Source organism: Ruegeria sp. EL01 (genome assembly GCF_900313035.1).
GTDB lineage: Bacteria > Pseudomonadota > Alphaproteobacteria > Rhodobacterales > Rhodobacteraceae > Ruegeria.
Genome location: NZ_OMPS01000046.1, coordinates 55791 through 170107 on the forward strand (window position 1 = coordinate 55791; position 114317 = coordinate 170107).

The window sequence follows — 114317 nt, forward strand, 5'->3', positions numbered from 1 at the left end:
GACGCCATCTCTGGCGCTGATATCTGAATTTTCACTGGGCGCGTTTCTCGCAATGTCCCTTATGAGCCTGCAACTTTGGACCATTGCTGAACTTGGGCTGGCAATCGTTGTCATTATGGCTGCCCAGACATTGTTTGCCGTGGGTTTTGTGATCTGGATGTTGTTCCCGGTCATGGGCGGCAACTACCGTGCAGCCGTTTTGTCCGCCGGTTTCGGGGGCTTTGCACTTGGTGCGACGCCAACAGCAATCGCCAATATGACGGCTGTCACCAAACGATATGGGCCGTCACCTATTGCCTTTATTGTGCTCCCCCTTGTATCCGCCTTCTTTGTGGACATCGCCAATGCCATCGTCATCCAGACGATCGTCAACTTCTAAGGACCGAAAATGCCCGACCTGCTGATCGAACTGTTTTCCGAGGAAATCCCCGCGCGCATGCAGACCCGCGCAGGTGAAGACCTGAAAAAGCGGATCACCGATGGTCTGGTCGAGGCGGGTTTGACCTATGCCGGGGCAGCCGCCCTGACCACACCGCGCCGTTTGACATTGGCAGTTGAAGGTCTGTTGGCGGAAAGCCCGACCATCCGGGAAGAACGCAAAGGGCCAAAGGTTGGTGCGCCGGACAAAGCCATCGAAGGGTTCCTGCGCGGGGCAGGCCTAACCCGTGATCAGTTGGAAGAACGCGAAACCCCTAAGGGTGCTGTGTATTTCGCCACCATCGAGAAACCTGGTCGCCCAGCGGTCGAGATCGTGTCCGAGGTGCTAGAGGCGACGATCCGCAACTTCCCATGGCCGAAATCCATGCGCTGGGGCAGCGGTGCGATGCGCTGGGTACGCCCATTGCATTCGATCCTATGCATCCTGACGGATGAGGCCGGCGCACAGATCGTGCCGCTTGAGGTTGAAGGGATCAATTCGGGCGACACGACCGAAGGCCACCGTTTCATGGCACCGCACCAGTTCGCTGTTTCCTCGTTCGAGGATTACGCGACTAAGCTAAAGCGCGCTTTTGTGGTTTTGTCACCGGGTGAACGCGCTGAACATATCTGGAACGACGCTACGAACATGGCTTTCGCTGCCGGACTGGAAGTGGTCGAGGACAAGGGCCTGCTGGGCGAAGTTGCAGGGTTGGTCGAATGGCCGGTTGTGCTGATGGGTCAGATCGACGATGAATTCCTCGATCTGCCGCCCGAGGTGCTGCAGACCTCGATGAAGGAACATCAGAAGTTTTTCTCGGTTCGCAATCCCAAAACAGGCCGGATTGAACGGTTCATCACTGTGGCCAACCGCGAGGCTGCGGACAACGGCGCGACCATTTTGGCGGGGAACCAAAAAGTGCTGTCGGCGCGTCTGGCAGATGCCAAATTCTTCTGGGAAAACGATCTACGCGTTGCCAAATCGGACATCGCCCAATGGACCCGCGCATTGGAGAATGTGACCTTTCACAACAAGCTGGGCACGCAGGCTGAGCGAATTGACCGCATCGCCGCACTGGCCCGCGAATTGGCTTCGGTGACCGGAGCAGATGCCGATCAGGCCGAGAAATCCGCGCGTCTGGCCAAAGCCGATTTAAGCTCCGAGATGGTCTATGAATTCCCGGAACTTCAGGGGCTTATGGGGCGCTACTATATCGAGGCCGCCGGTGAAGACGCTGCTGTGGCCGCAGTGGCGGAGGACCACTACTCGCCGCTTGGGCCGTCGGATGATGTGCCCACCGCGCCTTTGTCAGTGACCGTGGCGCTGGCCGACAAGCTGGACACGTTGACCGGGTTCTGGGCGATTGATGAGAAACCGACCGGGTCGAAAGACCCGTTTGCCCTGCGTCGGGCTGCGTTGGGCGTTATTCGGTTGGTGCTGGAGAATGGGGTACGAGTTGCGCTGAAAGAGCAACTTAGCTTTGCCTACTACTCTGTAGTTGAAGCGCTTGCTTACGCCGGAAAACTAGCTCACGTAGGTGGCGATAGTATTCACCCTTTCGGTCATCCATCAAGCAGAAACGACGCTGACCATCCACATCTGTATCTGTTCTACGCAGATGATGTTAGGACATCTTTCAATGGAGATACGGAGTTTGTATTGCTCTCAGAAGCTGGCGAGGATATTCTGGAGATCGCTTCGCTAGACAAGCTTGTTCCCGACTTGCTCTCCTTCTTCCATGACCGCCTCAAAACCTTCCTCCGCGACGAGGGCATCCGCCACGACATCATCGACGCCTGTATCGCGATGGAGGGCAATGACGACCTCAACCTGCTCGTCAAACGTGCGCGCGCTCTGAACGCTGTGATGACCACCGAAGATGGCAAAAACCTCGTGCAGGGTTTCAAACGCGCCAACAATATCCTGTCTCAGGCTGAGGAAAAGGATGGGGTCGAATACTCCTACGGTGCGGATGCGAAATTCGCCGAAACAGACAGCGAAAAAGCGCTGTTCGCGGCGTTGGAGCAGGCGCAGGCACAGATCGATCCGGCGCTGAAGGCCGAGGACTTCCCGGCAGCCATGTCTGCCATGGCCGCGCTGCGCGGACCGGTTGATGCGTTTTTTGAGGATGTTCAGGTTAATACCGACAATGACATTCTGCGTCGTAACCGATTGAACTTGCTCAGCCAGATCCGGCAGATTTGCTCCAGTGTCGCGGATCTGACGAAAATCGAAGGATAAAGCCAAGGGCGCGCATCACAGTGCGCCCAGAACGCCCTTGCGTGAAGGGCGCAGGCGCTTATGCTGCAGGCAAACCAAAAGGTGCCGCAGTGCAGAATAATCCGCATACCACGCTTATCACATCCAAAGCGCCTGTCGCCGCAAATACGCATGGTGGCCGGGCCAAGTGTCTGCAACGCCTCGTTCGGTTAGAGCTGCCGGTGCCGCGCACGGTCGCATTGTCCTTTGATGCTGTGCACCGCATTGCCGAGGGGCGTGTTCCCGATCTAGCCGCAATCCTGGAAGAATTTGACCCGACAGCCTTGCTGTGTGTTCGGCCCAGTTCTGAAGACCCTGATTGGGGTGGTCCTGGTGCGGTGTTGAACATCGGTATGAATGATGCGCGCTATGTCGATCTTTCGGACAAAATGGGGGTCGAAGCGGCGGCGGCACTGTATCTGCGGTTCGTGCAAAGCTATGCGATTCATGTGGCGCGGCTGGATGCCGATGTGTTCGACGATATTGACGCGGATGGTCGCGAAGGTCTGCGCCAGTCGTTGCGTGCTTATGAAGACGAAACTGATGAAGCCTTTCCGCAGGACCGGGGCGAACAGTTGGCCGCCGTTCTGCGATCCATGGCGCGTGCCTGGGATGGCACATCCGCAAGACTGTTGCGGCAGGCAAAAGGGGCCCCTGCGGATGCCGGGTTGGGGCTGGTCATTCAAGAGATGATCCCGGGCGTCGGGCAGGGTGAATGCGGATCCGGCGTTTTGCAACTTGTTGATTCCACGACCGGAATGCCGCAAATCACCGGTAGATATCTCAGTCAGAGCCAGGGCCGGGATGCGTTGGGAGAAGGTGTTTCTGCCTTGTTTTTGGAGAAGGACTCGCGGGGTCCGTCGCTGGAAGAGGCTGCGCCCAAAGCCTTTGCGGACCTGAAGGCTCAGGCGGCATTGATGCGCGAGAAGCTGCGCGAAGAAATGCAGGTCGAATTTGTCATCGAAAACGGCCATGTGCACATTCTTGATGGCGTGCGAGTGCAGCGCAGTGCCCGTGCCGCTATGCGCATTGCTGTGCGGCTTGCAGAAGATGGAATCCTGCCGCAGCAAGAAGCAGTGATGCGCATTGATCCTCATGCGTTGAACGAACTTTTGCACCGGCAGGTGCATCCCGAAGCGCAGCGCGACGTCCTCACAACAGGAATTGCAGCAAGCCCGGGCGCATCTACCGGAAAGATCGTTTTCACAGCGGCCGAAGCACAAGCCAGTGCCGCGCGGGGCGAGGCGTGCATTCTGGTCCGGCGCGAAACCTCACCCGAAGATGTGCGTGGGATGCATGCCGCAGTCGCCGTTTTGACCGAAAAAGGCGGTATGACCAGCCACGCCGCCGTAATTGGTCGGGGCTTGGGGCTGCCGTGCATTGTTGGTGCATCGGATATGCGGTTTCAGACCAAGAAGAAATTGCTGACGGCCCCGGATGGTCGGGTTTTCAAAACTGGTGATGTTCTGACGATTGACGGCACTTCGGGTCAAGTGCTGGCAGGACAACCTGCCATGCTCGAGGCGGTCTTTGATGACTGTTTCCAGACGCTGATGGCCTGGGCCGACGCCGAGCGCGACATCGAAATCCGTGCCAACGCCGACACGCCTGCGGACGCGCAGACAGCCCGTAACTTCCAGGCCCAGGGTATCGGTTTGTGCCGGACCGAGCATATGTTCTTTGATCCTGGCCGCCTGATCGTGATGCGTGAGATGATCTTTGCCCAAACCTCTTCTGGTCGTGCCGCGGTACTGGAACGCCTGCTGCCCATGCAGCGCGAAGACTTCATGCAACTCTTCCGGATCATGGAAGGTCAACCCGTATGCATCCGGTTGTTCGATCCGCCGCTCCACGAATTCCTGCCAACCACCCGCAGCGGACAGCGCGAGCTGGCCGAAGCGCTGGATCTACCGATTTCGGACGTTGAACGCCGGGTCGATTCAATGACTGAATACAATCCGATGTTGGGGCTGCGCGGCGTCCGGCTGGGTGTTACCGTGCCTGAGATCTATGATATGCAGGCGCGTGCGATTTTTGAGGCCACTTTAGAGGCCAGCAGGAACGGTGCGCCGGTGGTGCCCGAAGTCATGATCCCGCTGGTCTCGGCCAAGCGCGAGGTTGAGTTGGTCAAATCCCGTATCGATTCTGTGGCAGCTGCGGTTGCTGCTGAGTTCGGGCAGGAGTTCGAATATCGTCTCGGCGTGATGGTGGAAACACCACGGGCGTGTTTGCGTGCTGAAGAGATCGCACCCAACACCTCTTTCTTGAGCTTTGGTACAAATGACCTGACCCAGATGACCTATGGTCTCTCGCGCGACGATGCCGGGCGGTTTATGTCGGCATATGTGCGGCAAGGGGTGTTTACGGAAGATCCGTTTCATGTGCTTGATCCCGATGGCGTCGGCGAGTTGTTGAAACTTGGGGCCGAGCGCGGGCGTGCGGCAAAGCCGGATGTAACCCTTTCAGTATGCGGCGAACACGGTGGCAACCCCGAATCAATTGCCATTTGCAGGGACCTTGGCTTTGACTACGTGTCGTGCTCACCGTTCCGGGTGCCGGTCGCTCGGCTGGCTGCCGCTCAACTGGCGATTTCGTCCAGACTTGGGGGTTGACACAACCTCAAAGCCCTAAGATTAGTGGATTCAGGATGAACCTGGGGTCATTTTTTTTGACCTAGCGGGCGGTTTTCCACTTGCTTTTTCTTCTGATCTGGACGTTTGCCCAAGACTGGGTTAAATGCCTCGTCGCGCCCGCCGGGGGAGGGTTTGGCGCGTATAGTGCCTGTGCGAGGTTATCTGATGCTACGTTACATAATGGCTGTTGCCGCAATGGCAGCAACCATGCTGCCAAGTGTGTCCTTCGCTGAGAGGGAAGCCAATAATTCTGCTGATCAAGAGCTTGTCGCCCGCAATGAATTGCCGGCGCAAAGCTTTCGCGACTATCTGAAATTGTTCAAGCCCCGCAAGGCCGTTGAACCGATCACCGTATCCTATTCCAAAGATTGGTTGGATCAACAGCCCAACGCGGCCGGTGACGAGAACTGGAAGTGCCTGTCCGAGGCACTGTACTTTGAAGCGCGTGGTGAAAGCGTGCGCGGTCAGTTCGCTGTGGCTGAGGTCATTTTGAACCGGGTCAAAAGCAGTCGTTTCCCGAATTCGCTTTGCGGTGTGATCCGTCAGGGCACTGGCAAGAAATATCAGTGCCAGTTCACCTACACCTGTGATGGCCACAAAGAAGTGATCCACGAAAAGAAAGCTTATGAGCGCGTTTCCAAAGTGGCTCGGGCAGCTATTGATGGGATTGCTAAGGAGTTGACCGAAGGGGCAACGCATTATCACACCACCGCAGTGCGTCCATCCTGGGCGAAAGTGTACAAGCAAACCGCACGGATCGGTGTTCATCTTTTCTATCGCCACAACTATCGCACCGCGAGCAACTGATTGACGCACCCGCGCTGGAACCTTGATGGCGAGTTCAGTGTTGCGTTCTATATTGCGGGCCGGGAGGCCCGCAATGACTGTTAATCGCCGACAATTCCTGCAAACCGCAGCTGCGACCACGCTGCTGCCCCACATGGCGCGCGCAGATATTCCGTTGCTTGAGGCCCGGGTGACAGATCAACTGATCGCCCCGAGCGGATATCCTGAGACCAAACTTTGGAGTTTCGGAGGACGAGTTCCCGGAGTTCCGCTGCGCCTGAAACAGGGCGACAGTGTTCAGCGCAGGCTTGTTAACAGTCTGCCGCAGCCAACATCCGTGCATTGGCATGGAATACGTATCGAAAACGCAATGGATGGTGTGTCTGGGTTGACGCAAAACCCTGTAGCGACAGGCGATACCTTCGACTACGATTTCAACGTCCCGGATGCCGGAACCTATTGGTATCACGCACATAACAGGTCCATGGAGCAGGTCGCGCGGGGTCTTTACGGGTCTCTGATCGTTGAAGAAGCGACACCGCCGGACGTCGATCAGGATCTGATCCTGATGCTGGATGACTGGAGGCTTGATCCTGAAACCGCGCAAATCACGGATGACTTCGACAATGGTCGAGATCTCAGCCATGCGGGGCGTCTCGGCAATCTTGTGACAGTCAATGGTTCCTTTGATCCGGCATTCTCTGTCAAACGCAACGAACGCCTCAGGCTGCGTCTAATCAATGCGTCCAACGCGCGGATCTTTGATGTCGGGCTTGACGGTTTGTCTGGGTGGATCGTTGCGTTGGATGGCATGCCGCTGGAAACACCTCTGGCGATTCCGCAGTCGTTCCCACTTGCTCCTGCGCAACGCGCGGATCTTGTCGTGGATGTCAGTACAGATGGGGACGCGACAAACCTTCTGAGTGTTGAACCGGACGGGGCCTATGGTCTGGTTCAGTTCAACGTAACCGGCGAGTCCGCAAAAACACGTCGAGGCGCTGTGGTCGCTTTACCGCCCAATCCATTGCCCGTTCTGCAAGGTATTGAGACGGCGCCGCTGCATCGGATGGTTTTGCAGGGCGGGGCAATGCGGTGGCTTGAAAACGCGCGGATCGGAGATACAGAGTTATCCGGGCGCGAATTGGCGCAACTCGGACGGTTTTGGGCTTTGAACGGCCATGCCGAACGCCCGACCGATCCCTTTCTGGACACCGGTCTGGGCAGCTTGCACAGGATCGAGTTTGTCAATGAAACCGCTTTCCCTCACGCGATGCACCTGCATGGCCATCACTTTCGGTTGATCCTTGAAGATGGCTCATTTGGGCCCTGGCGGGACACGGTGCTTGTCGACCGAGGGCAGACTCGTCAGATCGCACTGGCGGCTGACAATCCAGGGGACTGGCTGTTGCATTGCCACATGCTCGGCCATGCCGCTTCGGGTATGATGAGTTGGATTCGCGTGACCTGACGCCGCATTCGGCGGTTGGAATGGCGCTTGTTTGAATGTTATAGCCCCTCGCAAAGCCTAATATAGGCAAACTTTCCAATGAGCCCGAGAAGGCCTGACCCATGAGTTCTGAAATCCGCCTGGCATTTGCACACCCATCTGAGCGGTCCGAGGCGACCTCGTCAAACGGGCCGCTGGATCGTATTTCGCTGCGTGATCATATTGTCGAAGTTGAAATTGGCGCGTTTCAGGCCGAGCGCGGGACGACGCAGCGTGTCTGCTTCAACATCGTTGTGGAAGTACGCCCGCTGACCGACCCGATCGATGACGATGTGGATCGTATCTTGTCCTATGATCGCGTGACCGAAGCGATTGCGTATGAGCTATCGGCTGAGCGTTTGAACCTGTTGGAGACTTTGGCTGAACGTGTAGCCGAACGGATTTTACTTGAACCTCAGGCTGTAAGAGCTTTTGTTCGAATTGAAAAGCTGGATCGAGGACCCGGTGCCCTTGGTGTTGAAATCGTGCGCGGCAGAGACACGCATCACCACGACATCGTCGAGGAAGAGCGCCCGCATCCACGTCTCGTTTTCCTGTCGAACGAAGCGATTGCCTCGGATAACCTGACCGGGTGGATTGATCAGCTTGAAAACCGCCAACGCCCATTGATCCTGTGTGTTGGTGCTTCGGATCTGGCCGCATCACAAACCGGACATGCGATGACACAACGCCGGATCGACCTTCTGGCCATTGAGCAAAACGCATGGGTACTGGCAGCACGTGATTTTCGCTGCGTCGTCGTTTCAACCCGGACCGAGCTGGATTGGGCCATGAAAAACGGACAAATCTGCGTTTGGGCACCCTCTAAGATCGTTTTGGATGCTGTTGATGGACCTTCTGCGGCCCCGTCAGATGCGGTGGCTTTGGCTGCCTGGTTCGCAGCGACTTTTGAAGCCAGCGAGATGCTGGTGATCGGCGGAGAGCTGCCGGAAACACCCAAAACGCCGTTGCGCGCGGTCAATGTGGATCAGGCGCAGTTGTGAAAACCTATTTCCGACCATTGGTCCAGCACGGTCCAGCACGTCCGAAAGATGCCGTAGCGCTTGCTGGTCAGTCGCTTTGGTTCACCCATGCTGAGGTTTTGACGCGAGAAAACCCACCGCAGGTTGTGCAGGTTGCTGAAATCCCATCCGATGTGTTGGGCGTGTTGACCAGTCCACGTGCGGCGCTATCCAATTTGGATATGCAGCGTCCGCACATTATGGGCATCCTTAACGCAACGCCGGACAGCTTTTCGGATGGTGGCCTGCACAACTCGGTCGAACGCGCGCGCAGTGCGGCCGTCGATATGGTCGCGCATGGCGCCACCATTCTGGATATCGGCGGCGAGTCGACCCGGCCCGGTGCAGATTTTGTTCCCGAAGATGAAGAAATAGCCCGGACCCGCCCTCTGATCGAGGCGATCCGGGCAGAAACAGATGTTCTGATATCGATCGATACGCGAAAAACCAGCGTGGCCAAGGCGGCGAGTGCGGCAGGGGCCGGGCTGATCAATGACGTCTCTGGATTTACCTTTGACCCGGGTCTGGCGCCATTTTGCGCGCAGCTGGGCGCACCGGTCTGTGTCATGCATATGAACGGCGATCCGGACACGATGCAGGATGATCCGCAATATGATGATGTTTTGTTGGACGTTTATGACTTTCTCGAGGGCCAGGTCACCTATCTGGAGCGACTGGGTTTGCGCCGTGATCAGATAGTGGTCGACCCGGGTATCGGGTTTGGGAAATCTCAGGATCACAATCTGGCTTTGTTACGCAGTCTAAGCCTGTTCCACGGGCTTGGGTGTCCGATCCTGTTGGGCGTGTCCCGAAAGGGTTTCATCGGATCCATCGGGCAAGAGCCGCGCAAGGACTCACGCGCACCGGGATCAATTGCCTTGGCTTTGGCGGGATTGTCCCAAGGCGTGCAGATCATTCGGGTACATGATGTGGCCGAAACCGCTCAGGCCTTGCGTCTATGGGCTGCCGTCCGGTAATCCGGTCGCAGGTTAGTTTTACGGAGTGACAGGTATGCGCAAGCTGTTCGGAACCGACGGAGTGCGGGGCACCGCCAACACGCACCCGATGACGGCAGAAATGGCCTTGCGCATAGGTGCAGCGGTCGGCCGCTATTTTCGCCGTGATGCGACGGGCGTGCATCGCGTGGTTATCGGTAAAGACACACGCTTGTCGGGCTACATGCTGGAAAGCGCATTGACGGCTGGTCTGACCTCGACCGGTATGAACGTGCTGCTGCTGGGTCCGGTGCCCACGCCAGCGGTTGGTCTGATGACCCAGTCGATGCGGGCGGATCTTGGGGTGATGATTTCGGCCAGCCATAACCCAGCGGAAGATAATGGGATCAAGTTCTTTGGCCCTGATGGGTTCAAACTGTCCGATCAGGCCGAGATCGAGATCGAGAATCTGATCGAAGAAGGGGTCAAACCCGCTCAGGCCCAAAATATCGGACGGGCACGACGTGTCGATGACGCGCGGTTTCGTTATGGAGAACGCGTCAAGTCGTCTCTGCCGCGCAACGTGCAACTGGACGGTTTGAAGGTTGTGATCGATTGCGCCAATGGCGCAGCACACCGTACCGCGCCGGAGGTTTTGTGGGAGCTGGGCGCTGATGTTATCCCAGTTGGCATTGCCCCCAATGGTAAGAACATCAATCTCAATTGTGGTTCGACCAAGCCGCAACTGGCCGCGGAAACCGTGGTGGCCCATGGCGCGCATGTGGGCATTTGCCTTGACGGCGACGCGGACCGGGTTGTCGTGATTGATGAGACCGGGCAGGTGGCAGACGGCGATCAACTGATGGCGTTGCTGGCCACGGCTTGGAAAAAATCCGAACAATTGAAGGGCGACGCCTTGGTGGCGACCGTCATGTCGAACCTTGGTCTGGAACGACATCTTTCAGCTCAAGGTCTGCGGCTTGAACGGACGGCCGTGGGCGACCGCTATGTGGTTGAACGGATGCGCGAAGGCGGTTTTAACCTGGGTGGGGAACAGTCCGGGCATATCGTTATGAGCGACTATGCCACCACCGGCGACGGCCTCATGGCCGGGTTACACTTCCTGGCCGAGATGGTTCTGTCCGGTCGCAAGGCGTCGGATCTATCCAAACAATTCGAGACGGTGCCGCAGCTTCTGAAGAATGTACGATACCAATCGGGGCAGGTTCCGCTGGACGCTCAGAACGTTCAGGCGGCAATCGCAGATGCCGAGGCGCGTCTGAACGGGCAAGGCCGTTTGCTGATACGCAAATCGGGCACAGAGCCCTTGATCCGCGTTATGGCTGAATGTGAAGACGATGTCTTGCTGACGCAGGTTGTCGATACCATCGTGGCCGAAGTCGAAGCCGTCGCAGGCTAACGCCCGATTAACAGCTTTCTGAGGCTGAACCATTGGCTGATGGCCAGCCCGGTCAGGATCATCAACAAGGCAACGTAGAACCGCAAGGGCAGGGCTTCGGACAGTATCCATGCGCCAAAGATCATCGACCAGATCGGCACCTGATAGTTGACCAGTGTCAGAAAAACTGATCCGGCGCTGCGGATAATCGACACACGCAGTAGCGTGGCAAAGGCTGTCGGAACAAGGCCCAAACCGACGATGGCAAGGCCGGGCCGGGTGCCTTCCCAGCGCGGCACACCTTCGGATATGAACATGATCGGCAGCAGTATTAACGCTCCGACCACCAGTGTCAGTGCCGCCAATGTGACCGGATCAATTGATGGGCAGCGGCGCGTAAAGATAGACGCCACCGAATAGCAGAGCGCTGCGCCGATACATGCCAGTTGTGCCAAAGGCTCGGCTCCCTGACCAATCTGTGCCAACCCCGGCCCAATCAGGACCAGTGCCCCGGAAAACCCCAATGTGACGCCAAATAACCGGCGTGTGTTCATGGGTTCATCCGAGAAGAAATGTGCCAACGGCAAGACCATCAACGGGATGGCCGCCATGGATAGGCCAGCAAAGGCCGAAGGCACATATTGCTGCCCCCAGCTTAGCAATAGGAACGGCAAGGCGGTCGAGAGTACACCAATGACAATTATCGACCCCCAAAGCGCACGGCTCGGACCGGGAAATCGGCGCCCGGTGGCTGCCATCAGGACCAGCAATGTAACGGCACCCAAAGTAGTACGCGCTGTTGCAACGGTCACCGGTCCATACCCTTCCAGCGCCATGGCAACAACCATGAACGTTCCGCCCCAAATCAGGCCAAGGGATATGACGCCGCTCCAGTCGCGGTAATCGGGTTGTTGAACCATTCCATCCCCTTATCCTGCGATTCACCCAGTGTCACGAGGGCGTTCTTGATTTTCCGTAAGTTCTCACTTACGGTAAGTAATGACTTACGATGATGCTTTTTCAGCGTTAGGCGATCCAACACGGCGACAGGTGTTTGAAGCGGTGGCCAAGCGGCCACGCGCGGTGGGGGCTTTGGCTGCGGAACTGCCTGTCAGCCGTCCGGCAGTATCGCAGCATTTAAGGGTGCTTTCGGATGCGGGGCTTGTCATGTGCCGTGCTGAGGGGACTCGTCGGATATATGCAGCACGGCCCGAGGGGCTTGCCGAAATGCGCGCCTGGTTAGAGCGGTATTGGTCTGACGTTCTCGAAAGTTTTGCAGCGGAAGTAAACGAAGGGGGCAGGGCTAGTGACGGATCCTATTGTTAAGAGAGTGACTGTGAATGCAACACCGGAACAGGCGTTTGATGTTTTCGTCAACCGGATCGCAAAATGGTGGCCGTTGGACGGTCATGCCGTGTCAGCTTCAAAAGGACAACCGGCGCTTGCTGTCACGATTGAACCGTATGTGGGCGGCGCAGTCTATGAAACGATGTTCGATGGAACGCGGGCCGATTGGGGCCGGGTTCTTATCTTTGAAGCCGGACGTCGACTTGCGCTCAGTTGGCACCCCGGCACGAATAAAGATCGCCCGACACGGGTAGAGGTTACCTTTGAAATCCATGGCTCAGCGCAGAGCAAGGTAACCCTGACGCATTCCGGTTGGGAGGTTTGGGCTGATGAGGCATCCGACAAGCGCGGGGGTTACGACACGGGATGGGATCACGTGTTTGGCCAATGCTTTGTAAACACCGTCGGAGAATGAAAAAGGGCGGCCACTTGGGGCCGCCCTTTCGCTGACATAGGTCAGGCTTAGTTCTTTTCTTTGTCGACCATTTTGCCCGCCGAGATCCAGGGCATCATGGCGCGCAGTTTCGCACCAGTCTCCTCGATCATGTGCTCGTCATTGGCGCGGCGCGACGCTTTGATCGTCGGCTGACCAACGGCGTTTTCCAGCATGAAGTCACGCACGAACTTACCCTGTTGGATGTCGTTAAGAACCGCTTTCATACGCGCTTTGGTCTCGTCGTATTGCAGGATGCGCGGACCGGTGACGTACTGGCCATACTCAGCAGTGTTCGAGATCGAGTAATCCATGTTGGCGATGCCGCCCTCATAGATCAAGTCAACGATCAGCTTCACTTCGTGCAGGCATTCGAAATAGGCCATCTCGGGCGCGTAACCCGCTTCGACCAGTGTTTCAAAGCCGCAGCGGATCAGCTCGACCAGGCCGCCACACAGGACTGCCTGCTCACCGAACAAGTCGGTTTCGCATTCTTCGCGGAAGTTGGTTTCGATGACGCCGGAACGACCGCCACCGATGGCCGAGCAATAGGACAGGCCGATTTCCAACGCTTTGCCGGTTGCGTCGTTATCAACGGCAACTAGGCAAGGAACACCGCCGCCTTTGACATATTCGCCGCGCACAGTGTGGCCAGGGCCTTTAGGGGCCATCATGATGACGTCGACGCCTTCTTTCGGCTCGATCAGGCCGAAATGCACATTCAGGCCGTGGGCGAACGCGATTGCCGCACCCGGTTTGATGTTGTCGTGGACGTATTTCTTGTAGGTTTCAGCCTGCAATTCGTCGGGCATGGTGAACATGATGACGTCGCACCAGGCCGCCGCTTCGGCGATACCCATAACCTGCAGACCTTCGGCGTCGGCTTTCTTGGCCGAGGCAGAGCCTTCGCGCAGAGCGACGACGAGGTTCTTTGCACCCGAGTCACGCAGGTTCAGCGCGTGGGCATGACCCTGTGAGCCATAGCCCAGGATAGCCACTTTTTTGTCTTTGATCAGGTTGATGTCGCAATCGCGATCGTAATAGACGCGCATTTCGCCGGTCCTTTCAGTTTCGATTGCCATGCTTTTACGTGTGATTTTCGGGGATGGCGATGGCATCTCGGTTGAAATTTCAGCGAAAGTAAGGATATTTATTCTCCAAACGTGCTAAATGTGAGAGTTTCATGCTTGACGATATCGATCGCCGCATTCTGCGTCACATGCAAGCGGATCCCAGCCTGACCTCAGCTGAGCTGTCCGAGCGGTGCAGGGTCAGTCAAGGCGTCTGCTGGCGACGGATCGAAAAGATGCAAGCCGCCGGTATCATATTGGGGCAGGAGGCCGTGATTGACTGGGCCGTGCTGGGATATACCGTCGAAGTGTCGTTGCGGGTGACGCTGGACAAAACGCAAGCGCGCGCCTTTGACGAGTTTTCCGAGGCAGCCCGAGACGTGCCCGAGGTGATCGAAATCCAGACTTTTCTGGGGCGGGTCGATGTACGCCTGTCGGTGCTGGCCCGGGATATGTCCCACTATCAACAGGTCTATCGCGACCGGATTCTGACGCTACCGCACATCGCGGACATCGAAGCGCTGATGCACATCGCGCGGGTGAAACGCGACGAGGTGCTGCCGATATGATTGACCTGGACGAGATCGACCGGAAGATCTTGCGCGCATTGGCACAGGACGCGACCCAAAGTGCTGGTGCGTTGGGTCGCAAGTTCGGGCTGTCGCAACCCGCAACCTGGCGCCGCATCCGACGGTTGGAAGAGACGGGTGTGATCAAAGGACAGCGTTTACGGCTGAATGCCGAGGCGCTTGGGTTTGGTGTAACTGTCTTTCTGGGCGTCAAGCTTGCCCGCAAGGGGCAGGTCAGTCTGGAAGATTTTGAGCGCGCCGTGAGCGCCATCCCTGAGGTGCAGACGGTTGAGCATGTGCTGGGGCTGTATGACTACCGCTTGCGGGTCGTCGCCCGGGATATTTCTGATTTTGAGCGGGTTTTGCGGCGCCGGATTATGACGCTGCCCGGTGCTGGCGACGTCGAGGCAAACGTCCTTCTCAGCGAAGAGCGGCTGCCAGGGCCAATAGGTTGATTGTGGTCAGTATTTGGTGCGGATGTAGTAGCCCGGATGGTGGGTCACGCGGGCAAACGTAATCGGATTGTCGTCCTTACGTATGGTCCGTTCCATCTGGATCATCGATGTTCCAGCGGTGGTTCCCATGAATTCCGCCAGCCTGCTGTCCGCAGACACCGCGCAAAAGGCTATTTCGGCATCTGTAAAGGGTGCAGCATTTAGCAGCCATTCATGTGGTCCGTGTTCGCTCAGGTCGGCGTGTTCCACCTCGGGGATTGCATTGATGTTGATCCAACGCTCCTCAAGCTGAAAGGGACGATTGTTTGCGTAATGCATGCAAATGACATGCAGGACCGGGGCGTCTGGGGAAACGCTAAGTTGTGACGACAACCAGCCGGGGCTGGACATCACGTTCCGTTCGACCAGAGCATAGCGATAGGTGGCGTTCTGGTTCTCAATCACTTGCCGCGCCAATGACAATTCCAGTTTGGCATGCTTGCTGGGTTCTTTTTTAACACGGGTCCCGCTTTTGCGCTTGCGTTCGACAAAGCCTTGATCGGCCAGTTCCCGCATGGCGCGATTTACGGTGGCACAAGCGCAGTTAAACTCTTCTGCCAGCTGCGTCTCGGTCGGCAAAAGCGCACCTTGCGGCCAGATTCGGCTTTCGATCCGGCGCTTTACTTCATCACGAACGACCTGGAAACTGATGCGCTTTTGTTCAGCCACGGGCAAAAATATCCCTTCAAGTATAAAGTGTATGCATCTGGTCAGAAGCAAGTAAAAGTGTAAAGGGGAAGGTGACACTATTTGGCGTCATTTTACGTAATATCAGGCCTGTATAAGGCGCGCTTACCACGTTCGACCAGATGACCTTGGGTCACCTTTCTGTCGCGTTTGGGCTTTACCATCATGATCAAAGACGCCAAAACTTCTGTAACCCTGAAGAAAGGACGTTTCATGCCCGCCTTGCTGAACACTGTTGATCCCGATGGTCTCGAGGAGTTTTCTGTCGTTTTCACCGATCGCTCGCTGAATCATATGTCTGCCAAGTTTCAGACCGTCATGCGGGATGTCTCGGAGTTGTTGAAACAGGTCTACAATGCGGATGGGGTTGCGGTAATTCCCGGTGGCGGAACCTATGGGATGGAGGCGGTGGCCCGCCAGTTCGCCCGCGACGCGAATGTATTGGTGGTTCGCAACGGTTGGTTTTCCTACCGCTGGAGCCAGATCATCGAAAGCGGTGAGTTGACCGCATCCGCCACGGTCCTGAAAGCGCGTGAGACGGGCAATGCCAGCCCGTCGCCCTTTGCACCTGCACCCATCGACGAGGTTGTGGCAACGATCCGTGACCAACGACCAGATGTCGTGTTTGCACCCCATGTCGAAACATCGGCCGGCGTGATCCTGCCTGACGACTACGTCACTGACATGGCCGCAGCTGCGCATGAGGTTGGGGCGCTGATGGTTCTGGATTGCATCGCATCAGGATGTGCTTGGGTCGACATGAAGGCGACTGGTGTGGACGTTTTGATCTCAGCACCGCAAAAGGGGTGGAGCGCATCGCCCTGTGCCGGTCTGGTTATGTTGTCAGAGCGTGCCGAAGCGCGGCTGGAACAAACCAGTTCCGACAGTTTTGCCATCGACCTGAAGAAATGGCGCCAGATCATGCAAACCTATGAGAATGGCGGACATGCTTATCATGCCACGATGCCGACCGACGCGTTGACAGAGTTTCGGGACACCATGATCGAAACACGTGACTATGGGTTCGAAAAGCTGCGTGAAGCTCAATGGGCCTTAGGCAATGGTGTAAGAAGTATGTTGGACGACAAAGGCATCATGTCCGTAGCTGCCGACGGGTTTGGTGCCCCTGGCGTGGTTGTCAGCTATACATCAGACGCCGAAGTGCAAAACGGTAAGAAATTTGCTGCGTTGGGCATGCAGATTGCCGCCGGTGTGCCCCTGCAATGTGACGAACCCGAAGGCTTCAGCACCTTCCGCTTGGGCCTGTTCGGATTGGACAAGCTTTATGATGTGGAGGGCACCATTACTCGCTTGAAGCGGGTGCTGGATCAGGTGCTTTGAAACCGATCGGGGCTTAGCGGACGCCGAGCCCCATCTGCATCAGCGTCTTGCGTACCGGCGGCAGTGAATAAAGCGCATTCAACCCCATGGCGCGCGCATCGCGCAGCGGACGCGTTTCGATCATCGAGGCGCGGTTCAGCAAGTCGATACCTTTGACGCGCAGCTCGATCTCGGCGTGACGGGCTTTGTGATATGCCTCAAGCATATCCGAATCCCCAAGCCCATCGGGGCGGGCCTGCGCCAATTCCAATAAGCAGCGCAGGTCGCCCAGTGACATGTTCAAACCCTGCGCGCCGATGGGCGGCACGACATGGGCAGCCTCGGCCATCAGCGCAATGCGCTCGCCGGACAGACGTTCTGCGGACTGGCTGATGATCGGCCAGATGGTGCGACGCGAGGCCAGCTTCAACGGCCCGAACAACCCGCAGGAGCGTTCGGTCATTGCAGTCTCGAAACTTTCAGCATCCAAGTTCAGCAGCTTGATCGCGCGCGGGCCGCGTTCCATCCAAACGATGGCTGACGACGGCTGCCCCTTCCAATCGGGTAGGGGCACCAAGGTGAATGGTCCTCCGGAACGGTGAATCTCGGTCGAGACATTTTCGTGCGCAATGGGATGTGTCACGGCAAAGGCCAGCGCCTTCTGACCATAACGTGTGGTTTTGACCTGAATCCCAGCGGCTTCGCGCATCGGTGACGTGCGCCCGTCTGCAGCGATGACCAGTTTGCAGCGGATGTGGCTGCCATCGCTTAGACCCACACGCGCCTCAGCGAAGCGGGTGAACAGGCTGACGGTGCCGGTTCCAGGCCGGAAGTCGACATTGCCCAACTCGCTCAGGCGGGCCACCATTTCGCGACGCAACAGCCAGTTGGGCAGGTTCCAGCCAAAGGGTTGATCGGAAACATCGGAGGCGTTGAAATCGCGAACAACACGCGGCTCGGGAACGTCTCCGCCCGCGTCAACGATCCGCATGATTTGAAGCGGGGCCGCATGGGCATCCAGCCGATCCCACAATCCGCATTGTTCCAGCAAGCTGTGTGCAGGTTGCAGGAATGCCGTGGTCCGCAGGTCGGACCCCTCCGCATCCCGTTCCGTTACAGGGGGTGTTGGATCAACACAGATCACGTCGAACCCTGCTGATCCAAAGGCCGCGGCAGCGGTCAATCCGGCAATACCACCGCCTGAAATCAGGATGTCACAGCTGTCATTCATGGCGCCATTCTCCGTTCTGGGCAAACCCTAGTGCGGTTCCATCACATGCGCCAAGTGACATCCTGTCCCGTTTCTCAACCCAGCGAAATGAGGATGAGTATCAGGAACATCACAGGCACCATTGCCACGGCTGGCAGGTACAGTCCGGGCAATCCAAACACCAGAGCAGAACAGCCCCACATGCTGAAAATCGCGGCGGCCGTATAACCCAGATCCTCGGGCTCGCCATCGGCCACGTCACGGGCCATCCAGCCAAACAGGGGGATTGAATACAACATACGCTGCCACATCGGCAGGTGCCGGGGCATCTCGATCGCGCTCATGGGGGTCTCCGTTCTGTTCGTCGCTTTGGGGCATATAGGAATGCCGATGTTGCAGCAGAACGTGCAGATCGTCGCAGTGCGACAGGCTATCGCAGACGCGCCAGGAACGCCGTCAGGTCGTCGGTATGATGATGAATGTAATCGGCTTCGTGCGGGTCTGGTGCAACGTGAACGGTGCGCATTCCCATTTCGTGCGGAGATGCCAGATTCCGGGGATCATCCTCGAACATTGCGGCTTTCTCAGAGTGGATTCCATCTTTCGCGAAGATCGCTTCAAAGGCCGCTTTTTCGGGTTTTGGACGGTAACCGGCATGTTCAACGCCATAGATTGCGTCAAACAACCCCGATAAACCTCGCGCCTGTAAAACCCGCTCTGCATATGGCGCGCTGCCGTTGGTGTAGACGATACATCGACCCGGCAGCGACCGGATATGGTCCGCCAGTGCCGCATCCGGGATAATATGGCTCATATCGACCTGATGCACGGCTTGAAGATAGGGATCGGGGTCCAGATCGTGCTCGGCCATTAGCCCGGCAAGTGTGGTGCCGTATTCGCGCCAGTAATGAGATCGCAACCGGTCCGCCTCTGCGCGATCCACGCCGATAGCCTTTACCACATAGTTGGTCATCAGCACCTCGATCTGATCGAAGAGACGCATATGCGGCGGGTAAAGCGTGTTGTCGAGATCGAACACCCATTGGGTGACGTGAGCAAATGCAGGTTTGACCATGATTAGGGTTTAGGGCGCAGCGTCGAGGTTTTCAATGCCGCTCTTGATTGCAGGGCCTTGAGACGGATAGACATGTCCGAACGAGGAGACGAAGCACCCCATGAGCCCGACACGAACCTCTAACAAAGACGCCTATACCCTGATACTCGAAGCGATCGACGTGGGTGTTTATCGACCCGGTGATCGTCTGGTCGAAAGCGAGCTGGCCGAACGGTTTGGTGTATCCCGAACGCCGATCCGCGAGGCATTGCAGCGATTGGAAACTCAGTCGCTGCTGGAGAGGGACGGGCGATCGCTGATTGTCGCATCTCTGGATCACAACCAGATGGCCGAATTGTACATCGTGCGCCGCGAGTTGGAGGGGCTTGCCGCGCGGCTTGCGGCCAAACATGCCACTGAAGAAGAGATCAAGGTGCTGCAGGATATGGTTGCCGCAGATGATGCGCTGGTGGATGATCCGTCGGCTTTGTCGCGCGCCAACCGGCGGTTCCATGAACAGATTCATCTGGCGTCCCACAACCGCTATCTGGTTCAGCAGTTGAATTTGGTGCATCGCACCATGGCCCTAATGGCGACCACGTCCTTGGCGGTTCAGGGCCGCGGAGAAATCGCGCAGAGCGAACATAAGGGCATTGTCGAAGCTATCACCGCCCGAGATGAAGAGGCTGCAGACCGCGCTTTGAAGGAACACATTTCCATTGCGTTCATGACTCGCCTGAAACAAGACGCCGTCCGGCGCGAAAGCTGATCCTCAGGCCAATGGCAGGTCTTCGTCGGCCTGACCGTGCTGGGTTTTGTCCCAATAGAACGGTTTCACGGCCAGCTCCCACAGGGCTTTGTAGGCTGCCAGGATGCCCAACGGGAAATACAGAAACATAGTTGGAACAAACGGCAACAAAAACCGGCGCTCTGGTGCAGAAACGGCCAGAGCGCTGACGGCCATGTTCAAACCTTCGGCTGCCAGAAACAGCCAAACAAGTGACGTCAGCATCTCATGAGAGATGACCTGCATCATTGGGTTGTACAGCCCCAACGCCGTCAACCAGAAAACCCATAGCACCGGGGCCAGCAGGAACTGACCGATTGTTCCCAGAAAAAACGCCTGAACACCCATGAATTTGCGCAGCCCAAGGTCTTGGTACAGTCGCAGCGGATCGCGCATATGCACCAGATAGGTGACCATGAACCCCTTGAGCCAGCGAGAGCGTTGTTTCACCCATGGCCAAGCGCGAAAGTTTGCCTCTTCAAACGTCGTGGTATCGACCATTTCGGTCCGGTAGCCCGCTCGGCTTAGCCGTACGCCCAGATCTGCGTCTTCGGTGACATTATGGGCATCCCAACCGCCAAGCTCTAACAGCTTGTCACGACGGAAGAAAAATGTGGTTCCGCCCAGCGGAACGACAAGTCCCAGGCGGGCAATTCCCGGCAGGATGATCCGGAACCAGCTATTGTATTCGATTGAAAAGCAACGTGAACGCCAATTGGTGCGAGGATTGTAATAGTCCAGACCGCCCTGCAGGCAGACGACTTCGGGGGCGGCTTGTGTGAAGTGGTTGACCACACGTTCGATCTGGTCCGGTTGGGGCGCATCCTCGGCATCCCAAACGCCCAGAATGTCACCCCTGCAAAAGTCCAACGCATAGTTCATTGCACGAGGTTTGGTTGTCAGCCCGTTGAATTCGGGCACTTCTATCGTGCGGATCCAGCTTGGTAAGTCGGCATCTGCCAGCGCCTTGCGTGTGACATCATCCTTTTCCTCCAGGACCAGAATGACATCTAGCAGAGCCTTGGGGTACGTCAGCCGTTGGAGCCGGCGAACCAGTGCATCAGCAATCTCTCGTTCCTTGTACAAGGGCACCATGATCGAGACACAGGGATGGCGGAGGGGGACGGCAGCGATTTCTGACCGGTCAGATTTGCGAGAAAGCTGATGAAGGACATATGCCAAGGCGCCTGAAATTCGCAGGGCAGAAAACAAGATCAGCGTGCCAACCGTCAAGAAAAGCAAGGTCGCTAGACTGACGTGGGGCACCGCTGTCAAAAGTGCTACAGCGCCGACGACCGCTGCAACAGGGCGCACGCGCGACCCGGCAGTCCATGTGCGGCAGCTTTGTGCTTCGTCCACTCGGGTTTCCGCAGCCTGCGCAAGAGGTTTGGCAAACTGGCGGGCAATTGTGCGATCGATCTGATCAGGGGCAGCCAGAACCGGAATGACTGCGTAACCGCAATTCTGCATTTCCTTGGAAACGGTGGCAAAGAGATCGGGTCGCGCTGTTGCAACCAAAAGCAGGGGGCCGACGCGCATCCACGGAACAACGTTGTGAGCTAGCCAGAAACTGACCGGCTTAAGGTCGCTTAACCCCGGCATAGGCGGAATTTCGTCAAGGTTTGCAATTTGCCAACCGGATTGTTCCGCCAAAGCGTTCAACACGTCCTGCCGAGTGATCCAGCCTTCGCCCACAAGGATTTCACCCAGCGGTGCTTTTTGCCGGGCTTGCAGGTGAAGGGCGCGATCCAATTGCGTCTGGGTGATTATCCCTTGCTCTAACAAGCAAGAGCCAAGCGGTTTGCGCAGGCCCTCTGCTGGAATTGGTGCGGCAGAGGTGAAGTTCTGAAGATTTAGCTCGACCATTAATACAACCCTGACGCAATTACTTGCCATCAAGGTTGTGCATTCTAGGTTAACACGCAGTTAACACTGGATGATTTGGCGGCTACGCCTTTTCTTTGCTATCCGTCATCGCGGCAGCAAAGCGCTCGAACAGGTAAAAGCTATCTTGCGGTCCAGGTGACGCTTCTGGGTGATATTGGACGGAATAGACCGGACGATCCGCCATGCGGATTCCGCAATTCGACCCGTCAAACAGCGAGCGATGGGTTTCAACGACCCCAGCGGGCAAAGACTGCGCGTCCACGGCAAACCCATGGTTCATCGACGTGATCTCGACCTTACCGGTATCCAGATCTTTGACAGGGTGATTTGCGCCATGGTGGCCGTGGTTCATTTTGACGGTCTGACCGCCAAGCGCCAGTGCCAGCATCTGATGGCCGAGGCAGATCCCGAACACGGGCAGCTCAGTCGTATCCAGGATTTCCTTGATCATCGGTACAGCATATTCACCGGTTGCTGCCGGGTCGCCGGGACCGTTAGACAGGAACACACCATCCGGATCGTGCGCCAGCACCTCGGCAGCCGTCGCAGTTGCAGGCAGGACGGTAACATCGCAACCTGCAGAGGCCAGACAGCGTAGGATGTTGCGTTTGGCGCCATAGTCAACCGCCACAACCTTGTGGACAGGGTTTTCCTGGCGCTGATACCCTTCGGGCCACGCCCAACGCATTTCATCCCAGCGATAGCTTTGGGCGCAGGTGACATCTTTGGCCAGATCCATGCCTTCCAGCCCGGCAAATCCGCGCGCAGCGGCGATCAGAGCTTCGATGTCGAAGTTGCCGTCGGGGTCATGCGCCAGCGCGACATGCGGCGCGCCTTGCTGACGGATCGCGCGAGTCAGACGGCGGGTATCGACGCCACCGATGGCGATCCGCCCACGACGGGCCAGCCACCCTTTCAACTCCTCTGCCGACCGCCAGTTTGATGGCTCGGTTGGGTCCCATTTGACCACCATACCGGCTGCGACTGGATCGCCGGTTTCGTCATCATCTGGGTTCACGCCGACATTGCCGATATGGGGGAAGGTGAAGGTCACGATCTGTCCCGCATAAGAGGGGTCGGTCATGATCTCCTGATACCCAGTCATCGCCGTGTTAAAGCACAACTCGGCTACAGTTTGGCCGGTTGCGCCGAAGCCGATACCATAAAACAGAGTTCCGTCGGCCAATGCCAGACATGCGGTGGGCTTGGACTGAACATTCTCGGCCATGGCGCGACTCTCCTGCAGGGTAAACCGGCGCATACCTAAGGGGGATAGGCCGCTGGGTCAAGTCTGATCAATTTTTAGGCTATCGTTTAAATTCAAACACTTAACTGTATTCATCGACTGTTGTATCGCGCTTTTTAATTCGATATGTTCGTGGTTCCGTTGCCATGGGGATGGACAGACCAGATGGATATGCGATCAAGGGTGAACACCGCCCTGAAGCAAGCAATGAAAGACAAAGCAGCTGAGCGTTTGTCGACGCTGAGGCTGATCAACGCGGCAATTAAAGACCGGGATATCGCCACGCGGGGATCCGGTAATGAAGAGGCCAAAGGATGCGGCGACTCTGAGGTTCTTGAAATCCTTGGAAAAATGACCAAGCAGCGCAAAGAAAGCGCGCGCGCCTACGAAGAAGGCGGACGTTTGGACCTGGCGGAGCGTGAGTTGCGCGAAGTTGCCATCATCGAGGAGTTTCTGCCCAAGCAGCTTGATGAAGATGAAGTCAGCGACGCCATTCAGACGGCCATTACTGCGACCGGCGCAGGGTCTATCCGTGACATGGGCAAAGTGATGGGCGAGCTTAAGACCCGCTACACTGGTCAGATGGATTTCGGAAAAGTCGGCTCGATGGTCAAAGATCATCTATGCGCTGCGTCCAGCGGCGGCTGCTGAGAATATCTTGCACTAAAAACTGGGCTACTGGGCGGCTGAATCGTGCAGTTTCTCGACAAGGTCATCATAGAGTGTGATGCGTTCATCCTCGGACAGGAACGCGCCAATCTCGACCTCTCGGCCATCTCCGATCAATGTGACATAGTGCGGGACCGGCCCGCCTTTTGTGTGCATCTCAGGACGTGCCCAATAGCGATTGCATGACCATTCCTGATCACCTCGACCGGGCGTGTGGTGAACCAGCTTCGCCTGGGATCCCTTTAGGGTCAGCACCTCGAACGCACTGCGCGCATGATAGTTTGTCTGTATGGCCAGCCACAGCCCCAAGACGGTCAGCAACAAGAAAGGCAGCAATCCCCACAGGATGACCGAACCCAACATTGCCAACAGTGGAATAAGCCCAAACAGGAACACCGACAAGATAACGATCATCGCCCCGCGCGGTGGCAGAGAGTTGTGCGGCCAAAGGCGCAGTTCTTGTTCGGTTTCCGATGTTTGTTTCCATCGATAAGGCATAGCTAAAAAATAACGCACTATGGTCGGGTGTCGACGGTTAATGATCAGATGACGTGACCAACGCGCACCCAGGACAACGCATCATCCAAACGGTCATCGCCCCAGAAAACCTCTCCGCGTACAACAAGGCTGGGTGCGCCAAACACCCCAAGCCGGGTGGCCTGGTCTGTCTCGGCCTCTAAGGCAGCCACAATATCCGGGCTGCGGGCGCGGGCAAGGGCCAGACGCGGATCCTGTTGACAGCGCAGCAGCGCCTCGGACAGGGCCGATTCACTGCCTGCCTCGACACCTTCTTCGAACCAGATGCGATACAGGTTCTGGGTGAACAGCTTTCCCCATCCGTCTTTCATTCCCAACAAAGCGACCTGATTGGCGAGGGCCAGATCCGAGATCGGGTAGGGGGCTGGCAGGTTGGCATGGATACGGTACTTGGCGGCGCGGCGTTCAATGTCGCGCCACATATAGGCCGATTTAACCGGTTTGCCTGCAAAGGGAATGTTCTGTTGTTCCGACATGACGGTGCGCACGTTGAATGGTCTCCAAACAACCGTCGCATCGTTTTCGTCGCACCAATCATCCAGACGCATGACCGTCAGAAAGCTGTAAGTGCTGCCGATTGAAAACCAAAAGTCAATTTCGGGCATCAGGAACCTCCGGATTGCCGGATAAGTTGCCCGAACCAGAATAGCCTATTTTTTCCGGTCTGGCGACTTGTTCGCTTTTCCGGTGCCAGAATGGGCATGCCCGTCAACGAAAAAACCCCGCCGTGTAGGGCGGGGTTTTCCAAGATTTGGAAAGGGATCAGTGCGCGTGGCCTTTGTCCCATTCTTCCTGCTTGGGCAACTGCTCGAACGTGTGTTCGGGCGGTGGGCATGGCAGGGTCCATTCCAGCGTGTCCGCGTATTCGTTCCAGTAGTTGTTCTCGGTCACTTTCGCGCCCCGGAACAGGGCGTAGAAAACGATGCCAAAGAACAGCAGGAACGAAGCGAAGGATACGAACGCACCGATCGACGAGACAAAGTTCCACTGAGCAAACGCCTCAGGGTAGTCGATATAGCGGCGCGGCATGCCCTGACGGCCCAGGAAGTGTTGTGGGAAGAAGGTCAGGTTGGCGCCGACGAAGAACAACCAGAAGTGAACTTTGCCCCAGAACTCGGAATAGTGGCGACCGGTCATCTTGCCAAAGTAGAAGTACACCCCGGCAAAGATGGCAAAGACAGCACCCAAGCTCATCACATAGTGGAAGTGCGCAACCACATAGTAGGTGTCGTGATAGGCACGGTCGATACCCGCCTGTGACAGCACAACCCCGGTGACACCACCAACGGTGAACAGGAACAGGAAGCCGAAGGCGAACAGCATCGGTGTCTTGAATTCAATCGAGCCGCCCCACATGGTCGCAATCCACGAGAAGACCTTAACCCCTGTCGGCACGGCAATGACCATCGTAGCGAGCATAAAGTAAGCCTGCTGACGCAGTGACAGGCCAACAGTATACATGTGGTGCGCCCACACGACAAAGCCCAGAACGCCGATCGCAATGATCGCCCAAACCATCGGTAGGTAACCGAAGATCGGCTTGCGCGAGAAGGTCGCGATCACATGGCTGATGATACCAAATCCGGGCAGGATCACGATGTACACTTCCGGGTGGCCAAAGAACCACAGGATGTGCTGATACAAGATCGGATCGCCGCCACCGGCGGGATCAAAGAAGGTGAAGCCAAAGTTGCGGTCCATCAGCAACATGGTGATCGCGCCCGCCAGAACCGGCAGCGACAGCAGAATCAGCCACGAGGTGACGAAGATCGACCAGCTGAACAGCGGCACCTTGAACAGGGTCATGCCCGGGGCACGCATGTTCAGGAAGGTGGTGATCATGTTGATCGCGCCGAGGATCGAAGAGGCGCCCGATACGTGCACGGCGAAGATCGCAAGGTCCATGGACATGCCGCCTTCGGTCGTCGATAGCGGTGGGTACAGCACCCAGCCAACGCCCGAACCAGCCTGATCGTTACCACCGGGGGCCAGCAGAGAGGCAACGCCCAGCGAGGTACCAGCGACATACAGCCAGAAGGACAGGTTGTTCATCCGCGGGAACGCCATGTCCGGTGCACCGATCTGCAACGGCATGAAATAGTTACCAAATCCGCCGAACAGGGCGGGGATGACCACGAAGAACATCATCAGAACACCGTGATACGTGATCATCACGTTCCACAGATGCCCGTTAGGGGTACATAACTCGGCACCGCTGCCGAACAGGCGGAACCCTTCCATGCACATATGCTGCACCCCCGGCTCCATCAGTTCGATCCGCATGACAACAGTCATGAGAACCGAAATCAGACCGGCAAGCGCCGAGAAGATCAGGTAGAGAATCCCGATATCCTTATGGTTGGTCGACATGAACCAGCGCGTAAAAAAGCTGCGATTGTCTTCATGCTCGTGACCATGAATGGCTGCGTCTGCCATTAGGTGCCTCCTGTTGCAACTGCACCGCGGAGTCAGACCTCTCTGACACGCGGGATTCCTGCTGGTTTTAGAATGCGAAGAGGGCACCTTCAATGGTCGAGTTTGATATAGATCAAGATAAATAGCCGCACCCTCTTGAAAAGGGTGCGGCGCAGGCCGCTTTATTTCAGGTCAGAGAGTGTATTTCTAAGGTGATCCAGCGGTACCCAATTCTGTGTCGCGCAGATCGGCCCGGCGCATCCTTTGAGGCGCAACCGACCATCCGGAAGCTTGGTTGCAGAGCCGCGAAAGGACAGCCCGGTTTCCGGATGCAGCAGGCGTCCTTGGGCCCAACCATCACCGCCTGGACGCAGCCCCGTGATCATCAAATCACCTGGCCGCATGTGCCGCCAACTTGCGGCTTCCCACCCCCACAGGGCGCGACCACATGTTGTGGCGGGATCGTCGGGGCAGGGCTCAAACCGAACAACAGCACCAAGGTAGGGGGCAGAGTAGAGGCCCGACAATTCGGCGCGTGCCTCATTGCCGGCCAGAAACAGCAATCCTGAAATCGTGACTATCCTTAGCCAACCTGCGGATTGAGCGCCGACCCGACGCGCGACGCGTGCGAACTCTTTATAATAATCCGGATGTTCGGTCCCCATAAACCTGTCCCACCAAGTGAAGTACAGACCCATGTTATAGCGCCCATGGCTATGGTGAAGGTCGTGATGCGTGACGCTGGTCATCCAATCAAACAAGGGTTTTCCATTTCGATCAGCGGGAAAAACCTCATAGCCACAATGGCCAAGCGCGTTGCGCAACATCATGTGAAACAAGAAGACAAGCAGGGCGATCGTGTTCATGGGCACCAAAGCGACAAAGATCGGTAGGAACAATGCGTTAAGAACAGCTTCTGCTACGTCGAATGAATAAGACGTGAACGGCGTCGGATTGTGCGACTGATGGTGCGTGCGGTGTGCCAGCCTGAACAGACGCCTTGTGTGCAGCAGACGATGCGTCCAGTAAAACCACGCATCATGGGCCACAATGATCAACGCAAGCGAAGCGATCAGGTAAGTCCAGCCAAAGTCTGAGACCTTGTCATAGATCGGGACCAGGCCGCTGGAATGGCCGAGGCCGATCAGGATGCCGGTTGCGGCAAAAATCAAAACTGTTCGCGCGCTGGTCAGCACCTCTCGTTTGATTTGGGACCATCCCGGCGTTCGGTCACGGATCTTGCGATCTTGCAGGCGGCGAGCCAACAACGTGTTTACGACCAAAAAGGTACCGCCAGCCCCCAGCGCATACCGCAATGTATCATGGGTCAGGGTACCGATGATTGCATCGATCAGGGAAAACTCACTCATATCCAAGCTCCGTCATGTGTTGAGATGCACAGAGGATGCTGGGATGCAGCGGGCAGGTCCCGTTGATGCTGAAATCAACGCGGATATTGCAGAATGAACTGGTATTTTTCGGAATCGATCAGTCCCGATTGCGATAATCGCGCGGATTTGTTCCGGTCTGGGAACGGAACGCTTTGTTGAATGGTCCAAGGGACGCAAAGCCAACCTCATGTGCGATCTCAAGTATCGTCGTTCGCTCATGTTGCGGATCATCCAAAAGGCTTTTGGCCGCTTTGATGCGGGCAGTGTTGATGAAAGTCGAAAAGTTGCGGTGCCCCATTTGGCTGTTGATGGTGGCGCGTAGTTGATGTTCGGGCACTCCAAGCTCTTCTGAGAAGGCGCCGATGGTCAGGCCCTCGCGTTGCCAGATCCCCCGACGCATGGATTGTTCAATCTTCTCGACAAGGTCCGGTCTTGGCTTAATCCGGATGCGTTCTGCGGGCGGAACCCAGGCTGGTTCCAGCGCCCAGATGCTGAACAGAAGTACAAGCACCAGAATGGCGCTGGCCTGCAGGGGGTACACCCAGATGGGTAAGTCGGCGTCCAATCCGCTGACCTCGACAATGGAAACGATCAGACCCAACGCGCCCATTGCGGCCAGAAATCCTCGCCTGAACCGGCGACGCTGGGTGACCAGATCATCGCTGTCCGTGATCAGGGCCAATACGATCAGCCCCAAATACAACGCGATTGCCAATCCGCCGCGGATCGGCGCGAACTTTGGCAATACCGGTACCAGTACGGCCGTCGCCACGGTCAAGGCAGCCAGTATCAATATTGGTCTGCGTTGGGGTGGCTCGTCCGATAACTGGACGGAGGCCATGCACGCCAAAGCCAGTGGCGTCAGTGTTGCACCGATGACGAGTGCCTGACGCAGAATAATCGGCAGGTCCACTGGTGCCGAGACCAGCAGATAGCAAGTCGTGCACAAACCTAGCACGACAGCAGAAAGCGTTCCGCGCGGTCTCTGATTTAGCACTAAAACCGCGATCGTGAGTGTTATGATACCAATCGCCATTCCGCGCAGGATCAGGTCTGCCATCATGTCCCATCCGTTTTTCGTCGCGGTTCAGTTTGTCATCCAGATCCTTGCGAGTCTTGTCGATTCTGAATTTCGTTATTCAGAAATCGAGGGATTTGTCTTGATCCCTTGACCTTTGGCATACGGGCCGCAAGAACGGGTGAGAAGGCAATGCGGAAGGTCCGACATGAGTTATGATCCTGAAAATATCTTTGCCAAGATCCTGCGCGGGGAAATCCCAGCGATGCGGGTGTACGAGGATGAGGACACTCTGGCCTTCATGGATATCATGCCGCGTACGGACGGGCATCTTCTGGTCATTCCCAAGACCCCGTGCCGCAACGTGCTGGATGCTACGTCGCAACAACTCTCAACCGTTATCGCGACCGTCCAAAAGATGTCGCACGCCGTGAAGCAGGCCTTTGACGCGGATGGTGTCACCATTCAGCAATTCAACGAAGCGGCCGGAGGGCAGGAGGTGTTCCATCTGCATTTCCACGTGCTTCCTCGCCACGAAGGCATCGCCATTCGCCCGCCGGGGAAAATGGGTGACTTCGATCTGATCGGCGCACATGCCGACAAGATCAAAGCCGCGGTGTCTTGATCAATCTGAGTCTGCGCCTGGGTTTACACAGCGCGGACTACAATCCGTAAACGCTTGCAGAACCGCGCAAACGTGATCGTGGTGCCCATCGCATGCTTTTGTGATGTGGGCCAGTTCCAGCTCAAGTCCACGCAGCCGCGCGATCCGGTCCCGCACATCCGCCAACTGTCGTTTGGCGATTTCATGGGCCCGATTCAGATCGGGGCCCATCGCACCTTCCAGTGACAGTAAGGACTGTACATCGGCCAAAGGCAGTCCAAGATCTCGGCCATGACGAATGAAATGCAATCGCTTCAAGGCCGTTTCATCATACCGGCGTTGGTTGCCAGCCGTGCGGCCCGGTTCCGGCAGCAATCCTTTGCTCTCGTAAAACCGGATGGTGGGTACCTTCACGCCGGTCAATCGCGATAAATCCCCGATTGAATACATTTTTCCCAAACCCCTTGAACCTCTAGCGACTAGAGGTATTACATGCGGTGTGTAGCCGAAACAAGGGACACGAAACGATATGGCGCACCAACATTCTCACCATGGACATTCACACAGTCACGTGGACCCTAACGCGGGCGACGCCCGTGTGGCCTGGGCAATCGCAGTCAACATGCTTTTGACGGCCGCCCAGGTCATCGGAGGCATTCTGTCTGGATCGTTGTCACTGATTGCGGACGCCTTGCATAATTTTTCAGACGCTGTGGCGCTGATTATCGCATTTTTTGCGCGCAAGATTGCCCGGCGACCGGCTGACGCTCGGATGAGCTTTGGTTATGGCCGGGCAGAGGTGGTCGCGGCGCTGGTCAACTACACCACCCTGGTCGTTTTGTCGGCCTATCTGTTCTATGAAGGCGTAATGCGATTTTTTGAACCCGAACCCATCAACGGTTGGATGGTGGTATGGGTTGCGGTGCTGGCCCTTGTGATTGATCTTGTTACGGCCGCGCTGACATACTCGATGGCCAAGGACAGTATGAATATCCGCGCGGCCTTTCTGCATAACGTTGCCGATGCGCTGGGCTCGATTGCCGTCATTGTCGCAGGGACTGCGGTTATTCTGTTCAACTGGACCTGGGTGGACCCGGCGGTCACGATCATGATCTCAATCTACATTCTGTGGCACGTCAAATCAGAAATCGGCGACACCATCCGCGTCTTAATGTTGGGCGCCCCACCTGATTTGGATCCCGAAGAGGTCGCAACGGCCATTGAGGCAACTCAAGGTGTTCGCGAAGTGCATCATGTTCACCTGTGGAGCATGCAAGAACAGCAACCCGCCCTGACTGCGCATCTGGTGATCGATAAAGACGCCTGGCCAAGGGCCGAGGACATACGCTCCAATGTGCGACAGAATTTGATGGATCGTTTTGCGATCGGGCATGCCACGCTGGAAGTCGAGCAGTTCGAAAGCGCGTGTATCGGTTCGTCACGGTTCGGGCATCAGGAGGGTTAGGGAGCTAGTCCGAGAATTGCCGTTCCGATTTGGGGTCGGAACGGCAGACTCGTAACCAAACACTTATCGGATTTCGCGGGGCGCAAGCCCCGGATCACCGGTTTAACATACCACTCACTCTAGACTGGCTGTTCCATGTTACTCGCTAACAAGGCAGATGTATGTCGGTTAAGTGGGTTTTGGTTAAAGATTGCCCTAAATCGGGCCAATTTTTAGTAAATAAAGTCGCCCTTAGGAAACAGAGCCCACCGCTTTAGGTAATTGTCGTTTCTTCGACGTCAAAAAGCGATTCGAAGCGTACAGTCGCGGTTTCGCACTTTCACGCGTCGACCCGGTCAAAGACCTCGTCAAAGGTCTTTCGCAGCGCCGCGTCGAGATCTGCCATGGTGACAGGTAATCCAAGATCGACCAGTGAGGTCACGCCGTACTCAGTGATGCCGCAGGGAACTATGCCGGAAAAATGTTCGAGTTCAGGTTCCACATTGACCGAGATCCCGTGAAAGCTAATCCATTTGCGCAGGCGCAAGCCAATCGCGGCAATCTTGTCTTCTGCAGGCTTGCCTGTCGCCGTCAGTGGCTTGCCGTCCCGCCGGACCCAGACCCCAACCCGACCGTCGCGAATTTCGCCGTGTACATTGAATTCTGCCAAGGAAGCAATCACCCAGGTCTCAAGCAGTTTGACAAACTTTCGCACATCGCGGCCTCGCTTGTTCAGGTCAAGCATCACATAGGCCACACGTTGTCCGGGGCCATGATAGGTGTATTCACCGCCGCGTTTGCTTTCATAGACTGGAAAGCGTTCCGGATCCGTCAAATCCTCGATTTTCGCAGACGTTCCAGCGGTATAAAGCGGGGGATGCTCAAGCAACCAGACGCATTCGTCCGCATCACCTGCCGCAATCGCAGCGACGCGCGCCTCCATAAAGGCGACCGCATCGTCATAGCTGGTCAGGCCATCCGTGATTTTCCATTCCATGTACGCCTCATACCGTGCGAGCGGGGCAGGGGAAAGGGGTCAGGCCGCCTCGGTCAGACAGCGCTGTAGAACCTGGACATAGGTCTCCGTACCTTGCGCACCTGTCAGCAGATACTTTCCGCCGAACACCATCGAAGGCACACCCGACACGCCTCGGCTGGTCCAAACCTGCTGCTTTTGGCGAACGGAGTCAGCCTGTGAGCCCGTTTCTAACACGGTGTGTGCAGTCTGCGCATCCAGTCCCGCAGTTTCTACGGCAGCCAACAAGACTTGCGGATCGGAGACATCTTGTTGTTGCGTGAAATAGGCATCGAATAGCGCAAGCTTGAGCGGGTGCTGCCGGCCTTTCGTTTCAGACCAATCAAGCAACTGATGCGCAGAGAACGTATTAACGATCCGACTTTCATCGTTGAAATTGAACGTAAATCCCAGCTCTGTCCCTAAGTCCGTCAGTCGCGCCCGTGCCTGTTCGCTTTGCTCGGTTGTCGAGCCGTATTTTTCTGTAATATGCTCGCGCAGGTTTTGACCTTCCGAAGGCATATTCGGGTTCAACTCAAACGGATGCCACCTGAGGCGCGCCAGAATACCCAATTGTTGAAGGGCCAGATCCAGCTGTCGAAACCCGACAATGCACCACGGGCAGACCACATCAGAAACGATGTCCACCTGAACAACTGGGCTTGGGTCAGGTGTGGTCATGAGCGGCTCCTGTCAGGCATCAACGTCGGTGTTTGATCTGTTAGATAAGGCAGCCCAAAGGGATTTTAAACCATCGTGTTTTTGCCTCTTCACAACATGAGCGCCAACGTCTATACGCCCCTGTACCAAGTCACAGGCAGTGCGGTCGTGGCGGAATTGGTAGACGCGCAGCGTTGAGGTCGCTGTGGGGTAACACCCGTGGAAGTTCGAGTCTTCTCGACCGCACCATTTATCTGAACATCAAATTCGCTCTGTTGCGACCCAAGTGAATATCTGCGGTCAGCGCCGCGTAATTCGACCTTGGTGAGCAGTTTGTCAGTCTAAATCAAACCAGCTTGAATCCCATGGAACGAAAAGAAGGTCGCAGTCTGGCGAGGCGTGGTCGACCGGGCGGAGGGCTTCGATCAGTTCGAACCCGTGTTTGCCCATTTCGGCAACAAACTCACTGAATCGGTAGCCATCCTTGAACCGACGCTTTACGGACACTTCGGCAAGGACGAATTCGGTACGTTTCAGGGTTTCCGACCCGCCCCGGATGACGGCCAGCTCGTTCCCCTCAGTATCGATTTTTAGACCAAACCGACCGGGTATGTCTGCCGTGTAGGAATCGAGGCGACGTTTTTCCACGACGCGTTTCTCCATATCGACAATCCGATTTTCGTAGTCATCGGAAAACCCGGCAACCGTCGCCAGAGAGCGTCTTTTGCGGTCAGTTGTGGGAATGACCAGTTCGGCTTCGCCTTCTTCGGAATCGAGCGCGACAATGTGCAGATCGTAGTCAATCTTATCGCGCCAGGGGGCGACACGTGTTGCGGTTTCTTCGATCGGGTCGAACAACACAAACTTTTTGTCGGGGAAGGTATCATAAAGAAATGGCGTGCCTGCATCCACACCGACATCCAGTACGGTATCCACCTCAAACCCATAGCTTTTTAAGTTCGCCGATGTAACTCCGCCGCTGATCACTGACAGTCCCGTCTGGTTCAGTCGCCTCATCACGGGTCTGGGCCCGACGAATTCGCCACTCGCAAACTCGACAACCTTCAACCCGGCAGAGCGAAGTTTCTTACGAAATGTAAACGCGTCTATCTTTGGCATTCAAAGGGTCCTCGGTTCAATCTTTGTCGCAATCGTTATCTACGAGACGGGTACATCAAGCGCTGTTCTTAACGCTTCGCTTTGCACTTCGGGCCTGATTCCATAGGCGTAGTCCATGCAAGCTGCTTTCATCGCCAACAAATCTACATCATCCAAATCTATGGCCTTGCGCATCTGGAACATCATACCACGCGGATTACCATCGACATAAAGGAAGTGCCGCACTTGTTCGGGCAAGTGGTCACGTAGGGCTTGGACATTGGGCCCGATAACTGGCAACCCGAATGTTAGTGCAAGATTGACCGACCCCGATGTTAAAATTCGACTAAACGGCGCGACGCACATATGACTCGAGGCAACGATGTCGCTCAGTTCGTCATCGGGCAGGTATTTGTCATGGAACCGAACATTCGACATCTCACGGATTGCTTGCTGACCACGGCGTTCGCCTGCGATGACTGCCCCTGTGATATCGAGCTCCCAGGATTGATCTCTGAGATGCAAGGACTTGAGCGCCTTCCACATGAAGCGCCCGCCGCGGTTTTCTTGCACCTTCCCGATGTGCACAAACCTTCTGTTGTTGGCGGATGGCAGAACATCGCGCCGTTCCATAGTGGCGTCCAGCGGTTCGTACACCCCGAGATAACTGGGGTGTGCCACGCGAACCAACTTGTCCGCAGATATTCCGTAGGTTTTTGCCAACAAGTCTTTGGCATAAGGTGTGTGGACGTGAATTTTGTCTGCAAGCCGAACCAGTATTTCACGTCCTTTATGGATTGCCTCCATGTCTCTGGCCGAATTATGCGGGTGGAAGTTGTGCACCGTCCAGACGATTTTGGCGCCTTGTTGCTTGAGCTTTGACAGGCCGGCTTCGATCTTTTGAAAACGCTCGGTAATAGGAACTTCGTTCTTCGGGCTGCCAAATTCCACCGTTTCCCAGTGGATCCAATAGATGTCGCCTTCTCGAACTTCTGGCGGTTCGCCTGCATAGAACGTGTTCAACCGGACGACCCGAACATTGTACCCGGCGAAACGGCTGTAGATCATGCGTTGGTAGGGATTGTTGCCCAATGGTGCATTGGAATAAATGGTCGGCATGCATCCAATCCTCAGTTGAAGAACAAACGATACCAACTACGCGCCTGTTCGCCCGTGAAACGCATCCAGAAAACGGTCTGAGGTCGACTTGATCCGCCCTCGTGTTCACCGTTACTGGGGCAATGTTCCGATCCGTGGTGTACGAAGCGTTGGCAGACACGCAAGTTCAAACTCAGTTGGGTATGGCAAAGCATCAGGCACCGTGGCTCTTGGATCACGTCTGTTCCCTTGCAATGCCGTTTGGGGAAACGTAACAAAGTCGCGTGCTTAAAGACTCTGTGCACGGCTACGATGTTGTTTTGCAGTAGATGTTTGAGCTTCAAAAATGGTTGCGGGTTTATGTCCATGAGACTTGTCATTTCCACAATGAAAGACGAAGGCCCGTTTATCCTGGAATGGATTGCTTACTATCTTTCGATTGGATTTACGCATTTCATCGTGAGTTCGAACGATTGTTCGGATGGCACCGAAAAGATTCTGATGCGCTGCGAAGAACTGGGTTTTCTGAAGCACATTGACAACCCGGGTCCGTGGAAGATGGGGCCACAGGCGTCGGCCTATACCAATGCAATGCAGCAAACCTGGTATAAACAGGCGGATTGGATCCTGGTTTGCGATGTCGATGAGTTTTTGGACATCCGAGTCGGCGAAGGAACATTGGATGATCTGTTCCTCGCCTTGCCGCATGCGGAAGGATTTGCGGCACTTTGGCAGCTTTTTGGACATAACGGCGTTGTCGATTTCGAGGATCGGTTCGTCGTTGAGCAGTTTACAAGGGCTGGAGAAATGGGGGCGGTCATTCCGCAAAATCTGCGTGCGTATAAATCCCTGATCCGAAACAACGGATCATACCGTTTGATAAATACCCATAGGCCGCGTGGACCTGTTCAGGGTAAAGCCGAACACTTTGCCTGGGTAGACGGCGATGGGGACCCTTTGCCGCCTGCAATGCGTCGGCGCGGTTGGGCCTTTTCCACAACAGGCGCTGCGTTTGGTCGGCAGTTGTTTCGGATGAATCACTATGCGGTCAGATCCATTGAGAGTTACCTGATGAAACGTTTGCGTGGGGACGTAAAAACCACGTCGTTTCACCCAAAGATGGAGGAAACGGGGCAGGCATATTGGAACCTGCATTGCTATAACGCCGTCCAGGAAACCTCGATCCTCTCGAAAGTAGCCCGTCTGCGCGATGTCTATTCTCGGTTACGGGCGGATCCAGTTTTGGGGGAGCTACATGAAAAAGCAGTGGAGTTCCATAAATTGCGAATTGCCGCCATTCGGGAAACTGAAGCGGCAAAGATGTTCATCAAGAAAAACAAGAACTTTCGCAGTGGGACATATCTAAAGGCGCTGGACTTTAGCGTGGTTGAAGAAGCCAATGCATCTTTCGACACGGAGACTTACCGAGATCCCGAGGTCAGTTTTGCCCAAGTCGCAAAATGGAATCGCCTCGGCCAGTTGGCAGAAAGGTCCAACGCTAAGCCGAACAACTATCCATGGTTTGTCCGGCTCGACGCTCTTGAAACGCCATTAGAGCACGAAGAGGCTTCGGCACAACACGCAGCGATTACTGACCCAAAGCAGATCTCTTTACCGTTCGATCCAAAGGACCCAACGCTCCTGCCGCCAGCCTCACCCGAGATCGAGAGGACCAAAAAGCAGCGTGGCGATTTTCTGAAATCGATCAGCGGTAAGAAATCGTGGGTTCTGATTGGTCAGGTTGAGACTGAAATTGTTGAGGAAGTTCTGTCGCTTGGCGCGGTTGCGCAATTAACCGTCATCGCCCCATGGGGCATGTCCTGGGATCGCTTTGCTTGTCCAGACACCACACAGGATCCCGATCTCCAGGCTTTGGATCTAGCGTTTTATGCATTCCTAGAACACTTTCGCGAACCAATCATCAAAGGGCGCCTGCGGGTTTTCAGGGCGCTACCGCCGTTGATGTTGAAGCTTTTCGAAGACGAAACCGTAGGTGTCGTTATCATTCGCGGCGTTCGGGCTGAACGGGTTACAAACCAGCTGTTGAAGCGAATTGACCGGGTCTTGGCCCCCGGGGGTAGCATAGCCTTCACATCCTACCGTCGTGGTGGCGCACCCTACAAAGGTATGGCTGCCGCCATTCACAGCTTTTTGGGGCGTAACGCCACCAGATACAGGATCACCAGTTTGCAGCCACCGTGGCTTGGGATCGACAAACTGCCGCCTTTAAACAAAGAAGACACATAGTTTCTGGCCCTTGCAGCCATCGCATGGTACCGATTCCTCAACTAACAAGACGGGCAGGTTTGGTGTATCCTGACAACAGCCCGACAGCACAGTGAGGTCGAGATGCCAAACGAACCTAAGGTCATCGGCGCAATGCCCGGACGCCAGGAAAAGCCGAAATCGGACAAGGCCAACAAGCGCAAGAATTCGAAGGAAGCCATTCGTCGTACATTCCTGTCCCGGTTGCCCAAAGGCGGTATGGCTGTAGAAATTGGCGTTTGGCAGGGTGAGTTTTCTCCGACAATCCTGAAGCTTATCGAACCCAGCCAGTTGTTTCTGATCGACCCTTGGAAACACATTGGTGAAGATTCGCACACAACCGCCTTTGTTGGTCGGACGGAAGACGAAAAGATGGAGGCCATTTTCCAGAAAGTGGTCAAGTCTTTCAAAAAAGAAATCGACGACGGCAAGGTTGGCATCATCCGCGATTTCTCGGTTCCTGCACTGAAACTGTTTGATGACGAGAGCATCTCGTTTGCCTATGTCGATGGCGATCATTCCTACGAAGGCGTGTCAGCGGATCTGGCTGCGCTTTTTCCAAAAATCAAGATGGGCGGTATCATGGCGTTTGATGATTATCACCGCCGCGGTTGGTGGGGCGATGGTGTGATCCGCGCAGTCAACGAATTTCTTGGCCGCTACCCAAGAGAATTGCGTATTCGAGCCATAGCTGGTGCTCAGATCGCGATTGAAAAGATAGCCCCCTTGGACAAAGGTAAGGGGAAGGACAGCTAGGCGTTGAGGCTGAGTTAAAAACGATGGACAAACCTGAAAAAGTCCTCATCTCAGCGATGAAGAATGAGGGGCCTTACATCCTCGAATGGGTCGCGCATCATAAGGTTCTCGGCTTTGATAAGATCGTTGTGTACACCAACGACTGCTCGGACGGAACAAATCGAATTCTGAGGCGATTGCAGGAGCTGGGCCATGTGGAATTTCGCCGGAATCGGGTTGGGGTAGGTGGGATCCATCGGTCGGCCCTGCGGCAGGCGCGGCGACTGTCTTTTGTAAAAGAGGCAAAGTGGGTCTACGTCTGCGACGCCGATGAGTTTCTGAACATCCATGTCGGCAATCATAAGGTCGACGACCTCATTGAAGCGACGCCTGATGTCGATGTCATATCCATCCCGTGGAAAATATTCTCAAACAACGGTCGGCATGTTCTGCGCGATCACTCTGTCACAGTTCAGTTTTCTGACTGCGAGCTGGATTTTGAGCAAGGCGGAGCTGGGCGGCGCTTTGTGAAATCTCTGTTTCGTCAGGGTGAGTTTTACACCCGATTTGGCCTGCACAACCCGCATCCAAAACCCGACTTTCAAGCTGGCATGTTTCGGTCTGTGCCGGGCGGTCATGCGAAAGAGCCTGCGCCCTTTGGAAACCATGTTGCACCACCATTTGGCTTTGAAGTGGCACAAATCAATCACTATGCGGTACGCTCAACGCAGGCCTATCTGGCAAAGCGCAGTCGAGGCCGTGCGAACCATTCGTCGCAAACGCTGGGGACCGAATACTGGGATCGCTGGAACCGTGGCGGTTCGCCCGACACCACGATCTTAAGATACCAGGATGAAGTGGACGCTTTGTTGGAGGAGTTCAAGTCTGACGAGGTGTTGCACCGGCTGCACAAAAAAGCCTTTCGTTGGCACAAAGGTCTGATCACCAATCTGATGGAAATACCTGAATACAAGGACCTCTATCAGATCCTCGTCGAAAAACCCGCTGTAAGCTTTGTCGCGCAGGATCGCGGTGTGCACGAACGGATTTCAGCCGTTGTGGTGGACTCCTCTGATGCAGACCAGCCCGACCCCTGATTTAACTGCCCCCGGAGAAGTGTGTGAATGGTTGCTGAAAACAATCTCCCAACGATTGGAATGCTCTGGCTGGAAGGGCCGCTCAGCTTTTTGGAACAGATGTGTCTTTTGTCCTTCGTGGCAAATGGGCACAAAGTGGTGCTATTCCATTACGGCGAAGTCGAGAACGTACCAAACGGTATCGAACTGGTGTCGGCGAATGAGATTCACGAGCCAAAGCAATTCATTATGAACAATCAGTTCAAAACACCAGTTCCCCAATCTGACATTTTCAGACTGCAGTTGATGAAGAAAACGGACTTTCTTTGGTGCGACACAGATGTGCTTTGCTTGGCGCCAATACCAAAAGCGGATCACATATTCGGGTATTTTAACAATACAACCATTTGCAACGCGATCATGCGTCTGCCTGCCACAAGTCCTGCATTGAGCGCTTACACTGAATACAGTCTCGACCCTTTCCCGATCCGTCCTTGGGTGGAAAGTGACGAACGAAAAGAGCTCGAACGCCAGAAAAGCGCCGGAGAACTACCACACGCCTCGGATCAGGCGCACAGTGTATACGGCCCCGATGTTCTGACGTGGTACCTAAAAGACTCCGGCGAAATCGAACATGCAAGCCCGGTCTCTGTGTTTTACCCCTTGCCGTTCCGACAAACCGGCCAAGCCAATGATATCCATGCGCGCGAATTTCGACGGGCATATCTAAGGGATGACACGCTTGCGGTGCACCTTTGGGGGCGCCGTATGCGGTGGTGGATCGCCAAAGGCATCAAGCGGCATTCATTTCTTGATCGGAGACTGCGAAACTTGGGTATTCGACCAGGCGATGCTCCGCTTCCTGTAAAAGGCAAAGGGGCACCTAAGCCAATAGAATTCCCGGACGCCCTTCCTGCCTTGCGAGTGACCCACGAAGAAATCAATCAATCAACTGGTGGCATCATGCCGATAGCGTTGATTTCCGACCGCGAGCAGCATCTAAAATTCGCCCAGAACGAGCTTGATAAGATCCGGACGAGTGACCTTTACGGTGTAAACGACGCTCCGCGGGATGGCTACGTGCGTGGTTGGGACCACTACAATTGTGACGCGGCGCGGCTGAACGCACTGGGTTTGTCGTTGTTCCGGTTCTCAAATAACCACCGATATCTACCAGATCTGTCAAACCCGAAAACGGTGACTGAAAAACTGCTGGTGATGAAGTTGTTTGGAGAGATACCCCGTGCCTCGGCGGCTGACAAACTGACCGCCGAGAGTTTTGTTCCGGACGCCGCCAGATCTCTGCTTGCCCCGGTCAAACGGTATTGGGAATCGCCTTCTACTGAACTTCCGGACACGCTTAATCTGGACCCGGCGACGTATTGGCTGAAGTGCAATAATGGGCAGGGTAAGAACCTGCGCCTGACATGGCCTATCGACGACGATCAGCGTAAACTGGCCAATGAAAGCCTGGCCGCATGGAACAAAAGCCCAATTCCACACGGGTTTTGGGCGGCCGAATGGTGGTATTCCACGATCGACACACGCTTTTTCATCGAAGAAGATCTTGCTGCCGAAGGCGAGGACATTATCGACTGGAAATTCTGGGTTGTCGCAGGGAAAGTGCAAATGGTGCAGGTGGATCGGGACCGCTCACGCGGGCATGTCCAGATGATCCATGACCGGGATTTCAATTTTATTCCCAAGGAACTGTATTTCAAGACCAGCGAAGATACCGAGCCGCGACCCAAACGATATGACGATATGGTCCAGATTGCCGAGGCGATAGGCCAGCGCGTTGAATTCGCGCGGGTGGATCTTTATGCGATTGGTGACAAGATCTATCTTGGGGAAATCACACTCTGCCCGTTTGGTGGAAAACGGAAAATGCGCACGCCCGAGTTGGACCGGCAATTGGGTGACGCTTGGACCGGAACCCGGTTGTTTCCAAGTCAATGAGTTGGTGCATCGACAGACCAAGCCAAGTTTACTCGACAGGGATTTCCTGACGCAGTTTGCCGGTTGTTTTATCAAAGATCAGGATGCGGTTGTCATCAGTCACTACGGCGTACCAGTTGTTACCGATGGTCAGCGCCTGCGCCTGCGCGCCGTCAGGTAACTCGATCTGATCGGGCAGGGTGGGCGTTCTGTCCGATAGCCGGATGACAATCAGCGCGAATGTCACTAGAACCCCGCCAATCATCACCGCGGTCAGCAACATGACCATTCGCCGTAACAGTCGCAGCTGCGGCGTTTCCTGCGGTTCTTGGGGTTCGGAAGGGACAATCATGGGCACCCGCCAGATAGAGTTACAGATTGCGGCCGCTCCGCCGCCTCGCCTTGATAAGGCGCTTTCGCGGGATGTGCCAGCCGAGGAAAATCTGTCGCGGACACGCCTGGTCCGGCTGATCGAAAGTGGCGCGGTTCAGATTGACGGTGTCGATGTGTATGATCCGAAGTTCAAGGTATCCGAGGGCGCGACGGTGCAGATCACCGTGGCCGAGGCTGAGGACAGCCATATTGGCCCTGAAGATATCCCGCTCGTGGTCGTTTACGAGGACGCAGACCTGATTGTTGTGAACAAACCGGCAGGCATAGTGGTCCATCCTGCGCCGGGCTCGCCAAATGGAACGCTGGTCAATGCGCTGCTGCATCACTGTGGAGACGATCTGTCCGGGGTCGGCGGCGTCAAGCGTCCCGGTATCGTGCACCGCATCGACAAGGAAACCAGTGGTCTGCTGGTGGTTGCCAAGTCGGATGCCGCCCATCATGGTTTGGCCGCGCAATTCGAGGCACACAGCGTCGAGCGCTACTATCGCGCCATTTGTTACGGCGTGCCGGACGCCAATGACCCGCGTTTGCGCGGTATCAAAGGGGTCAGTTTCGAACCGGGCAATATCATGCGTCTGACCACGCAATTGGCGCGGCACAAAACGGATCGTCAGAAACAGGCCGTTCTGTTTCACGGTGGACGTCACGCAGTGACACGCGCGCGCGTGGTTGAGACGTTTGGAACCCCTGCCGGGTTGGCGCTGGTGGAATGTTGGCTCGAAACCGGGCGGACGCATCAGATTCGGGTCCATATGGCACATGCGGGGCATGGTCTGGTTGGCGATCCGGTCTATGGCGGCAAGCGGAAATTGGCGGGTCGGTCCTTTGGCGACAAAACAGCAGACGCCGTTCAGACCTTTCCGCGCCAGGCGCTTCACGCCGCTATTTTGGGTTTTGAACACCCTGTCAGCGGTGAAATCCTGCGGTTTGAGGCTGAATTGCCGGATGACATGAAAAACTTGATTGCAAGGCTGCACGATCCGCTGACATAATTAGCAAACCATTGTGAGTAAGACTTTCTTAGCTTTCCTTTACCAAAGCTTAATTTCAAACTGTTAACGGTACCTCTTGAAAGGGCTGGGTTCCTTACCCATATCCTATGTTAATGACTTAAACATTTGTCGGAGGGACATGAACTATGGCAAATTACGCAAATCTCCCCGCGCCGACGCCTGAGGGCGGCCTGAACCGCTATATGCAGGAAATTCGCAAGTTTCCCCTGCTGGAGCCGGAAGAAGAATACATGCTGGCCAAGCGCTGGGTCGAAGAGCAAGACACTGAATCCGCGCATAAAATGGTCACGTCGCACCTGCGTCTGGCGGCCAAGATTGCTATGGGTTATCGCGGCTATGGTCTGCCGCAAGCCGAGGTTATTTCTGAGGCGAATGTAGGCCTTATGCAGGCCGTTAAGAAATTTGACCCGGAAAAAGGCTTCCGGTTGGCGACCTATGCGATGTGGTGGATTCGCGCCTCAATTCAGGAGTACGTCCTGAGATCGTGGTCGATGGTCAAACTGGGAACAACCTCAGCTCAGAAGAAACTGTTCTTCAACCTGCGCAAAGCCAAAGCCCGTATTGGCGCCTTGGAAGAAGGTGACCTGCGTCCGGAGAACGTTACAAGGATCGCGACTGATCTGGGCGTGACCGAAGATGAAGTGATCAGCATGAACCGCCGGATGTCCGGTGGTGATGCTTCGCTGAACGCGACGGTCGGGTCCGAAGGCGAAGGAACCATGCAATGGCAGGACTGGCTGGAAGATGAGGATGCCGACCAGGCCGGTGACTACGAAGCCCGGGACGAGCTGGAAGCACGTCGTGAGCTGCTTGCTGCTGCGCTAGATGTCCTGAATGACCGTGAGAAGGATATTCTGACGCAGCGCCGTCTGATGGACCAAGCGGTGACGCTGGAAGAACTCAGCACGCAATACAATGTCAGCCGCGAACGTATCCGTCAGATCGAAGTGCGCGCGTTTGAGAAGCTGCAAAAGAAAATGCGCGAGTTGGCGCGTGAAAAGGGTATGCTGGCAACAGCCTGATCAATAAAGAACTCAGCCCGCATGATAGGCGGGCTGAGTTTCGTTTTCTCAGGCGAATACCAAACCAAAACTGAATCTAGATTTAGAGTTTATATAAATAAACCAAATACGTGATAGAGTTATTTAATTTAGGCGATCCCTGAAAACGCGCAGCATGTTTTCACCCATGACTTTGCGAATTTGAGCCTCGGTCACACCTTCGTCCAGCAACGCAGATGTCAGTGCTGCCAGTTCGGAGGTATCGAAAGCCGTTTCTACGGACCCATCATAGTCAGATCCTAGCGAGACGTGATCTTCCCCAACGGTTTCGATCGAAACCTTGATCATCTTGGCAATACCTGACGGCGCAGTGTCACCGCAGGTCACGTCTGCCCAGTACCCCATGCCGATAACACCACCGGTCGCTGCGATCTCTTGCATCAGGTCATCGGGATAGTTGCGCTTTACCGGACAAAATCCGTATAGCCCGCCATGGCTGACGATCAGCGGAACATCTGTCATCTGAATCACTTCACGTGCGACCCGAGGGCTGGAGTGGGCCAGATCAATGACAACAGGACGTTGAGCCAGTTCTTCAACCACCTGCCGACCGAAGTCGGACAAGCCGGAATTGGCCTGCCCGTGTAGGGACCCGCCCAATTCGTTATCGAAGAAGTGATGTAGCCCAAACACCCGATGCCCTGCGTCGAAAATCGCATCCAGATTGGCAAGATCGCCTTCCAGCGGATGGGACCCTTCGATCCCGAGAATACCGCCCACAATCTGTTCTCCATTGGCACGCGCTTCCAGAATGCGGTCCAGATCGGCGCGGGTTTTGATAACCTTCAGACGCCCGTTCGACGCGGCCTCGAATCTGTGCAGCTTTTCGGCTTGATAGATTGCTCGTTCCTTCAGGCTGTCCCAAGTGCGCAGCGGCCACAATTGACCTACGGCCAGCAAGGTAATGTTGTCGAATGCCTCGGCAGAGTTCGCCTCATAATTCTGACCGGCCGGTGATTTGGTAACCGCAGTAAAGACTTGCAGGGCGACGTTGCCTTCGATCAGGCGCGGAATGTCAACCTGTCCACGCGTGCCACGCTCTGTCAGATCTCTGCTCCAGAGCAGCGGGTCGGCATGCAGATCCCCTATGATCAGTGTTTCATGCAATTCGGCAGCCCGGTCCGAAACCGGGTAAGGATCATGATCAATCACGCCGTTACGCGCACTCTCGATGTAGGGTGGCAAAAAGACGAAGAAAATCACCGCTCCAGCGATCAGGGCCAACACGATCAAGCCGCCAACCCATTTCAAAAATCTACCCATCTGCTCTCTCCCAAAATGCACCTGCAGATTACGATGCGACGCGGCTGAGAAAAGCCTGACTTGGCGTCGGTTGCTTGTTAAAGATGTCGGGTCGGCGGAAATCCTATGGATCCAAAGGTTTCGGCGTCCAACTGATGGAGAGAGTGATGGAAAAACCAGTTCAGTGGGGTGTGTTGGGTGCGGCCAAATTTGCACGTCAATACATGGCGCCTGCCATCCACGGCGCAAACGGGGCGCGATTGTCCGGACTGGCGACGTCTGATCCGGCAAAGGCCGCGCCGTTCCAGGAATTTTGTCCTGATCTTAACGTCTACGATGGCTACGACGCTCTGCTTGCTGACCCAAACATTGACGCCGTCTATATCCCGCTGCCTAACCACCTGCATGTCGAATGGAGCTTGAAGGCTTTGGAGGCGGGCAAACAGGTGTTGTGCGAAAAGCCAATGACGATGCGGGCGCACGAATTTGACGCTTTGATCCAGAAACGTGACGACACTGGCCTGCTCGCCGCCGAGGCCTATATGATCGTGCATCATCCCCAATGGCAGATGGTCCGGAAGCTCATCGCCGATGGGGCGATCGGCAAACTCGCGCATGTGACGGGCGCGTTCAGTTTTGACAACCGCACGGACACCACGAACATCCGCAATCGCGCTGAAACGGGTGGGGGAGGTCTGCGGGACATTGGCGTCTATGTGATCGGCAGCGCCCGATATGCCACCGGGCAAGAACCGGTGACGGTTCAGTCGGCGATCCGATGGGAAAACGGTATCGACAGTTTCACCGAAATTCGCGCTCAGTTTCCCGACTTTACCTATTCAAGCTATGTCTCGATCCGAATGCACCCCCATCAAGAGATGGTGTTTCACGGTGAGCGCGGAGTGATCCGCCTGACCGCCCCGTTCAATGCACGGGTGTTCGGTGAAGCGCGGGTTGAACTGCACCGGCCAGGGCTTGAGGTACAACTTACACGCTTCCCGGGGGACGATCATTACAAACTGCAGGTCGAAGCCTTCTGTCGCTCGGTGCGGGGTGATGCTGAGTACCCATGCCCGCTAGAGTTTTCGCGCGGAACGCAGGACATGATCGACCAGATCTTCGAAGGGGCTGTTTCGCTGTAGCTTGCCATGCCGACCGTCGCCTGGTTATTCTGTCTCCGACCCATTCAGGAGAGGATAAATGGCCGGAGGCTGGGCGCGCGACGGCGCGGTAAGCGAACAGATCGAGGCGTCGATATCTGATGAACTGGCGCGGATGCGGTCGCAAAAGCGACCCGTCGGCGACAGCCTGACCCATTGTGCCGAATGCGAAGAACCGATCCCTGAAAAGCGACGTCTCGCACTGCCCGGGGTCAAACTGTGCATGGAGTGTCAGCAGGAACGCGACAGTTCGTTTCAGTCCCGTGGCGGGATCAACCGCCGGGGGTTAAAGGACAGTCAGTTGAAGTGAGGTTTTTAGTGTCTGGTTGGAGCCCAAAACGCACGCCACAAGACAAAGAAATACGGCGGCTTTTGACTTGAAATTTGCATCTAGTTGACGCCAAGCTGAGTCCGGCGGAACAACACAAATGGGCAAGACTATGGACAGACTAGGAGAAGTGTTAAAATTTGTAGACTTCAAATGTCCCGGGATCGAAATAGCTCCGTACTTTGCTCCGATGATTCCAAAAGCCAAGCATAACAATGCATTTACCTTAGACGTGTTTAGTGCACCGGTGCTTCGCGAGAAGGGTAAAGATGACCCCAACGTGAGGGATTTTGTCGAGAATATCGAGGAAGTCGACTTTGTTGGCGACGCATGCAGTATTGACGCGATGCTTCACAACCATGAAAATTATGGCCAATTTCAATACATTGTTTCATCTCATAATTTTGAACACCTCCCGAATCCTATTAAGTTCTTGATTGGCTGCTCACGTGTGCTGCGCCCGGGAGGCTACATAAGCATGGCGATCCCAGACTATCGTGCATGCTTTGATCATTTTCGTTTTCCCACAAAGCTTTCTGATTGGTTGTTGGCTTACCATGGCCAAAGTGAACAACCGAGCCCGGAAGTTGTGTTTGATTTTATTTCAAACCATTCCGCTTACATGGTGGAGGGAGCAGGCAAAGTTGGGTGCAATTTTGCGTCTGACAACCCGGACGATTTTGAGCTGACCGGTAATGTAGTCTCTGCCTACGAGGCTTACAGGCACGCCAAGCAGCAAGACCATAATGAGTATCACGATGCTCACTGTTCGGTTCTCACAAATACGAGCTTCAAGTTGCTCGTAAGTGACTTGATTAGGATCGGTCTGGTTGACCTTGAAATTGTCGAAGTCAGTGATGTGAGTGGCCTTGAGTTTTTCGCTCATTTAAGAAAGCCCGAACAAGATGAAAAACCAAAGCAGAGCGATACTGAAGTCTCTCGTTTGACACGAGAAGATCAACTGCGGGAGGTGTCGCGCTCACTAGGTGCAACGGCATTTCCCCATAGGTCATTCGATGACAGTTGGGCAGAGCGTCACGCTGTTTTGGAGGAGCGCGACCGCCTTGCCTCTGAGTTGAGGCATGTGGTTCGTTACCCTTGGAAAAACATCAAAAGGTTTTTACGCCGCGTTTAGGCTGTGTTGTACAAAGACCGGCCTAAGTTCACTGCTTGATCCAGTGTGGTCGCAGGCGGGGCCAAGCATAACCGCCAAGACAAGCCACAAGACGATGAGTTGGCAAGATTACAGCGGGGCGCAGAGACAGCGTGGATATCTGACAGCCTAGTTCGATCCGGCGCAACCCGCTGATTGTTACAAGCGCAACGAATGACTGCGATCTCTGCGAGTAGATAATTGCCCAGGCCGTTACCGACCTGGACAACGTTTACCCCTCCATAGCTTCCAGTTCGTCAATGAAGCCGGAAATCATCGAAAGACCTTTGTCCCAGAACTTTGGGTCACTGGCGTCCAACGCGAACGGGGCCAGCAGCTCCGAGTGGTGCTTTGATCCACCGGCGCGCAGCATCTCAAAATACTTGTCCTCGAACCCGTCTGCGCCGCTTTCGTAGACCGAGTAGAGCGCATTTACCAAGCCATCGCCGAACGCATAGGCGTAGACATAGAAGGGCGAGTGGACGAAATGCGGGATATAGGCCCAGAAGGTCTCGTACCCGTCCATGAATTCGAATGCCGGACCAAGGCTTTCGGCCTGAACGCTCATCCACAAGGCGTTGATGTCGTCCGGGGTTAGCTCACCTTCGCGGCGGGCGGCGTGGAGTTTGCATTCAAAGTCGTAAAACGCGATCTGGCGGACCACGGTGTTGATCATGTCCTCAACCTTACCGGCCAGCAGAATTTTACGCTGTTCGGGTGTTTCGGCCTGATCCAGCATTGTGCGGAAGGTCAGCATCTCACCAAACACTGACGCTGTCTCGGCCAGCGTCAGCGGAGTGGATGACAACATCTCACCCTGATCGGCGGCCAGAACCTGATGCACGCCATGGCCCAGCTCATGCGCCAGGGTCATCACATCGCGCGGTTTTCCAAGGTAGTTGAGCATGACATATGGGTGCACATCGGTAACCGTGGGATGCGCAAAGGCACCCGGAGCTTTACCGGGCTTTACGGCAGCGTCGATCCAGCCTTTTGAGAAGAAGGGCGCCGCAATCTCGCCCATGCGTGGATCAAAGGCGTTATATGCGTCCATAACCATCGTTTCGGCCTTGGCCCAGTCGACAACCCTTGTGTCTTCCATCGGCAAGGGCGCGTTACGGTCCCAGACTTGCATGACGTCCAGACCCAGCCATTTGCGCTTTAGCTCATAATAGCGATGGCTCAGCTTCGGGTACGCGGCAACGACCGCTTCGCGCAGCGCTTCGACCACTTCGGGTTCAACGTCGTTGGATAGGTGGCGCCCTGTTTGCGCGGTCGGCATGTTGCGCCAGCGATCAAGGATTTCTTTTTCCTTGGCCTGCGTGTTGTGAACGCGGGCAAAGGTCTTGATGTTTCCCTGAAACACGGATGCCAGTTCCCGGGACGCGGCCTCGCGTTTGCTGCGATCCTGTTCGGTCAGAAGGTTCAGCGTGCCTTCGATGTTCAGCTCATCGCCATCAACCGTGAAGGTCAGGCCCGCAATGGTTTCGTCGAACAAACGCTCCCACGCGTCGCCAACAACCCCGAGATCGTGGAGGAATTTTTCCAACTCGTCCGACAATTGGTATGGCTTCATGGCACGGATACGTCGGAAGACCGGCTCATATCGGGCCAAATCTGCATTGGCGGTGAATTGCGCCTTTAACGCTTCGTCATCGATCCTGTTGATCTCAAGCGTGAAGAACACAAGCGGCGTTGTGAAGATCGTGATCTTCTCTTGCATGTCTGACAGGAATTTGGCGCGCTCGGCATCGGTGGTCAGCTGATAGTACCGCAGGCCCGCGAATGACATGATCCGCCCGGCGATGGAGTTGATCTTTTCGTTGCGCAGCACACAGGTCAGCAGACCCTGGGCATCCAGATCGGCCAATTTTCCTTCGTAGTCCGCGGCAAAGGATGCGCATTCCCCTTCAAGCCAATCCAGATCGCGGGACAGTTCCGGCGCGTCTTCCGAGGTGTAGAGATCGCTCAGATCCCATTCCGGGAGGTTGCCCAGATCATCGGCGCCGCCACCTGCATTTGCATCACGGACGGGAAAGGGAAAGTCGCGCATGGATCACCTATTGAAGACTGCTTTGCGCAACATCTAGGGATGGCGCGCCCGGATCACAAGCAAGCAGTTCTTGGGTGATTGATCAACGCGACATTGCTGGTTTTGGTGCGCGGGTCGATTGAGCGGCCTGAAAATGCGCGGTGAGCTGATCGAAGACCGGCCCCCGGACTTCTGGCGCTTCCATAAGCACCTCATGCTCTCCATTTGGAATTTCAACCAACTTGCCATTGGGCCAGTTGGCGATGCGGGCGCGGATCGCTTTGCGATCCACGATTTGCTCATGTGCGCCCATGAATGTCAGGCAAGGTATCGCCGGAGCGGGTTGTTCCATAAGCCAGACGCATTCATTCAGCGCCTCACGCAACCAAAGATTGGATGGTGCGCCCAATGCCAACTCTGGATGAGCTGTCAACTGGTCCTGCATCATCTTGAATCTAGCCGGATCACGGGTCAGCACGTTCCCGTCGAACGGTTGCGACAGAACATAGCTTTCCAGCGTCGTCGTCGGAGGCGTCTTTTCCCCAAGCCCCAGGCGCGTTCCCCAATAGGCTGTCACCCGGCTGAGCGGTTTCATGATCGGTGTGAAGAAAATTCCCCACATGGGTCCGGTAAAGGCGCAAGCGGCAAAGCAATCGTGCTCGATCACCGCCCGCAGGCCGATGGCGCCGCCCATCGAGTGACCGATGACATACCAAGGCTGCGGCAGATTAAGCTCGGTCGCCAGGTCAAGGGTCGCCTGCACGTCATGTTGGTAGTCAGGGAAGTGGTCAATGTGACCCACGCGCCGGTCGTCCAACAGCCGATCAGCCAATCCCTGACCGCGCCAGTCCACCCCAAGCATGGCAAAGCCACGCTCGACGAACTCACGGGCCGTGCTGCCGTATTTTTCGACATATTCCGTACGGCCCGGAAACATCATCACGGTTCCGGTCGCCTCGCCCTCGGGCAACCAATGGCCAACGCGAATGCGTTTGCCATCCGTCGTTTTCAGCCAATGGGCAACGCCACCGGCTGGTCCGCCGGCCACGTCTTCAAATAAAGGGGCCGGCGAAAATTCCATCAGGCCAGCACCGAAGCAAGTTTCATGGCAATCCCCATGTCTCCGTCGACACTCAGCATGCCGGACATGAACGCACCAGTTGGGTTCAGTTCGCCGCTGAGGATCTGTTCAAACGTATCAGCATCAGCACTGAGGGTTACGTCTGCATCATCATCGCTCACCCGAGCACCGCTTGCATCCAGAACGATAGAGCCCTGATCGGCGATGGCAAATTTCGCGGACGCATCAAAGTCACCGCCCGAGAGTTTTTCGTTCAGAACCTCTGCGGCTTTTTCCAGAATGTCGCTCATGATTTTCCTCATATTGTTTATGCGCCGTGAATGGACATCTTCGGCCGCAACGCTACACTGAGCATTGTTATGGGCATTGCAATCAACAATCTCAAAGGTACCGTTGCGGCACTTGCAGCACTAGTCATGTTTTCCACCAGTTGCATTGCGCAACAAGCCGATTCGCGTGACGAGGACGCGTTGTTGCAACAACTGATCTTGGCAACGCCGGAACAGGCCACCGGAATCGACCGTCAATTGCAGGCGCTCTGGTCGCAATCAGGGTCTGCGTCGGCCGATCTGTTGTTGGAGCGTGGGCGCGAAGCACTGGACAATGGTGATGTGGACGTTGCCATCGAACATCTGACGGCGCTGACCGATCATGCACCTGAGTTCGCGGAAGGCTGGCATCTGCGAGCATCAGCCTTTTTCGGGATCGAGCGGTTTGGGATGGCGGCTGCCGATCTGGAGTACGCTCTGACATTGAACCCCAAGAACTACGAAGCCATCTATGGCCTTGGCCTTATTTTTGAGGTTCTGGAGCAACCTGAAAAAGCCTATGACGCGTACTCTCGCGCTTTGGCTATACATCCCCATCATGAAGAAGTAACCAATGCCGTGAATCGCCTAAAGCCTCAGATTGAAGGCAAGGCGCTCTAAGGTCCAGGGCAGGGGGCAAAGGTGAACGGGTCATCCCGAATCGTGGCCGTCCTCGGCCCGACAAACACAGGCAAAACCCACTACGCGATCGAGCGGATGCTGGGCTACCGTACCGGTGTGATTGGTTTGCCGCTGCGGCTGCTGGCGCGTGAGGTCTACGACAAAATCGTCGCGATTCGCGGACCATCCGTTGTGGCATTGGTCACCGGAGAGGAACGCATTGTGCCGCCCCGGGCCCAGTATTGGGTGTGCACTGTCGAGGCGATGCCTGAAGGCATGGGCACAGATTTTGTCGCTATCGACGAAATTCAGCTATGTGCCGACCCAGAGCGGGGGCACGTCTTCACCGACCGTCTGCTGCGTGCGCGTGGAACCAACGAGACGCTCTTTTTAGGCGCCGACTCTATGCGCGGTCCCATCGCGGCACTTGTGCCCGAGGCGCAGTATAATCGCCGGGAACGGATGTCTCAGCTGGTTTACTCCGGGTCAAAGAAAATCAGTCGCATGCCATCGCGCAGCGCAATTGTCGGGTTCTCGGTCGAAAATGTTTATGCGATTGCCGAGCTGTTGCGCCGCCAAAAAGGGGGTGCGGCCGTGGTCATGGGCGCGCTCAGCCCGCGTACACGAAATGCGCAGGTGGACCTCTATCAAAACGGTGAAGTCGACTATCTGGTAGCCACCGACGCCATCGGAATGGGTCTGAATCTGGATGTGAACCATGTTGCGTTTTCAGCATTGTCCAAGTTTGACGGGCGGCGGATGCGACCACTGGCACCAAACGAATTGGCCCAGATCGCCGGGCGGGCAGGCCGTGGCATGTCGGACGGCACGTTTGGTGTGACGGGTGAGGCTCCGCCATTGGATGAAGGTGTTGCCCAGGCCATCATGGACAGCCGATTCACGCCGATCAAAAAGCTGAACTGGCGAAATGCCGCTTTGCAGTTCGGATCTGTCGATGCCCTGATCAACTCGCTTGAGGTCGCGCCCGATAGCGAGCACCTGATCAAAGCCCGCCCAGCCGATGACCTGAACGTTTTGAAATCCCTGTCGGCCGAAACCGAGGTTGCGGCCCGTGCCAGCGATGGGCCATCCGTCCGTCTGCTATGGGATGTGTGTCGAATCCCGGATTTTCGAGGAATCAGCCATGCCGAGCATGCTGGCTTGCTTGAGGTGATCTTTGGCCACCTGCACGAACGTGGCGCGATTCCGGATGAGTTCATGGCGCGGCAAATCCGCCGGATCGATCGGACCGACGGTGATATCGATGCCTTGTCCAAAAGATTGGCGTATATCCGCACCTGGACTTATGTTGCGCAACGAAACAGTTGGGTGCGTGACGAATCCCATTGGCGTGCCGAAACGCGCGCTGTAGAAGACAAAGTGTCAGACGCTCTGCACGAACGTTTGACTCAAAGATTTGTGGATCGGCGCACATCCGTATTATTGCGCCGGCTCAAACAGAAGGAGGCCCTTTTGGCCGAAGTAAATGACAAGGGTGAAGTGACCGTCGAAGGCGAATTCGTCGGTCGTTTGGAAGGGTTCCGGTTTAGCCCGGACAAAAGCGCGCAGGGAGCTGAGGCAAAAGCCCTCAAGTCAGCCTCTCTGCAAGCTCTCGCGCCGCAATTCCATCTGCGTGCCGATCGCTTCTACAATGCGCCCGATACAGAAATTGATTTCACCGAACAGGGCGGCCTCATGTGGGGCGAATACGCCGTTGGCAAGCTCGTCACCGGTGCCGAGCCCCTTAAGCCCGTGGTTGAGGTCTTTGTGGACGAGGCCGCAGGCCCCGACGTTGAACAAAAGGTCCAGCGCCGCCTGCAGCATTTCATTGATCGCAAAGTCGCGGCCCTGTTCGAGCCGTTGCTGAACCTGTCACGCGATGAAGAGCTGTCGGGCCTTGCCAAGGGTTTTGCCTTCCGCATGGTCGAAGGCTTGGGCGTGCTGCCCCGGGCCGGTGTCGCGCAAGAGGTCAAAGACCTGGATCAGGATGCCCGCGGCGCGCTGCGCAAGCACGGCATCCGCTTTGGTCAGTTCACCATCTTTATGCCATTGCTCTTGAAGCCCGCACCGACGCGGTTGCGTCTGGTTCTTTGGGCTCTGGCGGGTGGATTGCAGGAATTCCCGGAAGCGCCGCCTCCGGGTCTGGTTACTGTGCCGGTCGCGCAAGGGGCGCCTGAAGGCTATGATACGATGTGTGGATATCGCAATGCAGGCGAGCGTTCGATCCGCATCGACATGCTGGAGCGTCTAGCCGATATGTTGCGCGCCGAAGACAGCCGTGGCGGGTTTGAAGCCAAACCCGATATGCTGTCGATCACCGGTATGACGCTTGAGCAGTTTGCCGACCTTATGCAGGGCCTTGGCTACAAAGCCGAGCAAGGCGAACGCCAAAAAGTGAAACCAGCGCCAGCCGAAACTGCCCCGGAAGCACCAGAGGTCGCCCCTGCTGAGCCTGCTGCAGAAGCGCCCGAGCAGCCCGCCGTCGAAGAGGCCACGTCATCTGACGCCGAATCGGAAACGGTCGCTGCACCCGCCGAGGCCCCAGCCGAGGCCACCGAAAGCGCCGAGGCACCAGCAGCGGACGAACCTGAGGTTGAAGTGTTCTACACCTTTACCTGGGGGCGTCAGCGTCCGGCTAACCGGGCGCCGCGTCGCGACCAAAAGCAGGGGCAGGGCAAAGGCAAGCCGCGCGGCAAACCTCAGGACGGCCGCGGTAAACCGCAGAGCAAGAAAGGTGGCAAGCCGCAAGGGGCCAAAACCTTCTCTTCGCGGCCTGCGAAAAAAGAGAAGGCCATTGATCCAGACAACCCCTTCGCTGCTGCGTTGATGGGTTTGAAGGACGGCAACTAGTCCGAATGTCCCAGGCTCAGGCCAAGCTGCGGATTGATAAATGGCTGTGGCAGGCACGGTTCTTCAAGACCCGTAGCCTGGCCGCCAAGCAGGTCAGCGGCGGTCATGTGCGCGTGAATGGAAACCGCGTGTTGAAACCGGCGCTATCTGTGTCACCCGGGGACGTGTTGACTTTTTCACAGGGCCGCATCGTTCGGGTCGTGCGTGTCGAGGCCCTGGGCACGCGGCGCGGCCCGGCACCTGAAGCGCAAACGCTGTATGCGGATTTGACCGAAAAACAGGACGCACCAGCTAAAAACCCGGGTTTTGAAGGAAAAGGTCGCCCGACCAAGAAAGATCGGCGGGCAATTGATCTTTCTCGCATGCCCGACGGCTGATCTGATCTTGAAGACGGCCTCAGACTGAACTAGCTACACGGTCAAGCCGCTAACAGGAAACCGACCATGACTTATGTTGTCACCGAGAATTGCATCGCCTGCAAATACACCGATTGTGTCGAAGTGTGCCCGGTGGACTGTTTCTATGAAGGTGAGAATACTTTGGTGATTCACCCGGACGAATGCATTGACTGCGGTGTATGTGAACCAGAGTGTCCCGCTGATGCGATCCGCCCGGATACCGAACCGGGTATGGAACAATGGGTCGAGTTCAACCGCAAATTCTCGGAACAATGGCCGGTGATCGTAACCAAGAAAGACCCTTTGCCAGACGCCGAAGAGCGTGACGGCGAAGAAGGCAAGATGGACAAGTATTTCTCTGAAGCACCGGGTGAAGGTGGATAAACGATTCGCAGCACGCGCTCGGTCCGAAACTAGCCGATTTGTGACCTAGCCTGTTGAAAACAGGCTAAATACTGACAATTGTCCCTAGGTCAACTTTCGGGTGCCGCAATTCTGTGATATACTCTGTCCTTACATGATGACTGAGATTGGGATGAACTCCGTAAGTATGCTCGCTTTGGAGTCTTGAATTTATGATACAATTGCCGCCTGTCGGGGCTGAAACAGTCCCCGCATGTGGTTTTTTTGTCGCTTGCGTCCCGATCTGCAACCAAGGAAAAAAACTGAATGACAAAGTCGAAAAAGCTTGAGTTCCGCCCGAACGACTATGTTGTCTACCCCGCTCATGGTGTGGGCCAGATCATTTCGATCGAAGAACAGGATGTCGCGGGTTTCTCGCTCGAGCTGTTCGTCATCTCCTTTGAGAAAGACAAAATGACCCTGCGGGTGCCGACAAACAAGGTCACCGAATCCGGACTGCGCTCACTCAGCTCGCCGGACGTGATCAGTCAGGCGATGAAAACGCTGAAAGGCAAGGCTAAGGTCAAACGCGCCATGTGGTCGCGCCGCGCGCAGGAATACGAACAGAAAATCAACTCGGGTGATCTGATTTCGATCGCCGAGGTGGTCCGCGATTTGCATCGTACCGACGATCAGCGCGAACAAAGCTATTCCGAGCGTCAGCTTTACGAAGCTGCGTTGGAGCGTTTGACCCGCGAAGTGGCCGCCGTTTCGGGCGCCGGTGAGATGTCTGCCGCCAAACAGGTGGATGAAGTTCTGACATCACGCGCTGCTGCTGCCTGACTTTTTGGCAATGACAGTTAAGAAAGGCCGCTCCTGATTGGGGCGGTCTTTTTCGTGGTGTGCCTCAAGGCTGTGTGATTTCTCCGGCTTTGGCAGGGTTAAAGCTGCGCAGTTAGCGCCAGTAAGAACGTGATCTCGGCCAATTGCTGCGCGGCGCCTAGGATGTCTCCGGTTTGACCGCCTATTTTTGCCTTTGCAACCAAGGCTATAACGCCGACAATTAATCCGGCGCATATGGCTGGAATTACTGCGTGTGCTCCGATCGACAAGAGAGCAATCAAAGCCGCCAAACCCATTGAAGTGAAGACTGAACAGAAGCCAGGGATGCCAACTGAGTGGCTCAGACCTGATTGCCGCGCGTTTGGCAGAACTTTCATCAAAACCGGCATGGTCGCACGCGAAAACACGCACGCGGCGAGTATCGTCCAAACGGCACCAGACGTTAACAATGCGGCAATCGCGGATACGCGAATAAGCTGGGATAACAACAAGGCCAGCACGCCGTAAGTACCGATGTGGCTGTCTCTCATGATCTCCATACGCCGTTCAGGCGTGAATCCGCCCCAGAGCCCATCAAATGAGTCTGCCAACCCGTCTTCGTGCATTGCTCCGGTGATGCAGATCAGAACCGCGACAACCAACCCGGCGCTGGCGAGCGGTGGCAGGCCTGCTGACAGTGCAACCGAGCCAGTGCAGCAGGCTAACAGACCAACCACCAACCCGACCAAGGGGAAGGCCCACGCGGCCTGTGCCTGCCTAGCAAATACAGTGTCAGGTAAACGGGGCAGGGGCAGGCGCGTCAAAAGCACCAGCGCCAGCGGAACATCCCAAAGTAAGAAGGGTTTGGTGTCGTTTTTATGCACTCCCGCGCCTTTCAGGGTCTTGTTGGATCGAATGCTTCGGTTAAACACACAGGACCACTCTGATGCAATGAGGCTTTGATGCTGCCCGAACTTAATGATTTGAAGACTTTCCGCGACGCGTTGACCAGCGCGCCGGGTCCCGATAGTGCCGCGGTACAGGGCGCAACTGAGCGTAATGGGCAATTGACGAAACCACCGGGTGCGTTGGGACGGCTCGAAGATCTGGCGATCTGGTATGCAGGGTGGCGTGCGGATGCCCGGCCGCAAATCGCTGCGCCGCAAGTCATCGTGTTTGCAGGCAACCACGGTGTCACAGCGCAGGGTGTTTCGGCCTTTCCGCCCGAAGTCACCGTGCAGATGGTGATGAACTTTGAACATGGCGGTGCCGCGATCAACCAGCTGGCCAAGTCAGCGGGCGCAAAAATGGATGTGCATGCGCTGGATCTGGAACATCCGACCGCGGATTTCACCCAGTCACCGGCCATGACCGAAGCAGAAGTGTTGTGGGCCCTGCAGACCGGTTGGCAGGCGGTTGATCCGCAGGCAGATTTGCTTGTCGTGGGCGAGATGGGCATTGGGAACACCACACCGGCCGCTGCGATTGCCTGCGCCTTGTTTGGTGGTGACGCCGCAGATTGGACCGGGCGCGGGACCGGCGTTGATGACGCAGGGCTTGCCAACAAAACGCGTGTCGTCGCCGAGGGCGTGGCCCTGCATGCAACAGATGACGGGCTGGAAGTCCTGCGGTGCCTGGGCGGGCGTGAAATCGCAGCGATGGCCGGTGCCATTGCGGCCGCCCGTGTTTTGCGCATCCCGGTCATTCTGGATGGGTTCATCTGCTCGGCAGCCGCCGCATGTCTGGCCCAAATGTCACCCGGCGCGCTGGATCATGCCGTGGCGGGTCATCAAAGTGCTGAAAGTGCGCATGGGGCCGTTCTGGCAAAAATTGGCAAAGCCCCCTTGCTTAGCCTTGGCCTGCGCCTGGGCGAGGGGTCAGGTGGCGCCTTGGCGATCAACATCCTCAAAAGCGCGGTCACCTGCCATTCCGGCATGGCGACGTTCGCTGAGGCAGGCGTCACTGACGGTTGACCAAATCGCCTGATCGCAGCCTCGGGCAGTGGTCAGGCAGATTTCTTGGCATGTTCCTCCGCCAATTCCAGCAGCGCCGTCTCCAGGTCTTTTTCTAGCTGCCGCGCGCGCTCAATATACGGTTTATTCTCGGCCGTTGGCTTGCCGGGGACCCACAGTTCAGCCAGCTGGCGTACGGATGTCCTGTCGTGGTGATAAAACGTCTGCTCTGCCTGTGCCGCCTCGTATTCGCTGAGGCCAATGTTCTCAAGCACATAGCGACCAGCGCGTAAGGAGCTGTCGAACATCTCGCGCACGATGTCGCTGGCTCCGGCCTGATACAGCTCATACACATGGGTGCGATCGCGTGCCCGTGCAATGATGTGGAGATCCGGTCGTTGGCGCCTTGCATATGCGACGAGCCGTGTGACTTCTTTGCGATCATCCATCGCGGCAACCAGAACAGATGCCTTCTCCAATCCCGCTGCGCGCAAAAGCTCGGGTCGGGTCGGGTCGCCCAGAAAGCCTTTGACGCCGAACCGGCGCATCAGCTGGATGGTTTCGATGTCGTGATCCAGAACAACTGTCTTGAAGCCACTGGCGCGGACCAGTCGGTTTACGATTTGCCCAAACCGCCCGATGCCGGCAATGATGACGGGTCCCTTTTCATCGATCTCGTCAGGTTCCAGTTCCGCCTTTGTGTCGCCGATTTTGCGGGACAGGAGGTCGTAGATGATGAACAGAAGCGGTGTGATCAGCATCGTCAGGGCGATGATCATCAACAGCTTTTGCGATAGATCGGGCGGGATGACATTCTGCTGCGCCGAAAAGGCCAGCAACACAAAACCAAACTCACCCGCTTGTGCCAGACCCAGCGTGAACAGCCAATGATCCCGTCCCTTTAGCTTGAAGGCTTTGCCCACGACATAAAGGATGATCCCCTTGGCCAGAATGACCAGTAGCGCCAAGCCAATCAAATCGAGCGGATCGTCAAAGAAGTAAGCCACATCTATCCCGGCCCCGACGGTGATAAAGAAAAGACCCAGGAACAGACCTTTGAAAGGCTCAAGGTCACTCTCCATCTCGTGCCTGAATTCTGAACTGGCCAGCACGACCCCCGCCAGAAAGGCGCCCAACGCGGGCGACAGTCCCACAAGCGTCATCAAAAACGAAATGCCGACCACGATCATCAGGGCCAGCGCTGTATACATCTCACGCAACCGGGTTGCGTGGATGAAGCGGAACAGGGGCCGGGTCAGGTAGATACCCGCGAGAATAACAAAGGCCACGGCCCCAATAGTCACCAGTGTCACCGCCCAACCCGGCAAACCTTCGACCAGCGACAAGCTGTGATGCCCCGCAGCGTGCAGATCGTCTGTGCCGCGATCTATCGAACCATCGGCCTCGATATGTGGCATGGCGGGCAGGGCCAATAAAGGCAGCATGGCCAAAATGGGAATGACCGCGATGTCTTGCGTTAACAACACGGAAAACGTGGCCCTGCCGCCATTGGTTTGCATCAGGCCCTTTTCGGACAGGGTTTGAAGGACGATGGCCGTCGAGGACAGGGATAAGGTCAACCCCACAGCCAATGCGACTGACCAAGGGTGATTGGCATAAATGGCCACGCCTGCAATGACTGCGGTGGACAGCAATACCTGCAGACCTCCTAAACCTAATAGCCTGTCTCGCATATCCCAAAGGGCACGTGGTTCCAACTCGAGCCCGATGAGAAACAGCATCATTACGACGCCAAATTCCGCCACGTGCTGGAGGTTTTCGGTTTCGGCGCCGACCAGACCGAACACCGGCCCTATGATGATACCGGCGGCCAGATAGCCGAGTACCGACCCCAATCCCAAACGCGCGGAGAGGGGAACTGCGATTACAGCTGCAGCCAGATAGATTGAAGCCTGGTAAAGGAAATCGTCCATGTTCGTCCTCTTGCGCTGCTCAGGTCGGCAGGGGCGCGTCGCGTTTGAGTTGGTCCATTACGATCTGGCTTTGAACCCGTGCAACCGCAGGATGCGGCAGGATAACCTGATGAAGCAAGCTGTTCAGGCCGGATAGATCGTCGCAATAGACATGCAGCAGGTAATCTGCCTCACCCGTCATCGTCCAGGCGCTTGTGATTTCTGGGCGGGTTTCGACCATACGGGCGAAACTGGAGGATTGTTCCGGCCCATGCGTGCCCAGATGGACCTGAATGAACCCTTGCACCTGCAATCCCAGTTTCAGCGGATCCAGTCGGGCGGCATAGCCCGTGATGTACCCTTCTGCTTCCAATCGCTGTCTGCGCCGTCCTGCCTGGCTGGGCGACAGGTTCAGCATTTCACCCAATTGATGCGCGGTCAGATGAGCATCCTTTTGAAGGGCAGATAGAAGGCGCGTATCTGTTGCATCCAGCATATGCGGGGTTATCCCAGTTTTTTCTTACTTTATGCGCAATTCACGCATTTATCCATAGGTTACACGAAAACAATGCGCAGAAACAGCGTTGGATAAGGCGTATTTTTGAATCAGCAAAGAAATTCCTGTTTCCCGAGGAGACATACCATGGGTCCTTTCCCACACAACGCCCCGAAATCTGTTATCAGCGAAGAAAACCCAGCCGGAACCGATGGGTTTGAGTTCGTCGAATTTGCCCACCCCGAGCCGCAAGAGCTGCGCGATCTGTTTGCAAAGATGGGGTTCGAACTGGCTGCCCGTCACAAGGATAAACCTGCAATCGAACTTTGGCAGCAAGGCGATATCACCTATATCCTGAACGCAGATCCTGATAGCTTCGCCGATAAATTTGTCGCTGAACATGGGCCCTGCGCACCATCGATGGGCTGGCGGGTTGTCGACGCACAAAAGGCATTTGAACACGCCGTTTCCAAGGGCGCAGAACCTTATGAAGGCGCAGGCAAGACAATGGATGTGCCTGCAATCAAAGGGATTGGAGGGTCGTTGCTGTATTTCATTGATCAGTACTACGACACATCGCCCTACAATCAGGAATTCGAGTGGATTCAGCAGTCAAAACCACGCGGCGAGGGCTTTTATTACCTCGATCACCTGACGCATAATGTCTTCAAGGGAAACATGGACAAATGGTTCAGGTTCTACGGCGACCTGTTCAACTTCCGTGAAATCCGTTTCTTCGACATTCAGGGCAAGTTCACCGGGCTTTTAAGCCGCGCGCTGACCTCGCCATGTGGTCGTATCCGTATCCCGATCAACGAGGATCGCGGTGAAACAGGCCAGATCGTGGCATACCTCAAGAAATACAAGGGCGAAGGGATTCAGCATATCGCAGTTGGCAGCGAGGATATCTACGCATCCACCGACGCGATTGCAGACAACGGGCTGAAATTCATGCCCGGACCAAACAAAGCCTACTATGATCTGTCCACAGAACGTGTGACCGACCATACCGAGCCGCTGGACCGCATGATGAAGCACGGCATCCTGATTGATGGTGAAGGTGTCGTGGATGGCGGTGAGACGCGCATCCTATTGCAGATATTCTCAAAAACAGTCATTGGCCCGATCTTCTTCGAGTTCATTCAGCGCAAAGGCGATGATGGCTTTGGGGAAGGGAATTTCAAAGCCTTGTTCGAATCCATCGAACGCGAACAGATCGAAAGCGGAGAAATCTCGGCGGCTTAAGACACCACTCCCGGCGCGCTCAAAACCAACCAGGTCCAGGTGACCCCGGCGCGCCGGTTTCCATCTTGAATGGAAGCTTTGTGGGAAGTGTATTCAACTTGCAGCCCCGCACAGTCTGCGCTGTGCAGGACCTTATCGACGGGTATCTCAAAACCGGGTCTATCCTCTGGACAGGGGCCGTGGCGTAGCAACAGAATCAAACGCCCATAAGGTTTGAGACAGGATGAAAGCATGTGAATAGCGCGGTCTTGGTCTTGCGGAGTTAAGTGGTGCAAAACACCGATGGCCAACGCAATGTCGAAACACCGACGCCATGGACCAGAATTGATGAGCTCGGGCAGGTACGCCTCATGCCAGGAAATATTCAGGTGTTGATACGTCTTCTGACCATATGTCCGAAACCCTGAAACTGGCTCGATCGCTGTCACGTGGTTTCCACGTGAGGCGAGCCACGCTGCTACTGTGCCAGGACCCGCGCCGACATCCAAAACATCGGCCCCTGTTTCGGGCAGATAGTCGAGCACGGGTGCCAGGACGGTTTCAGGTGAAAGGTTTTCATAAACCGGTATCAGCTCAGCTGCAGCCTGTTCATAGCCTTCGATAATCTTCTGTCGGCTCGGCTCAGCCACGGGGCATCGTTATGGTGACGTTGCGGCCTTTTTTCTGGTACCTCAACTCACTGTCGCCGATCGCAACCACGCGGCCGCCGTCGATCCTGTCCCCGACCTTCAGCTTTTTGTAACGCCCACTGGGCAAGCGCACCAACGCCCGCCGGTTGGCAGGCGTGCCGTAGACACCGATCAGATTCAGCCTGCGCAGGTTGATCGCCCTGTCTATTGTGGCCTGCCGCGCGACTGAGGCGGTGGTCGGAATCTTAGGCGAAACTGTCTTGGGCTGAACCGGAGCTACAGCACTGCTGTTTTGATCAACCGCAGCTGTCGAGCCGAGGTTGGACGGGCTGGGCTTTGTCGCGCTGGCAACGATTGCCGCTATTCCAGCGGGGCGTGTTTTCGGCCTAGGCACACGAACAACGGCTAATGCGGTGGGTGTCTGGTCCACCTGGACTTCATCCTGCAGCGACTTGGGGCGGAGTTTCGGGCGTAAAACTGCAAGCTCTTCCAGAGATCGACCACCCAGCTGTTCCCGCTCAAACTGTTCCACCAGATCGCTGGGGCGTGGCTGCGGGCGCAGCCGGGCCAGACGAGATTCGGTGTCTTCAACAACCGGCTCTTCTTCGAAGCGTACCGGAACTTCCGGGGGAACCGACGATGGGCGGCCCTGGTACACCAAGATCCCATCCGGGTTTAGGGTGCCGTCCGGCGTTGGTGTGACAAGGCCGCGCCCGTCCAGATCAAAACGCGTGCCAGCGATGCTGGGCAGCGCGGTCTGATCAAAAGGCTGATCTGTGTCGAAACTTTCAGCTGGGGGCAAGGCAATCGCGTCACTGGACAGGTCAGACTTGTCGATCGAGGCCAGGTACAGATCGTCAGGTTCAACCTGTGTCGGTTCGATAAGCGGCGTTGGTGGCGACAGGTTCAGCCCTGTGAGTGTTTCAAGGTCTTCCTGCGCTTCTGGGTCGCGTTCAATCTCTTCGACAGGGGTTGGCTGAACCTTCAAGGCTTCCAGAATGGCGGCGTCAGTGGGGGTCAGTTCCGGTTGTTCGATGGTTGGAATATCAACAGCCGTTTCGTTGCCTTCAGGGGCTGGAATGCTCTCTTCTGTCGCGGGTTCCGGATTTGTGGTTTCGGGCTGGTCGGCAACGGCGACCTGAGAGTTTGGTTCAGCTTCTTCTGGCGTCACCTCTGCCGTAATCTCGGGCTCTGTCGGCGTCGCGTCAGATTCCACTGTTTCGATTTCACCCAGATCGCTGTCGGTGCGTGATCCCAGCAAAGACCATGCGCCGACAGAAACCCCGACAAAGATCAACGCAGCAATTGCGGGCAGCGCAAAGCGCTTCGCCTCCGCCGGTATCATCCGGCGACTATCACCTACGGTCGTATTAGCAGGTTCGGGAGACCGAAACATGTCCGGCGCGGCTGTATGTGCGATCGCATGTACAGTTGGTTCGGGCTCATCGTCATCTTCAGAGAGAACCGGTTCGGGTGTCTTAGGCTCTTCATCGGGTTCAGGCGGGGGCCCACTCGTTGTTTCGGTCGTTTCTACGGCCTCGTCAGAAAGGGTTGGTTCCGGCTCCTTGGTCTGTTCATCGACATCCGGGAGGGGCGTTACAGCTGTTTCTGTCGACGCCGATGCAGCATCGATGTCCAAGTCGAAATATGGTTCCTGCGGGAACTCGTCTTCACTTGGTTCCGCACTGAATCGAACGGGGATAAACCCGTGATCCGTGGTAAAGCTCCGTGCTTCTTCCAATGTTTGATGCGCAACCGCTGCCACGTAAGTTGTTGTCCCCCGGAGGGCAGTGTCAAAGGACAGCTCTGAAATTTCGTAAGGCGTTGCCTCGGTCAGCGCATCGTGCACTTTTTGCTCGATGTCTTCGGCAGTCAAACCCTCGGTCGAGACAGACAGATATCGAACCTGATCTGATGGAATGATCACCTTGCAACTCAGGTCGTTTTCCAGCGCAAACCCTTTGTCCCGCAAGGCCTGCACCTGTTCGGTCAGGTCCGGGGCATCCAGCGGCACAACGCCAATATCGAACCAATCGTCATCCGATTGATGCTTAAGGGATATTCCGGTGGCCGAAAAAGACAGCGCAAAGGCGGGTTTCATAATCCGGAGGAACCATAATTGTCATCGTCAATGCAAACGACTTTATGTCTGCAGACCGATATTAAAGCAGGAACCCGCCGAGGGAAAGAAAAAGGCATACTCTCCCCTTGTATGGCAATGCCCTGCCGACCCATGTTTGGATAACGCAAATTGGAGGGATCACATTGAAGACATTCGCTTTTCTGGCCGCGCTGATGGCCGCGATGGCCGCAGGAATCGCCCATGCGGAAGAACGTCGCATCACCGTTGATGTCACTGGGACCGTGCAGGTTGCACCCGATATGGCAACAATCACACTGGGTGTGACGAACGAAAACGCCGAAGCGTCGGCGGCAATGCAAGCCACGTCGGATGCGGTATCGCAAGTATTGACGCGCCTCGACGAGATGGGGATTGAGGACCGAGATGTTCAGACTCGTGACCTGTCGTTGTCGCCCGTTTGGTCTGGCCGTCTGGGTCAAAACGGCGAAAAGCCCGAAATCACCGGGTTTGTTGCGTCCAATCGGGTATTTGTGCGTGTGCGCGATCTGAACAACCTTGGACAAATCATGGATGCGGTCATTCAAGACGGTGCCAATGATTTCGGAGGGCTGAGTTTTGGTGTTCAGGACCCTAAGCCTGTCGAGGCGCAGGCCCGTGCAAAAGCTGTAGGTGAAGCCATGGCGAAGGCCGAACAACTGGCGCAGGCGGCTAGCGTAACACTGGGCTCTGTTCAGTCGATCTCGGAACAGTCCGGTGGCGTTCGCCCGATGATGGCAATGCGCGAGATGAGCATGGCCGATGCAGGCGGTGTGCCCGTTGCGGGTGGAGAGATTTCGGTCTCAGTCACGGTCGCGATGGAATTCGAGATTTCCGAGTAATCCTAAGCGTCAGCGCGGGCTTTCAGCGGTTGGCGCTGTTGGCCCGTGTCATCAAAATTGTCAGGGGATAACCAGGTCTCAAACGCTTCGCGAATGCGTGGCCATTCACTGTCGATAATCGAATACCAAGCCGTATCCCTGTTGCGCCCTTTGTATTGAGTCGCCTGACGGAACACGCCTTCAAAGGTAAAGCCCAGCCTCTCGGCCGCGCGACACGATGGCGCGTTCAGCGCATCACATTTCCATTCGTAGCGGCGATACCCCAGCTCATCAAACACGCGGCGCATCATCAGATACATGGTCTCGGTCGATTGCGGTTTGCGCTGCAGAAGGGGCGAGAAATGGATGTGGCCGACCTCGATGGTACCGGCTGCGGGTTGGATCCTGAGGAAAGATGCCATTCCAACCGGGATATCGTCCTGATCCAGAACTGTATGGAACATCGGATCGGCGTCCGTGCAATTGGCCTGCGCCCACTCAAAAAAGTCGTTTTCGCATTCAAACGGTCCGTATGGCAAATAGGTCCAGTTTCGCCCATCCGTATCGTTGGCAAACGCCCGAAACAATCCGGGCGTTTGCCGATTTACATCCAGTGGCACAACGGAACAGTAACGACCTTCCATTGGTGTATAAGGCGGTGTCGGGCGCGGAAAGTCGCCATCGACCGGCCATCCGATGGGTTGTCCAAGGTCGTTTGTTTCGTGCCTTGTCATGGTCAGGCGCTGGCTTTGGACAGTGCTTGATCCAAATCGGCAATCAGGTCGTTTACGTCCTCGATACCGATGGACACGCGGACCACATTTGGTCCTGCGCCCGCAGCCTCTTGCTGTTCCGGCGTCAACTGCCGGTGGGTGGTCGAGGCAGAGTGGATGATCAGGGACCGCGCATCGCCCAGGTTGGCGACATGGCTGAAGATCTCCAGAGCGTTGACCAGTTTGATACAGGCGTCATATCCGCCCCTGACCGCGAATGTGAACAAAGCCCCAGCGCCCCGTGGGTAGTGTTTTTTGACCCTGTCCTGATAGGGTGACGAGGGCAGACCCGCATAGGTCACATATTCCACCCGATCATCCGCTTCGAGCCACGCAGCGAGCTTTTGCGCGTTTTCGACGTGACGCTCCATCCGCAGGGACAGGGTTTCAATCCCCATCAGTGTGTAATGAGCCGCTTGTGGGTTCATTGTCATGCCCAGATCGCGCAGGCCGATGGCAATGCCGTGGAAGGTGAAGGCCAACGGCCCAAAGGTCTCATGGAACTTCAACCCATGATAGGCCTGTTCCGGTTGGCTGAGGGAAGGGAACTTGTCATTCGCCGACCAGTCGAACTTGCCCGAATCCACGATGCAGCCGCCCGTTACGGTGCCATTGCCTGTCAGGTATTTCGTGGTCGAGTGCACAACCAGCGTCGCACCATGTTCAATAGGGCGGCAGAGATAAGGTGTGGCCGAGGTATTGTCGACGATTAGCGGAATGCCAGCGCCATCGGCCACATCTGCCAATGCGCGGATATCTGTCACATAGCCGCCGGGGTTGGCGATGGATTCGCAAAACACGGCGCGGGTGTTGTCGTCGATTGCAGCCTTGACTGCGTCCAGATCGTCGGTGTCCACGAATTTCGCCGACCAGCCAAAGCGTTTGATGGTCTGGCTGAACTGCGTGACCGTGCCGCCATACAGACGGGTTGAGGCAACAACGTTGCAGCCCGGTCCCATTAGCGGAAACAGCGCCATGATCTGGGCTGCGTGGCCGGATGAACAGCAAACCGCGCCAACGCCGCCTTCCAGTGTCGCGACACGTTCCTGCAGAACGGCAACGGTCGGGTTTGTCAGGCGGGAATAGATGAACCCAACTTCCTGCAGGTTGAACAGTGCCGCGGCGTGATCTGCATCTCGGAACACGTAAGCCGTCGTTTGGTAGATCGGTGTCTGTCGAGCTCCGGTTGCCGGGTCAGGGCGGGCGCCCGCGTGAATTTGCAATGTGTCGAAACCGTAGGTCGGGCCATCAGACATCTTGAAAATCTCCTGTTGGAATTTGTCTTGGCAAATCTGTAGGGCATTGCCCGCTTGCGCACAACGATCCTATCAGCGCATCCATAAACCTTTGCTTTTGATCCTGTTGCGAAAGACCTGTTCGCGTTTTGGCAGATTATCCTGATCGAACATTTCGCGAATTTTCTTACCTTTGCCCTGAACCACCAGCTTTTTTAAAGGTTCGTAGTTTTTTAGAACTTTCTTCACTTTGTTCGGTGCCACTACCGTTTCCAGTACCTCGATCACATGATCGCTTTCGCGGGCGTAAAGCAGGGGAAACAGGCGATAGTGACAGCTGACCGAACCATCCAGCAAGCCATCGGGCAGGGCATCACGCCCGCCATCAAAAGAATGGATGACCAGGGGCAGGGCTGCCTGGTCCAGCCACGGGTTAAGATTCTGTCCAACCAACTCGGGTATACCTTCGTTGCGGATTGCCAGAGCGTATTCCAAAAACCGCTCTCCGAACTGACGTGGGCATTTATAGAAGAAAAACCCCGCATTGAAATACAGGTATCGACGCCAGTGATCATACGGCTGGCTGGTGTCCAAAGAGCTTTCGAAATCCAGCCCGAAACGGTGGTAGAGTGCATGCCAGATCCCGTCAAACCCGGGCCCGTAAAGGGTTGGCTTGGGCCACGTTCCTTCGACCTTTAACGACGCGCCGGGGCGGTCGAAATCAAATGGCACAGTATTCAGATCGCCCGTGATCAGAGTGTCGGTATCAAAGAAAACAAACGGTTCCCCTTCGGGCATGGCCAGAAGCGCTTCGATCTTGTTGCCATAGGGGTAGCTTTCACCGAAGACGTGAGAGTCAAATGGTAATATCTCGGCATCCAGTTGACCCAATACCTTTAGAACATCTTCGTTTTGAAGGCTTGGGTTCTGGTTCCAGCGCGGTCCTGGATTGGGCGTGGCGACGTACAGTTTCCCTTCGAATCCGGGTGACGAATACCTCAGGGATGCTGCAAACAATACCGCTTCGTATTGCAAGCGGTTGTTTTGCCCAATGACAACGATGTTGAATTTCTGCGTAGGTGCCTGCATTCCCGCCCGATCCTGTTGGGGGTCTGTTTTCCGACCCCCTATCATCGGAATTACAGTAAGCAACAAGGGGCGTCAAAAGATGTTGGTTTGAATTTCGCTCAAACCAACCCATTTTGGGACAAGACGACTGTTCAGGAGAGAGACGATGCGGGTCAATGCAGACTTCACCAAGCGTGTTGCGGTCCATTTTAATGAGACTGATTGGGTAGCGTCTCCCGCAACCGGGGTAGAACGAAAGATGCTGGACCGGATCGGAGACGAGGTTGCGCGTGCGACCACCATCGTACGGTTTGCCCCCGGCAGTGCCTTTGCCGCGCATACGCATGATGGCGGAGAGGAGTATTTGGTTCTGGACGGCGTGTTTCAGGATGAAAGCGGAGATTTCCCAGTCGGCAGCTATGTTCGCAACCCGCCGACCACGTCGCACAGCCCATCAGCGACGGCAGGCGCGACGATTCTGGTCAAGTTGCACCAGTTCGATCCGCAAGACCGAACAGAAGTCCATCGCTCGATCAACGGTGACGATGACCTGCACCTGTTCGAGGATGCCCATGAAGATGTACGTATTCAAACCTGGCACGCCGGTGAGGTCGTGCAATTGGATGCCGATCAGGGGCTGGAAGTCTTTGTCGTCGACGGCAGTTTTGCTGAAGGAGAGGAAGAATTCGTTGCCTGGGACTGGCTGCGCCTGCCGCCGGGAACGCAGTCTCAGGCCGTCGCTGGCGAGGGCGGAGCACGTGTTTGGGTCAAATCCGGTCACCTGAGCAGCATGGTTTGAGCTAACATCCGCACGAAATTCAGGCAAATTTCGCGTGAATCCGGGTCTGTAGCCCGGATTTTTCATTTTTTGACCATTTGGCAAATTTTACCAATTGATAAAAAATGAGAATGTGGCAAGCTGATGCCACAACAAACATATCTACAGGGAGTAGAGTGATGGCACAGGGCCAGATGGCACCCGGCATTGTCTCCGGGCGGCTTTCCAGCGATGAGCTGACCTCAAATTTCGCCGATCTGCATGCGCCGCTGGCGCCGCACGAAGCTGCGGTTGCGGCTGATCGCTGTTATTTTTGCTACGACGCGCCATGTATCACGGCTTGTCCGACGGATATCGATATACCACTTTTCATTCGCCAGATTCAGGCAGGTCAGCCACAGGCTGCTGGGCGCACAATCATGGAGCAGAACATTCTGGGTGGCATGTGCGCCCGCGTGTGTCCGACAGAGACACTGTGCGAAGAAGCCTGCGTCCGCGAAGCAGCCGAAGGTAAACCGGTTGAGATCGGACGCTTGCAGCGCTTTGCCACCGATGACCTGATGACTACGGGTGAACATCCTTTCGAACGCGCGCCGGTGACCGGTAAGACGATCGCGGTGATTGGGGCAGGGCCTGCGGGCCTGGCCTGTGCGCACCGTTTGGCGATGTTGGGCCATGACGTGGTGATCCACGAGACCAAGCCCAAGCCCGGCGGCCTGAACGAATATGGGATCGCGGCCTATAAATCGACCAATGATTTTGCCCAGGCCGAGGTTGATTGGCTGCTGAAGATCGGCGGTATCGCAATCGAGACTGGATCGATTCTGGGTGAGACGATCTCATTGGAGGGGCTGCAGGCAAACTATGACGCGGTATTCCTATCCATTGGACTGGCGGGGGTGAACGCTCTGCGGTCGCAGGGTGCCGAGAAAGACGGCGTGCGGCATGCCGTCGATTTTATCTCGGACGTGCGGCAGGCGTCAGATCTGGCACATCTCCCAGTCGGGCGTAACGTCGTGGTGATCGGCGGTGGAATGACAGCCGTAGACGCGGCCGTGAAATCCAAGCTTCTGGGCGCAGAGCAAGTGACGATTGCTTATCGTCGCGGTCGCGACGCGATGGGAGCGAGCCGGTACGAACAGCACCTTGCAGCCTCGCATGGGGTGCGGATCATGACCAACGTTCAGCCAGTTGCAGTCCATGGAAATGGCGCCGCGGCAGAGATCGAACTTGAGTACACATCCAGCCAAGACGGACAGTTGTCGGGGACCGGAGAAACCATCCGGGTGCAGGCGGATCAGGTCTTCAAGGCGATTGGTCAGACGCTGGAAGGCGCGCCGGAAGGGTTGACGCTGGACGGAAACAAGATCGCTGTCAGCGGTGCAGGGCGAACGTCGATTTCTGGTGTCTGGGCGGGCGGAGACTGTGCTGCAGGCGGGGAAGACCTGACCGTGACAGCAGTTGCCGAAGGCCGGGACGCCGCGATGGACATCAACGCAATGCTTGTTTCGTGATAGGGTGAGACATCAAACTCTCCCATATCGCTGAGGTACCCTCATGTCCCAGATCGAAGATGCAGTTGCTCAACATTACACAACCGGTGCCCTGACAGAACGGGTGCGCGAAGCCTTGCAGGCCAGTGGCGTTGATCCTGATGCGGCGACGGTTGCGGACCTGAAGGCTGGTGATGAGTTCCACACTGGCGGGGTTGCGGCGACGGATCATTTGTTTGCCCAACTCGCACCAACCCACGCCACGCGCGTGCTGGATATCGGCTGCGGCATTGGTGGTACGTCGCGGTACGTCGTGGATCATTACGACTCGAACGTCACCGGCGTTGATCTGACACCGGAGTTTGTCGAGACGGCGATTGCGCTTAGCGACCTTGTGGGCCTGTCACAAAAGATGACCTTTGTGGTAGGCAGTGCGTTGGATCTGCCAGTTCCGGATGCAGGTTTCGACCTGGCCGTGATGTTGCATGTCGGCATGAATATCGATGACAAGGCCGGGCTGTTTTCCGAAGTGTCGCGCGTACTCGCCACAGGCGGAACCTTCGCGCTGTTTGATGTTATGGGTGGGTCCGTTGACGAACCGCTGGCGTTCCCATTGCCCTGGTCGACGCTGCCTGAAACGTCATTCGTCGACGCGCCTGACGTTTACAAAGACGCGGCGGCAGCTGCGGGCATGGAACTGGTCGCAGAAAACGATCGCACAGAATTCGCGATCGCATTTTTCCAAGAGGTTTTTGCACGCGTTGCCGAAAGCGGACCAGCGCCGCTGGGTATCCATCTGATGATGGGTGAGACAGCGCCTGAGAAATTCCAAAACTATGTCGCAAACCTTGAAGCCGGGCGCATTCGCCCGACGGAAATGATTTTCAAGAAAACCGGCTGAGGAGCCGGGAAGGAGTACCCATGGCCAATCTGACAACTGACTTTCTGGGAATTTCCAGCCCTAACCCATACTGGCTGGCCTCGGCACCGCCGACCGACAAGGAATACAACGTCCGCCGCGCCTTCGAGGCCGGATGGGGTGGTGTCGTCTGGAAAACTCTGGGGTCCGAAGGGCCGCCGGTCGTAAACGTGAACGGTCCGCGTTATGGGGCCATTTACGGCGCGGATCGTCGGTTGCTGGGTCTCAACAACATTGAACTGATCACGGACCGACCGCTTGAAGTGAACCTTGAAGAAATGGCCCGCGTGAAAGCCGACTACCCGGATCGCGCGCTGATCGCTTCGATCATGGTGCCGTGCGAGGAAGAGGCGTGGAAAGCCATCCTGCCGCGCGTCGAAGAAACCGGGGCGGACGGGATCGAATTGAACTTTGGCTGCCCCCACGGGATGAGCGAGCGCGGTATGGGCGCCGCCGTCGGGCAGGTGCCGGAATACATCGAGATGGTCACCCGGTGGTGCAAAAAATACTATGATCGGCCGGTCATCGTGAAGTTGACGCCTAATATCACCGATGTTCGTAAACCAGCCGCCGCAGCCAAGAATGGTGGTGCGGATGCGGTATCGCTGATCAACACGATTAATTCGATCACCAGCGTCGATCTGGACACCTTCAGCCCCGAGCCTTCGATTGACGGAAAGGGCAGCCATGGCGGCTATTGCGGTCCGGCGGTCAAGCCGATTGCGTTGTCGATGGTGTCCGAGATCGCCCGCGATCCTGAAACGCATGGTTTGCCGATTTCTGGCATCGGTGGCGTGACCACTTGGCGTGACGCGGCAGAGTTCATCTCGCTGGGCTGCGGCAATGTTCAGGTCTGCACGGCGGCCATGACATATGGTTTCAAGATTATTGACGAACTGACTGCTGGGCTGTCTGAATGGATGGATGAAAAAGGTTATTCCAACGTCTCTGAAGTTGTCGGGCGCGCGGTTCCGAATGTGACGGACTGGCAGTATCTGAACCTCAACTACATCGCCAAGGCGAAGATCGATCAGGATCAATGCATCAAATGCGGGCGGTGCTACGCGGCCTGCGAGGACACCAGTCATCAGGCAATTGCAATGTCACCTGATCGCGTGTTTGAAGTGATCGATGAAGAATGCGTCGCCTGTAACCTCTGCGTGGATGTGTGCCCGGTCGAGGGGTGCATCTCGATGGTGCCGATGGATGCAGGTGAAGTTGATCCGCGCACAGGAAACGTTGTGCAGCCAGAATACGCCAACTGGACGACGCATCCCAACAACCCAATGGCGAAAGCTGCTGAGTGACGGGATCCACTATGAATACTCGACAAAAGGGGCCGGTTCACGGCCCTTTTTTCATGGGGTGAGGAGCTTTCGGTACAAGGTATCAATGAACGGTTCAGCACCTTCAAATGGATCTTCATCCCCAAGGATTGCCCGGACTTGCACGTCAAAATCAGCGTAATGCTGCGTCAGCGCCCAGATTGAGAAGATCAGGTGATGGGGGTGAAGACGAGCAATCTTTCCCTGGTCCATCCAATGGGTCAGGATCTTGGATTTCTCATCGACCAAAACCCTCAGGTCATTCGACAATGCCTCGTGAATGCGCGGCGCGCCCTGCACCAGTTCGTTGGCGAACAGGCGGCTTTCCCTTGGTAACTCGCGACTCATCTGAAGCTTGCGATGAATGTAGGACAGGATTTCCTGCAGCGGGTCTCCGGTTTCATCCAGATCATGTAACGGGGCAAGCCAGACCTCAAGCAAGCCGGATAGCAAGGCAGTGTGGATCGCCTCTTTCGACGGGAAGTAATACAATAGGTTTGGCTTACTCAGACCTGCTTCAGCCGCAATCTGGTCTACGGTTGCACCGCGAAATCCATGCGCTGAAAACACGTTCAGGGCGGCCTCGATAATCGCGGCGCGATTCTTTTTCTGTATTCGGGTCGGTGCGCGGTCTTTGGGCATGTTTCCAGCGTGTCTCTTTTTCCGTCAAGCAGGTACGAAATACGCCGAAAATTTCGGCTGTGTCGCGCAATTTCTTGACTGATGTCGAACCCGTGATAGCGTGAGTTTGACCAGATGGTCAAATCAAGACACCAAAAGCGAGCCAAATCGCAAGCAACAGGGGAAAGACTATGGCAGCTCCGGCGCAGAATCTCAGGATCAATGGCGACAGGCTATGGGATAGCCTGATGGAGATGGCCAAGATCGGCCCCGGTGTTGCGGGCGGGAACAATCGCCAGACATTGACAGATGATGACGCCGAAGGGCGCACGCTGTTCCAGAAGTGGTGCGAGGACGCTGGATGCACAATGGGTTTGGACCAGATGGGCAACATGTTTGCCCGGCGCGAAGGCACCGAGCCTGAGGCTTTGCCGGTCTATGTCGGATCGCATCTGGATACGCAGCCGACCGGCGGGAAGTATGACGGTGTGCTGGGGGTACTGGGCGGATTGGAGATCATTCGGACCCTTAACGATTTGGGCATCAAGACGAAACACCCGATCATTGCGACCAACTGGACTAATGAAGAGGGCACGCGCTATGCCCCGGCTATGTTGTCTTCGGGCGTCTTTGCCGGCATGCACACGCAGGATTGGGCCTATGACCGCGAGGATGCCGAGGGGAAAAAGTTCGGCGATGAGTTAAACCGGATCGGCTGGCGCGGCGATGAAGAGGTTGGCGCACGCAAGATGCACGCTTTTTTCGAGCTGCATATTGAACAAGGGCCGATCCTTGAGGCCGAAGAAAAGGACATCGGTGTCGTCACGCACGGGCAGGGCCTAAGCTGGACGCAAATCACCATCACCGGCAAGGATGCACATACCGGGTCAACTCCGATGCCGATGCGTAAGAATGCTGGTCTGGCGATGGCACGGGTCTTGGAGAAAGTGGATGAAATCGCGTGGTCCCACGCGCCGCATGCTGTTGGTGCGGCCGGGCATATCGATGTCTATCCGAATTCGCGTAACGTCATTCCAGGCAAGGTGGTGTTCACGGTCGATCTGCGGTCGCCTGATCTGGACGTGATCACGGATATGGAAAACAGACTGCACGTCGCGGCAGAAGACATCGTCGAAGAAATGGGTTTGCAGATCGAGTTCGAGAAGGTTGGCGGGTTTGATCCCGTGACGTTCGACGAGACATGCGTGGCTGCAGTGCGCAGCGCTGCAGAGCGGTTGGGCTATTCCCATACCGACATCATCTCGGGCGCGGGGCATGATGCATGCTGGATCAACCGGGTGGCGCCGACGGCAATGGTCATGTGCCCGTGCGTCGATGGGCTGAGCCATAACGAGGCCGAAGAGATTAGCAAAGACTGGGCCACAGCTGGGGCGGATGTCCTGTTTCATGCCGTCGTCGAAACGGCAGAGATTGTAGAATAGGGGGCGCTGCCCCCGTCGCCCTTTGGGCGACTCCCCCGGGATATTTCTGGCCAGATGAAGCGAGCGGCGCAGACCGCATCAGGGAGTTGAAAATGAGCACTGTGATCAAGAACGGAACCGTCGTTACCGCCGACCTGACATATAAAGCAGATGTTATGGTCGAAGGCGGCGTCATCACCGAAATAGGGCGGGATCTGAAAGGTGACAAGGAACTGGATGCCACGGGCTGTTACGTGATGCCCGGAGGGATCGACCCGCACACGCATCTGGAAATGCCGTTCATGGGCACCTATTCCAGTGATGATTTCGAAAGCGGAACACGCGCGGCGTTGGCGGGCGGGACCACGATGGTGGTCGATTTTGCCCTGCCGAACCCGGGCGAGAGCTTGTTGGACGCCCTGAAGCGCTGGGACAACAAATCGACGCGTGCGAATTGCGATTATTCGTTTCATATGGCCGTGACCTGGTGGGGCGAACAGGTGTTTGATGACATCAAGACGGTGATCGAGACACGCGGCATCAACACATTCAAGCATTTCATGGCTTACAAAGGCGCGTTGATGGTCAATGATGACGAGCTTTACGCGTCGTTTCAACGGTTAGCCGAACTCGGCGGGATCGCAATGGTTCATGCCGAGAATGGTGATGTGGTTGCCGAGCTAAGTGCGAAGTTGCTGGCCGAAGGCAATAGCGGGCCTGAGGGACACGCCTATTCCCGTCCGCCACAAGTAGAGGGTGAGGCGACCAATCGGGCCATCATGATCGCCGATATGGCGGGTGTGCCGCTGTATGTCGTGCACACGTCCTGCGAGGATTCGCATGAGGCCATCCGCCGCGCACGGATGCAGGGTAAGCGGGTGTGGGGCGAGCCATTGATCCAGCATCTGACACTGGATGAAAGCGAATACTTCAACCAGGATTGGGATCATGCGGCGCGGCGCGTAATGTCGCCACCCTTCCGGAACAAACGGCATCAAGACAGCCTGTGGGCTGGATTACAATCCGGGTCGCTAAGTGTCGTGGCCACGGATCACTGCGCCTTTACGACCGAACAGAAACGCTCTGGTGTTGGGGACTTCACAAAGATACCGAACGGCACCGGAGGTCTGGAGGATCGGATGCCGATGCTGTGGACACATGGGGTGGATACCGGACGGCTGACACCGAACGAGTTTGTCGCTGTCACCTCAACTAACATCGCCAAGATATTGAATTGTTATCCGAAAAAGGGCGCGGTTCTTGTTGGATCAGATGCGGATATCGTTGTCTGGGATCCTGAGAAATCCAAGACGATCAGCGCAGATAACCAGCAATCTTCGATCGACTACAACGTGTTTGAGGGCAAGGAGATCAAGGGCCTGCCACGGTTCACCCTGACACGTGGACAGGTCGCGGTGCATGACGGTGAGGTTCGCACGCAAGAAGGACATGGTGATTTTGTTGCGCGCGAGGCAAACACGCATGTAAACAAGGCGTTGAGCACATGGAAAGAGCTGACCGCGCCGCGACCGGTTGAGCGGTCTGGAATACCGGCAACAGGCGTATGATGTGCACGGGTCGCATATCTTGCGACCCTAAGCCAACTCTTTTCAAGGCAATGGAATGAATACTGAAAGCACGACCCAGCCTGTCATCGAGGCGAGGCAACTGGACCTGACGTTCCAGACGAATGATGGCCCTATTCATGCACTGAAAGATGTGGGTCTGACGATCAACAAAGGTGAGTTTGTCAGCTTTATTGGGCCGTCTGGGTGCGGCAAAACCACTTTCTTGCGTTGCATTGCTGCCCTCGAAACGCCCACAGGCGGATCGTTGACTGTTAACGGCATGACCCCTGATGAAGCGCGTCGGAACCGCGCCTATGGTTATGTGTTTCAGGCTGCGGGTCTTTACCCATGGCGGACCATTGCCAAGAACGTCAAACTGCCGCTTGAGATCATGGGGTACTCGGCTGCGGAGCAAGAAGAGAGGGTCAGGAACGTCCTCGAACTTGTTGATCTAGAAGGGTTTGGCGGGAAATTTCCGTGGCAGTTGTCTGGGGGTATGCAGCAACGCGCCAGCATTGCGCGTGCGCTGGCATTTGATGCTGACATTCTTCTCATGGACGAACCTTTTGGGGCGCTGGATGAGATTGTGCGCGATCACCTGAACGAGCAACTGCTGGCTCTTTGGGCGCGCACTGAAAAGACCATCGGGTTCGTTACGCACTCGATCCCAGAGGCGGTCTACCTGAGCACCAAGATCGTGGTGATGAGCCCGCGGCCGGGGCGTATCACCGATGTGATCGACAGCCCACTGCCCAAGGAAAGGCCGCTGGATATTCGGGATTCGCCGGAGTTTATCGAAATCGCCCACCGCGTCCGCGAGGGTTTGCGTGCCGGGCACGGAGATGACGTCTGATGGGAAGCGTCGACATAAGAAGAGCGACGCAGGATGATGTTTCGGCCTGTGCGCATGTCATCTCGACGTGGGCAGCACAGACTGATTGGATGCCGGACGAGCTGCCAGAGGACGTGATGGCGGGTTTGATCCGTGAGGCTTTTCCAAGCCGGGAAATATGGGTCGCTGGCGATCCGGTGGATTGTTATATGTCTGTTGACCCCAAGGGTCATAAAGTCGGTGCTCTGTACTGTCTGCGAACCGGAAGGGGGATCGGTAAGCAATTGTTAGACAAAGCGAAAACAGGTCGCAACTACCTTTGGTTGACGACCCATGAGCCAAACAAATCGGCGCAAAAATTCTATCGACGCGAGGGGTTCAAGGTGACGGGAACGGAACCACCAACGCCGCCCGAGACGCTGCCGGTTGTTCGGATGGAGTGGCGCGCATGAAGCAAGTCGTTGCAGTCCTAACCGTGATCGCCGCGATTGTCGCGCTTTGGTATGGCTCCTGTGTTCCCATGAACATCAAAGGCGTTCTGACGGAACTGGAACGCGGCGGGGCCGAAGTGCAGCCGCCGTCGGCTAAAGAGCGTCGGGATATGAGCGAGATTGGTTTGACGCTGAACAACAGCTTCGCCATTCCGGCCACATGGGCGCAAGACCGTCCGCGTCTGCCTGCACCGCATCAGGTCGCGGTAGAACTGTGGGAGACGACGATACTGAAGAAGATCACCTCTAAACGGTCCCTGATCTACCACGCTTGGGTCACGCTCAGCGCGACAATGCTTGGTTTTGCGATAGGCACAGGGCTCGGCATTCTGTTGGCTGTAGGGATCGTGCATAGCCGAGTGATGGACCTGTCAGTCATGCCCTGGGCTATCGTCAGTCAAACCATTCCGATCATTGCGTTGGCGCCGATGATCATCGTGGTTTTGTATTCGGTGGGCATTCAGGGGATTATTCCCAAGGCGGTGATTTCGGCCTATCTGAGCTTTTTTCCTGTCGTCGTTGGGATGGTAAAAGGCTTGCGGAGCCCGGATGCAATGCAACTTGATCTTCTGCAGACCTATAGCGCAACCAAAGGGCAGGGGTTCTGGAAACTGCGTCTGCCCGCGTCGATGCCTTACCTGTTCACGTCGCTGAAAATCGGTATCGCGGCGTCCCTTGTTGGCGCGATTGTAGGAGAGCTGCCAACTGGCGCTGTCGCAGGGCTGGGTGCGCGGTTGTTGGCGGGCAGCTATTATGGCCAGACAGTTCAGATTTGGTCGGCCCTTTTTGCCGCGGCTATCCTGGCTGCCTGTCTGGTCGGTGTGCTGAGTGTCCTTGAGCGCAATATTCTCAGACGGATGGGGATGGCGCAATGATACTTGTTTTTTGTGCCTTCGGAGTGTGGATACTGGGTTGGTGGTTGAACAGCCGACTGGCCAGCGGACCATATGCCGACACAAGGGTGGTGCGATTTCTGGCGCCGATGATCTTTGGTGCGACCGTCATTTTGATCTGGGAATTGCTTGTGAATGGGCTTGAAGTGTCCTTGGTTATTCTGCCGGCGCCGTCGGTGATCTGGGATCGCTTCTGGGATAGTTTGCCGATCCTCTGGGCGGATTTTGTGCAGACGATCATCAAAGGGGCGTTCAGTGGCTACATCATCGGCTGTGGTGCGGCATTCCTGATGGCGATTGCAGTGGATCGCTGGGATTTTCTACGCCTTGGCTTACTGCCGGTTGGCAATTTCGTGGCGGCCTTGCCGATCGTCGGGACCGCGCCCATTCTGGTGATGTGGTTCGGGTTCGACTGGCATTCCAAGGCAGCCGTGGTGGTGGTCATGGTTTTCTTCCCCATGTTGGTGAACACTGTTGCCGGGTTGCGCGAGGCCACGACCATGCAGCGCGACCTGATGGAGACCTATGCAGCAAGCTATTGGCAGAGCTTCCTGAAACTTCGCCTGCCTGCCGCGATGCCGTTCATTTTCAACGGGTTGAAGATTTCCACCACTCTGGCGTTGATCGGCGCTATCGTGGCAGAGTTCTTTGGCTCGCCCACGTTGGGTATGGGGTTTCGGATATCGACCAGCGTCGGGCAATTGTCGCTCGACATGGTCTGGGCCGAGATTGTTGTGGCTGCACTGGCCGGCACGGCGTTTTATGGTCTGGTCGCCATGATCGAAAAGGCGGTGACCTTCTGGCATCCATCGCAACGCGGATAATAAGGGAAAGACTTCAACAGATCCCGATAACGGGGCGCAATTAGCAACTAGGAGAAATGAAGATGAATAAGCTACTCAGCGGGGCGGTTGCCGCCTTTAGCCTGGCCGCCAGCGCAGCGCTTGCTGCGGATGAGGTGACGTTACAGCTCAAGTGGGTCACGCAAGCGCAGTTCGCAGGCTACTACGTGGCCAAGGACAAAGGCTTCTACGAGGAAGAGGGGCTGGACGTCACCATTCTGCCCGGTGGACCCGACATTGCGCCAACACAGGTGATCGCGGGCGGTGGGGCTGACGTGACCGTCGAATGGATGCCTGCTGCTTTGGCCGCGCGGGAAAAAGGCCTGCCTTTGGTCAATATCGCGCAGCCGTTCAAAAGCTCGGGCATGATGCTGACCTGCTGGAAAGACGCCGGGATTGCAGAACCCGCGGACCTCAAGAACCGCACGCTGGGCGTCTGGTTCTTTGGCAACGAATTCCCGTTCATGAGCTGGATGAGCCAGTTGGGCATCGACACCGGCGGCAAGAGCGAAAGCGGTGTTGAGGTATTGAAGCAGGGCTTTAACGTCGATCCACTACTGCAGCGTCAGGCCGATTGCATCAGCACCATGACCTATAATGAATACTGGCAGGTCATCGACTCGGGTGTTGCGCCAGAAGAACTGGTGACGTTCAAATACGAGGACCAGGGCGTCGCGACCTTGGAAGACGGCTTGTATGTACTTGAGGAAAATCTGAGCGATGCAGCCTTTGTCGGTAAGATGGAGCGCTTCGTTCGTGCCTCGATGAAGGGGTGGAAATACGCCGAAGAAAACCCGGATGAAGCGGCTGATATCGTGCTGGAGAATGACGAAACCGGTGCGCAAACCGAAGAGCATCAGAAACGCATGATGGGCGAGATTGCCAAACTGACGGCAGGTTCAAACGGCGCGTTGGACCCTGCAGATTTTGAACGCACCGTGGGCACTTTGCTTGCAGGTGGTTCGGATCCGGTGATCACCAAGCAGCCTGACGGTGCCTGGACCCATCAAGTCACGGATGCGGCACTGAACTAAAGCATCCCTTAGCAACGTAGATGAACGCGGCCCAATCCGGGCCGCGTTTTTCGTTCACAATGTCGGATTTGCGCCTGTACTTGGGTAGAGAATGCGCTAGTATTTCAATGAAATTATTAGCATTTCGTACGAAAGAGGGCATCAAGCGTAGAAAATGCATGATTTTGCATCAGAATTCAGCAAGGCGCTATCTCTGATCTTCGAACGAGATTCAGAGCTCTGGTCGATCGTGCTTTTGTCTCTGCGTGTTTCCATGTTTGCAGTGCTGATTTCTGCGATTATCGGTATGCCTGTCGGGGCGGCGTTAGCTGTTGCACGGTTTCCGGGCCGACGTGTGCTGATTGTGTTGATGAACACACTGATGGGGCTCCCGCCCGTGGTTGTGGGCCTACTGGTTTATCTTTTGCTGTCGCGGTCTGGACCGCTCGGTGTGCTTGAGCTGCTGTACACACCAACCGCCATGATCCTCGCCCAAGTGGTTCTGGTCACGCCTATTATCGCCGCGTTGACGCGTCAGGTGACCGAGATGCTGGCCGAGGAGTACTCCGAACAACTCAGGTCTTTGGGGGTGTCCCGGTTGTCCTCGGTCCCTGTATTGTTGTGGGACGCGCGCCTTGCGCTTGTCACGGCGCTGTTGGCTGGTTTCGGACGCGCAATTGCGGAAGTCGGCGCGGTGATCATTGTCGGCGGCAATATCAACCACGTCACCCGTGTCATGACCACGACCATTGCGCTGGAAACTTCCAAAGGCAATCTGGCGCTGGCGCTGGCCCTTGGTGCGATCCTGATTGGCATTGCCGTGGCCGTGAACGCGATGGTCAGTACGCTAAGCCTGCGGGCCGAGCAGGAAGGATTGCGTCATGCGTGATCTGGTATCAGAAATGACGACGTCTCTGCAGGCACGTGAATTGCAAATTCAGAGCAATGGCAAAACACTGTTGGATGTTCCCGAACTAACGTTGGACGGCCCAGGCCCCACTTTGATTCTGGGCCCAAACGGGTCGGGCAAAAGCCTTTTGTTGCGCTGCCTGCATGGGTTGATCACACCGAACCGGGGGCAGGTGGCGCAGGATGGCACCTTGCTCAACTCGGATCACAAGGCCCGTCAGGCTATGGTGTTTCAACATCCGGTGTTGTTGCGGCGATCAGTGGCGGCCAATCTGGACTTTGTTCTAAAACGGCAGGGGTTTGGTTGGACAGCCCGCAAGCGACGGATTGTTGAGCTGTTGGCCGAAGGCGGCCTGGAAGGCAAATCGCGACAGCCTGCCCGATCGCTTTCAGGTGGTGAGGCGCAGCGCCTTGCGATACTGCGCGCACTGGCCCTGAAGCCGGAAACTCTGCTGCTGGACGAGCCCACAAGTGCACTTGATCCGGGCGCTACGCAGATGATCGAAAGGATGGTTCTGCGCGCGTCGACTCGAGGTGTGCGGATCGTGATGGTAACGCATGATATCGGACAGGCACGTCGGTTGGCGGCGGATGTGGTGATGATGCAGGCGGGGACTGTCGTTGAACATGGTCCTGCGAAGCAGGTTCTGGTTGCGCCAAAATCCGAAGCATCCCGCCGCTATTTGGCAGGCGGATTGATTACTTAAAACAAAGAGACGGAGAGTTTGATGTTCCGGGATTGCATTCGGGCAGCGTTGGTAACCCTTGGGCTGGTGGCTGGGCCTGTTTGGGCAGAGGAGCCTTTCATTGTGGTCCAATCCACAACCTCCACCCAGAACTCGGGCCTGTTGGATTTCATTCTGCCGGGGTTTGAGGCGGAAACCGGCATCGAAGTGCGTGTCGTTGCGGTCGGAACCGGTCAGGCCATCAAAAATGCCGTCAATGGCGACGGTGATGTCTTGCTGGTGCATTCGAAACCTGATGAGGAGAAGTTTGTGGCCGACGGCTGGGGGGTCGAGCGGTTTGACCTTATGTATAACGATTTCATTTTGGTTGGCCCCAAGTCCGACCCGGCCGCGATTGGGGAAGGGTCTGACATACTCAGTGCTTTGCCCGCGATCAAAGCCGCTGAAGCGCCTTTTGTCTCGCGCGGGGATGACAGTGGAACGCACAAAGCCGAGGTGGGTCATTGGGCCGCTGCTGGCGTTGATCCGACCGACGCATCTGGCACTTGGTATAGGGAAACCGGATCCGGGATGGGCGCCACTTTGAACGTGGCCAGCGGAATGGATGCTTATGCCCTGACCGACAGGGCAACATGGTTGTCTTTCGGCAACAAAGGCAGCCTTGAGATCTTGGTGGAAGAAGATCCGCGCCTGTTCAATCAATATGGCGTGATTCTGGTCAACCCTGAAACGCACCCGCACGTACGAGCAAATGCCGGGCAGCGGTTTGTCGATTGGCTGATAGGACCGGACGGGCAGGCGGCGATTGCAGCCTACACGCTGGAGGGGCAGCAGGTTTTCTTTCCAAACGCCGGTGACTGAACAAAGCTGTTTTTATCCGCTGGCGCCGTTGTGGTGTACGTCCCCCATGTGCGTCAGGTCATAGCCGCCAAATTCAGCAGATCTCTGTGCAAACTGATCAGATTGCATGAAACCTAGCAGCTTTTGCATCGGTGGATCAAAATAAGCGCGCCGCCAGATCGCCAGGTCGAGCCGTTCAGTGTGGGTTGACACAAAGCCCAACCCGTACAGCTCCGCCAACGCACCCAAGCCAAACCCGGCATCAGCTTTTTTGTCGTGAAGGGCAACGGCGAGTTCTTCTTCGGTGCGGGCGCAGGTGGGCAGGGTCTCTAGATCGTCTCGTGTCATACCATGCGCCTCAAGCTGCGCATCAAACAGCCGCTGGCTGGCGGCGCTGTTCTGGCGCAATATGACCCGGCGGGCTTTGAGATCGTCGAATCCCACGATATCCGAGACACCGGGTGCCAGCAGCAATCCGCGTTCTCTTCGGGCTACTTCGTACAGAACCACCGGTGCTTCGCCGAGCTCATCGCGCAAGGATTGAGTGTTAAAGCCGTGTTCCTCGTGGATGTGCAGGGCTGCAGCCTGAGCAGTGCGTGCGCCGAGGCGGCTTAACCCGTCGAACGATCCGTCATAATAGGTGGCCAAACCTGATCCACTTTCACGCAGCGCCCAGTCCAGCAAAGGGTCGTGACTGCCTGCGACGATCGGGGGCAGGGGCGGTTCTGCCACCTGCGGACCCGAGCGTGAGGCATTGAGCCAGGCGATGACTTCGGCCCGGGGAAACAACAGTTTGCCCATGGCGCGGACACAAGGGATTTCGCCGGATGAGGCAAGGTCATAGGCCTTCCGCTCGCCAATGCGTAGCAGATCGGCCAGTTCCCGGGTGGTCAGGTATTCCGACATTCAGTCGAGGCGCACGGCAGAGCCAGAGCCCGCATCTGCCGCACTGAACCCGATCTGATCCAGCGCAAACGGCGCTGCAACTGTGATGACGGCCATCGCCGCGATTGCGGTGAGAAAGGCTTTCATGATCTCCTCCGGTTCAGTTTCGGTCTGCCGTTGCGCGGCGCAGAAAGGCGATCAGATCGGCCCGGTCCTGCGGTTGGGCAATCCTTTGCATCGGCATTTTCGACCCCGGAATGTAATGGTCCGGGCCCTCGTCGAAAAGGGCATTTATCGTCTCGTCATTCCAAATGATATCAGAGTCTTGCAGCGTATCCGAGTACAAATATCCCGGCAGCGTTCCGGCTGGCCTCCCAAAGACACCATGGAGGGTCGGACCCGCGCGCCTGTCGCTGTCCGGGCTCAGGCCGTGACATATCGAGCATTTGCGGGCGAATTGCCGCTCCCCATTCCCCATCTCATCGGGGTTCTTCAAAAAACTTGGTTCCGCCGACGCCATTTGTTCCTGATCCGACAGGGTGGTGACAGGCCAGCTGTACATGGCCTCATCAATGCCGCCCGCGTGAAGGTTCGCACCATCGACGGAAAAGGCGAGCGCCCAAACCGGGCCTCGCAGTGTCGCCCGGAAATCCTGAACGATGCGCCATTCGACAGTGTCGATGACCATGATGTAACCCTCGCCATCCCCGACGGCCAAGAGGCTTCGGTCCGGGCTGAGGGCCAGCGCCAGGATCGGGCGCCGGTCCAATGTGAAATCGCGGTCTCCCCCGGCTTCCAGATCAAGGATACGGGTCACGCCATCGACGGCACCATAGGCAATCCAATTGTCTTGCGCATTTAAAACAAGCTCATTGATGCCGAAGCCATGTTCCACCAATCGGTTCGTTTCTTGCCCGTTGGCCACATCCCAAATGCGCAAGGCTCCGTCCATTCCGGCCGAGTACAACTGTGATCCATCGGGTGAAAACACCACAGCATTAACGCCACTTCCGGTTGAACCAAGCATTTTTGGATCGGACCCATCCACCGGCCACAGACCAATTGTTCCATCCCAGCTTGCAGTAGCGACATGGGTTGTCGAGGCGGCCAGACCGACAATCTTGCCTTTGTGTCGACCGACGATCTCACCTCCCGGCCAACGGCGCAGGGTGAAATCATCCCCGGCAGAGTAGATGGCGGTGCCGTTGAAGGCGACCGAATTCACCGCGGCCTCATGCCCTTCCAGCCATTCCGGCGTCTGCCCGGTCCATAGTCCGACCGAATTGTCAAAACTGGCAGTTGCAATGCGTCCATCAGGTGCAGTGGCGATCCCCATTATCGGTCCGCCATGCCCTTTCAGAGTAAAGAACTCTGCCCAGGCGGGCAGGGGCAGCAGTGCCAATGCCACTACCAATCCCCGCATCTATTCAGCGGGCGAGGCCGCCGCCTTACCGGCCTCTTTTTCCTGAACTTCCTCAAGCCACAGCGAATGATGTTCGCGGGCCCATTGTTCTTCGACTTCTCCAGTGCCCATGGCATCAAATGCGCCTTCCATGCCAACTGATCCAAGATAGATATGGGCAAGAATGATGGCGATGAAGGCATAGGCCACCATGACATGCCAGAGTTGGGTATATTGCATTTCTTCCTGCGGTGACATCTGCACGGGAAGGTTCAGACCCAGCATTTGGGGCAGACCGGTCGCGTTGGCGATTGAGAATGTTTTGGCAAACAGCGGCATCTCGAACGGGAACAGCAGCGATAGTCCCGACAGGCTGATCGATACGCCCAGCAGGATGCACAACCAGAAAATGATCTTTTGCCCAGCATTGAATTTCTTGGCTGGCGGGTGGCTGTTCTTGGTGAACAATCCGCCACCCGCAGCCAGCCATTTCACGTCAGTCCGGTTGGGGATGTTATGCGCAATCCAGTTCACGGTGACGATCACCAGCCCCAGCATGAACGCCCAGGCGAGGTTATTGTGCAACCATTTGCACCCTTGCGCGATCATCGCAAAGCCTTCCTTTCCGAAGATTGGGATCAGGAAATCTCGGCCATACAATGTTAGCAAGCCCGTAACGCCTAGGACAAGGAATGACCCGGCAAACAACCAATGGCCGAACCTTTCGTAGCCGTTAAAGCGAGTCACTGTCCGCCCGGTTTTCTCGCCATCAATTCTGATCTTCCCGCGGATCAGGAAAAACAGCAGCAAGACAACGAGCATTCCGCCCAGAATATACGTTCCGTATTCACGCAGGGGGCCGGTGCGAAAGTTCAGCCACCACATGCCGCCGTCTTGGATCAGAACGCTAGCGGCGGGTCCTCGCGCCGAGACTGTTACGTCCGCTGAGCCAAACCTGAGTTCGCGATAGAGATCGCTGTCCGAGGAAACGCCACGAGGACTCAACTGGCCGAGCAAACCCTCAACATTGCCCTGCCCGGTGTTCTCAGACCGAAAGCTGTTGTCCACCTCTTCGCCACGTTGGCGCGCCAAAATGTCTTCCAGGGTGGTTGCGCCACCTGTAACGCCACGGTGAGTTTCATCAGGGACGCCCGCGCTTTCCTGAGCCCATGCGAAACTGGCCAGGAAAATTGGTATCAGTAGCAACTGGATCAGGCGCATCTGTCAAAACTCCTGTGTCATCCGGATTTAACGGTCAAAGCCGCCGACTTGCTCATGAAATACTGCACCGACCGGCGTAAGAGCCGCGCGCAGGTCGTCTTTTGCGGGTCCGTAGACGTCCAACTGAGTCGGAGTGAGAATTGCAAGGAACCGATCAGCGAAGTTTGTACCGAAGTTCTGCATATGGGTCATCGCGTCGTCAGAACTGGCGTACCGTTCAAAGATATGAATTGCCGATCCGCTTCGATGCCATTCATATGATTTCGCGCCACTTTCGTTCAGTGTCGCGGTGACCATTTCTGCCATCAGCGCATCAAAGGCCGCATCCTGATCTGTTTGCAGGTCAAGCTTTAGCAGCCAGTAAATATGTTCAGTCATGAGGTGCTCCGATCAGATTGGTCACGCCCAATTTCGTCCGACCGTTTTATTCTGGCCAAACAGAGGCGGTCCCGCGAACGATCTCACGGAACCGCCTTTTGAGAGACAGCTCAGCCGTCTTTCTGGTCATAGGCGGTGCCCCAGCCCCATGCACCCGAGCCAAACCCGCGCGCCACAACGCGTTCGCGGTAGATGGCCGACACCACATCGCCGTCACCGGCGAGCAGGGCCTTGGTGGAACACATTTCGGCGCAGATGGGCAGTTTGCCCTCGGCGATCCGGTTGCGACCATATTTGGCGAACTCTGCGGTCGAGTGCGTTTCCTCGGGGCCACCGGCACAGAAGGTACATTTGTCCATCTTGCCGCGTGATCCAAAGTTGCCCGCCTGCGGGTATTGCGGCGCGCCAAACGGGCACGCGTAGAAGCAATAGCCGCAGCCAATGCACAGGTCCTTGGAATGCAGGACGACCCCTTCTTCGTTCTGATAGAAGCAGTCGACCGGACACACCGCCATGCAAGGCGCATCCGAGCAATGCATGCAGGCCACCGAAATCGAGCGTTCGCCCGGGTCACCGTCATTGATCGTCACCACCCTGCGGCGGTTCACGCCCCACGGCACCTCGTGTTCGTTCTTACACGCGGTTACGCAGGCGTTGCATTCGATGCAGCGTTCAGCGTCGCAGAGAAACTTTGCTCTAGCCATTTGTCGTCCTCCTTACGCTGACCAGATCTTGCAGAGAGTCGCTTTGGTCTCCTGCATCTGTGTCACTGAATCATAGCCATAGGTCTGGGCGGTGTTCGAACTTTCACCCAAGACATAGGGATCGGCGCCGGCGGGGTACTTGTCCCGCAAGTCCTGTCCCTGGAAATGGCCGCCAAAGTGGAACGGCATGAAGGCCACGCCAGAACCGACCCTGTTGGTCAGCATTGCCATCACTTTGACCTTGCCGCCCTCGGGGCCTTCGACCCAGACCTGCGACCCATCACGAATACCAAGGTTGTTGGCGTCGCGCGGGTTGATCTCGACGAACATGTCCTGTTGCAGCTCAGCCAACCACGGGTTCGACCGGGATTCTTCGCCGCCGCCCTCATATTCGACCAGACGACCTGACGTTAGGATTATCGGGTAATCCTTTGAAAAGTCGTTCTTTTGGATCGAAGCATACAGGGTGGGTAGGCGATAAGCTTGACGGTCCTCGTAGGTCGGATAGTCCGCCACCAGATCGCGCCGGTTCGTATAAAGTGGTTCGCGATGCAGTGGGATCGGATCCGGGAAGGTCCAGACAACCGCGCGGGCTTTGGCGTTCCCGAAGGGCGCACAGCCATGCTCGATTGCAACCCGCTGAATACCGCCAGACAGGTCGGTCTTCCAGTTGGTCTCTGGTCCTGCAATGGCGTCAATAACCGCGCGTTCCTCGGCGGTCAGATCGCCGTCCCAACCAAGGTCCATCAGCATTTGCATCGTAAATTCCGGATAGCCATCCTGAATTTCCGAGCCCACGCTATAGACCCCTTCGGCCAGCAGGTTGTCGCCGTCACGTTCCACGCCGAAACGCGCGCGGAAGGTCAGGCCGCCTTCGGCCACCGGTTTGGACATGTCATATAGGTTTGGTGTCCCCGTATGACCCATCTCTGCCGTCCCCCAACAAGGCCACGGCAAACCGTAATACTCACCGTCGTTCGGGCCGCCAATCGCCTGCAGCGTTGTTCTATCGAACGTGTACTGGTTGGCCATATGGCTTTTCAAACGCTCTGGAGACTGACCTGTATAGCCGATGGTCCAGAGGCCCGAGTTGAACTCACGCGTGATGCTTTCAACATTCGGGGTTTCGGCGTCGTCCATTTCAATATTGCGGAAGAATCGATCCGCCCAGCCGAACTTGTTGGCGAACTTGGCCATGATGACCTCGTCCGGCAGGCTTTCGAACAGCGGATCCACCACTTTGTCGCGCCACTGCAGCGACCGGTTCGAGGCCGTGACCGAGCCACGGGTTTCGAACTGCGTACAGGCCGGCAACAGGTACACGCCATCCGTCCGGTCATGCAGAACGGCGGAAACAGTGGGATACGGGTCGATTACCACCAGCATGTCCAGCTTTTCCATCGCCGTCTTCATTTCCGGCCCCCGCGTTTGCGAGTTCGGCGCGTGGCCCCACAGAACCATGGCGCGGACGTTGTTGTCTTGATCCATGTTCTCCGGGTCTTCCAGAACACCATCGATCCAGCGAGAGACCGGGATGCCGCGTTCATTCTGCAGCGGTTTGTCCTTGCCTTCCTTGTCCTTGATCGAGGCGAACTGGCCAGCCAACCATTCGGGTTCTTCTCCCCAAACGCGTGCCCAATGCCCCCATGCACCTTTCGACAGGCCGTAATAGCCGGGCAGGGTGTGGGACAGAACACCAAGGTCCGTCGCGCCCTGCACATTGTCATGGCCGCGGAAGATGTTGGTGCCACCACCCGAGGTGCCCATGTTGCCAAGCGCGAGTTGCAACACGCAATATGCGCGGGTGTTGTTGTTGCCGTTGGTGTGCTGCGTTCCACCCATGCACCAGATCACCGTACCTGGACGGTTGTTGACCATCGTCCGGGCCACGCGCTTCAGCTGCGATCCAGGTACGCCGGTGACGCGCTCGGTTTCTTCCGGCGTCCAGTTGGCGATCTCTTCACGGATCTGGTCCATGCCCCAGACGCGGGTGCGGATGAACTCTTTGTCCTCCCATCCGTTGTCGAAGATATGCCACAGCATCCCCCAGATCAGCGCCACATCGGTGCCGGGGCGGAAGCGGACATATTCATCGGCATGCGCTGCGGTGCGGGTAAAGCGCGGGTCGCAGACGATCAGCGGCGCGTTGTTCTGCTCTTTCGCGCGCAGAACATGCAACAGCGAGACGGGGTGCGCCTCGGCCGGGTTGCCGCCGATGATGAAGATGGCCTTTGAATTATGGATGTCGTTGTACGAATTGGTCATGGCGCCGTAGCCCCATGTGTTCGCAACACCCGCAACAGTGGTCGAGTGGCAGATACGGGCCTGATGGTCCACGTTGTTCGTGCCCCAATAGGCGGCGAACTTGCGGAACAGATAAGCCTGTTCGTTGTTGTGCTTGGCGGACCCCAGCCAGTAAACGCTGTCGGGGCCAGACTCTTCGCGGATGTTCATCATGCCGTCGCCGATCTCGTTGATCGCCTCTTCCCAGCTGATGCGCTTCCACTCGCCGCCTTCCTTTTTCATCGGATACTTCAGGCGGCGTTCGCCATGGGCGTGCTCGCGGACCGAGGCCCCCTTGGCGCAATGTGCACCCAAGTTGAATGGGCTGTCCCAACCGGGTTCCTGCCCGATCCAGACGCCGTTCTGCACTTCGGCGACGACGGTACAGCCGACAGAACAATGGGTGCAGACTGATTTGATATTTTCGACGGCCTGATTGGCCGCTGTCTGGGCGCTGGCTGGCGTCACGGTTCCACCCGTAGCGCTGATCGCGGCAAGGCCACCGATCGTCAGGCCCGATCCGCGCAGGAACGCGCGGCGATCGACGGTTTTCTCGCCGACCTGGGACAGGATACTTGTCCGCTGGGGGCGTCTCGCAACCCCGTTGGTCTTTTTCCTAAGCATTTCTTTCCTCCCTTGCTGGCCATGTGAGCCATGGCTGGCTTGGTACTTGTCGAAACCGACGTCAGGGCCAATCGCAACCGTCTGTCGGGTATGACGCCGTCCGGTTCAGAACCGGGCGCTGTCCAGATATGCGCGCGTGTGCGCGGTGTCCTGCATGCGGGTGTCGTCCGTCGGCAGCTCTGCTGCTTCGGCCTCTCCGCTCAGGCTGACTGCGGCAACGGCAGCGGGCGCTGCGGTTCCGGCCAGTTTGAGGAAGTCGCGGCGCGTGGTGCCTTCTTCCTTGGTCTTGCTCATGGGGGTCTCCTTTCCCATTTGCGGTGTGGCACCTTTTGGGCACCGGTGAGTGGCGGGCTATGCCGCCGTCATTCGAAACGCCTCACGCTCGATCTCCATAAAGACCCGACCAGCGGTGCCGACCGAGGCATAGAGAATCGAGTTTTCAGCGGCTTCCAAATCCGAATAGAAATGCGCGGCCCAAGGGCCGATATGTTTGTTCCAGAACGCTTTTTGCTCATCCAACGAAGCGGGGGCGCCAAAGCGGCCCACGATCATCCCGGCCATCATCTCCATCAGCGAGGCGATGTTGTCTTCGGGTTCGAACACATTCTGGGCGCGTGTAATGCCTCGTGCGGCCATGTCGTTGCGTAGCTGCGCCAGAGGTTTCTCGTTCAGGAAGCCAGTCAGGTAGAAACTGGCATAGGGCAGCAGCTCACCGCGCCCAAGACCGATGAACAAGGTGTTGAATTCGCGTTCAGCCGCTGGCGGTTTGGTCACCTTGGCAACGCGGGCCATCGCCTGGATGGCCTGACCAAGATCGGTTTCGTCCCCAGACAACCCGGCCATCTGGTTCAGCAACATCTGATCGGGGGGAGCTGAGAGCAGCAATCCGAGAAAATTGTAGAAATCCGCGCGCAGGCGATCCTCGGCCGAAACCTCAAGATGTTGCGCGTTGTTTGCGGTCATTTCGTTATCCTTCAAACTCAAATGTCATGCGACGAGGGGCGGGGGTGATCTCAGCCTCTTCAATCTCATCCGTCTGCGCCAACTCGACCGTTTGCGCAGGTGGCGCAGGGTCAAGGGGTGCATCTTCTTCTATGTCCAGCGGCTTGGGGTCTGCGTCGACTTCGTCGTCGCTTTTGTTCTCCGCTGCGGCCAGGGCTTCGATATGGGCCAGCATACCTTTGCCAACCTGATAGGCGGTCTGCAGGTTTTCGACCACGCAGGCGGCGTCAGTGTAATCCTCGCCGTAATCCACCAGCCCATCGACATTGGCCAGAACAGGGTTCAGCCGCCATAACCGGCGCAGCGCGCGGCGCCGCAGTCGGTCAGGCACAGCCTTGGCCATAAAGCCTGAGACATCGTCACCTGCTTGCAGTTGGTCCGGATCAGGAAGGTCGAGCTCTGCCAGTATCTCGGCATCTGTCTTTTCGTCCAGCTCGGCCTGATGGGCGGCTACAACCTGCGCCTCGACAGTTGCGTGCTCTGCTTCAACCTCAGCCTGAACGGCAGCCTTGCGGCGGGACCAGAAATCGCGGGCCTCGCTCATTGCACGACCCGCCGCGGTGCGCGGAACACGTCCGAGTCCTGTCGGATACGCGCGTCCCCTTTGCCGTCTTCAACAAGGTCCGTCCGTTTCTTGTCGCGTTAGCGCTTGACGAAAACCTCATCGCGGTGATGTTCCACGGCGAAATCCCGAACCCAGGCGATCAGGCCTTCGGACATCGGGATCTTCTCTACAATCTCTTCGCCGGTATCAGCATAATCCTGACCTTCGAACGGAGAGGCTGTGATCAAAACTGCGTCCATCGGTCGCTCACCATTTATCTCATCCCGCAGGACCAGATAGATCGAAGGCTGCCCGTCAGAAAGGTTGACCATATAGGCCTCAGCCTCGTCAGCCCAAAGCACCAGTGGCAGTGTGGCGGCATGGTATTCGATGGCGTCGCCTTCGCGCCGCAACTCCTGCCAATCGGCAGGTCCGGCGCCGGGCAATGCGGCAACTGCGCGCCAACACCATTTAGCCCAGCGGGTCACGCCGGGTGTTTTGCGCACGATGACGCCAACAGGCATTTCGATTTGGCTTGCGGCTTTTGCCACGCATCCTCCCCGGAAGGCTCTCCCCAGCCTTCCCCTGCGTCCACTATGGTACACAAAATGGCCTTGTGCCAAGCCCGCAGGTTACGACCTTAGTCGTAGAAGTGATTACGTATTCGTGATCTTCTTGTCCGACGCCTTTGTTTATGGGGGTTGGTGATGATGACAGGTCGGTGAAAACGGCACGGGGCACAGGATTTACATTGTCTATGGGGGGATGCAGCCTAAGGTGCTGAGAGTGGAAGCTGTCCGGGGGAGGGATATGGTGACCAAACTATTGCTCTGTGATTGCGAAGGGACGCAATCAGTGGACGCTGACCATATCGGCCTGGCATGTGATGCCGCCTGTTCGAAGGTCCACACCGCATTATGCACCCGGGAAATGAACGTTGCTGCAGAGCTTATGAAAGATGGGGAGGCCGTGGTGATCGCCTGCGGTCAGGAGCAAGACGTGTTTCGCGATCTCGCTAAGGATCTGGGTATCGACGCCCCAGCCTTTGTGGATCTGCGTGACCGCGCAGGGTGGTCGGAGCAGGGGCAGGACGCATCCGCGAAGATGGCCGCCCTGGCCGCCGAAGCACTTTTGCCGCAACCGATCACGCGAAGTGTAGATGTGATAAGCGAAGGTACGTGTTGCATTGTCGGCTCCGGAGATGTGGCGTTTGATCTGGCCGAGCGGCTGTCTGCGACGCTGGCTGTCACGGTCGTGATTTCAGATGACTCCCAGCCGGTTTCACGCGCCTATGATGTGGTGCGCGGTCAGGTCCGGACGGTTCAGGGCGCATTGGGTGGCTTTTCGATCAACCTTGACGCGTTGCAACAGCTTGAGCCTGGCGGGCGCGGTACCTTCAGCTGGACCATACCTCGGGACGGTGCACGCTCGTCTTGTGATATCCTGATAGACATAGCCGGAGGAACGGCGTTTGTTTCGGCGCCGGCCAAACGCGAAGGCTATTTGCGTGCCGATCCTCGCGATGCGATTGCGGTTGAGCGTTTGGCGTTCGAAGCGGCGCAACTGGTCGGAACCTTTGAGAAACCCCTATATGTTCGCATGGAAGAAACCTTGTGCGCGCATTCCCGGGCCGAACAGGTCGCTTGCACGAACTGTCTGGATATCTGTCCTACTGGGGCCATAACACCCGCGGGCGAGCATGTCTCGATCGATCCAATGATTTGCGCCGGGTGCGGAGAGTGCGCAGCGGTTTGCCCTTCGACCGCAATCACATACGAAGATCCGCCGGTGTCGGCACTGCTGTCACGGATGCACATTCTGGCACGCAGTTACCGTCGCGCAGGCGGTATCGCGCCGCGTTTGCTGGTGCACGATGCATATGGGGCCGAGAAGATCCGCCTGGCCGCCCGCTTTGGGCGGGGCTTGCCAGGAGATGTTATCCCCCTGGAGCTCTGTGTGATTTCAGGATTTGGCCATGCCGAGATGCTGGCGGCATTGGCGCATGGGTTCGCGCGGGTCGATGTCCTATTGTCGCCGACAACCGAACGGGATGCGTTGGATCGAGAATTAGAGCTGGCGCAAACCATCGCCGGAGGTGCCGGATTGGGCCTGATTGATGAGGCCGACCCCGATGCCATGTCGGACTGTCTCTATGACCAAACGGTTCCGGCGCCGTTGGCCGACCCGGTGTTGCCGCTGGGCAATCGCAGACAGATCGCACGGCTTGCTGCTCAGGCATTGAACCCGCAGGTTGAGGCTCCGCTGCCACTGCCGAAAGATGCGCCATATGGGGCCGTTGCAGTAGATACTGATGCATGCACATTGTGCCTTAGCTGTGTGTCACTGTGCCCCTCAGGCGCGTTGATCGATAATCCGGACATGCCCCAGCTGAACTTTCAGCAAGACGCATGCCTGCAATGCGGGCTATGTCTAACGATCTGCCCCGAGACTGCCATAACTCTGGTCCCCCAATTCGATCTGAGTGATGGGGCCCTGTCTCAGCAAGTGTTGAATGAAGAGGAACCATTTGCCTGTGTCGAATGTGGCGCTTTGTTTGGGGTCAAGTCGACGGTCGAACGCATTATGGACAAGCTGTCAGGAACACATCCGATGTTTGCCACGTCCGAGCAGGCGCGCATGATCCAGATGTGCGATGATTGCAGGGTAAATGCGCAGTTTCAACATCAAGATAACCCGTTTCAGTCCAACCCAAAGCCACGCGTCGTCACAACGGACGATTATCTCTCAAAACGGAAAGATCACTGATGCTGCAAAGGCGCGCCCAGATCGGCTGCGCTGATGACCGAGACAAAGGCAAGGATCGCTTCAAGATCGTCCACCGACATTTCAACCGGATAAATGGGCGAGGGGCGTTCCGGGTCAAAAGGGGGGGTGATCCCGTCGATCTGCGTAAACGCCGGGTGAGGGTTCAACGCAAAGAATGCTTCAAAACGCTCAGTCCAGTCCGGCATAGAACGCAACACAGCAAACGACGGGGTCGAACCCAGACCATTCATTCGGTTTTTGGGCCCGATCACATGGCATCGTCCGCAATGGGTCATCGACAGTTCTTCGCCCAGGACAGCGTCACCCTCCAGCGTCGCGGCTTCGTCGATCTTGGTGATTTCAAAACTTGCGCTGAAAGCAGAACCCTGAGGGGGCGCATAGCTTTCAATCGTACGCTTGCCGATATCGGACAGCATCCAGTCGCGGAACCGCTGCTGACGGGAATCGTCGTCAATGGTCAGGTGATAGATGACCCCCTCGCGGGCAAACACCGGGTCTCCGGTTGGCGTGGCAGTAAGGGACATCGCCCCGGAGTCGTCCGAGATCACGCGTATGCCGGTCTTGAGAGAAAAGCGGGGCAGAATATGTTGCAACAGGCCAGAGTCGGAAACCTCGGCCGGGGCGGCGAGGCCAATTGCCTCTTGCGACCAAGAGGGGCTGGCGGTGAGCGTCAGGCTCAGGCACAAAAGGACAAAGCGCATGACCAAGCCTAACGGGCCACGGGCAAATGCGTCAAATGAACGGATAAAGACGGAGACACATGCAATGAAAAGCAACCACGCGGTGGCGCAGTTCAAAGGGGTTAAGGCATGAGTGTCCGCGATGCGGTTCTGGCGAACCTCAAAAAGATCACCGACCCGGTATCCGGTCAGGATATCGTCAGCGCTGGCGTGGTGCGTGCGCTGAATGTTGAAGGCGATACTGTCCGCTTTGTGCTTGAGGTCGATCCCAAGCAGGCTGAACGGATGGAGCCTATACGTGCTGCCGCTGAACAGGCCGCACAGATGGTTGAGGGTGTTGGCAGCGTATCGGCGATGATGACCGCGCATTCGGACAAGGCACCGCCCGAGCTGAAACCCAAGCCACGACCATCAGAAACCGGTCCGCAAGCGGTACCCGGCGTAGATCGGATCATTGCCGTGGCCTCGGGCAAGGGTGGTGTGGGCAAGTCGACTGTCTCGGCCAACCTCGCTTGTGCACTGGCCGCAGAAGGGCGTCGTGTCGGTCTGTTGGACGCTGACGTGTATGGCCCGTCGCAACCCCGGATGTTGGGGGTTTCTGGTCGTCCTGCCAGCCCGGATGGCAAGACAATCCTGCCGCTGCGCAATCATGGCGTTACGATGATGTCGATGGGGCTGATGACCAACGAAGGGCAGGCCGTTGTCTGGCGGGGACCTATGTTGATGGGCGCGTTGCAACAAATGATGAGCCAGGTCCAGTGGGGCGCATTGGACGTTCTGATCGTGGATCTGCCGCCCGGAACCGGCGACGTGCAACTGACGCTAAGCCAAAAGTTCAAAGTGGATGGTGCCATTGTGGTCTCGACACCGCAGGACGTGGCGCTGATTGATGCCCGCAAGGGGATCGACATGTTCAACCAGCTCAAGACACCGATCGTTGGGATGATCGAGAACATGTCCACTCATATTTGTTCGAATTGCGGGCACGAAGAACATGTGTTCGGCCATGGCGGCGTTGCATCAGAGGCCGAAAAGCTGGGCGTTCCGTTATTGGGAGAGATCCCGCTGCATCTGGATATCCGTGTCGCCGCGGACGGAGGCGCGCCAATTGTGATCAGCAAGCCCGACAGCCAACAGGCCGAAGCGTTCCGCAAGATTGCGCGCGACCTGATCACAAAAGGCGTTGCATGAGCGAGCTCGTCTTCCCACCGCTGCTATCAGGCCACCCTGTGCAGGGAGGGGAAGACCCCTTTGAGCGCGCGCAGTCGATGGCCGCACTTGGATGTGATGCGGGGGCCGTTGTTTACAACATCCAGGCAGACAGGCTGCGTGTAGCCATCGTATTCGCCCCTGAGGTTTCGTTGCAGGATGCGATGGCGATGATGCCCCTGTGCGCAGTCGGGTTTCAGAACGCGCTGGGCGCTTTGGCCCCGCCCGAAGTTGCGGTGCATCTTGGGTGGGACGGGCTAATCTGTGTGAATGGTGCCAAATGTGGACAGTTCGATGTTGCGGCGTCCACCGTCGAGCCGGCGGCTGTTCCCGACTGGCTTGTTGTGGGGTGGGAGTTGGCCTTGTTGCAGACCAGTGATGCCCCGGGAGATACACCGGATGTCACGGCGCTTTATGACGAGGGCTGCGCCGATGTGTCGGCCTCGCAGCTGGTCGAAAGCTGGTCACGCCATATGCTGACCTGGCTCAACCGATGGCAACAGGATGGCAATGCACCTTTGCACAGCGAATGGTTGGGATTGTTGCAAGGGGTCGGAGAGCCGTTGGGAGAAGAAGGTATCTTTCTAGGCACGAACGAGCGGTTTGGAATGCTCATCCGGAAGGGAACAGACACGCATCTGCGCCCTCTCACGCAATTGCTGGAGACTGACTGATGAAATTGGCCCGTGCTATTCACTTTGACGAAAGTGACATGAACGTCTTTCACTCTCCGGCACGCACGGGTGAATGGTGTATCTCGGGCGGGTTCGAGTTTTCCAACTGGGGACCGGGGGATCTGGAAGGCAAGCCTCGTCAGGCTTTTGCAAACGGCTGGTTGGGGTTGGACACATTCGGGCGCGTTACGTTCGTGGCTGTGACACAGATTGAACCAGCCGAAATCGAACTGGCAAAACAGAACCTGGCCGAGCATTTTGTGCAATTCTACGGAGCACCTTCTGCCGAGGCCGCAATGGGCGTCGCACAAGCTGAAATTGACCATATGTCAGAGCTTTGCGATGACCACGATCCAAACACGTTGCTGACAGTTGCCCGTGAGTTGACGGACACAGGTGTACGCGAAGCGTTTCGCGTGATCACCCCGCAAGAGGCCGAACTCGACGCACTGGCCGTGCACGGCTCACTGGACGATTAGATCAAGTCGACAAAGCCGCCGAACTGGCCGCGTTTGAAGATCAAACCTTTGCCGGTGCGGTGCATCACTTGATCTACATGACCCACTACAATCAAGTGGTCTCCCGCCTCGTGACGAGCGTGGATATGGCAATCAAACCGCGCCAGGCAATTGGTCAGTTGCGGGCGTCCGGCCTCATCCGTGCTCCATTCGGCGTGCGAGAAATCTGTTCCATCGCGGGCGAATTTCAACGCCCGCTCCTGTTGGTCCTGCGCCATGACATGAATGGAATAGTGTTGGCACTTACTGAACGCATCAAAGCGGTTGGAGTCTTTGGCGAGACACCACAGGACCAAAGGCGGATCAAGCGACACCGACGAAAATGAATTTGCTGTAATCGCGCGCGGGCCGTTTCCGGTATCTGTCGTGATGACGGTCACGCCTGTGCCGAAACATCCCAATGCCTCGCGGAACGCGCTGCTTTGATCCGGGCCGGGTGAGAAGGTTCTTTCGGTCATGACGCGCTCGTTCTGTGCTCGCGCATCAGGTGCCATGACCCGAAGAGATTGTCCATGGAAAGCTGAGCGCGCGCCAAAGGTTTCGCGGGTCAGTTCAGGTCTTCCAGCAACCGCCCGTGCTTGCGTGTCTCAGCAAGGACCGCACCAAACGTGGTTATGCCGCGGGCTTGCAGCATGGGCAGCATCTTGACCAGGGCTTCGGCCGTCGCAAAGGCATCCCCCAATGCCGTGTGACGCAGTGCGTCAGGGATCGTGATGTCCAGTCGTTCACATAATGCATCCAGCGTATGCGTATCGCTGGCACCGAACAAAACTGCCGATAGCAAGACTGTATCCAGAATGGGGTGGTCCCATTCGACGCCCATGTCATTGGCGTGCCGCCGCAGAAAGGCCATGTCAAACGGCGCATTATGCGCGACGATAACAGCGTCGCGCGCGAATCGATGAAACACCTTTCCGGCTTGGGCAATACCCGGTGCGTCCTTCACCATTCGATCATTGATTTTATGGACTTTGCTCGAGGCTGCGGGGATCGGAATGCCCGGGTTCACCAGCATATTCAACTGCTCGCAATCGACAATCCGGCCTTTGACGACCCGCACCGCGCCGATTTGGACGATTTCGTCTTTATGCGGCAGCAATCCGGTGGTTTCGGTGTCGAAGACAACAAAACAAAGATCGGATAAGGCACGGTTTTCCAACGCGTCTTCTGCTGCCGCGTGCAGCAGATCAAAATCATATACCAGCGGACGTGCGGCGTCGGGCGAGATGCGCGTGGTGCTGTCTTCGAAAATCAACATGTATCCCGGCGCATCGCCCAGCGGTTTCATCCGTGCCAAATAGCTTTGGTTTTCATCAATGCTGATAAGCGAGCATTCCACGTCCATCCCGGTTTTTACCAGTTTGGAATAGGCGTCCTCTAAAGGTCCCGGTTTGAGGTACTCAAACAGCGACGCATTCAGGCGCGGGTGGCAAATTTGAGCCAACACTTCAGCCGCCTGCGCGTCATACAGGACGATCTTATGGGTTGGGCTGGCCAGCAACATCGCCACGGGGATCTCGGTCAAAAGGGCGGTCAATCGTTGCTTTTCTGCCGCCAAATGGGCGGTTTCAGCCGCGACCGCCTCGGCAATGTTCAGGGTCTTGTCAGAAAGTTGATCCGCCAGACCAGCCGCGGCGGGGGCAAGATCGCCCAGATACCTGGTGGCTTGCAGGTCCATATCGGTACTGACCCCAGCATGCGCCCGGGCGCGCAGCTCGGCAGAAAGCCGTTCAATAGGCTTGGCAATGTTGTCGTCAAACATAAGCCAAACCCCGGCAACCATCGCGAGCATTCCGAACCCGATCAGAATCTCCGCAAACACAAAGGCGGTCAGCAGTTCAGGATTGTCTAATCGGGCATAGCTGACCCAAAGCGCGACGGAACTGACGGCCAACCCGCCCAGGGCGAGCAAGCAGAAGAACAGGAAAATTCTGATCCGTAGGTTCAGACGGGTCAGCATGATTACACTCCGCAGGTGGCCTCGATGATGGGGTCGCGTGATCCGGCTGTGAACCAATCTGCGTTCAACAAACGACCATCATCGGCGAATTCGGCTCCATCCGCGAGGTTGGCGCGGCGGTTCTCAGCACAGTTTACGGCCACCGGCATTTTTGAGACCGGAGCCCAGCGACCAAAGAAATACAGATCGACCAGGCGTTGGTCCGGGACTTGATCATTGGTGCGCACAGACACCGTGTCTATGGCGGCAAAACGATCCACGAAGGGCACCGCGTAGGTCCACGGACGATAGAAGGCGCGGCTTTCGACTTCTTGAATGATCGCCAATTCTTCGGGCAGGTTTTCTAGCTGTCGGTTGTACCACGAGTATTCGCTGGCGACTGTAACACCGATCATGCCAACACCTGCCGCAACCGGTGCCGCCCAGCGGGGCAGGCGGCCGCCGCTGAATTTGTTCAGCGCCATCACAACGCCCGCAAACGCAATGCCCGCAAAGACTGTGCCGATCAATTCCAGAAACATTTCGTCTCTCCGTTCTACGGGCTATGCCGCCCGCTGTGTTCTGAACCTCAGCCAATCGCCATGCGATCAGCTTAGCATTCCCTTGCCATGACCAACCGCCGATTGCATCGTTTTTACAACAACAAACGCATCCCGAAGATGACTTCGCTCAAAGTCGGACAAATCCGGCGGCGGTAGGTAATTGTCTGGCTTTTCGCCGGATTTGACCAGCCTGACCTGATGTTCCAGCCGTGCCTCTGCGATCAGATCATAGGCATCCAGCAGATCCCGGGCACCGGATGGGCTGAGGACGCCGGTGGATTCTGCAGCCTTCAGGCGCGCGCGCGTATTCGCCTCGCTCAATTGTCCCTGAAGACTGTAAATTCGGGCCAGATCAACCACTGGAACGACGCCATTGTGCTTTAGGTCCAGCGTGTTGCGATGTTCGCCGGATCGGACCGTCGCGAACCCCCGCAGCAACCCAAGCGGCGGAGTATGCTTCAGAGAATTGGAAATCATGTGGGCCACAAAGATCGAGTTCGCGTTGGCGGCACCAAGCGTATGGGCCTGCAGGTCTTCGAAAAGTTCGAACTGGCCACCGATGGGCCGCAGATCGAACATGACCGAGGCCAGCATTTGTGCTTCGGGATTTGGTTTTGCGATCCATCCTCGGAAGTAGTCGCGCCAAACCTGAACGGGCTGACACCAGCGCGGGTTGGTCGCCATCATGTCGCCGGGACAATAGAAGTATCCGCATGTGTTCAGCCCGTTTGAAACGAACCTGGCCAGTTCCTGAAAATAGGGCATGTCGGCATCCGTCACGCTGTCGTCCAACATCAGGCAATTGTCCTGATCCGACACACCGGTCTGTTCCTGCCGACCTTGAGAGCCACAGGCCAGCCACAGATAAGGGGCAGGCGGTGACCCCAGTTTATGTTCGGCCAGGGTCAAAAGGCGACGGGTGGCGGTGTCGGCGATATCGGTGATCAGACGCGTGACGATCTCATGCCGGTTTCCGCCGGCCACGAGTTGTACCAACAGCTGCGGGATATCTGCGGTGACCAAAGCCATCTCTTCGGCTGATTGCGCACGGGCGATCCGGCGCACCATCTCGGCAGAATTGACGGCTTGATAGTGAGTCAAATCGGTCTGTGTCACGATGCCGATCAGATGTCCGCCTTCGCAAATCGGGATATGGCCTATCCCACGTTCCATCATCACGTGCAGAACATCCGAACCGATGTCGCTGGGTGACAGCGTTATGGGGTCGGGCGTCATGATCTTGGAAATCGTAGTGGTGTCGGGCATGGCGTTGGCTACGAACTTGCTTGAGATATCGCGCAGGGTCGCAATCCCCACCAGGCTGTCGTGCTCCGTTACGCAAAGGGACGAGATACGCTTGTCCCGCATGATCTGCGCTGCTTTTTGTACAGGCATGGATGCGTCACATGTTGCTGGGGCAGCGGCCATCAACACGTCGATCGCCGTGGTGGCAAGGCTTTGAGGGCCGGTGCGACTGGCCCGTTTTCGGTCAAAAAACCGGGACACAACATCATGTTCTTGGATCAGAGATTGAAACATCCCGGTCGGCACGACGAAAAGCACAGTCGGCGTATCCGCACGGGCGTTGGTACAGGCGATTCCGCCTTTTAACAGACCCCGCTCGCCAAAAGAGTTACGCAATCCCAGATGCGATACGACCGCGCCATTCTCATCCGTGATTTCGACCTGTCCTTCATAGATGATGTATACCCCGGGCAATTCCTGTCCGTGCGCATAGACGGCAGAGCTCTCTTCGATCTCAAGCACTTGGATCTCTTGTGCGAGATCGTTCATCACAGGATCGGGCAGCGCGTCATAGGGGTGAACGGATTTCAGAAACCGGGTGATCCGACTTTGCGACAATGTCATCAGGGGCCTCCGGGTTTCGTTTAGAAAAATCCCGCCCGGTGGTATGCCGGGCGGGAACAGTAAGTCGAAAGACGCGGCCTTTGGAGGTTATCCAACGACCGCATCAGGCTCAATGATCCAGAGCTGCACCCGCACCACGGGGAATGCGGACGCTTTCGACCAGATCTTTGATCTCCTGCGGGGTCTCTTTGGTCATGCCCGCAACAATGTAGGCAGTACCAAAGTTGATCATTGCACCGATGGCGCCGAACGACGTCGACTTGATTGGACCCAGAAGCGGATCAGCATCGGTGAACGAGTTGGTGCCCGGAATGAACAGCCAACCTTTGTGCAGGAAGATGTAGACCAGCGTAACGGTCAGACCCGCCAGCATGCCAGCAACCGCGCCGGTGTTGTTGATGCGGGTCGAGAAGATCCCCATCATCAGCGCCGGGAAGATCGAGGCAGCCGCCAGACCAAACGCCAGGGCCACGGTTTGCGCCGCAAATCCCGGTGGGTTCAGACCCAGGTAAGTTGCCACAACGATGGCAACGGCCATTGCGATACGCGCCGCCAGCAACTCTCCTTTTTCTGAGATCTGCGGGTTGATGGCCCCTTTGACAAGGTCGTGGGACACAGCTGACGAGATCGCCAGCAGCAGGCCGGCTGCGGTTGACAGAGCGGCCGCAAGACCACCGGCAGCGACAAGACCGATCACCCAACCCGGCAGGTTGGCGATCTCGGGGTTGGCCAGAACCAGGATGTCACGGTTGAACTTGGTCAGCTCGTTACCGACCCAGCCTTTTTCTTCCGCGATGGCAGTCATGGCTTCGGACTTGTCGTTGTAGTACTGGATTTTGCCGTCGCCGTTCTTGTCTTCCCAGTCCAGCAGACCGGTTTTCTGCCACGTGGCCATCCAGTCATACCGCGGATCGTTGTCGATATTTTCGACCGAAACCGCGCCACCTTCGATGCCACCGTTGGGCCACATCATGTCACTGATGTTCAGGCGTGCCATAGCGCCAACCGCGGGGGCGGTCAGATACAGCAGTGCGATGAACACCAGCGCCCAACCGGCAGACCAGCGTGCGTCAGACACTTTCGGCACCGTGAAGAAGCGCATGATGACATGTGGCAAACCAGCTGTACCGATCATAAGCGATAGTGTGAACAACACCATGTTCAACGTGTTCGAGTGATGGGCCGTGTATTCGTTAAAGCCCAGCTCGGTCACGATCGCATCCAGCTTGGTCAGCAGCGGCTCACCACTTGCGGTATCGCCAAACAGACCCAGTGCCGGAACAGGATTGCCGGTTAGTTGCAGCGAGATAAAAATCGCTGGGATGGTGTAGGCGGTGATCAGCACGCAATACTGCGCGACTTGCGTGTAGGTCACGCCTTTCATTCCACCCAGAACCGCATAGGCAAACACAACGCCTGCGCCGATCAGCAGACCGGTAGTGTTGGGCACCTCGAGAAAGCGGCCAAAGGCTACGCCCACGCCGGTCATCTGACCGATCACATAGGTCACCGAAGCAACGATCAGACAGATCACTGCAACGATACGGGCGGTCTGGCTGTAGAAGCGGTCACCGATGAATTCCGATACGGTGTACTTGCCGAACTTGCGCAGATACGGCGCCAGCAGCAGTGCCAGCAGCACGTAACCGCCGGTCCAGCCCATCAAGAAAGAGCTGTTGTCGTAGCCGGTGAAGGCAATCAGGCCCGCCATCGAGATGAACGAGGCCGCAGACATCCAGTCCGCCGCTGTCGCCATACCGTTTGTGACCGGATGGATGCCGCGACCCGCGGCGTAGAATTCTGATGTGGACCCTGCACGGGCCCAGATCGCGATGCCGATGTAGAGCGCGAAACTCGCGCCTACAAACAGCAGGTTGATGGTAAACTGATCCATTTTCCCCGCGCTCCCTTATTCTTCCACGCCGTATTCGGCGTCTAGCTTGTTCATGCGCCAGGCGTAGTTGAAGATCAGCACCAGAAAGACCAGGATCGATCCCTGTTGTGCGAACCAAAAGCCCAGATCGGTGCCGCCGACAGCGATCCCCGACAGTAGTGGACGCAGCAGAATGCCGAATCCAAACGACACCAGCGCCCAAATCACGAGGCTGATGTAGATGAGGCGCAGATTGGCCTGCCAATAGCCCTTATCGGACTCGGCAGTCTGCGCGGAGTTAGATGATTGATCCGCCATCGCGGGTTCCTCCTTCGCTTCCTCGTTGGGCGGCCCGTGCCCAACTCCTCCAGTGCTGCGGGCCGCTTCTCGATTGTGCCAAACACCGGTTGGTGTCAGGCAAAACTCCTCTGGTCCGCCAAAGCGGGTCCATTGAAGTATTCTGTTGTAGGATCAAAGCCCTTGGGCTCGTCTCCTCCCCCTTATCTCAGTGCGTCGCTGACGAACCCTTCAAGATCGCTGGCGATGTCATCGATTTTACCCATAGCGTCAGTACGTTGCAGGACGCCGTGGGATTCGTAGTAGGTAATCAGCGGCGCGGTCTGGGCGTGATACGCCTCAAGCCGCGAGGCCACGGTTTCAGCGTTGTCATCGGCACGTCGCTTGAATTCAGTGTGGCCGCATTTGTCACATTTGCCTTCAACAGCCGGTTGTTTGAACCGATCATGGAAGCCCTCGCCGCAACCAGCGCAGGTGTAGCGACCCGAGATACGGATCACCATTTCCGCGTCTTCCACTTCGAGGCTGATGGCCGCGCTGATCTTTTGATCGTTTTCTGACAGCAACCCGTCGAGTGCTTCGGCCTGAACTGTTGTGCGCGGGAAACCATCAAGAATGACGCCCTTGGCGCAATCAGGTTCGGCCATACGGTCGCGCAGGATTGCGATGACGATCTCATCGCTGACCAGATCGCCGGCTTCCATCACGGCCTTGGCGGCTTTGCCAGCTTCGGTTCCTGCTGCAACAGCCGCACGTAACAGATCGCCCGTGCTAAGTTGGACCAGGCTGAATTTGTCTTCCAGCATGCGGGCCTGTGTGCCCTTCCCAGCGCCTGGAGGGCCGAGAAGGATGAGAACGGCGGGTGAGGTAGTTGTAGCTGTATCCATCACACCCTCACTTGCTCGCCCGGTTTTCAATCAGGTCTTCGACGACCGACGGGTCTGCAAGGGTCGATGTGTCGCCCAGTGATCCAAAGTCATTCTCGGCAATCTTGCGAAGGATGCGGCGCATGATCTTCCCTGACCGGGTCTTGGGCAGGCCGGGGGCCCACTGGATAACATCCGGCGAGGCAATTGGACCAATCTCGGTCCGGACCCAGGTGCGCAGCTCTTTAACAAGCTCATCACTGGGTTCGCGATCATTCATCAGCGTGACGTAGCAGTAGATGCCTTGCCCTTTGATGTCATGGGGATAGCCGACCACGGCGGCCTCCGCTACAGCGGCGTGCGCAACCAGCGCGCTTTCGACCTCAGCGGTGCCCATGCGGTGACCCGAGACGTTGATCACGTCGTCGACGCGGCCGGTGATCCAGTAATCGCCATCTTCGTCCCGACGACAGCCGTCACCAGTAAAGTAGTAACCTTTGTAATCCGAGAAATAGGTCTTCTCGAACCGTTCATGATCGCCCCAGACGGTGCGCATCTGACCGGGCCAGCTGTCCTTGATGCACAGCACGCCTTCGACACCATTGCCAGTGATTTCGACGCCCGATTGCGGATCGAGAACGACAGGTTCAATACCGAAGAAGGGCTTCATCGCCGAGCCTGGCTTCATCGCGTGGGCACCGGGCAGGGGCGTCATCAAGTGACCACCGGTTTCGGTTTGCCACCAGGTATCGACAATCGGGCAGCGTCCACCGCCGATAACCTCATTGTACCAGTTCCAGGCTTCAGGGTTGATCGGCTCGCCTACAGTGCCCAGCGTCCGCAGATCGCTTAGGTCGCATTTCTCGACCCATTCGTTGCCTTGCCCCATTAGGGCACGCAATGCGGTGGGGGCGGTATAGAACTGGTTCACCTTGTGCTTTTCGCAAACCTGCCAAAAGCGGGACGCATCCGGGTAGGTTGGTACGCCTTCGAACATCAGCGTGGTCGCGCCATTGGCCAGCGGGCCGTAAACGATATAGCTGTGTCCGGTGACCCAACCGACATCGGCAGTGCACCAGTACACGTCGCCTTCGTGATAATCGAAGGTGACCTCATGAGTCATCGCGGCATAGACCAGATAGCCACCGGTGGTGTGCACGACGCCTTTGGGCTGACCCGTTGAACCGGAGGTATATAGGATGAACAGCGGATCTTCGGCGCTCATTTCAGCAGGGGCACAGTAGTCATCGGCCTCCAGCGCCATTTCATTATAGTCGAAATCGCGACCGTCGATCCAAGTGGTCTGGCCATCGGTTCGCTTGACCACCAGACATTTCACAGTGTCTTTACAGTGCAGCAAGGCCGCATCAGCGTTGGACTTCAGCGGAGTCTTGCGACCACCGCGCGGCGCCTCATCAGCGGTAATGACGACCTTAGCGTCACAGCCGTTGATCCGTGCCGACAAAGCATCGGGTGAAAAACCGGCAAAAACGATCGAATGAATGGCGCCAATCCGCGCGCAGGCCAGCATAGCATAGGCGGCCTCGGGGATCATCGGCATGTAGATGACAACGCGGTCGCCCTTGCGTACACCCAGCGATTCCAGAATATTGGCCATCCGGCAGGTACGGCGATGCAGCTCGGCATAGGTGATGTGCTGTGCTGCGTCGTTTGGATCATCCGGTTCCCAGATGATGGCGGTCTGGTCGCCACGTGTTTCAAGATGGCGATCCAGACAGTTCGCCGAAACGTTCAGCGTGCCGTCTGCATACCAGTTGATTTTAACCGCGCCAAAATCGTAGTTGACGTCTTTGACCTGGGAAAACGGTTTGATCCAGTCAACCCGCTTGCCTTGCTCACCCCAGAACGCGTCAGGATCGTTGATTGAAGCGGCATACATGTCGGCATATTTGTCAGCATCAACATGCGCGTGGGCAACGGTTTCTGCGGATGGCGGATATGTCTTGGCATCTGCCTGGGCAGCGGTGGTCATTTTTGAGGCTCCTCCCTCTGGACTGGGTTAAGTTAGGATCTTTCGCCAACCGATCGGGCAATGTCGATCCCGTTCCTCCACAATCGGAATAATAATGGGTTTGGAAAAGAAATAAATAAATAGCAGTAATCCTTGGATTTGTTTGTAAATAAATTTTTCAACACTGGCGCTTCTGGTAAATAAAATCTCACAGAGTAGAAAAAAAATAACCAATACAGCTGGTTGAATGTAATGTCCACGCACGCTTATTGGCGTTAGAATCGCGTCGAAATGATCTCTTGCCAGCCCCGATCTGTCTCAGCCGAACGCGTGACCGGATCGATCCTTGTCCTGACCTCCCGCATGCAGGGTTGGCACATCCGAATGTTGGCGCTAGCTTCTTTCACAAGCGCCTCGGGAAGGGGCGCACCAATGGGAGAACTTACGATGAAAAAGATGTTGAGCGGTGCAGCCGTCGCCGCCCTTGGCGTTGCCTTCGTATCCGAAGCCGCAGCCACCGAATGGAACGCGTCCGTTTGGGGCAAACGCCGCGCCTTTACCGAGCACGTCGAGAAACTGGCCGAGCTGGTCAGTGAAAAAACCGGCGGAGATTTTACGATCAACGTCAGCTACGGCGGACTGTCCAAGCCCAAGGAAAACCTGGATGGTATCGAAATTGGTGCCTTCGAGATGGCTCAGTTCTGTGCAGGTTACCACCGGGACAAGAACCGTGCGATTACGGTTCTGGAATTGCCGTTTCTTGGCGTCAACAATCTGAATGAAGAAGTTGCCGTCAGCCACGCTGTCTATGATCATCCTGCTGTTAAGGACGAGATGGCGCAGTGGAATGCGCGCATCATCATGACGTCACCCATGCCCCAATACAATATTGTCGGGACCGGCGAACCCCGTGATGAGCTTGCCGATTTCGACGGAATGCGCGTCCGGGCCACAGGTGGTCTTGGGCAGGCTTTCGAGGCGGTTGGCGGTGTGCCGACATCCGTCCCGGCGACCGAAGCCTATAACGCCATGGAATCCGGCGTTGTTGATACCGTGGCCTTTGCCCAGCACGCGCATCTGTCCTTTGGCACAATCAACGAAGCCGATTGGTGGACCGCCAACCTGAACCCCGGCACGGTCAATTGCCCGGTAGTGGTGAATATCGACGCTTACGAAGCTCTGCCAGCCGAGCATCGTGAGGCGCTTAACAGCTCTGTCGATGAGGCCATTGATCACTATCTGGCGAATTACGGAGGCCTGCTTGAGCAATGGGACAGCGTTCTGGACGAAAAGGGCGTTCAGAAAGTCATGATTGACGATGCTGTGATTGAAGAATTCCGTACTACGGCAGCTGATCCGATCCGCGAGAAATGGATCGCGGACATGACGGCGCAAGGCTTGCCGGGGCAGGACCTCTACGATCTGGTGCAGCTAACGCTGAAGCAGCAGCGCGGCGGCAACTGATCGCAGTTCCCGGGCGCCGTTATTGGGCGCCCGGCATTTTCAAGAATAGGGGATCACCGGAATGGCAGGACAAGCCACGGTGCTGGAGGACGGCAGTCGCCTCAGCCAGCTCGATCAGCATTTGCTGCGCGCAGAGAAGGTTCTGGCGCTGATCAGCGGGATGGCGGTTTTTGGATTGATGGTACTGGCCGTTGTGTCCGTGGGAGGGCGCAACGCCTTCAACGCCCCTTTGCCCGGGTATGTCGACTGGATCGAACAAGCCATGCCGCTGATTGCTTTTCTAGGCATCTCTTACGTTCAGCGCGATGGTGGGCATATTCGGATGGATATTGTCATCTCGCGCCTGCAGGGACGGGCATTGTGGCTGTTCGAACTGATCTCGGTGATCCTGATCCTTGTCCTGATGCTTGCACTGGTCTGGGGCAGTTGGTCCCATTTCGACCGGTCCTTTGATTTTGGCGCCCCGCTTTGGAGCAGGGATAGCTCTATCGACATTGGTATCCCTCTTTGGCCTGCCAAATTGCTCGCACCAGTTGCATTCTCGGTTTTGTGCCTACGGCTGGCTCTGCAGGTCTGGGGCTATGGGCGGGCTTTTGTGCTGGGGCTGAAAACACCAGTCGCTGTCCCTTTGATTCAGGATGCCGCAGCCCTGGCCGCTGCCGAGGCCGAGCAGCTTGAAGGGCAGGACTAGCGCATGGACACGATTGAAATTGGCCTGTGGGTCACAGGCGGTCTGCTTGTTCTTGTGCTTACAGGCATGCGGGTGGCCTTTGCAGCCGCTCTGACCGGGCTGATCGGGCTCGTCTGGATTTTCTGGGCAAAATTCGGCTATGACCCAGACCGGTTTGGCAAGGCGGTGACGGTTGCCGTGAAGACAGCCGGACAGGTGCCGCATTCCAAGGTTGCCTCACATACGCTCAGCCTGATCCCGACGTTTATCCTGATCGGGTATCTTGCCTATTACGCCGGTTTGACCCGCGCGCTGTTCGAGGCTGCCAAACGTTGGATTGCCTGGGTTCCCGGCGGGTTGGCGGTTTCAACGATTTTTGCAACGGCAGGATTTGCGGCTGTGTCTGGAGCTTCGGTGGCGACATCAGCCGTTTTTGCCCGCATTGCCATCCCCGAGATGCTGAGCGTCGGGTACAACAAACGTTTCGCTGCGGGGGTCGTGGCTGCAGGGGGCACGCTGGCTTCGCTGATCCCGCCATCCGCAATTCTGGTGATCTATGCCATTATCGTCGAGCAGGATGTCGGCAAGCTGTTGTTGGCGGGGTTCATTCCGGGCGCGTTTTCCGCACTTGTTTATGGATTGCTGATTGTTGGCATTGCGGTGGTGTTCAAGAACGTCGGCCCCCCTGTGACAGGGTTCACATGGAAACAACGTTTCGCCGCACTTCCCGGAGCTTTTCCGATCGTGGCGGTCATCCTGATCATTATCTGCTTTGTCTACAACCCGTTTGGTAACAAGGCCTGGGGTACTCCGACAGAAGGCGGCGCCATCGGCGCCTTCATCGTGTTCTGTTTCGCACTGTTCCATGGGATGCGGTGGCCCGAATTCAAATCCGCTCTGCTGGAAACTGCAAAACTGACAGCCATGATCTTTTCGATCATCTGGGGTGTCCTGATTTACGTGCGTTTCCTGGGGTTTGCCGACCTGCCTGGTGCATTTTCAGACTGGATCACGTCGTTGGAAATGTCGCCCATGCTGATCCTGATCTGTATCCTGCTGGCCTATGCCGTTCTGGGCATGTTCATGGATGCCATCGGTATGCTGCTTCTGACACTGCCGGTGGTGTACCCAGCCGTGATGGCACTGAACGGGGGAGAGACCGTCAGTGCCGCCGAAAGCGCCTTTGGCATGTCAGGCCCTATGTGTGCCATCTGGTTTGGCATTCTGGTTGTGAAGATGGCCGAGTTCTGTCTGATCACACCGCCCATTGGTCTGAACTGTTTTGTGGTGGCCGGGGTGCGTCCGGATCTTAGCGTTCAGGACGTGTTTAAAGGCGTGACGCCCTTCTTCATCGCTGATGCAGTGACCATTGCCTTGCTGGTCGCGTTTCCTGGTATCGTGCTCTACCTGCCGTCATTGGCCGGATAAAAAAACACCCCGGCGAAAACCGGGGTGAGTAGGGTGATGTTGCGGGTTCTTTATTGTGCCCGCATCAACATCCCGAACAGGTCGCGGGGGTCGTCCGGATCTGCAAGCATATCTAAAGATTCAGAGTATTCAGTACCTTCAATGGCATTCTTGATGTAACGTAGCGCCGAAAAATCTTCGATCGCGAACCCCACGCTATCGAACAGAGTGATCTGGCGGTCGTCGGTGCGGCCCGTGGCCTGTCCGATCATCACCTGCCACATCTCTGTCACTGGGTGATCTGCCTCCAGTGCCTGAATTTCGCCCTCGATCCGCGTTTGTTCAGGGTACTCGACGAAAATCCCTGACCGTAAAAGGATGTCCCGATGCAATTCGGTTTTGCCTGGGCAATCTCCGCCGATTGCGTTGATGTGAACGCCGGGGCCAACCATATTGTCGGTCAGGATGGTTGCGTTCTTTTTGTCGGCTGTGCAGGTGGTGATGATCTGCGCGCCTTCGATCGCGTCTTCGGGCGTTTTGCACGCCACCACGGTCAGGCCTTTGTTCTGAAGGTTCGCTACACATTTGGCCGTAGCGTTCTGATCAACGTCGTACAAGCGAACGGTGTCCACCCCGCACATGGCTTTGAACGCAAGGCACTGAAACTCAGATTGAGCGCCATTGCCAATCATTGCCATCGTCGTGGCATTCTTGGGCGCAAGGTAGCTGCCGACCAGTGCAGATGTCGCGGCCGTGCGAAGGGCCGTGAGCATCGTCATTTCAGTCAAAAGGGTGGGGTAGCCCGTGTAAACATCCGCCAACAATCCAAACGCCGTGACGGTCTGCAGCCCTTCAGAGGTGTTTTTGGGGTGGCCATTGACGTATTTGAAACCATAGGCCTCACCGTCCGAAGTTGGCATCAATTCGATCACGCCATGCGGTGAATGCGCCGGAATGCGGGGGGTCTTGTCAAAACTCTCCCATCGCTTGAAATCGGTTTCGATCTGTGCGGCAATCTGCGTGATCATCTGCTCGACGCCGATATGATGAACAAGCCGCATCATGTTGTCGACGGAAACAAAAGGCACCAGGGCCTTGTCAGAAGGTGCAGTCATCAGAAGCTCCGTGTCGGACGGTCAAAGATACGGCGGCCCATCAGTGAAGCAGCCAAATCAACCATCAATTTCGCGGTCCGTCCACGCTCATCCAGGAACGGGTTCAGTTCGACCAGATCGAGCGAGCAGACCAATCCGCTTTCATGTAGCAATTCCATGGCGAGATGCGCTTCACGCTCGGTCGCGCCGCCGGGCACGGTGGTGCCGACGGCAGGGGCGATAGCAGGATCAAGGAAATCGACATCCAATGACACGTGCAGGATACCATTTTCTGCCCTTACTCGGTCCAAAAATGCCATGAGCGGGGCTTTGATCCCATTTTCGTCAATGCTGCGCATGTCTGCAAGCATGGCGCGCTCTTGCTCAAGCTCGGCGCGTTCGGCCGGGTCGACCGAGCGCAATCCGATCATGCCTACCCTGTCCGTCGGGACGACATCGGGCAGAGGTGGAAAAGCGTCAAAACCGGATTGCCCGGTGAAATAGGCGACGGGCGTGCCGTGCAAGTTGCCACTGCCGGTGCTGTTGGGCGTATGAAAATCGCTGTGTGCATCAAGCCAGAGCACGAACAAAGGGCGTCCGATCTGTTTGGCATGGGCGGCCATTCCCGCAACGGTGCCCATCGACAAGGCGTGGTCACCACCCATGAAGATGGGAACGCCCTGCGGCGCAGAATCCTGTGCCGCCTGGCTCAGGGCTTGTGTCCAGCCGATGCATTCGGGCAGCGAAAACAAATGCGAGTGCTCGGGCACATCGACATCTTCGGGGCGAACATTCCCCCGATCATTCACGGTGTGACCAAGGTCTGTCAGTGCGTCTTGCAGACCTGCAACGCGGTAGGCGTCCGGGCCCATTCGACAACCTTGTCGGCGCTTGCCGGCGTCCATGGGTGCGCCGATCAGTATTATATCTTTCATATCCATGTGCTCATTTAGCCTGTCAGTACGTCTTGCGTGAAGAAAGCAAATTGTTCAATATGAATACAAGAAATCCGAAATGGGAAATAAATATGGACGATTTGGACACTCGCCTGCTCAGCGCCCTGCACAGAGATGCCCGGGCATCTTTGTCCGAGCTTGCAGAAACCCTTGGCGTGACCCGCACAACCGTGCGCAGCAGGCTACAGCGTCTAAAGCAATCAGGTGAAATCGTTGGCTTTACGGTCCTGACCCGCCGTGACGTGGCGCAAAGTCCGGTGCGTGGCTTGATGATGCTGGAAATCGAAGGACGAGGCACGGAAAGGACCATGGCCAGAATTGCAGCTATGCGGCAGGTCCGTGCGGTGCATTCGACAAACGGAAGCTGGGATCTGATCGCCGAGATCGGCACGGAAACGCTGGCCGAGCTCGACGAGGTGCTGTTTCAAATCCGACGGATGGAAGGCATCAACCGGTCAGAAACGAACCTGCTGCTTTCAACACGCAAAGGCCGGTTTTAACTCTGATCGTGCAGATTCCTTGTAGTGCTTTGAGCTTGAAGGAAATTGTGACAGAATTTCATTGAGGGTGACACAAGCCTCACCTGTCGTTTTGATGGGGTGCGGGGTTGCGCACGATAATGGCTGGGGCGGATATCTTAAGCATGGCGACACAAGATCAAAACGCAGGCTCCAAAGCCGTGAATTGGGCAGAAAAACTTGCCACGCTCGTTGAAAAGCCTTGGGTTCGGATTGCGATACCGGTCTTTATCACGTTGATGGCACTGACGATTTTGCATGATCTGTCTGCGCATGTGAAATGGTCAGATGTGCAAACCGACATTGCGGCAACGTCATGGAAACTGATGTTCTTCGCCCTCTGCTGGACCGCATTCAGTTTTGCGTCACTATCATTTTATGACGTCTTCGCAGTTCAAAGCGTTGCGGGTGGTAAGGTGCCGTTGCCCGTGGCCGGTATGGCAGGCGCGAGTGGATACGCAGTCTCCAATTGTCTCGGGTTTTCGTACATCACGGGGACTGCAATTCGGTACCGGATCTATGCATCGTTGGGGTTGGATCTGGGTCGCGTGGCTGGGGTGATTGCCACATCCTGGGTCGCATTCTGGATGGGATTGATTCTGATTTTGGGTGTTCTGCTGACGTTGCACCCGGACGGGATCTCCAAGGTCATGCCCATCAGCGAAACGACCGAAACCATCATCGGGCTTTGCATGCTCGCTGGCTTGGTGATTTTGTTCATCTGGCTGTCCAGCGGTGGGCGCCGATTGGCCTTTGCCGGGGTAGGGTTTGATCTGCCCGGAGGCAAGCTGGCTGGTCTGCTTACGCTGGCCGCGCTTGGCGACCTGTTTGGCGCATCTATGGCGCTGTATGTTCTGATGCCGGATGATCTGGGCGTCGGATTTCCGTATTTCTTTACGATCTATATTGCAGCGATTGCCGTCGGAATCCTCAGCCATGCGCCAGGCGGCATTGGCGTTTTCGAGGCGACGCTGATCGCTGGTCTCGGCGCCTCAGGCCGATCCGACGTAATTGCCGCGCTGCTGCTGTACCGCGTGGTTTACACCTTCCTGCCTTTTGCCATTGCAAGCTTGTCGATCGGTGTCGCTTCGGCACTGACCCAACGCCGCCGGATCGGCGGGGCGGCGACATGGGTCTATCGCGTTATCCGTCCCATGGTGCCAATGGTTGCTGCTGGTGTGGCGGCCGTGGCCGGTGTGATCCTTCTGGTCTCGGGCGCGTTGCCGT

110 protein-coding genes, 1 tRNA gene and 1 pseudogene (2 of these 112 cut by a window edge) are annotated in these 114317 nt (G+C 56.6%); 58 read left to right on the forward strand and 54 right to left on the reverse strand.

The features are described from left to right. The 8 genes from gltS to glmM all read left to right on the forward strand — a co-directional run. Window positions 1-379 carry the 3' portion of a sodium/glutamate symporter gene (gltS, locus tag D9K61_RS20720; protein WP_120635628.1) on the forward strand. 836 nt of this gene lie to the left of the window's left edge, so 379 of the gene's 1215 nt are visible here — the last part of the coding sequence; its start codon lies beyond the left edge, outside the window; it ends in the stop codon at window positions 377-379. Between the two features lie 9 nt (window positions 380-388). Beyond that, the gene (glyS, locus tag D9K61_RS20725) at window positions 389-2659 is read left to right on the forward strand and encodes a glycine--tRNA ligase subunit beta (RefSeq protein WP_120635113.1); all 2271 of its coding nucleotides are present in this window, start codon (window positions 389-391) and stop codon (window positions 2657-2659) included. A gap of 89 nt (window positions 2660-2748) precedes the next feature. Next, the gene (locus D9K61_RS20730; protein WP_120635629.1) at window positions 2749-5289 is read left to right on the forward strand and encodes a putative PEP-binding protein; all 2541 of its coding nucleotides are present in this window, start codon (window positions 2749-2751) and stop codon (window positions 5287-5289) included. Window positions 5290-5475: 186 nt separating this feature from the next. Next, window positions 5476-6117 carry a cell wall hydrolase gene (locus D9K61_RS20735; RefSeq protein ID WP_120635114.1) on the forward strand — a complete coding sequence of 214 codons (642 nt, stop codon included), beginning with the start codon at window positions 5476-5478 and terminating at the stop codon, window positions 6115-6117. A 73-nt stretch (window positions 6118-6190) separates the two neighbouring features. Next, complete coding sequence (locus D9K61_RS20740; RefSeq protein WP_120635115.1) at window positions 6191-7564, forward strand: multicopper oxidase family protein; 1374 nt, start codon at window positions 6191-6193, stop codon at window positions 7562-7564. Window positions 7565-7665: 101 nt separating this feature from the next. After that, complete coding sequence (locus tag D9K61_RS20745) at window positions 7666-8586, forward strand: dihydroneopterin aldolase (RefSeq protein ID WP_120635116.1); 921 nt, start codon at window positions 7666-7668, stop codon at window positions 8584-8586. Then, window positions 8583-9581: a dihydropteroate synthase gene (gene folP, locus D9K61_RS20750; RefSeq protein ID WP_120635117.1), complete on the forward strand. Its 999-nt coding sequence runs from the start codon at window positions 8583-8585 to the stop codon at window positions 9579-9581. Before D9K61_RS20745 ends, folP begins: the two co-directional genes overlap by 4 nt. Before the next feature lie 34 nt (window positions 9582-9615). Further along, window positions 9616-10959 carry a phosphoglucosamine mutase gene (glmM, locus tag D9K61_RS20755; RefSeq protein ID WP_120635118.1) on the forward strand — a complete coding sequence of 448 codons (1344 nt, stop codon included), beginning with the start codon at window positions 9616-9618 and terminating at the stop codon, window positions 10957-10959. Here the strand turns inward: glmM and D9K61_RS20760 are convergent. After that, window positions 10956-11858, reverse strand: a complete 903-nt coding sequence (locus D9K61_RS20760; RefSeq protein ID WP_120635119.1) for a DMT family transporter — start codon at window positions 11856-11858, stop codon at window positions 10956-10958. The two genes, glmM and D9K61_RS20760, sit on opposite strands and share 4 nt — an antisense overlap. Window positions 11859-11937: 79 nt before the next feature. Between D9K61_RS20760 and D9K61_RS20765 the strand changes: the two genes are divergently transcribed. Continuing rightward, window positions 11938-12264 carry a helix-turn-helix transcriptional regulator gene (locus tag D9K61_RS20765; RefSeq protein ID WP_120635120.1) on the forward strand — a complete coding sequence of 109 codons (327 nt, stop codon included), beginning with the start codon at window positions 11938-11940 and terminating at the stop codon, window positions 12262-12264. Window positions 12265-12268: 4 nt separating this feature from the next. Next, window positions 12269-12700 carry a hypothetical protein gene (locus D9K61_RS20770; RefSeq protein WP_162946982.1) on the forward strand — a complete coding sequence of 144 codons (432 nt, stop codon included), beginning with the start codon at window positions 12269-12271 and terminating at the stop codon, window positions 12698-12700. A gap of 47 nt (window positions 12701-12747) precedes the next feature. Here D9K61_RS20770 and ilvC read toward each other — a convergent pair whose 3' ends face one another. After that, a complete protein-coding gene (gene ilvC, locus D9K61_RS20775) occupies window positions 12748-13770 on the reverse strand; it encodes a ketol-acid reductoisomerase (protein ID WP_120635630.1) in 1023 nt (340 codons plus the stop codon). A gap of 131 nt (window positions 13771-13901) precedes the next feature. Here ilvC and D9K61_RS20780 point away from each other — a divergent pair, with 131 nt between their 5' ends. After that, on the forward strand, window positions 13902-14357 hold the full coding sequence (locus tag D9K61_RS20780; RefSeq protein WP_120635122.1) for an Lrp/AsnC family transcriptional regulator: 456 nt from the start codon (window positions 13902-13904) through the stop codon (window positions 14355-14357). Next, a complete protein-coding gene (locus tag D9K61_RS20785; RefSeq protein WP_120635123.1) occupies window positions 14354-14812 on the forward strand; it encodes an Lrp/AsnC family transcriptional regulator in 459 nt (152 codons plus the stop codon). The genes D9K61_RS20780 and D9K61_RS20785 overlap by 4 nt, the downstream gene beginning before the upstream one ends. Before the next feature lie 6 nt (window positions 14813-14818). On the opposite strand, the gene D9K61_RS20790 is transcribed toward D9K61_RS20785, so the two are convergent. Next, complete coding sequence (locus D9K61_RS20790; protein ID WP_162946983.1) at window positions 14819-15520, reverse strand: GntR family transcriptional regulator; 702 nt, start codon at window positions 15518-15520, stop codon at window positions 14819-14821. Window positions 15521-15751: 231 nt separating this feature from the next. Here D9K61_RS20790 and D9K61_RS20795 point away from each other — a divergent pair, with 231 nt between their 5' ends. Then, window positions 15752-16879, forward strand: coding sequence for an aminotransferase class V-fold PLP-dependent enzyme (locus D9K61_RS20795; protein WP_120635631.1), 1128 nt, complete (start codon window positions 15752-15754; stop codon window positions 16877-16879). A 13-nt stretch (window positions 16880-16892) separates the two neighbouring features. Here D9K61_RS20795 and D9K61_RS20800 read toward each other — a convergent pair whose 3' ends face one another. From D9K61_RS20800 to D9K61_RS20810, 3 genes are all read right to left on the reverse strand, one after another. Continuing rightward, entirely contained in the window at window positions 16893-18089 is a 1197-nt protein-coding gene (locus D9K61_RS20800) for a UbiH/UbiF family hydroxylase (RefSeq protein ID WP_120635125.1), read from the reverse strand. A 74-nt stretch (window positions 18090-18163) separates the two neighbouring features. After that, on the reverse strand, window positions 18164-18412 hold the full coding sequence (locus D9K61_RS20805) for a hypothetical protein (RefSeq protein WP_120635126.1): 249 nt from the start codon (window positions 18410-18412) through the stop codon (window positions 18164-18166). Window positions 18413-18498: 86 nt separating this feature from the next. Further along, the gene (locus D9K61_RS20810; protein WP_120635127.1) at window positions 18499-19143 is read right to left on the reverse strand and encodes a pyrimidine 5'-nucleotidase; all 645 of its coding nucleotides are present in this window, start codon (window positions 19141-19143) and stop codon (window positions 18499-18501) included. 100 nt (window positions 19144-19243) lie between these two features. Between D9K61_RS20810 and D9K61_RS20815 the strand changes: the two genes are divergently transcribed. Then, a complete protein-coding gene (locus D9K61_RS20815) occupies window positions 19244-19891 on the forward strand; it encodes a GntR family transcriptional regulator (RefSeq protein WP_120635128.1) in 648 nt (215 codons plus the stop codon). Between the two features lie 3 nt (window positions 19892-19894). Here the strand turns inward: D9K61_RS20815 and D9K61_RS20820 are convergent, their stop codons facing one another. Then, on the reverse strand, window positions 19895-21775 hold the full coding sequence (locus tag D9K61_RS20820; RefSeq protein ID WP_120635129.1) for a glycosyltransferase: 1881 nt from the start codon (window positions 21773-21775) through the stop codon (window positions 19895-19897). 82 nt (window positions 21776-21857) lie between these two features. Further along, complete coding sequence (gene carA / locus D9K61_RS20825) at window positions 21858-23024, reverse strand: glutamine-hydrolyzing carbamoyl-phosphate synthase small subunit (RefSeq protein ID WP_120635632.1); 1167 nt, start codon at window positions 23022-23024, stop codon at window positions 21858-21860. Window positions 23025-23207: 183 nt separating this feature from the next. On the opposite strand from carA, the gene D9K61_RS20830 reads away from it, so the two are divergent. Beyond that, complete coding sequence (locus D9K61_RS20830) at window positions 23208-23693, forward strand: GatB/YqeY domain-containing protein (protein ID WP_120635633.1); 486 nt, start codon at window positions 23208-23210, stop codon at window positions 23691-23693. Between the two features lie 24 nt (window positions 23694-23717). Here D9K61_RS20830 and D9K61_RS20835 read toward each other — a convergent pair whose 3' ends face one another. The 5 genes from D9K61_RS20835 to D9K61_RS20855 form a co-directional block, all read right to left on the reverse strand. After that, window positions 23718-24209, reverse strand: a complete 492-nt coding sequence (locus D9K61_RS20835; RefSeq protein ID WP_120635130.1) for a DUF2244 domain-containing protein — start codon at window positions 24207-24209, stop codon at window positions 23718-23720. Between the two features lie 44 nt (window positions 24210-24253). Further along, on the reverse strand, window positions 24254-24853 hold the full coding sequence (locus D9K61_RS20840; protein ID WP_120635131.1) for a 2-hydroxychromene-2-carboxylate isomerase: 600 nt from the start codon (window positions 24851-24853) through the stop codon (window positions 24254-24256). Between the two features lie 157 nt (window positions 24854-25010). Further along, complete coding sequence (gene ctaD / locus D9K61_RS20845; protein WP_120635132.1) at window positions 25011-26684, reverse strand: cytochrome c oxidase subunit I; 1674 nt, start codon at window positions 26682-26684, stop codon at window positions 25011-25013. Window positions 26685-26845: 161 nt separating this feature from the next. After that, window positions 26846-28033 carry a sterol desaturase family protein gene (locus tag D9K61_RS20850; protein WP_120635133.1) on the reverse strand — a complete coding sequence of 396 codons (1188 nt, stop codon included), beginning with the start codon at window positions 28031-28033 and terminating at the stop codon, window positions 26846-26848. A 118-nt stretch (window positions 28034-28151) separates the two neighbouring features. Continuing rightward, window positions 28152-29114, reverse strand: a complete 963-nt coding sequence (locus tag D9K61_RS20855) for an AraC family transcriptional regulator (protein WP_162946984.1) — start codon at window positions 29112-29114, stop codon at window positions 28152-28154. Window positions 29115-29280: 166 nt separating this feature from the next. Between D9K61_RS20855 and D9K61_RS20860 the strand changes: the two genes are divergently transcribed. Further along, window positions 29281-29697, forward strand: coding sequence for an HIT family protein (locus D9K61_RS20860; protein ID WP_120635135.1), 417 nt, complete (start codon window positions 29281-29283; stop codon window positions 29695-29697). Here the strand turns inward: D9K61_RS20860 and D9K61_RS20865 are convergent, their stop codons facing one another. After that, window positions 29698-30126 (reverse strand): helix-turn-helix domain-containing protein, encoded by a 429-nt coding sequence (locus tag D9K61_RS20865; RefSeq protein ID WP_120635136.1) that lies wholly within the window; start codon window positions 30124-30126, stop codon window positions 29698-29700. A gap of 79 nt (window positions 30127-30205) precedes the next feature. Here D9K61_RS20865 and D9K61_RS20870 point away from each other — a divergent pair, with 79 nt between their 5' ends. Beyond that, window positions 30206-31141, forward strand: a complete 936-nt coding sequence (locus D9K61_RS20870; protein WP_120635137.1) for a cation diffusion facilitator family transporter — start codon at window positions 30206-30208, stop codon at window positions 31139-31141. A 319-nt stretch (window positions 31142-31460) separates the two neighbouring features. On the opposite strand, the gene lipB is transcribed toward D9K61_RS20870, so the two are convergent. Next, window positions 31461-32117 (reverse strand): lipoyl(octanoyl) transferase LipB, encoded by a 657-nt coding sequence (gene lipB / locus D9K61_RS20875; protein ID WP_120635138.1) that lies wholly within the window; start codon window positions 32115-32117, stop codon window positions 31461-31463. Window positions 32118-32156: 39 nt separating this feature from the next. Beyond that, on the reverse strand, window positions 32157-32816 hold the full coding sequence (locus D9K61_RS20880) for a DsbA family oxidoreductase (RefSeq protein WP_120635139.1): 660 nt from the start codon (window positions 32814-32816) through the stop codon (window positions 32157-32159). A 141-nt stretch (window positions 32817-32957) separates the two neighbouring features. On the opposite strand from D9K61_RS20880, the gene D9K61_RS20885 reads away from it, so the two are divergent. After that, window positions 32958-33044, forward strand: a tRNA-Leu gene (locus tag D9K61_RS20885). 87 nt (window positions 33045-33131) lie between these two features. Here D9K61_RS20885 and D9K61_RS20890 read toward each other — a convergent pair. Then, window positions 33132-33914: an FkbM family methyltransferase gene (locus tag D9K61_RS20890; protein ID WP_120635140.1), complete on the reverse strand. Its 783-nt coding sequence runs from the start codon at window positions 33912-33914 to the stop codon at window positions 33132-33134. A 39-nt stretch (window positions 33915-33953) separates the two neighbouring features. Continuing rightward, window positions 33954-35012: a glycosyltransferase family 4 protein gene (locus D9K61_RS20895; protein ID WP_120635141.1), complete on the reverse strand. Its 1059-nt coding sequence runs from the start codon at window positions 35010-35012 to the stop codon at window positions 33954-33956. A 339-nt stretch (window positions 35013-35351) separates the two neighbouring features. Between D9K61_RS20895 and D9K61_RS20900 the strand changes: the two genes are divergently transcribed. The 4 genes from D9K61_RS20900 to D9K61_RS20915 all read left to right on the forward strand — a co-directional run bounded on the left by D9K61_RS20900 (window position 35352) and on the right by D9K61_RS20915 (window position 41026). Then, window positions 35352-37238, forward strand: coding sequence for a glycosyltransferase family 2 protein (locus D9K61_RS20900; RefSeq protein WP_216825839.1), 1887 nt, complete (start codon window positions 35352-35354; stop codon window positions 37236-37238). 102 nt (window positions 37239-37340) lie between these two features. Then, on the forward strand, window positions 37341-38012 hold the full coding sequence (locus tag D9K61_RS20905) for a class I SAM-dependent methyltransferase (protein WP_120635143.1): 672 nt from the start codon (window positions 37341-37343) through the stop codon (window positions 38010-38012). A 23-nt stretch (window positions 38013-38035) separates the two neighbouring features. Next, on the forward strand, window positions 38036-39088 hold the full coding sequence (locus tag D9K61_RS20910) for a glycosyltransferase family 2 protein (RefSeq protein ID WP_254055837.1): 1053 nt from the start codon (window positions 38036-38038) through the stop codon (window positions 39086-39088). 60 nt (window positions 39089-39148) lie between these two features. Then, complete coding sequence (locus tag D9K61_RS20915; protein WP_162946986.1) at window positions 39149-41026, forward strand: ATP-grasp fold amidoligase family protein; 1878 nt, start codon at window positions 39149-39151, stop codon at window positions 41024-41026. A 28-nt stretch (window positions 41027-41054) separates the two neighbouring features. Here D9K61_RS20915 and D9K61_RS20920 read toward each other — a convergent pair whose 3' ends face one another. Then, complete coding sequence (locus D9K61_RS20920) at window positions 41055-41357, reverse strand: DUF6476 family protein (protein ID WP_120635145.1); 303 nt, start codon at window positions 41355-41357, stop codon at window positions 41055-41057. Here D9K61_RS20920 and D9K61_RS20925 point away from each other — a divergent pair. Together D9K61_RS20925 and rpoH are read left to right on the forward strand one after the other, a co-directional pair. After that, entirely contained in the window at window positions 41356-42390 is a 1035-nt protein-coding gene (locus D9K61_RS20925) for an RluA family pseudouridine synthase (protein ID WP_120635146.1), read from the forward strand. The two genes, D9K61_RS20920 and D9K61_RS20925, sit on opposite strands and share 2 nt — an antisense overlap. Window positions 42391-42536: 146 nt before the next feature. Further along, window positions 42537-43433 carry an RNA polymerase sigma factor RpoH gene (gene rpoH, locus D9K61_RS20930; protein WP_120635147.1) on the forward strand — a complete coding sequence of 299 codons (897 nt, stop codon included), beginning with the start codon at window positions 42537-42539 and terminating at the stop codon, window positions 43431-43433. A gap of 123 nt (window positions 43434-43556) precedes the next feature. Here rpoH and D9K61_RS20935 read toward each other — a convergent pair whose 3' ends face one another. Beyond that, window positions 43557-44735: a dipeptidase gene (locus D9K61_RS20935; RefSeq protein WP_120635148.1), complete on the reverse strand. Its 1179-nt coding sequence runs from the start codon at window positions 44733-44735 to the stop codon at window positions 43557-43559. Between the two features lie 146 nt (window positions 44736-44881). Here D9K61_RS20935 and D9K61_RS20940 point away from each other — a divergent pair, with 146 nt between their 5' ends. The 3 genes from D9K61_RS20940 to D9K61_RS20950 all read left to right on the forward strand — a co-directional run bounded on the left by D9K61_RS20940 (window position 44882) and on the right by D9K61_RS20950 (window position 47337). Beyond that, window positions 44882-45856 carry a Gfo/Idh/MocA family protein gene (locus D9K61_RS20940; protein ID WP_120635635.1) on the forward strand — a complete coding sequence of 325 codons (975 nt, stop codon included), beginning with the start codon at window positions 44882-44884 and terminating at the stop codon, window positions 45854-45856. Between the two features lie 58 nt (window positions 45857-45914). Further along, a complete protein-coding gene (locus D9K61_RS20945; RefSeq protein ID WP_120635149.1) occupies window positions 45915-46184 on the forward strand; it encodes a DksA/TraR family C4-type zinc finger protein in 270 nt (89 codons plus the stop codon). A gap of 118 nt (window positions 46185-46302) precedes the next feature. Next, complete coding sequence (locus D9K61_RS20950; RefSeq protein WP_120635150.1) at window positions 46303-47337, forward strand: class I SAM-dependent methyltransferase; 1035 nt, start codon at window positions 46303-46305, stop codon at window positions 47335-47337. A 250-nt stretch (window positions 47338-47587) separates the two neighbouring features. Here D9K61_RS20950 and D9K61_RS20955 read toward each other — a convergent pair whose 3' ends face one another. The 3 genes from D9K61_RS20955 to D9K61_RS20965 all read right to left on the reverse strand — a co-directional run bounded on the left by D9K61_RS20955 (window position 47588) and on the right by D9K61_RS20965 (window position 50758). Next, the gene (locus D9K61_RS20955; protein WP_120635151.1) at window positions 47588-49408 is read right to left on the reverse strand and encodes a M3 family oligoendopeptidase; all 1821 of its coding nucleotides are present in this window, start codon (window positions 49406-49408) and stop codon (window positions 47588-47590) included. An 82-nt stretch (window positions 49409-49490) separates the two neighbouring features. After that, window positions 49491-50468, reverse strand: coding sequence for an alpha/beta hydrolase (locus D9K61_RS20960; RefSeq protein WP_120635152.1), 978 nt, complete (start codon window positions 50466-50468; stop codon window positions 49491-49493). Further along, complete coding sequence (locus tag D9K61_RS20965) at window positions 50468-50758, reverse strand: SCP2 sterol-binding domain-containing protein (protein WP_120635153.1); 291 nt, start codon at window positions 50756-50758, stop codon at window positions 50468-50470. The genes D9K61_RS20960 and D9K61_RS20965 overlap by 1 nt, the downstream gene beginning before the upstream one ends. A gap of 30 nt (window positions 50759-50788) precedes the next feature. Between D9K61_RS20965 and D9K61_RS20970 the strand changes: the two genes are divergently transcribed. The 5 genes from D9K61_RS20970 to D9K61_RS20990 all read left to right on the forward strand — a co-directional run bounded on the left by D9K61_RS20970 (window position 50789) and on the right by D9K61_RS20990 (window position 55830). Continuing rightward, a complete protein-coding gene (locus tag D9K61_RS20970) occupies window positions 50789-51397 on the forward strand; it encodes a tetratricopeptide repeat protein (RefSeq protein ID WP_120635154.1) in 609 nt (202 codons plus the stop codon). Between the two features lie 21 nt (window positions 51398-51418). Continuing rightward, entirely contained in the window at window positions 51419-54247 is a 2829-nt protein-coding gene (locus tag D9K61_RS20975) for a DEAD/DEAH box helicase (RefSeq protein ID WP_120635155.1), read from the forward strand. A 5-nt stretch (window positions 54248-54252) separates the two neighbouring features. Further along, window positions 54253-54624 (forward strand): RNA-binding S4 domain-containing protein, encoded by a 372-nt coding sequence (locus D9K61_RS20980; protein ID WP_120635156.1) that lies wholly within the window; start codon window positions 54253-54255, stop codon window positions 54622-54624. A gap of 66 nt (window positions 54625-54690) precedes the next feature. Then, entirely contained in the window at window positions 54691-55029 is a 339-nt protein-coding gene (gene fdxA / locus D9K61_RS20985) for a ferredoxin FdxA (RefSeq protein ID WP_120635157.1), read from the forward strand. A 285-nt stretch (window positions 55030-55314) separates the two neighbouring features. Continuing rightward, complete coding sequence (locus tag D9K61_RS20990) at window positions 55315-55830, forward strand: CarD family transcriptional regulator (protein ID WP_120635158.1); 516 nt, start codon at window positions 55315-55317, stop codon at window positions 55828-55830. A 98-nt stretch (window positions 55831-55928) separates the two neighbouring features. On the opposite strand, the gene cobS is transcribed toward D9K61_RS20990, so the two are convergent. Then, window positions 55929-56693 carry an adenosylcobinamide-GDP ribazoletransferase gene (cobS, locus tag D9K61_RS20995; RefSeq protein ID WP_120635636.1) on the reverse strand — a complete coding sequence of 255 codons (765 nt, stop codon included), beginning with the start codon at window positions 56691-56693 and terminating at the stop codon, window positions 55929-55931. 78 nt (window positions 56694-56771) lie between these two features. Here cobS and cobT point away from each other — a divergent pair, with 78 nt between their 5' ends. Then, window positions 56772-57782: a nicotinate-nucleotide--dimethylbenzimidazole phosphoribosyltransferase gene (gene cobT / locus D9K61_RS21000; protein WP_120635159.1), complete on the forward strand. Its 1011-nt coding sequence runs from the start codon at window positions 56772-56774 to the stop codon at window positions 57780-57782. 32 nt (window positions 57783-57814) lie between these two features. On the opposite strand, the gene D9K61_RS21005 is transcribed toward cobT, so the two are convergent. Next, on the reverse strand, window positions 57815-59695 hold the full coding sequence (locus D9K61_RS21005) for a monovalent cation:proton antiporter-2 (CPA2) family protein (RefSeq protein ID WP_120635160.1): 1881 nt from the start codon (window positions 59693-59695) through the stop codon (window positions 57815-57817). A 19-nt stretch (window positions 59696-59714) separates the two neighbouring features. Continuing rightward, complete coding sequence (locus D9K61_RS21010) at window positions 59715-60170, reverse strand: Lrp/AsnC family transcriptional regulator (protein WP_120635161.1); 456 nt, start codon at window positions 60168-60170, stop codon at window positions 59715-59717. Between the two features lie 147 nt (window positions 60171-60317). On the opposite strand from D9K61_RS21010, the gene hppD reads away from it, so the two are divergent. Further along, window positions 60318-61415 (forward strand): 4-hydroxyphenylpyruvate dioxygenase, encoded by a 1098-nt coding sequence (gene hppD / locus D9K61_RS21015; RefSeq protein ID WP_120635162.1) that lies wholly within the window; start codon window positions 60318-60320, stop codon window positions 61413-61415. On the opposite strand, the gene D9K61_RS21020 is transcribed toward hppD, so the two are convergent. Further along, entirely contained in the window at window positions 61412-62044 is a 633-nt protein-coding gene (locus tag D9K61_RS21020) for a bifunctional 2-polyprenyl-6-hydroxyphenol methylase/3-demethylubiquinol 3-O-methyltransferase UbiG (protein WP_120635163.1), read from the reverse strand. The genes hppD and D9K61_RS21020 overlap by 4 nt on opposite strands. Then, the gene (locus tag D9K61_RS21025) at window positions 62037-64145 is read right to left on the reverse strand and encodes a hypothetical protein (RefSeq protein ID WP_120635164.1); all 2109 of its coding nucleotides are present in this window, start codon (window positions 64143-64145) and stop codon (window positions 62037-62039) included. The genes D9K61_RS21020 and D9K61_RS21025 overlap by 8 nt, the downstream gene beginning before the upstream one ends. Window positions 64146-64309: 164 nt before the next feature. On the opposite strand from D9K61_RS21025, the gene D9K61_RS21030 reads away from it, so the two are divergent. Next, a complete protein-coding gene (locus D9K61_RS21030; RefSeq protein WP_120635637.1) occupies window positions 64310-65005 on the forward strand; it encodes an SIMPL domain-containing protein in 696 nt (231 codons plus the stop codon). A 2-nt stretch (window positions 65006-65007) separates the two neighbouring features. Here the strand turns inward: D9K61_RS21030 and D9K61_RS21035 are convergent, their stop codons facing one another. The 3 genes from D9K61_RS21035 to D9K61_RS21045 form a co-directional block, all read right to left on the reverse strand. Beyond that, window positions 65008-65718: a GNAT family N-acetyltransferase gene (locus D9K61_RS21035; protein ID WP_120635165.1), complete on the reverse strand. Its 711-nt coding sequence runs from the start codon at window positions 65716-65718 to the stop codon at window positions 65008-65010. Window positions 65719-65720: 2 nt separating this feature from the next. Then, window positions 65721-67013, reverse strand: coding sequence for an O-acetylhomoserine aminocarboxypropyltransferase/cysteine synthase family protein (locus D9K61_RS21040; protein ID WP_120635166.1), 1293 nt, complete (start codon window positions 67011-67013; stop codon window positions 65721-65723). Window positions 67014-67085: 72 nt separating this feature from the next. Beyond that, window positions 67086-68081, reverse strand: a complete 996-nt coding sequence (locus tag D9K61_RS21045) for a hypothetical protein (RefSeq protein WP_120635638.1) — start codon at window positions 68079-68081, stop codon at window positions 67086-67088. Window positions 68082-68226: 145 nt separating this feature from the next. Here D9K61_RS21045 and D9K61_RS21050 point away from each other — a divergent pair, with 145 nt between their 5' ends. From D9K61_RS21050 to preA, 4 genes are all read left to right on the forward strand, one after another. Beyond that, window positions 68227-68859, forward strand: coding sequence for a cupin domain-containing protein (locus D9K61_RS21050; RefSeq protein WP_120635167.1), 633 nt, complete (start codon window positions 68227-68229; stop codon window positions 68857-68859). 158 nt (window positions 68860-69017) lie between these two features. Further along, window positions 69018-70352, forward strand: a complete 1335-nt coding sequence (locus tag D9K61_RS21055; RefSeq protein ID WP_120635168.1) for an NAD(P)-dependent oxidoreductase — start codon at window positions 69018-69020, stop codon at window positions 70350-70352. A gap of 43 nt (window positions 70353-70395) precedes the next feature. Next, window positions 70396-71232 (forward strand): methyltransferase domain-containing protein, encoded by an 837-nt coding sequence (locus tag D9K61_RS21060; RefSeq protein ID WP_120635169.1) that lies wholly within the window; start codon window positions 70396-70398, stop codon window positions 71230-71232. Window positions 71233-71252: 20 nt separating this feature from the next. After that, complete coding sequence (preA, locus tag D9K61_RS21065) at window positions 71253-72557, forward strand: NAD-dependent dihydropyrimidine dehydrogenase subunit PreA (protein WP_120635170.1); 1305 nt, start codon at window positions 71253-71255, stop codon at window positions 72555-72557. A 51-nt stretch (window positions 72558-72608) separates the two neighbouring features. Here preA and D9K61_RS21070 read toward each other — a convergent pair whose 3' ends face one another. Further along, a complete protein-coding gene (locus D9K61_RS21070; RefSeq protein WP_120635171.1) occupies window positions 72609-73217 on the reverse strand; it encodes a TetR family transcriptional regulator C-terminal domain-containing protein in 609 nt (202 codons plus the stop codon). Between the two features lie 170 nt (window positions 73218-73387). On the opposite strand from D9K61_RS21070, the gene D9K61_RS21075 reads away from it, so the two are divergent. From D9K61_RS21075 to D9K61_RS21120, 10 genes are all read left to right on the forward strand, one after another. Further along, on the forward strand, window positions 73388-74638 hold the full coding sequence (locus tag D9K61_RS21075; RefSeq protein WP_120635172.1) for a Zn-dependent hydrolase: 1251 nt from the start codon (window positions 73388-73390) through the stop codon (window positions 74636-74638). 92 nt (window positions 74639-74730) lie between these two features. After that, complete coding sequence (hydA, locus tag D9K61_RS21080; protein ID WP_120635173.1) at window positions 74731-76185, forward strand: dihydropyrimidinase; 1455 nt, start codon at window positions 74731-74733, stop codon at window positions 76183-76185. A 55-nt stretch (window positions 76186-76240) separates the two neighbouring features. Then, window positions 76241-77038 (forward strand): ABC transporter ATP-binding protein, encoded by a 798-nt coding sequence (locus tag D9K61_RS21085; RefSeq protein WP_120635174.1) that lies wholly within the window; start codon window positions 76241-76243, stop codon window positions 77036-77038. Further along, window positions 77038-77469: a GNAT family N-acetyltransferase gene (locus tag D9K61_RS21090; protein ID WP_120635175.1), complete on the forward strand. Its 432-nt coding sequence runs from the start codon at window positions 77038-77040 to the stop codon at window positions 77467-77469. Before D9K61_RS21085 ends, D9K61_RS21090 begins: the two co-directional genes overlap by 1 nt. After that, the gene (locus D9K61_RS21095; RefSeq protein ID WP_120635176.1) at window positions 77466-78383 is read left to right on the forward strand and encodes an ABC transporter permease; all 918 of its coding nucleotides are present in this window, start codon (window positions 77466-77468) and stop codon (window positions 78381-78383) included. Before D9K61_RS21090 ends, D9K61_RS21095 begins: the two co-directional genes overlap by 4 nt. Beyond that, on the forward strand, window positions 78380-79225 hold the full coding sequence (locus D9K61_RS21100; RefSeq protein ID WP_120635177.1) for an ABC transporter permease: 846 nt from the start codon (window positions 78380-78382) through the stop codon (window positions 79223-79225). Before D9K61_RS21095 ends, D9K61_RS21100 begins: the two co-directional genes overlap by 4 nt. Window positions 79226-79287: 62 nt before the next feature. Continuing rightward, complete coding sequence (locus tag D9K61_RS21105) at window positions 79288-80277, forward strand: ABC transporter substrate-binding protein (protein ID WP_120635639.1); 990 nt, start codon at window positions 79288-79290, stop codon at window positions 80275-80277. Between the two features lie 154 nt (window positions 80278-80431). Continuing rightward, window positions 80432-81145, forward strand: a complete 714-nt coding sequence (locus tag D9K61_RS21110; RefSeq protein WP_120635178.1) for an ABC transporter permease — start codon at window positions 80432-80434, stop codon at window positions 81143-81145. Beyond that, complete coding sequence (locus D9K61_RS21115; protein ID WP_120635179.1) at window positions 81138-81872, forward strand: ATP-binding cassette domain-containing protein; 735 nt, start codon at window positions 81138-81140, stop codon at window positions 81870-81872. Before D9K61_RS21110 ends, D9K61_RS21115 begins: the two co-directional genes overlap by 8 nt. Window positions 81873-81893: 21 nt before the next feature. Beyond that, window positions 81894-82712, forward strand: a complete 819-nt coding sequence (locus D9K61_RS21120) for a substrate-binding domain-containing protein (protein ID WP_120635180.1) — start codon at window positions 81894-81896, stop codon at window positions 82710-82712. A 12-nt stretch (window positions 82713-82724) separates the two neighbouring features. On the opposite strand, the gene D9K61_RS21125 is transcribed toward D9K61_RS21120, so the two are convergent. From D9K61_RS21125 to D9K61_RS21170, 11 genes and pseudogenes are all read right to left on the reverse strand, one after another. Beyond that, window positions 82725-83597 (reverse strand): helix-turn-helix transcriptional regulator, encoded by an 873-nt coding sequence (locus D9K61_RS21125; protein ID WP_120635181.1) that lies wholly within the window; start codon window positions 83595-83597, stop codon window positions 82725-82727. Beyond that, window positions 83598-83723, reverse strand: a complete 126-nt coding sequence (locus D9K61_RS27715; protein ID WP_256386773.1) for a hypothetical protein — start codon at window positions 83721-83723, stop codon at window positions 83598-83600. Between the two features lie 13 nt (window positions 83724-83736). Further along, window positions 83737-84999, reverse strand: coding sequence for a c-type cytochrome (locus tag D9K61_RS21130; protein WP_120635182.1), 1263 nt, complete (start codon window positions 84997-84999; stop codon window positions 83737-83739). Next, window positions 85000-86199: a formate dehydrogenase subunit gamma gene (locus tag D9K61_RS21135; RefSeq protein ID WP_120635183.1), complete on the reverse strand. Its 1200-nt coding sequence runs from the start codon at window positions 86197-86199 to the stop codon at window positions 85000-85002. 27 nt (window positions 86200-86226) lie between these two features. Then, the gene (locus tag D9K61_RS21140) at window positions 86227-86577 is read right to left on the reverse strand and encodes a putative quinol monooxygenase (protein ID WP_120635184.1); all 351 of its coding nucleotides are present in this window, start codon (window positions 86575-86577) and stop codon (window positions 86227-86229) included. Between the two features lie 110 nt (window positions 86578-86687). Further along, complete coding sequence (fdh3B, locus tag D9K61_RS21145; RefSeq protein ID WP_120635185.1) at window positions 86688-87281, reverse strand: formate dehydrogenase FDH3 subunit beta; 594 nt, start codon at window positions 87279-87281, stop codon at window positions 86688-86690. Window positions 87282-87293: 12 nt separating this feature from the next. Next, window positions 87294-90188, reverse strand: a complete 2895-nt coding sequence (locus D9K61_RS21150) for a formate dehydrogenase subunit alpha (RefSeq protein WP_120635186.1) — start codon at window positions 90186-90188, stop codon at window positions 87294-87296. A gap of 105 nt (window positions 90189-90293) precedes the next feature. Further along, a complete protein-coding gene (locus D9K61_RS21155) occupies window positions 90294-90482 on the reverse strand; it encodes a ubiquinol-cytochrome c reductase iron-sulfur subunit N-terminal domain-containing protein (protein ID WP_120635187.1) in 189 nt (62 codons plus the stop codon). A gap of 57 nt (window positions 90483-90539) precedes the next feature. After that, the gene (locus D9K61_RS21160; RefSeq protein ID WP_120635188.1) at window positions 90540-91151 is read right to left on the reverse strand and encodes a molecular chaperone; all 612 of its coding nucleotides are present in this window, start codon (window positions 91149-91151) and stop codon (window positions 90540-90542) included. Window positions 91152-91155: 4 nt separating this feature from the next. Then, window positions 91156-91734, reverse strand: coding sequence for a DUF3306 domain-containing protein (locus tag D9K61_RS21165; RefSeq protein WP_120635189.1), 579 nt, complete (start codon window positions 91732-91734; stop codon window positions 91156-91158). Continuing rightward, window positions 91731-92285 (reverse strand): annotated as a pseudogene (locus D9K61_RS21170) (DUF3305 domain-containing protein). Before D9K61_RS21170 ends, D9K61_RS21165 begins: the two are co-directional and overlap by 4 nt. Window positions 92286-92544: 259 nt before the next feature. On the opposite strand from D9K61_RS21170, the gene D9K61_RS21175 reads away from it, so the two are divergent. Then, on the forward strand, window positions 92545-94500 hold the full coding sequence (locus D9K61_RS21175) for a 4Fe-4S binding protein (RefSeq protein WP_120635190.1): 1956 nt from the start codon (window positions 92545-92547) through the stop codon (window positions 94498-94500). Here the strand turns inward: D9K61_RS21175 and D9K61_RS21180 are convergent. Continuing rightward, entirely contained in the window at window positions 94494-95222 is a 729-nt protein-coding gene (locus tag D9K61_RS21180) for a cytochrome c (protein ID WP_120635191.1), read from the reverse strand. The two genes, D9K61_RS21175 and D9K61_RS21180, sit on opposite strands and share 7 nt — an antisense overlap. A gap of 108 nt (window positions 95223-95330) precedes the next feature. On the opposite strand from D9K61_RS21180, the gene D9K61_RS21185 reads away from it, so the two are divergent. From D9K61_RS21185 to D9K61_RS21195, 3 genes are read left to right on the forward strand one after another with little or no spacing between them, the layout of a single operon-like run. Beyond that, window positions 95331-96392: an Mrp/NBP35 family ATP-binding protein gene (locus D9K61_RS21185; RefSeq protein ID WP_120635192.1), complete on the forward strand. Its 1062-nt coding sequence runs from the start codon at window positions 95331-95333 to the stop codon at window positions 96390-96392. Next, window positions 96389-97084: a biotin/lipoate--protein ligase family protein gene (locus D9K61_RS21190; protein ID WP_120635193.1), complete on the forward strand. Its 696-nt coding sequence runs from the start codon at window positions 96389-96391 to the stop codon at window positions 97082-97084. Before D9K61_RS21185 ends, D9K61_RS21190 begins: the two co-directional genes overlap by 4 nt. After that, window positions 97084-97563, forward strand: coding sequence for a DUF6505 family protein (locus D9K61_RS21195; protein ID WP_120635194.1), 480 nt, complete (start codon window positions 97084-97086; stop codon window positions 97561-97563). The genes D9K61_RS21190 and D9K61_RS21195 overlap by 1 nt, the downstream gene beginning before the upstream one ends. On the opposite strand, the gene D9K61_RS21200 is transcribed toward D9K61_RS21195, so the two are convergent. The 8 genes from D9K61_RS21200 to acs form a co-directional block, all read right to left on the reverse strand. After that, on the reverse strand, window positions 97560-98060 hold the full coding sequence (locus tag D9K61_RS21200; protein ID WP_120635640.1) for a flavin reductase family protein: 501 nt from the start codon (window positions 98058-98060) through the stop codon (window positions 97560-97562). The genes D9K61_RS21195 and D9K61_RS21200 overlap by 4 nt on opposite strands. 89 nt (window positions 98061-98149) lie before the next feature. Next, window positions 98150-99562 carry a 3'-5' exonuclease gene (locus D9K61_RS21205; protein WP_120635195.1) on the reverse strand — a complete coding sequence of 471 codons (1413 nt, stop codon included), beginning with the start codon at window positions 99560-99562 and terminating at the stop codon, window positions 98150-98152. 2 nt (window positions 99563-99564) lie between these two features. After that, window positions 99565-100083, reverse strand: coding sequence for a hypothetical protein (locus D9K61_RS21210; protein ID WP_120635196.1), 519 nt, complete (start codon window positions 100081-100083; stop codon window positions 99565-99567). Between the two features lie 66 nt (window positions 100084-100149). After that, window positions 100150-101973, reverse strand: a complete 1824-nt coding sequence (locus D9K61_RS21215) for a DUF294 nucleotidyltransferase-like domain-containing protein (protein WP_120635197.1) — start codon at window positions 101971-101973, stop codon at window positions 100150-100152. 109 nt (window positions 101974-102082) lie between these two features. Then, window positions 102083-103867, reverse strand: a complete 1785-nt coding sequence (locus D9K61_RS21220; protein ID WP_120635198.1) for a sodium:solute symporter family protein — start codon at window positions 103865-103867, stop codon at window positions 102083-102085. Window positions 103868-103882: 15 nt separating this feature from the next. Further along, window positions 103883-104164 (reverse strand): DUF4212 domain-containing protein, encoded by a 282-nt coding sequence (locus D9K61_RS21225; protein WP_120635199.1) that lies wholly within the window; start codon window positions 104162-104164, stop codon window positions 103883-103885. A gap of 182 nt (window positions 104165-104346) precedes the next feature. Next, the gene (locus tag D9K61_RS21230) at window positions 104347-105030 is read right to left on the reverse strand and encodes an adenylate kinase (RefSeq protein WP_120635200.1); all 684 of its coding nucleotides are present in this window, start codon (window positions 105028-105030) and stop codon (window positions 104347-104349) included. A gap of 7 nt (window positions 105031-105037) precedes the next feature. Beyond that, the gene (gene acs / locus D9K61_RS21235; RefSeq protein ID WP_120635201.1) at window positions 105038-107002 is read right to left on the reverse strand and encodes an acetate--CoA ligase; all 1965 of its coding nucleotides are present in this window, start codon (window positions 107000-107002) and stop codon (window positions 105038-105040) included. Between the two features lie 426 nt (window positions 107003-107428). Between acs and D9K61_RS21240 the strand changes: the two genes are divergently transcribed. The 3 genes from D9K61_RS21240 to D9K61_RS21250 all read left to right on the forward strand — a co-directional run bounded on the left by D9K61_RS21240 (window position 107429) and on the right by D9K61_RS21250 (window position 110543). After that, window positions 107429-108445 carry a C4-dicarboxylate TRAP transporter substrate-binding protein gene (locus tag D9K61_RS21240; protein ID WP_120635641.1) on the forward strand — a complete coding sequence of 339 codons (1017 nt, stop codon included), beginning with the start codon at window positions 107429-107431 and terminating at the stop codon, window positions 108443-108445. Window positions 108446-108506: 61 nt separating this feature from the next. Next, complete coding sequence (locus tag D9K61_RS21245) at window positions 108507-109136, forward strand: TRAP transporter small permease subunit (protein WP_120635202.1); 630 nt, start codon at window positions 108507-108509, stop codon at window positions 109134-109136. Between the two features lie 3 nt (window positions 109137-109139). Continuing rightward, window positions 109140-110543: a TRAP transporter large permease gene (locus D9K61_RS21250; RefSeq protein WP_120635203.1), complete on the forward strand. Its 1404-nt coding sequence runs from the start codon at window positions 109140-109142 to the stop codon at window positions 110541-110543. A 50-nt stretch (window positions 110544-110593) separates the two neighbouring features. Here the strand turns inward: D9K61_RS21250 and D9K61_RS21255 are convergent, their stop codons facing one another. Then, window positions 110594-111637 (reverse strand): ornithine cyclodeaminase, encoded by a 1044-nt coding sequence (locus D9K61_RS21255; protein ID WP_120635204.1) that lies wholly within the window; start codon window positions 111635-111637, stop codon window positions 110594-110596. After that, window positions 111637-112557, reverse strand: a complete 921-nt coding sequence (gene rocF / locus D9K61_RS21260; protein ID WP_120635205.1) for an arginase — start codon at window positions 112555-112557, stop codon at window positions 111637-111639. The genes D9K61_RS21255 and rocF overlap by 1 nt, the downstream gene beginning before the upstream one ends. An 86-nt stretch (window positions 112558-112643) precedes the next feature. Between rocF and D9K61_RS21265 the strand changes: the two genes are divergently transcribed. Both D9K61_RS21265 and mprF read left to right on the forward strand, forming a co-directional pair. After that, entirely contained in the window at window positions 112644-113072 is a 429-nt protein-coding gene (locus tag D9K61_RS21265) for an Lrp/AsnC family transcriptional regulator (protein ID WP_120635206.1), read from the forward strand. Between the two features lie 143 nt (window positions 113073-113215). Next, a protein-coding gene (gene mprF, locus D9K61_RS21270) for a bifunctional lysylphosphatidylglycerol flippase/synthetase MprF (protein WP_120635642.1) crosses the window boundary here: on the forward strand, window positions 113216-114317 show its 5' portion. Its footprint extends 1508 nt past the window's final position; the window shows 1102 of its 2610 coding nt (coding positions 1-1102); its start codon is at window positions 113216-113218; its stop codon lies off the right edge, out of view.

Coding starts and splice junctions, on each gene's coding strand:
- D9K61_RS20800 (WP_120635125.1), bottom strand. CDS start 18,089: ATGAATGACAGCTGTGACATCCTGATTTCAGGCGGTGGTATTGCCGGA.
- D9K61_RS21140 (WP_120635184.1), bottom strand. CDS start 86,577: ATGACTGAACATATTTACTGGCTGCTAAAGCTTGACCTGCAAACAGAT.
- cobT (WP_120635159.1), top strand. CDS start 56,772: ATGCTGCCCGAACTTAATGATTTGAAGACTTTCCGCGACGCGTTGACC.
- D9K61_RS21250 (WP_120635203.1), top strand. CDS start 109,140: ATGGACACGATTGAAATTGGCCTGTGGGTCACAGGCGGTCTGCTTGTT.
- D9K61_RS20960 (WP_120635152.1), bottom strand. CDS start 50,468: ATGGAATTTTCGCCGGCCCCTTTATTTGAAGACGTGGCCGGCGGACCA.
- D9K61_RS21185 (WP_120635192.1), top strand. CDS start 95,331: ATGAGTGTCCGCGATGCGGTTCTGGCGAACCTCAAAAAGATCACCGAC.
- D9K61_RS21120 (WP_120635180.1), top strand. CDS start 81,894: ATGTTCCGGGATTGCATTCGGGCAGCGTTGGTAACCCTTGGGCTGGTG.
- D9K61_RS20820 (WP_120635129.1), bottom strand. CDS start 21,775: ATGGTCGAGCTAAATCTTCAGAACTTCACCTCTGCCGCACCAATTCCA.
- D9K61_RS20815 (WP_120635128.1), top strand. CDS start 19,244: ATGAGCCCGACACGAACCTCTAACAAAGACGCCTATACCCTGATACTC.
- D9K61_RS20760 (WP_120635119.1), bottom strand. CDS start 11,858: ATGGTTCAACAACCCGATTACCGCGACTGGAGCGGCGTCATATCCCTT.
- D9K61_RS21130 (WP_120635182.1), bottom strand. CDS start 84,999: ATGCGGGGATTGGTAGTGGCATTGGCACTGCTGCCCCTGCCCGCCTGG.
- ilvC (WP_120635630.1), bottom strand. CDS start 13,770: ATGCGCGTCTATTACGATCGCGATTGCGACATCAACCTGATCAAAGAC.
- D9K61_RS20860 (WP_120635135.1), top strand. CDS start 29,281: ATGAGTTATGATCCTGAAAATATCTTTGCCAAGATCCTGCGCGGGGAA.
- D9K61_RS20765 (WP_120635120.1), top strand. CDS start 11,938: ATGACTTACGATGATGCTTTTTCAGCGTTAGGCGATCCAACACGGCGA.
- D9K61_RS20840 (WP_120635131.1), bottom strand. CDS start 24,853: ATGCCCGAAATTGACTTTTGGTTTTCAATCGGCAGCACTTACAGCTTT.
- D9K61_RS21060 (WP_120635169.1), top strand. CDS start 70,396: ATGTCCCAGATCGAAGATGCAGTTGCTCAACATTACACAACCGGTGCC.
- preA (WP_120635170.1), top strand. CDS start 71,253: ATGGCCAATCTGACAACTGACTTTCTGGGAATTTCCAGCCCTAACCCA.
- D9K61_RS21255 (WP_120635204.1), bottom strand. CDS start 111,637: ATGACTGCACCTTCTGACAAGGCCCTGGTGCCTTTTGTTTCCGTCGAC.
- D9K61_RS20835 (WP_120635130.1), bottom strand. CDS start 24,209: ATGCCTTATCGATGGAAACAAACATCGGAAACCGAACAAGAACTGCGC.
- D9K61_RS20745 (WP_120635116.1), top strand. CDS start 7,666: ATGAGTTCTGAAATCCGCCTGGCATTTGCACACCCATCTGAGCGGTCC.
- D9K61_RS21215 (WP_120635197.1), bottom strand. CDS start 101,973: ATGACATTGTCGCAAAGTCGGATCACCCGGTTTCTGAAATCCGTTCAC.
- D9K61_RS21150 (WP_120635186.1), bottom strand. CDS start 90,188: ATGCTTAGGAAAAAGACCAACGGGGTTGCGAGACGCCCCCAGCGGACA.
- D9K61_RS21205 (WP_120635195.1), bottom strand. CDS start 99,562: ATGCTGACCCGTCTGAACCTACGGATCAGAATTTTCCTGTTCTTCTGC.
- D9K61_RS21190 (WP_120635193.1), top strand. CDS start 96,389: ATGAGCGAGCTCGTCTTCCCACCGCTGCTATCAGGCCACCCTGTGCAG.
- D9K61_RS21045 (WP_120635638.1), bottom strand. CDS start 68,081: ATGCAGGCACCTACGCAGAAATTCAACATCGTTGTCATTGGGCAAAAC.
- D9K61_RS20865 (WP_120635136.1), bottom strand. CDS start 30,126: ATGTATTCAATCGGGGATTTATCGCGATTGACCGGCGTGAAGGTACCC.
- D9K61_RS21050 (WP_120635167.1), top strand. CDS start 68,227: ATGCGGGTCAATGCAGACTTCACCAAGCGTGTTGCGGTCCATTTTAAT.
- glmM (WP_120635118.1), top strand. CDS start 9,616: ATGCGCAAGCTGTTCGGAACCGACGGAGTGCGGGGCACCGCCAACACG.
- ctaD (WP_120635132.1), bottom strand. CDS start 26,684: ATGGCAGACGCAGCCATTCATGGTCACGAGCATGAAGACAATCGCAGC.
- D9K61_RS20905 (WP_120635143.1), top strand. CDS start 37,341: ATGCCAAACGAACCTAAGGTCATCGGCGCAATGCCCGGACGCCAGGAA.
- D9K61_RS21135 (WP_120635183.1), bottom strand. CDS start 86,199: ATGCGCCTGATCCAGTTGCTACTGATACCAATTTTCCTGGCCAGTTTC.
- carA (WP_120635632.1), bottom strand. CDS start 23,024: ATGGCCGAGAATGTTCAGTCCAAGCCCACCGCATGTCTGGCATTGGCC.
- rocF (WP_120635205.1), bottom strand. CDS start 112,557: ATGGATATGAAAGATATAATACTGATCGGCGCACCCATGGACGCCGGC.
- D9K61_RS20940 (WP_120635635.1), top strand. CDS start 44,882: ATGGAAAAACCAGTTCAGTGGGGTGTGTTGGGTGCGGCCAAATTTGCA.
- D9K61_RS21035 (WP_120635165.1), bottom strand. CDS start 65,718: ATGACAAGGCACGAAACAAACGACCTTGGACAACCCATCGGATGGCCG.
- D9K61_RS27715 (WP_256386773.1), bottom strand. CDS start 83,723: ATGAAAGCCTTTCTCACCGCAATCGCGGCGATGGCCGTCATCACAGTT.
- D9K61_RS20990 (WP_120635158.1), top strand. CDS start 55,315: ATGACAAAGTCGAAAAAGCTTGAGTTCCGCCCGAACGACTATGTTGTC.
- D9K61_RS21005 (WP_120635160.1), bottom strand. CDS start 59,695: ATGGACGATTTCCTTTACCAGGCTTCAATCTATCTGGCTGCAGCTGTA.
- D9K61_RS20950 (WP_120635150.1), top strand. CDS start 46,303: ATGGGCAAGACTATGGACAGACTAGGAGAAGTGTTAAAATTTGTAGAC.
- D9K61_RS20735 (WP_120635114.1), top strand. CDS start 5,476: ATGCTACGTTACATAATGGCTGTTGCCGCAATGGCAGCAACCATGCTG.
- D9K61_RS21230 (WP_120635200.1), bottom strand. CDS start 105,030: ATGGATACAGCTACAACTACCTCACCCGCCGTTCTCATCCTTCTCGGC.
- D9K61_RS20935 (WP_120635148.1), bottom strand. CDS start 44,735: ATGGGTAGATTTTTGAAATGGGTTGGCGGCTTGATCGTGTTGGCCCTG.
- D9K61_RS20740 (WP_120635115.1), top strand. CDS start 6,191: ATGACTGTTAATCGCCGACAATTCCTGCAAACCGCAGCTGCGACCACG.
- D9K61_RS20805 (WP_120635126.1), bottom strand. CDS start 18,412: ATGAGCGCGATCGAGATGCCCCGGCACCTGCCGATGTGGCAGCGTATG.
- D9K61_RS21070 (WP_120635171.1), bottom strand. CDS start 73,217: ATGCCCAAAGACCGCGCACCGACCCGAATACAGAAAAAGAATCGCGCC.
- D9K61_RS20925 (WP_120635146.1), top strand. CDS start 41,356: ATGGGCACCCGCCAGATAGAGTTACAGATTGCGGCCGCTCCGCCGCCT.
- D9K61_RS21195 (WP_120635194.1), top strand. CDS start 97,084: ATGAAATTGGCCCGTGCTATTCACTTTGACGAAAGTGACATGAACGTC.
- glyS (WP_120635113.1), top strand. CDS start 389: ATGCCCGACCTGCTGATCGAACTGTTTTCCGAGGAAATCCCCGCGCGC.
- D9K61_RS21085 (WP_120635174.1), top strand. CDS start 76,241: ATGAATACTGAAAGCACGACCCAGCCTGTCATCGAGGCGAGGCAACTG.
- lipB (WP_120635138.1), bottom strand. CDS start 32,117: ATGGAATGGAAAATCACGGATGGCCTGACCAGCTATGACGATGCGGTC.
- D9K61_RS21025 (WP_120635164.1), bottom strand. CDS start 64,145: ATGAAACCCGCCTTTGCGCTGTCTTTTTCGGCCACCGGAATATCCCTT.
- D9K61_RS21240 (WP_120635641.1), top strand. CDS start 107,429: ATGAAAAAGATGTTGAGCGGTGCAGCCGTCGCCGCCCTTGGCGTTGCC.
- D9K61_RS21200 (WP_120635640.1), bottom strand. CDS start 98,060: ATGACCGAAAGAACCTTCTCACCCGGCCCGGATCAAAGCAGCGCGTTC.
- D9K61_RS20890 (WP_120635140.1), bottom strand. CDS start 33,914: ATGCCAAAGATAGACGCGTTTACATTTCGTAAGAAACTTCGCTCTGCC.
- D9K61_RS20785 (WP_120635123.1), top strand. CDS start 14,354: ATGATTGACCTGGACGAGATCGACCGGAAGATCTTGCGCGCATTGGCA.
- D9K61_RS21210 (WP_120635196.1), bottom strand. CDS start 100,083: ATGTTTCTGGAATTGATCGGCACAGTCTTTGCGGGCATTGCGTTTGCG.
- D9K61_RS20945 (WP_120635149.1), top strand. CDS start 45,915: ATGGCCGGAGGCTGGGCGCGCGACGGCGCGGTAAGCGAACAGATCGAG.
- D9K61_RS20870 (WP_120635137.1), top strand. CDS start 30,206: ATGGCGCACCAACATTCTCACCATGGACATTCACACAGTCACGTGGAC.
- D9K61_RS20855 (WP_162946984.1), bottom strand. CDS start 29,114: ATGGCAGACCTGATCCTGCGCGGAATGGCGATTGGTATCATAACACTC.
- D9K61_RS21225 (WP_120635199.1), bottom strand. CDS start 104,164: ATGGCGGATCAATCATCTAACTCCGCGCAGACTGCCGAGTCCGATAAG.
- D9K61_RS21265 (WP_120635206.1), top strand. CDS start 112,644: ATGGACGATTTGGACACTCGCCTGCTCAGCGCCCTGCACAGAGATGCC.
- D9K61_RS21180 (WP_120635191.1), bottom strand. CDS start 95,222: ATGCGCTTTGTCCTTTTGTGCCTGAGCCTGACGCTCACCGCCAGCCCC.
- hydA (WP_120635173.1), top strand. CDS start 74,731: ATGAGCACTGTGATCAAGAACGGAACCGTCGTTACCGCCGACCTGACA.
- D9K61_RS21110 (WP_120635178.1), top strand. CDS start 80,432: ATGCATGATTTTGCATCAGAATTCAGCAAGGCGCTATCTCTGATCTTC.
- D9K61_RS20880 (WP_120635139.1), bottom strand. CDS start 32,816: ATGACCACACCTGACCCAAGCCCAGTTGTTCAGGTGGACATCGTTTCT.
- hppD (WP_120635162.1), top strand. CDS start 60,318: ATGGGTCCTTTCCCACACAACGCCCCGAAATCTGTTATCAGCGAAGAA.
- D9K61_RS20955 (WP_120635151.1), bottom strand. CDS start 49,408: ATGCGCGACTTTCCCTTTCCCGTCCGTGATGCAAATGCAGGTGGCGGC.
- D9K61_RS20780 (WP_120635122.1), top strand. CDS start 13,902: ATGCTTGACGATATCGATCGCCGCATTCTGCGTCACATGCAAGCGGAT.
- D9K61_RS21010 (WP_120635161.1), bottom strand. CDS start 60,170: ATGCTGGATGCAACAGATACGCGCCTTCTATCTGCCCTTCAAAAGGAT.
- D9K61_RS21090 (WP_120635175.1), top strand. CDS start 77,038: ATGGGAAGCGTCGACATAAGAAGAGCGACGCAGGATGATGTTTCGGCC.
- D9K61_RS20795 (WP_120635631.1), top strand. CDS start 15,752: ATGCCCGCCTTGCTGAACACTGTTGATCCCGATGGTCTCGAGGAGTTT.
- D9K61_RS20970 (WP_120635154.1), top strand. CDS start 50,789: ATGGACATCTTCGGCCGCAACGCTACACTGAGCATTGTTATGGGCATT.
- D9K61_RS20830 (WP_120635633.1), top strand. CDS start 23,208: ATGGATATGCGATCAAGGGTGAACACCGCCCTGAAGCAAGCAATGAAA.
- D9K61_RS21245 (WP_120635202.1), top strand. CDS start 108,507: ATGGCAGGACAAGCCACGGTGCTGGAGGACGGCAGTCGCCTCAGCCAG.
- D9K61_RS20900 (WP_216825839.1), top strand. CDS start 35,352: ATGTCCATGAGACTTGTCATTTCCACAATGAAAGACGAAGGCCCGTTT.
- D9K61_RS21125 (WP_120635181.1), bottom strand. CDS start 83,597: ATGTCGGAATACCTGACCACCCGGGAACTGGCCGATCTGCTACGCATT.
- D9K61_RS20920 (WP_120635145.1), bottom strand. CDS start 41,357: ATGATTGTCCCTTCCGAACCCCAAGAACCGCAGGAAACGCCGCAGCTG.
- acs (WP_120635201.1), bottom strand. CDS start 107,002: ATGACCACCGCTGCCCAGGCAGATGCCAAGACATATCCGCCATCCGCA.
- D9K61_RS21040 (WP_120635166.1), bottom strand. CDS start 67,013: ATGTCTGATGGCCCGACCTACGGTTTCGACACATTGCAAATTCACGCG.
- D9K61_RS20965 (WP_120635153.1), bottom strand. CDS start 50,758: ATGAGCGACATTCTGGAAAAAGCCGCAGAGGTTCTGAACGAAAAACTC.
- D9K61_RS21155 (WP_120635187.1), bottom strand. CDS start 90,482: ATGAGCAAGACCAAGGAAGAAGGCACCACGCGCCGCGACTTCCTCAAA.
- D9K61_RS21160 (WP_120635188.1), bottom strand. CDS start 91,151: ATGACCGCAAACAACGCGCAACATCTTGAGGTTTCGGCCGAGGATCGC.
- D9K61_RS21165 (WP_120635189.1), bottom strand. CDS start 91,734: ATGAGCGAGGCCCGCGATTTCTGGTCCCGCCGCAAGGCTGCCGTTCAG.
- D9K61_RS21105 (WP_120635639.1), top strand. CDS start 79,288: ATGAATAAGCTACTCAGCGGGGCGGTTGCCGCCTTTAGCCTGGCCGCC.
- D9K61_RS20850 (WP_120635133.1), bottom strand. CDS start 28,033: ATGAGTGAGTTTTCCCTGATCGATGCAATCATCGGTACCCTGACCCAT.
- D9K61_RS21115 (WP_120635179.1), top strand. CDS start 81,138: ATGCGTGATCTGGTATCAGAAATGACGACGTCTCTGCAGGCACGTGAA.
- D9K61_RS21220 (WP_120635198.1), bottom strand. CDS start 103,867: ATGGATCAGTTTACCATCAACCTGCTGTTTGTAGGCGCGAGTTTCGCG.
- rpoH (WP_120635147.1), top strand. CDS start 42,537: ATGGCAAATTACGCAAATCTCCCCGCGCCGACGCCTGAGGGCGGCCTG.
- D9K61_RS20895 (WP_120635141.1), bottom strand. CDS start 35,012: ATGCCGACCATTTATTCCAATGCACCATTGGGCAACAATCCCTACCAA.
- D9K61_RS21095 (WP_120635176.1), top strand. CDS start 77,466: ATGAAGCAAGTCGTTGCAGTCCTAACCGTGATCGCCGCGATTGTCGCG.
- D9K61_RS21100 (WP_120635177.1), top strand. CDS start 78,380: ATGATACTTGTTTTTTGTGCCTTCGGAGTGTGGATACTGGGTTGGTGG.
- D9K61_RS20980 (WP_120635156.1), top strand. CDS start 54,253: ATGTCCCAGGCTCAGGCCAAGCTGCGGATTGATAAATGGCTGTGGCAG.
- D9K61_RS20910 (WP_254055837.1), top strand. CDS start 38,036: ATGGACAAACCTGAAAAAGTCCTCATCTCAGCGATGAAGAATGAGGGG.
- D9K61_RS20915 (WP_162946986.1), top strand. CDS start 39,149: ATGCTCTGGCTGGAAGGGCCGCTCAGCTTTTTGGAACAGATGTGTCTT.
- D9K61_RS20810 (WP_120635127.1), bottom strand. CDS start 19,143: ATGGTCAAACCTGCATTTGCTCACGTCACCCAATGGGTGTTCGATCTC.
- D9K61_RS21175 (WP_120635190.1), top strand. CDS start 92,545: ATGGTGACCAAACTATTGCTCTGTGATTGCGAAGGGACGCAATCAGTG.
- D9K61_RS21055 (WP_120635168.1), top strand. CDS start 69,018: ATGGCACAGGGCCAGATGGCACCCGGCATTGTCTCCGGGCGGCTTTCC.
- D9K61_RS21075 (WP_120635172.1), top strand. CDS start 73,388: ATGGCAGCTCCGGCGCAGAATCTCAGGATCAATGGCGACAGGCTATGG.
- fdxA (WP_120635157.1), top strand. CDS start 54,691: ATGACTTATGTTGTCACCGAGAATTGCATCGCCTGCAAATACACCGAT.
- fdh3B (WP_120635185.1), bottom strand. CDS start 87,281: ATGGCTAGAGCAAAGTTTCTCTGCGACGCTGAACGCTGCATCGAATGC.